Here is a 92,578-nt window from a genome sequence, read left to right as displayed (position 1 = left end):
CTCCCGGCGGCCCCCCCCGCGGGGCCCCCCCCCCCCCCCCCCCCCCCCCCCCCCCCCCGCGGGCCCCCCCCCCCCCGGGCCCCCCCCCTTCTCCGTCGTACGTGAGCCGTGACTACTTGCGCATGACCTCGGGCTCGTGGCGGCGCAGCAGACGCTGGACGAAGAAGCCGCAGACGACGCCGAGCGCGATCAGGACGGTGAGGTTGATGCCCCACTGGCCGACCGAGTGCTCCCACAGCGGGTCGAGGTCGGTCGGGTTCTTCTGGTCCCACGGCGGCATGAGGTGCGCCAGGTCCAGGGTGGCGCCGGTGCCGGCGATGGCCCAGCGAGACGGCATCAGCCAGGCGAACTGCTCCAGGCCGGGCGAACCGTAGACCTGGAAGAGGACGCCGGTGAAGACGACCTGGACGATGGCGAACATGACCAGCAGCGGCATGGTCTTCTCGGCGGTCTTCACCAGCGCGGAGATGACGAGGCCGAACATCATCGACGTGAAGCCGAGCGCGATGATCACCAGGCACAGCTCGACGGCCGGCGGCATCAGCAGGCCCTCCTTCGGCAGGTCCCGGGGGACGAAGCCGATGGCGCAGATGATGACGCCCTGGATGGCCGTGATGACGCCGAGCACGATGACCTTGGACATCAGGTACGCGGAGCGGGACAGGCCGGTGGCCCGTTCACGCTCGTAGATGACCCGTTCCTTGATCAGCTCACGGACCGAGTTCGCCGCGCCGGAGAAGCACATGCCGACCGCGAGGATCAGCATGATCGTGCCCGCGTCGCCGTTGAACCGGGACGGCGGCTTGGGCGGGGCCAGGCCGAAGTCGGCCGGGATGACCGTCGAGACGACGCCGAGGACCGCGGGCAGGATCACCATCAGGCCGAGGAAGCCCCGGTCGGAGGCGATCACCGAGACGTAGCGGCGGATCAGCGTGATCAGCTGGGCGCCCCACGGCTGCGGCTTGGGCGGCCTGACCGCGGCGGGCGGCGGCATCTGCACCGACTGCGGGGCGACGGCGTCGATGTCCGCGGCGTACATCTGGTAGTGCTGCGAGCCCTTCCAGCGGCCCGCCCAGTCGTAGTCGCGGTAGTTCTCGAAGGCGGAGAAGACGTCGGCCCAGGTGTCGTAGCCGAAGAAGTTGAGCGCTTCCTCCGGCGGACCGAAGTAGGCCACCGAGCCGCCCGGCGCCATGACGAGGAGCTTGTCGCACAGAGCGAGTTCGGCCACGGAGTGGGTGACGACGAGGACCGTGCGGCCGTCGTCGGACAGGCCGCGCAGCAGCTGCATGACGTCGCGGTCCATGCCCGGGTCGAGGCCCGAGGTGGGCTCGTCCAGGAAGATCAGGGACGGCTTGGTCAGCAGCTCCAGGGCCACCGAGACACGCTTGCGCTGGCCACCGGAGAGGGAGGTGACCTTCTTCTCCTTGTGGATGTCCAGCTTGAGCTCGCGCAGCACCTCGTCGATGCGCTGCTCGCGCTCCTGCTCGCTGGTGTCGGCGGGGAAGCGGAGCTTGGCCGCGTACTTGAGCGCCTTCTTGACGGTCAGCTCCTTGTGCAGGATGTCGTCCTGCGGGACCAGACCGATGCGCTGACGCAGTTCGGCGAACTGCTTGTACAGGTTCCGGTTGTCGTAGAGGACGTCACCCTGGTTGGCGGGCCGGTAGCCGGTGAGCGCCTTGAGGAGGGTGGACTTTCCGGAGCCGGAGGGGCCGATGACGGCGATCAGCGACTTCTCGGGGACGCCGAAGGAGACGTCCTTGAGGATCTGCTTGCCGCCGTCGACGGTCACCGTGAGGTGGCGCGCCGAGAAGGAGACGTCACCGGTGTCGACGAACTCTTCCAGCCGGTCGCCGACCAGACGGAACGTCGAGTGACCGACGCCGACGATGTCGTTCGGGCCGAGCAGCTGGGAGCCGCCCTTGGCGATCGGCTGACCGTTGACGTACGTGCCGTTGTGCGAGCCGAGATCGCGGATCTCGAAGCGGCCGTCGGGCGTCGCGTGGAACTCGGCGTGGTGGCGGGAGACCTGGAGGTCGGAGACCACCAGCTCGTTCTCCAGCGCACGACCGATGCGCATCACGCGGCCGAGGGCGACCTGGTGGAAGGTCGTGGGACTGCGGTCGCCGTAGACCGGCGGGGCGCCGGCCGGGCCGCCCTGCTGCTGCGGCACCTTCTGCACCGGCGGCTGCTGGTTCCAGGCCTGCTGCTGCGGGGGCTGCTGCTGCGCCTGCTGCTGGGGCCACGCGGGTGCGGCGGCCTGCTGCTGGTGCTGCTGCGGGGCCTGCTGCGCATGCTGCTGCGGCGGCGTGGCCACGGCGGCGGCCTGCGCGCTGCCCTGCACGCTGACCTTGGGACCGTCGGTCGAGTTGCCCAGATGCACCGAGGAGCCGGGACCGATCTCCATCTGGTGGATCCGCTGCCCCTGCACGAAGGTGCCGTTGGTCGACCCGTGGTCCTCGATGACCCAACTGCGGCCGCCCCAGCTGATCGTGGCGTGACGCCAGGACACCCGGGCGTCGTCGAGCACGATGTCTCCCCCGGGGTCACGCCCGAGGGTGTACGGCCTGGACGGGTCGAGCGTCCAGGTCCTGCCGTTCAATTCCAGTACGAGTTCAGGCACTCCATGCCCCACTGAGTTGTCCCCCGATTTTTGCCCCCGTCATGGGGAGTCTAGGGATGTCGAACATCGTGAGGAACTATTTCAGGAAGCCCCCCGTGACCGAAAGTCGGGCCTTGCGTCGGGGGTTGTGAAGACTCTTCCGCCCTCTCCTCGCGCACGCCGTTGACGGAGGAGATACGGGCCCCGAGAGTGGTAAGAGCCCACAACTCCCTACGGATCATGAGTAAATGGGAAATCAGGGGCGTTGCGGGACGGATCGGGGGGTCCAAGATGTCCGTGACGGAGACCGGCCGGCACACTCGGCGGCCGGGTGCTGCGCTCGCCGGCGATGTGCTGATCTCGGCCGTCGCCGCTGTGAGCTGGGCTTTCATCGGGATGGTCGGGGTGGCGGCGCTGGGTCTGCACCTGTTGGACGCGGACGCGGCCGGTTCCCTCGGGCCGATGACGGCCGCGGTCGTGACGCTCGGGGTCGGCGGGCGCGTGGCACCGTCCGGCGACGTCTCGGCCTTCGGTCTGGACACGGCGCAGGCCCACACGGCGATCGACGTCGCCCCGCTGGGCGTGGGGCTCACGGGCGCGCTGCTGCTCAGCTGGTTCTTCCTGCGATCCCTGCGTTCAGGGGCGATCGAGGTCGGTTTCGGGGAGCTGGCGGCCCGCGCGGGCACGGTGGCGGTCCTCTTTCTCGGACTGCTCGGCGGGTTGTCGTGGGCGGGTCACGACCTCATCACGATTGACGGTACGAAGCTGGGTCTTGGGGGCATTCCAGACAAGGGGGGCCTGCCCGCGGGGATCACCGACCGGCTACCGGGCGGTATCGCGGGGCTGTTGCCCGACCGGCTCGGCGACCTCGCGGGGGCGAAGGCGTCGGTGGGTTTCACGGTGCGGACGGGGCCGACGCTGGTGGGCGGTGCGGTGTTCGTGCTCGGGGTGCTGCTCATCGCGCTGCTGGCGTCGCGGCGCACTCCGCTGCCGCGCGCCCTGGACCCGCTGCACCGGGTGGTGCGGCCCGCGGTGTCGGCGCTCGTCGGGGTGGTGCTGGTGGCGGTGCTCGCCGGCCTCGCCGCGGCGGCGTACGCGATGGCCGGCGACGAGCACCCGCGGCGGATCGCGGGCGCGGCGCTGCTCGGGGCGCCGAACGGGGTGTGGCTCGCGGTGCCTCTGGGGCTGTTCGTGCCCTGGGACGGGGCGGCGACGGGTGGGCTCGCGCAGTTGTTGCCGGACCCGCTCGGGGAGCTGCTCCGGGTGTCGGCGGACGAGCCGGTGACGGTGGGCAGGCTCGCCGAGCTGGACGGGCGGGTGTGGCTGCTGCCCCTGGCCGCGGCCCTGATGATGCTGTGCGCCGGGGTCCTCACGGCGGCCCGCACCCCGCGCGGGCCGCGCCAGGGCGTGCTCGTCTTCTCGGCGCACTGCGCGCTCCGGCTCGGCGTGGTCACCGCCGTGGCCCTCCCCCTCCTGGTGCGGCTCACGGACGTCTCCGCGTCCTCGTCCCTGTCGGTCCTGGGCTTCGACGCGTTCGGCGCGGGCGTGGAGCTGCACGGTCGTACGGGGGTGGCTTTGCTGCTCGGGGCGGTGTGGGGGGCGGTTGCGGGGGCCTGCGGGGCGCTGTCGGCCGTGTGGACCGGCGCCGCGGGGGCCCGCGCGGCGCCGTTGTCGGCCCCCGAGGCAGCCGGTCCGCAGCCGGGGCCGTACGACCCGCCCCACCCGTACGGTTCGCCGGACATCCCGGAGAACCCGTATCGGGAGCCGGAGCCCGATCCGCCCCGGGGCGAGGTGCGGGACGATGTCTCGGCGGCGCCCACGATGGCGGCGCCGCTCCGGCCGCCGCGGCCCTCCAAGCGTCCGCGCTCCGCGTCCTGGCCGCCTCCTCCGCCTCCGCCGCCGCCTCCTCCTACGGATGGGGGGCTTTAGGTCGACGCGGGGCCGCGGGCCGGTGGGGGCTGGTCGCGCAGTTCCCCGCGCCCCTGGAAGGCTGCGGCTTCGCCGCGCCTTCCCCAGATGAAAGGCGCCCGGCGCCTTTGTCGGGGAGATGCGGCGCGAAGCGCCATGCATCTCAGGGGCGCGGGGAACTGCGCGAGAAGCCCCACCGGACCCGCACCCGACAACGAAGCAGCCGTGTCCGGCACTCGGACCGCGGCAGCGGCTTCGTACACAGGCCCGATAACGTAGAAACATCATGAGCGCTTCGCAGCCCCAGCACCCTGCTGACGCCCCGGCCGGTCTCGCGGCCGATGTCCCGACTCTCCTGGTCAAGATCTTCGGCAAGGACCGGCCCGGCATCACGGCCGGACTGTTCGACACCCTCGCCGCCTACTCCGTCGACGTGGTCGACATCGAGCAGGTCGTCACGCGTGGCCGCATCGTCCTGTGCGCCCTGGTGACCGCCCCGCCGGCCGGCCTCGACGGCGAGCTGCGGGCCACCGTCCACAGCTGGGCGGAGTCCATCCGGATGCAGGCCGAGATCATCTCCGGCACCGGTGACAACCGGCCGCGCGGTGTGGGCCGCTCGCTGGTCACGGTCCTCGGCCACCCGCTCACCGCCGAGTCGACGGCCGCCATCGCCGCGTCCATCACTGCGACCGGCGGCAACATCGACCGCATCTTCCGGCTCGCCAAGTACCCCGTGACCGCCGTCGAGTTCGCGGTGTCCGGCACGGAGACGGAGCGGCTGCGCACGGCGCTGGCCACGGAGGCGGCGCGCCTGGGCGTGGACGTCGCGGTGGTCGCGGCCGGTCTGCACCGGCGCGCGCAGCGGCTCGTCGTGATGGACGTCGACTCGACGCTCATCCAGGACGAGGTGATCGAGCTGTTCGCGGCGCACGCGGGCTGCGAGGACAAGGTCGCCGAGGTGACGGCCGCGGCGATGCGGGGCGAGCTGGACTTCGAGCAGTCGCTGCACGCGCGCGTGGCGCTCCTGGAGGGGCTCGACGCGTCGGTCGTGGACAAGGTCAGGAGCGAGGTCCGGCTGACGCCGGGGGCCCGCACCCTGATCCGTACGCTCAAGCGGCTCGGCTACCAAGTGGGCGTCGTGTCCGGCGGGTTCACGCAGGTCACGGACGACCTGAAGGAGCGGCTCGGGCTCGACTTCGCGCAGGCCAACACGCTGGAGATCGTCGACGGGAAGCTGACCGGCAAGGTCACCGGCGAGATCGTGGACCGGGCCGGGAAGGCGCGGCTGCTGCGCCGGTTCGCCGCGGAGGCCGGGGTGCCGCTCGCGCAGACGGTGGCGATCGGCGACGGCGCGAACGACCTGGACATGCTGAACGCGGCGGGCCTCGGGGTCGCCTTCAACGCGAAGCCGGTGGTGCGCGAGGCCGCGCACACGGCGGTGAACGTGCCGTTCCTCGACACGGTCCTGTACCTGCTCGGGATCACCCGCGAAGAGGTCGAGGCCGCGGACACGCATGAGGGCTGAACTGCCGGACGGCAGACGTGAGGCGCGGGTCCCGGTCCTTCCGGGGCCCGCGCCTCGTGCGTGTCACTCGCTGGGCGCCCAGTAGTCGACGAGGGTCGCGGTGCCGGGCTCCAGGCTCTTCCAGGGGCCGGAGAAGGTGAGGACGGCGAAGGCTGCCGTGGGGAAGCCGCGCCGGTCCACGCGCTGCCGGGTGTCGCCCTCGGCGTCCTTGGCGAGGATCTCGGTGAGGGCCTGGACGCCGGGGTTGTGGCCGATGAGGACGAGGTCGCGCACGTCGTCCGGCGTCTCGTTCAGCACGGCGATCAGCTCGCCCGGCGAGGCCTCGTAGATCCGCTCCTCGTACACGGTCCTGGGCCGCTCGGGCAGCTCGGCGACGGCGAGCTTCCAGGTCTCGCGGGTGCGGGCGGCGGTCGAGCAGAGGGCCAGGCCGAACGGGATGCCGGAGTCGGCCAGTCTGCGGCCGGCGACGGGGGCGTCCCTGCGGCCCCGCTCGGCGAGCGGCCGGTCGTGGTCGGAGACCTGCGGCCAGTCCGCCTTGGCATGCCGGAAAAGGACGATCCTGCGGGGTTCTGCGACGCTCATGGATCCCAGCTTCGCACGAAACCGGCCATGAGGCGCAGGGAGTTGACGCGCTCGCCCGGCACGGGTGAACAGCCGTGCGGGCGGCTCAGCGCTGGATGAGTTCCCTGGCGCGTTCGAGTACGTGGGTGAAGGTGGGGTCGCCCGCGGCGGCCTGCGCGTCCGCCGGGTTGAGGATCAGCAGGAGCAGGGCCGCGAACGCGACGGCGGGCAGGACGACCGCCCACCAGGGCAGCCGGGTGTCCGCGCCACCCGTCGCCGCCGGGTGGGTCCGGGTGTGCGTGGGGGCCTGCATGGCTGCCTCCGGGTCCGTGGGCGCCGCGGTCCGCCACCGCGGTGGGCCGCCCGGTCGGGGCGACACTTCGACGGTACGGACCGGACGGGCCCGGGCCCATCCGGTGATCCACCCACTCGACCCTGACCCTGGCCCCCTAGGGGACGGTGGAGATATCCCCACCCTCCGGCGCGCGGCCGGGCCGGGTCACCCGGTCACGGGGAGACGATCGTCGCGATGACGGCGATGACGACGGTGATGGCGAGCATCGCGCCGAAGACGGCGAGAAGCTTCTTCTGGCCGTTCTGGGGGTTGGGTTCGAGCACAGGCGACATGCGGCAAGTGTCGCACCCGTCCCCCGCCGTCCGGCCCCCGGGGTCAGGCCGCCGCGGCGGCCTCGTCCTCGACCGTGCGGTTGCGTCCGGCGAAGACGCCGACCACGATCTGCGGCACCATCAGCGCGGCCATCAGCGCGATGGGCACGCCCCAGCCGCCGCTGTGCTGGTAGAGGACGCCGACGAGCAGCGGGCCCGGGATCGAGATCAGGTAACCGGTGGACTGGGCGAAGCCGGAGAGCTTGACGACGCCGGCGCCGGTGCTGGCGCGCATGCCGATCATCGTGAGGGCCAGCGGGAAGGAGCAGTTGGAGATGCCGAGCAGGACCGCCCAGATCCAGGCGCCGGAGGCCGGGGCGAAGTACAGGCCCGCGTAGCCGGCGAGGCCGCACGCGCCGAGGAAGATCACCATCGGGCCCTGGCTGGACAGCCGGGCGGCGACGCGCGGGATGACGAAGCCGAGCGGCACGCCCATGACCATGCAGACGGCGAGCAGCACTCCGGCGGTCGAGGCGGAGACCCCGGCGTCGCGGAAGATCTGCGCCATCCAGCCCATGGTGATGTACGCGGCGGTGGCCTGGAGGCCGAAGAAGCAGGCGAGCGCCCAGGCGGTGCGGCTGCGGGCGATGCGCAGCCTGGAGCCGTCGGCCTCGGCGGGCACGGACTCGACGGCCGGGGCGGCCTGTCCGGCGTCCTGCCGGTCGCGCCGGTCGCGGACCAGCGGGAGCCAGGGCAGCACGGCCGCCGCGGCGAGCACGGACCACACGGCGAGGCCGGCCTTCCAGTCGCCGCCCATGGCGTCGGTCACCGGGACGGTGATCGCGGCGGCGGTGGAGGTGCCGGCGGCCAGGGCCATCGAGTAGAGGCCGGTCATGGAGCCGACGCGGTCGGGGAACCAGCGCTTGACGACGACCGGCATCAGGATGTTGGCGACCGCGATGCCCATGAGGGCGAGGGCGGTGGCGGCCAGGAAGGCGACCGTGTTCCCCGTGAAGGGGCGCAGGGCCAGGCCGGCGGCGATGGCGGCCATGCCGAAGCAGACGACGGCGGCGGGGCCGAAGCGCTTGGCGAGGCGCGGGGCCATCGAGCCGAAGAGCGCGAAACAGAGCGGCGGCACGGAGGTGAGGACGCCGGCGACGCTGCCGCTCATGCCGAGCCCGTCGCGGACCTCTTCGAGGAGGGCGCCGAGACTGGTGACGGCGGGGCGCAGGTTCAGGGCGGCGAGGACGATGCCGACAGTCACCAGGCGCAGCGCCCAGGTGCGTGGGGCGGTGCTCTTGACCGACTCCGCGGTCGGGGTGCTCGTCGGGGCGGTCGGTGGTGCCATCGTCGGGGTTTCCTCACTAGCCATGAGACCCATATTAGAATCATGGGATGATTGGTTGTCCAATCGGATTGCGTCACACTGGACCTGGGGGCCCGCCCCTCGGCCCGCCCCTCCGCGTTCGTACGAGCAAGCACGAAGGAACGTCATGGCACTGACCTCCCCCCGGCGCTCGGCCCTGTCCGAGCAGGTCATCTCCGCCCTGCGCGCCCAGATCTCCTCGGGCGAGTGGCCGGTGGGCTCCCGGATCCCCACCGAGCCGGAGCTCGTCGAGCAGCTCGGTGTGGCGAGGAACACGGTGCGCGAGGCGGTCCGCGCCCTCGCGCACAACGGGCTCCTCGACATCCGGCAGGGCTCGGGCACCTACGTGGTGGCCACCAGCGAGCTGGCCGGTGTGATGCAGCGGCGGTTCGCGGACGCCGATCCGCGGCACATCGCCGAGCTGCGCTCCACGCTGGAGTCGAGCGCCGCCGCACTGGCCGCGCAGCGGCGCACCGAGCGGGACCTGAAGCAGCTGCACACCCTGCTCCTGCGCCGGGAGGAGGCGTGGGAGGCGCGCGACGCCGAGGCGTTCGTGACGGCGGACTCGACGTTCCACCTCGCGGTGGTGGCCGCGTCGCACAACGACGTGATGACGGCGATGTACGCGGACCTCGGCGAGGTGCTGCGGGACTGGCTGCGCGAGGACGTCGGCGAGCGGCTGACGGAGGAGAACAACATGGACCACACGGCGCTGGTGGACGCGATCCGTGAGGGGGACGCGGAGACCGCCGCGACGGAGGCGGCCGGTTACGCGTTCCTGTGCCGGTCGGGCCGGCTCACCGCGCCTTCCGGTGACTGACCCAGGCGCTGCGTACGTCCTTCCAGCAGCGCCCGGCGAGCCGTACGGTCTCGGCCGGGCCGACCGCGCGCGGCGCGGTGTCCGTGTCGATGTCCCACCAGCGGTCGCACTCGACGTGCAGGGCGACCCGGTCGACGGCCGGGTACGGGTTGTGGCAGGTCGCGCTCACCCGTGACCCGTCGACCCTGACCCGGCACCCGGCCCCGAAGGGCTCGGGCGCGGCGACGCTGTCCGCGCCGGCGCCCACCAGGGCGAGCGCCGCGAGAACGGTGGCTATCCGGTGGCTGAGACGCACGAAGGGACCTCCCGCACCCAGAGTGCGTGGAGGTCCCTCGTGACGGCCCGGATTGTTGACCCATCCGGGGCCCATCCGGGCCGGGGGTCAGGCTCCGATGGCGTGCAGGCCGCCGTCGACGTGGATGATCTCGCCCGTGGTCTTCGGGAACCAGTCGGAGAGCAGCGCGACGATGCCGCGGCCGGCCGGCTCCGGGTCCTTCAGGTCCCACTCCAGCGGGGAGCGGGTGTCCCACACGGAGGCCAGCTCGCCGAAGCCCGGGATGGACTTGGCGGCCATGGAGCCGAGCGGGCCCGCCGAGATCAGGTTGCAGCGGATGTTCTGCTTGCCCAGGTCACGCGCCATGTAGCGGCTGGTGGCCTCGAGCGCGGCCTTGGCCGGGCCCATCCAGTCGTACTGCGGCCACGCGAACTGCGCGTCGAAGGTGAGGCCGACGACGGAGCCGCCCTCGGACATGAGCGGCAGCAGCGCCATCGTGAGCGACTTCAGCGAGAACGCCGAGACGTGCATGGCCGTGGCCACGGACTCGAACGGCGTGTTGAGGAAGTTGCCGCCGAGCGCGTCCTGCGGCGCGAAGCCGATGGAGTGCACGACGCCGTCGAGGCGGTCGCCCAGCTGCTCGCGGACCTGGCCCTCCAGGCGGGCGAGGTGCTCGTCGTTGGAGACGTCGAGCTCCAGGACCTTGACCTTGTCGGGCTCCGGCAGCTTCTTCGCGATGCGCTCGGTCAGCGTGGGCCGGGGCCAGGCGGTGAGGATGATCTCCGCGCCCTGCTCCTGGGCCAGCTTCGCGGCGTGGAAGGCGATGGAGGACTCCATCAGCACACCGGTGATGAGGATCTTCTTGCCCTCGAGGATTCCAGCCATGTTCGTCAGTGACCCATTCCCAGTCCGCCGTCAACCGGGATGACGGCTCCAGTGATGTACGAGGCGTCGTCCGAGGTCAGGAACTTCACCACACCGGCGATCTCCTCGACCTGCGCGTACCGGCCGAGCGGGACCTGGGCGACGATGCCCGCGCGCTGCTCGTCGGTGAGCGCCTGGGTCATGTCGGTGTCGACAAAACCGGGGGCGACGACGTTGAAGGTGATGTTGCGCGACCCGAGCTCACGGGCGAGGGAGCGCGCGAAGCCGACGAGACCGGCCTTGGAGGCGGCGTAGTTCGCCTGCCCCGCGGAGCCGAGCAGCCCGACGACGGAGGAGATCAGCACGACGCGGCCCTTGCGGGCGCGCAGCATGCCGCGGTTGGCACGCTTGACCACCCGGAAGGTGCCCGTGAGGTTGGTGTCGAGGACGGACGTGAAGTCCTCCTCGGACATGCGCATGAGGAGCTGGTCCTTGGTGACGCCGGCGTTGGCGACGAGGACCTCGACGGGACCGTGCTTGTCCTCGATCTCCTTGTAGGCCTGCTCCACCTGCTCGCCGTCGGTGATGTCGCACTTGACGGCGAGAAGACCCAGCTTCTCGAGCTCCGCCGGGTCGCCCGAGCGGTACGTGATCGCGACCTTGTCGCCGGCCTCCGCGAATGCGCGGGCGATGGCGAGGCCGATGCCCCGGTTTCCTCCGGTGACGAGAACCGAGCGGCTCAACGGATCACCCTTTCGATAGCGGTCGTCGTACCTCGGAAACCTATCGGTACGACCCGGGGTACGGAGAATCGACCATCCACAGCGCCGCCCTCGAGTCCCTGTCGAGTCCCTACAGAAAGGTCTGGCCGCGCACCCCCGCCGCGCGACATGATCGGGGCTCACGGTGGTGACGAAAGGGAGACATTCGTGCCTCATACGATCGATGAAACCTTCACGGCGCTGCCGCTGCGGGCGCTCGCCGACGCGGCGCTGGCCCGCGCGCGGGCGCTGGGCGCCGAGCACGCCGACTTCCGGTTCGAGCGGGTGCGCAGCGCGGCGGTACGGCTGCGGGACGCCAAGCCGTCGGGTTCCTCCGACACGACGGACCTGGGCTACGCGGTGCGGGTCGTGCACGGCGGTACGTGGGGCTTCGCGTCCGGGGTCGACCTGACGATGGACGCGGCGGCGAAGGTGGCATCGCAGGCCGTCGCGATGGCGCAGCTGAGCGCGAAGGTGATCAAGGCGGCCGGGTCCGACGAGCGCGTCGAGCTGGCGGCCGAGCCGGTGCACGCGGAGCAGACCTGGGTCTCCTCGTACGAGATCGACCCCTTCTCCGTGCCGGAGGAGGAGCGGGCGGGGCTGCTCGCCGACTGGAGCGCGCGGCTGCTCGCGGCCGACGGGGTGTCGCACGTGGACGCCGCGCTGCTCAGCGTCCACGAGAACAAGTTCTACGCGGACACAGCCGGCACGGTGACCACGCAGCAGCGGGTCCGCCTCCACCCGCAGCTGAACGCCGTCTCCGTGGACGACTCCAGCGGCGAGTTCGACTCGATGCGCACGATCGCGCCGCCGGTCGGGCGCGGCTGGGAGTACCTGACGGGCACGGGCTGGGACTGGGAGAGCGAGCTCGCGCAGATCCCCGAGCTGCTCGCGGAGAAGATGCGCGCCCCGAGCGTGCGGGCCGGTTCGTACGACCTGGTCGTGGACCCGTCGAACCTGTGGCTGACGATCCACGAGTCGATCGGGCACGCCACCGAGCTGGACCGCGCGCTCGGCTACGAGGCGGCGTACGCGGGCACCTCCTTCGCCACGTTCGACCAGCTCGGCAAGCTCAAGTACGGCTCCGAGATCATGAACGTGACGGGCGACCGGACGGCCGAGCACGGGCTCGCGACGATCGGCTACGACGACGAGGGCGTGGCCGGGCAGTCCTGGGACCTGGTGAAGGACGGGACGCTCGTCGGCTATCAGCTGGACCGCCGGATCGCGAAGCTGACCGGTTTCGAGCGGTCCAACGGCTGCGCGTACGCCGACTCCCCCGGGCACGTCCCGGTGCAGCGGATGGCGAACGTGTCGCTCCAGCCGGACCCGGGCGGTCTGTCGACGGAGGACCTGATCGCGGGCGTGGACCGCGGCATCTACGTCGTGGGCGACCGGTCCTGGTCGATCGACATGCAGCGCTACAACTTCCAGTTCACCGGCCAGCGCTTCTTCAAGATCGAGAACGGGCGGCTCGCCGGGCAGCTGCGCGATGTCGCCTACCAGGCGACGACCACCGACTTCTGGGGCTCGATGGCGGCGGTCGGCGGCCCCCAGACGTACGTCCTGGGCGGCGCCTTCAACTGCGGCAAGGCTCAGCCGGGCCAGGTCGCGGCGGTCTCCCACGGCTGCCCCTCGGCCCTGTTCAAGGGCGTCAACATCCTCAACACGACGCAGGAGGCCGGTCGATGAGCCCGCGTTCCACCAAGCCGTACGAGATCGTCGAGCGCGCCCTGGAGCTGTCGCGGGCCGACGGCTGTGTCGTGATCGCCGACGAGACCTCGACCGCCAATCTGCGCTGGGCGGGCAACGCGCTGACGACGAACGGCGTGACGCGCGGCCGGACCCTGACCGTGATCGCGACGGTCGACGGCAAGGAGGGCACAGCGACCGGGGTCGTGTCCCGGGCCGCCGTGACGGCCGCCGACCTGGAGCCGCTGGTGCGGGCCGCGGAGGAGGCCGCCGCGAAGGCCGGACCCGCCGAGGACGCGCAGCCGCTCGTGGACGGCGTACCGCACTCCGCCGCGTTCACCGAGGCGCCGGCCGAGACGTCCTCCGCGGTGTTCGCCGACTTCGCGCCCGCGCTCGGCGAGGCGTTCGCCCGGGCGCGGGCCGGCGGACGGGAGCTGTACGGCTTCGCGAACCACGAGATGACGTCCAGCTACCTGGGGACGTCGACGGGGCTGCGGCTGCGGCACGACCAGCCGAACGGGACGCTGGAGCTGAACGCGAAGTCGCCGGACCGCACCCGCTCGGCATGGGCGGGCCGCTCCACCCGGGACTTCAAGGACGTCGACCCGGGGGCGCTCGACGCCGAGCTCGCCCAGCGCCTCGCCTGGGCCGAGCGCCGGATCGACCTGCCCGCCGGGCGGTACGAGACGCTGCTGCCGCCGACGGCCGTCGCGGACCTGCTGATCTACCAGCTGTGGTCGGCGGGCGCGCGGGACGCGGCCGAGGGCCGGACCGTGTTCAGCAAGCCGGGCGGCGGCACCCGCGTCGGCGAGCGGCTGAGCCCCCTGCCGCTGACGCTGCGCAGCGACCCGTACGAGCCGGGTCTGGAGTGCGCACCGTTCGTCCTGGCGCACTCCTCCGGGGACGACGCGTCGGTGTTCGACAACGGGCTGCCGGTGAGCGCCACGGAGTGGATCGCGGACGGCGAGCTGCGGCAGCTGTCCACCACCCGGCACAGCGCCGCCCTGACCGGGATGCCGGTCGCGCCGGCCGGGGACAACCTGATCCTGGACGGCGGCACGGGACGCTCCCTGGACGAGATGGTCGCGGACACGGAGCGCGGGCTGCTGCTGACCTGCCTCTGGTACATCCGCGAGGTCGACCCGGCGACCCTGCTCCTGACCGGGCTCACGCGGGACGGCGTGTACCTCGTGGAGAACGGCGAGGTGGTCGGCGAGGTGAACAACTTCCGGTTCAACGAGTCGCCGGTGGACCTCCTCGGGCGAGCCACCGAGGCCGGGCGCACGGAAAAGACGCTGCCGCGCGAGTGGGGCGACTGGTTCACTAGGGCGGCGATGCCGGCCCTGCGGGTGCCGGACTTCAACATGAGCTCGGTCAGCCAGGGCGTCTGACGCCCATAGACTGGCAGCGTTCATCCAGCTACATCTGCTTCATCTGCTTCATCAGCTTCATTCATCAGGTACGTACGAGGAGACTCAGACCGTGACGGACATCGTCGACGAACTGAAGTGGCGCGGGCTGATCGCCCTGTCCACCGACGAGGACGCGCTGCGCAAGGCATTCGCGGACGGTCCGGTCACGTTCTATTGCGGCTTCGACCCGACCGCGCCCAGCCTGCACCTGGGCAACCTGGTGCAGATCCTCACCATGCGGCGCATCCAGCAGGCGGGACACCGTCCGCTGGGTCTGGTCGGCGGCGCCACCGGTCTGATCGGTGACCCGAAGCCGACGGCGGAGCGCACGCTGAACTCGCCCGAGGTCGTCGCCGGCTGGGTGGAGCGGCTGCGCGGCCAGGTGGAGAAGTTCCTCGACTTCGAGGGCCCGCACGCGGCGACGATGGTGAACAACCTGGACTGGACCTCGGGCCTGTCCGCCATCGAGTTCCTGCGCGACGTCGGCAAGTACTTCCGGGTCAACAAGATGATCGCGAAGGAGGCCGTCTCGCGGCGGCTCAACTCGGACGCGGGCATCAGCTACACCGAGTTCAGCTACCAGATCCTCCAGGGCATGGACTACCTCAAGCTGTACGAGCAGTACGGCTGTGTCCTGCAGACCGGCGGCAGCGACCAGTGGGGCAACCTGACCTCCGGCACCGACCTGATCCACCGGGTCCACCCGGAGGCCGTCGTCCACGCGATCGGCACCCCGCTGCTCACCAAGGCGGACGGCACCAAGTTCGGCAAGACCGAGTCCGGCACCGTGTGGCTGGACCCGGAGATGTTCTCGCCGTACGCCTTCTACCAGTTCTGGCTGAACGCGGACGACCGGGACATCTCCAAGTTCCTGCGGACCTTCTCCTTCAAGTCCCGGGAGGAGATCGAGGAGCTGGAGCGGCAGACCGAGGAGCGCCCGCAGGCGCGGGCCGCGCAGCGGGCGCTGGCCGAGGAGCTGACGACGCTGGTGCACGGCGCCGACCAGACGGCGGCCGTGGTCTCCGCGTCGAAGGCGCTGTTCGGCCAGGGCGACGGCAGCCTCGCGGACCTGGACGAGGCGACGCTCGCCTCCGCCCTGTCCGAGCTGCCGCGGATCGAGGTCACCGAGCTGGCCCCGGCCGTCGACCTGTTCGCCGAGGTCGGCCTGGTCGCCAGCAAGTCGGCCGCGCGCCGCACGGTGAAGGAGGGCGGCGCCTACGTGAACAACGCGAAGGTCGCCGCGGAGGACTTCGTGCCCTCAACCGACGAGCTGCTGCACGGGCGCTGGCTGGTGCTGCGCCGCGGCAAGAAGAACCTGGCCGCGGTGGAGCTCAAGGGCTGAGTCCAGGGCTGAGCTCCCGGGCTGAGCTCCCGGGCTGAGCTCCCGGGCTGAGTTCCCGGGCTGACGCCCGCATCCGTTGTACGGCCGAAGGCCCGGCCCCGCGCTCTCGCGGGGCCGGGCCTTCGCCGTCTTCTCCGGGCGGGCCGGAGGCTAGGCCGATTCCCGCTGCTTGGTGCCGCGCATCGACGTCCACAGCCAGTCGCCGACGCCGACGACGACGACCGCGCCGATCAGCTGGAGCAGGTGCCGGGTCCAGTCGATGCCCCGGGTGTCGTTGACCCCGATGCCGGTGGCCACCCAGTTTCCCAGGACGCTGCCGAGGATGCCGAAGACCGTCGTCAGCCACAGTGGGATCTGCTGCTTGCCCGGAAGGATCGCCTTCGCGATCAGACCCAGCACGAAACCCACGATGATCGCCCACAACCAACTCATGTCGTCGCCTCCTCAAACGGCGCCGGGCGCGCGGCACATGCCGCACGCGTGCGATCAGTCTCCGGCCGTACTCCGTACGACGCATGTCGGGGCGGGCCGTACGTGGGACGGCGCAGTCGGCACGGCCCGTCCGGGTGTCCCCCGGTCTCGTGGGCGGCACGGCCCGGGCGTACCGTGGAGTGCAGTCCGGTCCGGGGAGAGTCCGGCGACCTTGCGGGTGGTGGAATGTGATGCGGAAGCGCAACGGCAACGGCGGAGCAGAGGTCTTCCGGATCACCGGAGCCCGGCAGGGGCTCGCGGAGGACGTGCGGGGCCGGCAGCGCCGCTACGTCATCTCGATGTCGATCCGCACCGTGTCGGTGATTCTCACGGCGGTGCTCTGGGACGTGCAGCGTCCTGTCGCGATCGTGACGCTGATCCTCGGCGCCCTGCTCCCCTATGTCGCCGTCGTCATCGCGAACGCGGGCCGGGAGAACGTGCCGGCGCTGCCCTCGACCTTCGTGACGGCGCCCCTGCGCCCGATGATCTCCGCCGCCCCGTCGGCCGCTCCGGCGGAACCCGTGGCGGAGGACCGCCGCTAGCGGCAGCCGCGTCCGGCTCCGCCGTCTCGGAGCCTGCCCGGAGGCCTGCACGAGACCCTCTCGAGGCCGGTGCGAGGCCGGGGCGAAGCTCAAGAAAAGCTCAGATCAATCATGTTGTTCCGGTGCCGGGGCCAGGGGTGTGCGTGGCATACTGCGTACGCGCTCCGCATCCCCCGTCGGAGCGACGGACCGACGCCGGGCAGCTCCCCCCGTGGCTGCTCGGCGTCGCCATTTCCCGGGCCTTTAGGGTGGGGGCGTGAACCTCGCGAACCTCTCCGAACCGTCGCCCGCCACCCCCCAGTGCTCGGCCAAGGGCTGCCGCGCCGACGCGGTCTGGGTGCTCGCGTGGAACAACCCGAAGCTGCACACTCCGGACCGCCGCAAGACGTGGCTGGCCTGCGACGAGCACCGTGAGCACCTCAGCCAGTTCCTGGGGGTGCGCGGGTTCCTCAAGGACGTCGTGACGCTGGCCGAGTGGGAGACCCGGCCCGAAGCCGGCTAGCGGACCGGCGGACTCAGCCGCCGATCGCCGACATGGGGCGGTCGGGCTGGAGGAAGGTCGGGTCGTCCAGGCCGGAGCCCGCCTTCTTGCCCCACATGGCGAGCTTCCAGATGCGGGCGATCTCCGCGTCGGGGGCGTCCGAGCGCAGGGCCGCCCGCAGGTCCGTCTCCTCCGTGGCGAACAGACAGGTGCGGACCTGGCCGTCGGCGGTGAGGCGGGTGCGGTCGCAGGCGGAGCAGAACGGGCGGGTGACGGAGGCGATGACGCCGACCCGCTGCGGGCCGCCGTCGACGATCCAGCGCTCGGCCGGGGCGGAGCCGCGCTCGTCGGAGCCTTCCGGGGTCAGCTCGAAGCGGGTCCGCAGGGAGGCGAGGATGTCGCCCGCGGTGATCATGCCGTCGCGCTTCCAGCCGTGCTGGGCGTCCAGCGGCATCTGCTCGATGAAGCGCAGCTCGTAGTCGTGCTCGACGGCCCAGGCGAGGAGCTCGGGGGCCTCGTCCTCGTTGAGCCCCGGCATCAGGACCGAGTTGATCTTCACGGGGGTCAGGCCCGCCTCGTGGGCGGCGGCGAGTCCCTCGATGACGTCCTGGTGGCGGTCGCGGCGGGTCAGGGTCTTGAAGACGTCGGGACGGAGCGTGTCCAGCGACACGTTCACCCGGTCCAGGCCCGCGGCCTTGAGGGCCTCGGCGGTGCGCTTGAGCCCGATCCCGTTCGTCGTCAGGGACATGCGGGGGCGGGGCTCCAGGGCCGCGACGCGCTCCACGATGCCGACGAGGCCGGGGCGCAGCAGGGGCTCGCCGCCGGTGAAGCGGACCTCGGTGATGCCGAGCTCGGTGACCGCGATGCGGACGAGCCGGACGATCTCGTCGTCGGTGAGCAGGTCCGGCTTGGCCAGCCACTGCAGGCCCTCTTCGGGCATGCAGTAGGTGCAGCGGAGATTGCACTTGTCGGTCAGTGAGACCCGCAGGTCGGTGGCCACTCGGCCGTAGGTGTCGATGAGCACGTGGGCCCCCTCCCTGGTCGCGTTCTGTGATCGCGTTCTGCCTGACACGACCGAGCCTACGTGACGCCGCCGACAGCGGGGAGGCCGGTGATCCCACGAGCGTGGGGTGCTCCCGTCGTAGAGAGCTACCAGCGCACCGTGCTCCGGCCGGGGCGGGAGCACGGTGCGCGCGGGTCCGTCAGTGGGCTCCGGTGCCGGTCAGGGACCGGACCTCCAGCTCCGCGTACTTGCCCTTGTCGGCCTTCTCCTTCGACAGGTACGTGCCGAGGACGCCGAGCAGGAAGCCGACGGGGATCGAGATGATGCCGGGGTTCTCCAGCGGGAACCAGTGGAAGTCGACGCCCTTGAACATCGACGTCTTCGGGTTGCCGGAGACGACCGGCGAGAAGAGCACCAGGAAGACGGCGGTGAACAGGCCGCCGTAGATCGACCACAGGGCTCCGTTGGTGTTGAAGCGCTTCCAGAAGAGGCTGTAGAGGATCGTCGGCAGGTTGGCGGAGGCGGCGACCGCGAAGGCGAGGGCGACGAGGCCGGCGACGTTGAGGTCGCGGGCGAGGGCGCCGAGGGCGATCGAGACGATGCCGATGAAGACGGTGGCCCAGCGGGCGGCCTTCATCTCCTGCTTCTCGGAGGCCTGTCCCTTCTTGATGACGTTCGCGTAGATGTCGTGCGCGAACGAGGAGGAGGAGGCGAGGGTGAGGCCCGCGACCACGGCGAGGATCGTCGCGAAGGCGACGGCCGAGATGGAGGCCAGCAGGATCGCGCCCCAGTTGGAGTCGGTGCCGCCGAGATGCAGGGCGAGCAGGGGCGCGGCCGTGTTGCCCGCCGGGTTGGAGGCGATGATCTCCTCCGGCTTGATGAGGGCGGCGGCGCCGAAGCCGAGCGCGATCGTCATCAGGTAGAAGGCGCCGATGATGCCGATGGCCCAGTTGACGGACTTACGGGCGGCCTTGGCGGTCGGCACCGTGTAGAACCGGATCAGGATGTGCGGCAGACCCGCGGTGCCGAGGACGAGCGCGATGCCGAGCGAGATGAAGTCGATCTTCGACGTGGAGGTGGCGCCGTACTTGAGGCCGGGCTCCAGGAACGCCGCGCCCTTGCCGCTGTTGTCCGCGGCGGTGCCGAGCAGGTCGGAGATGTTGAAGTCGAACTTCAGGAGCACCAGGAAGGTCAGCAGGATGGCGCCCGCGATGAGGAGCACCGCCTTGACCATCTGCACCCAGGTGGTGCCCTTCATGCCGCCGATGGTGACGTAGACGATCATCAGGACGCCGACGAGGGCGACGATGCCGATCTTGCCCGCGTCCGAGGTGATGCCGAGCAGGAGCGAGACCAGGACGCCGGCGCCGGCCATCTGCGCGAGCAGGTAGAAGATCGAGACGACGATCGTGGAGGTGCCCGCGGCGGTGCGCACGGGGCGCTGGCGCATCCGGTAGGCGAGGACGTCGCCCATCGTGTAGCGGCCGGAGTTGCGCAGCGGTTCGGCGACCAGGAGGAGCGCCACGAGCCAGGCGACGAGGAAGCCGATGGAGTAGAGGAAGCCGTCGTAGCCGAAGAGGGCGATGGCGCCGGCGATGCCGAGGAAGGACGCGGCGGACATGTAGTCGCCGGAGACGGCGAGGCCGTTCTGGAAGCCGGTGAACTGCCGGCCGCCCGCGTAGAAGTCCGAGGCGTCCTTGGTCTGGCGGCCGGCCCAGACGGTGATGACGAGCGTCGCGAGGACGAACACCGAGAAGAGGCCGATGATCAGCGGCCGGTGTTCGCTCGCCTCTCCTGCCGCGAGCACGTGCACTGCGGGGCTCATGCGCCGCCCTCCATCCGGGACTTGATGGCCTCGGCCTTGGGGTCGAGCTTCGCGGCGGCGTGCTTCGAGTACCACCAGGCGATGAGGAACGTGGTGAGGAACTGGGCCAGTCCGAGGACGAAGGCGACGTTGATGTTGCCGAGGACCTTGGTGCCCATGAAGTCGCCCGCGTAGTTCGACAGCAGGACGTAGAGCAGGTACCAGGCGATGAAGGCGACGGTCAGCGGGAAGGCGAACGAGCGGTGCGCACGGCGCAGTTCACCGAACTCCGCGCTCTGCTGCACCTCGACGAACTCCTCGGTGGAGGGCATCGCCGGCCGCTCGTCGGGGCTGCCCTTCTGGGGTGGTGGTGCGTCGGTGGCCACGGAGAGTCTCCTCGTGATGCGAGTGCGGTCGGGGACGGGGGTCGGATGGTAGGGGGTGTGCGGGGCGATCCGACAGAGGGCCTGATCACCCGCGTGCTCCCTGCACAACGGCACGGGGACACGCTGGGAGTGGTTCAACTCCGCCTGTTTATTTACGAATCCGTTGCTGACCTGCGGGATCAGCGATACCTTCAGGCCGCACCACACGTCATGTACCTGCCCGGGCACCACCTGTGTCCCGGGCTTTCCCTTATTCGCCCGCTACGACGGATGATGTGGAGATCCCATGGCTCATCTGCCTGCCAGACGCCGCATGGCCCTCGCCCTGCCGATCGGCATCGCTCTGACGGCTTCCTTCGGCTTCCTGCCTTCCGCGGTCGCCGCACCCGCCGACTCCCCTGCCGTGACGGCCGGTTCCGAGGCCGGTTCGCTCTCCTACGTGGTGAACACGCGCAGCACCGACGCGCACACCATCGCCTCGGTGAGCAAGGCGATATCCGCGGCCGGCGGTTCCATAGTCGAGACGTACGCGAAGATAGGCGTGTTCGTCGTCCACGCGTCCAACCCCGACTTCGGCAAGCAGCTGCGCGCGACCGAGGGCGTCGCCTCGGCCGGTGCCACGCGCACCGCGCCGCTGAGCCTGGCCGGCACCACCGACGAGGGCGCCGTGCAGAAGCTCTCGAAGGCGGACGCCCAGAAGCTCGCCGCCGAGGCCGCCCCCGGTCAGGAGCCGATGGAGGCCGACCAGTGGGACCTCCGGGCCATCGGCGCGGACCAGGCCGCGAAGATCAACCCGGGCAGCAGCAAGGTCACGGTCGGTGTCATCGACACGGGCGTCGACGACACGCACCCCGACATCGCCGCGAACTTCTCGCCGTCGCAGTCGGCGAACTGTGTCGGCGGCAAGGCGGACACCTCGCCGGGCGCCTGGCGTCCCGCGACGCCGGAGCACTACCACGGCACGCACGTCGCCGGTGAGATCGCGGCCCCGCGCAACGGCGTGGGCGTCGCCGGTGTCGCGCCGGGCGTGAAGGTCGCGGGCATCAAGGTGGCCGACCCGGTCAGCGAGCTGTTCTACCCGGAGGCCGTCGTCTGCGCCTTCGTGTTCGCCGCCGACCACGGCATCGAGGTCACCAACAACAGCTACTACGTGGACCCGTGGCTGTACAACTGCATGGACGACCCCGACCAGCGGGCCATCGTCGACGCGGTGAACCGGGCCCAGACGTACGCCCAGCGCAAGGGCACGCTGAACCTGGCCTCGGCCGGCAACTCCAACCACGACCTCGACTCGGACGCGATCCTGGACGACTCCAGCCCGGACGACTCGACCGCGGTGGAGCGCACGATCGACCCGCACAAGTGCTTCGACGTGCCGACCCAGCTGAAGGGTGTCGTCACGGTCAGCGCGACCGGCGTGAACAAGGCCAAGTCGTACTACTCGACGTACGGTCGCAACGCCATCGACATCGCGGCGCCGGGCGGTGACAAGTACCAGATCCCGGACACCCCGTCGAAGAACGGCCGCATCCTGTCGATCCTGCCGGGCGGTCAGTACGGCTGGCTGCAGGGCACGTCGATGGCCTCGCCGCACGCGGCGGGTGTCGCGGCGCTGCTGAAGTCGGCGCACCCGAAGGCGTCGCCGGCGGAGCTGCAGGCGATGATGAAGGCGCAGGCCGACGAGCAGGCCTGCCCGGCCGACTACGACGGCAACGGCGACGGTGTCGTCGACGCCTGGTGCAAGGGCAGCACGGCGGACAACGGCTTCTACGGCAGCGGCATCGTGAACGCGCTGAAGGCAGTCAAGTAGCGGGACGTCTGTTCCTGAGGGGCCGGGTGGCGTGTGCCGCCCGGCCCCTTCTTGTTCCTTCCCCTTACTCCCTTCGTTCCGCTGCACTTGCCCGGATCCGTGGCGGATGGTGAAGATCCAGTGGTGAGTTCGATACCGCCCACCACCGAAATGTCCGCGCCCGCGCGCCCCGCGGGACCCGGGCGGGCCGTCGCCGTGCTCGTCCTGGTCGCCCTCGCGGCGCTGATCCCGATGCTCGGGCCGCGGGCGGCGCTCCACGGCACCGGCGAGGCGGCCGCTCCGGGCACGGGCGGCATCGCGCTGCTGCGGGCGGTGCTGTTCGGGGCGCTGAGCGTGCAGGCGGGCGAGCTGTTCGCGGGCTTCCTGGCCCGGCGGGTGGCGCCGGAGCTGCGGGCGCCGCGCCGGTGGTCCGCGTACGCCGCGTGGGCCGGGTTCGCCGCCGCGCTCGGGCTGGCCGCCGTGGTCTCCGCGGGGAACCTGATCCCGCGCGGCTTCGGCGACCTCGACATCGGCGGCCTCTACGGGACGCGCGACGGCACCCTCGCCCTCCTGGAGGTGAACGCCTTCCTGGTGGCGGCCCTGTGCGCACGCTCCGGGCGGCCGGACCGCGCCCTGCTGCCGCTGGCCGCGGTGGTCGTCGCGGAGGCGCTGCGCGCGCATCCGCCCACCGAGGACAGCGCGCTGCTGGGGTCGGGGCTCACGCTCGTGCATCTGACGAGCGCGTCCCTGTGGGTCGGCGGGCTGCTGTACGCGCTGCGCACCCTGCGGGCCTGGCGCGCCGCCGACCCCATGGCGGGCACGGCGCTGCTGAGCCGCTACGCGCGCGTGGCCGCGCTGCTGCTCGCCGCCCTCACGGCGACCGGGGTGTGCAGCACTCTGCGCCGGATGCCGCCGGGCACGGTCCTGGACCAGCTGACCGGGACGGCGTACGGGCGGACCCTGCTGGCGAAGGCGCTGCTCGTGGCCGTCGTCGCCGCGCTGGCGCTGGCCGCGCGGCTCAGGCTCGGCCGACGCGGGGCGCGGGTCCGCACGCGCGCGTACGTGCCCGCGCGTGCGGAGGTCGTGGTGCTCGGGGTCGTGGTGGCGGTGTCGGCTGTGCTGACGGCCGTGCCGCTCCCGATCCGCTGGTGACGCCCCGCTCCGCGCGGGTCAGTCGTTGGTGACGAGGACCTTGAGGGCGGTGCGCTCGTCCATCGCCTTGTAGCCGGCGGGGACGTCCTCGATGCCGACGGTCAGGTCGAAGACGGGCGACGGGTCGATCGTGCCGTTCAGGATGTCGGGCAGCAGCTGCGGGATGTAGGTGCGGACCGGGGCGACGCCGCCGCGCAGCGCGATGTTCCGGTCGAACATGACGGTGAGGTCGAGGCCGGTGGCGCTGCCGTGCGGGACGCCGACGAAGCCGACGGCGCCGCCGTCGCGGGTGATGTGCACGGCGGTGTTCATGGACTGCTCGGTGCCGACGGCCTCGACGACGGCGTGCGCGCCCTGGCCGCCGGTGAGCTCGCGGACGGCTTCGACGGCCGCCTCGCCGCGCGCGGCGACGACGTCCGTGGCGCCGAAGCGGCGTGCGATGTCCGTGCGGGCCTCGTGGCGGCCGAGCGCGATGATCCGCTCGGCGCCGAGCCGCTTGGCCGCGAGAACGGCGCACAGGCCCACGGCTCCGTCGCCCACCACGGCGACGGTGGAGCCCTCGCGGACGCCCGCGCCGAGGGCCGCGTGGTGGCCGGTGCCCATCATGTCGGAGAGCGTCAGCAGGGCGGTCAGCAGGTGGTCGTCGGACGCGGCGTCGGAGGGCAGCCGCACCAGGGTGCCGTCGGCGAACGGGACGCGCACGGCCTCGCCCTGGCCGCCGTCGTAGCCGACCGCGCCCCAGAAGCCGCCGTGCACGCAGGAGGTGGTCAGGCCCTCGCGGCAGTAGTCGCACACGCCGTCGGACCACATGAAGGGCGCCACGACGAGGTCGCCGCGCCGGACTCCGGCCACCTCGCCGCCGGTCTCCTCGACGATCCCGAGGAACTCGTGCCCGATGCGCTGCCCCGGCTCCCGCGCGGCCTCGCCCCGGTACGCCCACAGGTCGCTGCCGCAGATGCAGGCGCGCAGGACGCGGACCACGGCGTCCGTGGGCAGTACGACGACGGGCTCGGGGACGTCCTCGACCCGCATGTCGTACGGGGCGTGGATGGTGGTGGCGCGCATGGGGTGTCCTTGCAGGTCAGTGCGGGGTGGGCCGGGTCTCGGCCCGCTCCTCACCGTACGCCGCCCCGCGCTCCGTCCGCTCTTCGAGGGCTCCCTGGACCAGCAGGTACTGCGCCGCCACGTAGGTGAGCATGACCCAGAAGTCGGGGCGCGGCAGCTCCGGCCACTCGGCCACTCCCATGGCGATGAGGGTGTCGGACAGCAGGAACAGCGCGCCGCCGATGCCCGCCACCTTGCCGAGCCGCGAGGAGCCGTACGCCATGGCCGTGAGCAGCACGCTGTAGGCGGCGACGGGGATCCGCAGGTCGGCGGGCAGGTCCGGCCACAGCGCGGCGACGGTGTTGACGAGCACCACGCAGTAGACGACGCCGAGCATCGTGCCGCGCGCCCGGGGCGTCCCGAGCCGTTTGAAGAGCAGCAGGTAGCAGACGTGCCCGACGGCGAAGGAGGCCATGCCGGCGAGGAACGCGAGATCGTCGTCGAACAGGAGCAGGACGTCGCCGCCCCAGCCGAACAGCACCGCGGCGCACAGCAGCCGGGGCCCGCCGCGCGCGATCACGTGGGCGAGCAGGACGAGCATCAGGAGCGGCTTGACGGCCACGTGGACGGCGTGGACGTCGGCCAGGAGCGCGACGAGATCCACCGCGCACAGGGCGAAGAAGGCGGTGCGCAGGGCCGCGGGCAGCTTCACGCGGCTCCCTCGGTGACCTGCTGCGGGGCGGCGGCGGAGGCTGGCTCGGGCTGCCAGCCGGGGCCGCGGAAGACGCGTCCGGCGCGCTCGCGCCAGCTGCCCGCGCTCCTGAGGTCACGGGCGATGGCCGCGTACTCGTGGGTGGCGACGCGCAGCGGGTTGTGGGTGCTGATGTTCTTGGTGAGGCCGAAGACGGGGCGCTCGGTCTCGGCGACCCAGGAGCCGAAGATCCGGTCCCAGACGATGAGGATGCCGCCGAAGTTGCGGTCCAGGTAGCCGCCCTGCGAGGCGTGGTGGACGCGGTGGTGCGAGGGGGTGTTGAAGAGGAACTCGAAGGGACGCCACATCTTGTCGATGCGCTCGGTGTGGATCCAGAACTGGTAGACGAGGTTGACCGAGTAGCAGAAGGCCAGGGCCGCCGGGTGCACGCCGAGCGCGATCAGCGGGAGGTAGAACGGCCAGCCGGTGAGGCTGGTCCAGGGCTGGCGCAGCGCCGTGGAGAGGTTGAACTTGCGGCTGCTGTGGTGCACGACGTGGCAGGCCCACAGGATGCGGATGACGTGATGGCCGCGGTGCTGCCAGTAGTAGAAGAAGTCCTGGCCGAGCAGGATCAGCGGGAGCGTCCACCACAGGATCGGTATCCGCAGCGGGGTCAGTTCGTAGACCGCCGTGTAGATGGCGACGATCGGGATCTTCCACAGGAAGTCGAACACGAGGCTGCCGAGCCCCATGGTGATGCTGGTGGCCGCGTCCTTGGTCTCGTACCCGGCGGCGTCCTCGTCGGGATGGATCCGTACGGAGACGATCTCGACGACGGTGAGCAGCACGAAGGCGGGTATCGACCACAGGACGACGTCGGGGAGGCTGGAAGCGGACATGTGTGCACCGTAAGTGCGCGGACCGAGCCAGGACTAGAGGCAGTTACCGACAAGTATTACCCCGGGTAAAGGCTCAGACTCCGGTGGCTCCCAACAAAGAGCCGGCCGCGTAGGTGACCCCCATCGCGAGCGCACCGCCCAGCACGTTGCGCCACACCGCGGGGGCGACGCGGGCGCCGCCGGTGCGGGCGCTGCCCCAGCCCGTGAAGGCGAGCGCGACGAGGACGGAGCCGACCGTCACGGGCAGCCGGAGCGCGGTGGGCGGCAGCACGATCGCGAGCAGCGGGAGCAGGGCGCCGACGGTGAAGGCGAGGAAGCTGGCCCAGGCCGCGTGCCAGGGGTTGGTCAGCTGGTCGGGGTCGATGCCGAGCTCCACGCGCGCGTGGGCGCGCAGGGCGTCCCGCGCGGTGAGCTGCACGGCGGCCTGCCGGGCCACCTCGGCGCTGAGTCCGTGCCCCTGGAGCAGCCCGGTCAGCTCCTCCAGCTCCGCCGCCGGATCCTCGGCGAGTTCGCGCCGCTCCTGGGCGATGGCGGCCTTCTCGGAGTCGCGCTGGGTGGAGACGGACACGTACTCGCCGGCGGCCATGGACATCGAGCCGGCGAGCAGTCCGGCGAGCCCGGCGGTGAGCAGGGTGCCGCGGTCGCTGGTGGCCCCGGCGACGCCGACGACGAGTCCCGCGGTGGAGACCACGCCGTCGTTCGCGCCGAGGACGGCGGCGCGCAGCCAGTTGAGCCGGGTGCCGAGCGCGCCGCCGTGGGCCTCGTCGTGTGTCGGATCGCTCCGGGTGGGTTCGGTCACGGCACGAGCATGACACTGTCCGGCTCACCAGACCCGGACCGAACCCCCTGTCGCGAACACCGGGCTGGTCGCGTCGGCCGGCGGCTCCTTGAGCGGTTCGTCGATCTCGGCGACGGTGGGGCCGACGCGGGCCGCGATCGGGTCGAGCCGGGCGAGGTCGAAGCCGTAGACGCGGGCGGCGTTGCCGCCGACCATGGCGGCGATCTCGTCGCGGGGCAGGCCCGCGTAGGAGATGCGCAGGCCTTCGCGCGTGTACGGGTACGTGCCCTCGTCGTGCGGGTAGTCGCTGCCCCACATGATCTTGTCGAGGCCGATGCGCTCCCGCAGCGGCACTTCGTGGGGGCGCATGAAGCTCGCGCCCACGAAACAGTTGTCGCGCCACACTGTGGAGGGGCCCTTGCCCATGGAGTCGGCGAGGCCGGCGCCGAACTTGGACTCGGCGGTGGTGGCCTTGCCGGCGGCCGCCACGAGACGTCCGTGGTAGTAGTCCAGCATGTCCAGGACGCCGGGGATCCAGCCGGAGCCCTGTTCGGTGAGGACGAGCTTCAGCTCGGGGTGGCGGCGGAAGGCGCCGCCGAACACGAGGTGCCACAGGGCGCGGTGCGAGAACCAGGTCGTCTCGACCATGAACACCGCGCGGGCCGCCGGTTCGTCGCCGAGCGGCGGGGACGCGGAGCCCGCGTGGTGGTTGACCGGGACGCCGAGCTCGGCGCAGGCCCGCCAGATCGGGTCGTACGCCGACGAGTACAGCTCGGGCAGGCCCGAGCCGGGCGGGGTGCCGGGCAGCAGGAGGCCGCCCTTGAGGCCCGCGTCGGCGGACCTGCGGATCTCCTTCACCGCCTCGTCGACGTCGTTGAGGAGGATCTGGAAGACGCCCGCGCGGCGGCCCGGGGCGGCGGCGCAGAAGTCGGCCAGCCATCGGTTGTGGGCGCGTAGTCCGGCCCAGCGCAGCGCGAACTCCTCGCGGGTGGGCGCGGGGGCCATGAGCGCGGCCGAGGGGAAGAACGGCGGGATGGTGTTCGGGAAGACGACCTCGGCGACGATGCCGTCCGCTTCGAGCTCGGCGACGCGCCGGTCGGAGTTCCAGTTGCGGTCGGCGGTGTCGGCGAGCAGATCCTCGTACGGGTTGACGTAGGTCGCGGCCCAGGCGTCGAAGGCGTCGTGGTGGCGTTTTTCCAAGTAGGGCTTGTAGTCGAGGAGATCGGCGCCGGCGTGGCAGTCCGCCGAGATCACCGTGTAGCGGTCCGGTGCGCTCACGGGGTCACCCCCAGGGTCGGGAAGTCGTGGTCGGTCAGCCAGTGCCGGCCGACCTCGCGCGAGCGGGCCCAGGAGGCCTCGACGGCGCTCTGGTCGGCGTCCTGGCCCAGGTCGGCGGGGGTCGGTCCGATGCGGGCGGCGAGCGGGGCCAGCTTCTCGGTGTCGAAGCCGAAGACCTCGGCGGCAGCGAGGCCCAGCATGCGGCGGGTCTCGGCGACGGGGATGTCGTGGAAGGTCCTGCGCAGCCACGCGCGCGTGTCGGGCCAGGTGCCCTCGGGGTGCGGGAAGTCGCTGCCCCACAGGATGTTGTCGACGCCGATCTCGTAGCGCTGGGCGAGTTCGCGGCGTTTGGTGTTGGTGGCGCAGACGAAGATCTGGCGGTCGAGGTACTCGTGCGGCGGGCGCTTGAGTTCGGCGAACGGGGAGAGCTTCTTGCCGCCGTGCGCGCCCAGGTAGAGGCGGTCCATGAACCACAGGAGGTTCGGCAGCCACCAGCAGCCGGACTCGGCGACGCCGAACCTGAGGCCGGGGTGGCGCTCGAAGACGCCGGACCAGAGCAGGAACCACAGGGGGCGGGCCGGCCACCAGGTCACTTCGCTGACGTAGATGCCGAGGTGGTCGCCGTACTCGTGGCGCGGGGCCGCGCCGGAGTGGGTCACGACGGGCATGCCGCACTCGGCCGCCGCCGCCCACACGGGGTCGTAACGGGCCGCGTGGTACGGGTCCTTGTCGACCCACATGGACGGGATCATCAGGGCGCCGAGCCCCGACTCCTTGGCGCGGTGCACCTCGGCGACGACCTTGTCGGGGTCGGCCGTGATCGGCAACAGGGCGACGCCGCAGTGCCGTTCGGGGTTCTGGGAGACGAACTCGGCGAGCCAGCGGTTGTGCGCCTGCGCGCCGGCCATGCCGAGCTCGGGGTCCTGGTCGCCGGAGAGGCCGAGCCCGACGCCGAAGGGCGCCGCCGTCTGGCTGTCGACGGCGTCCGCGTCGGGGAAGACGACCTCGGCGGCCACCCCGTCGCCGTCGAGCTCCTTGAGGCGCTGTGCGGCGTCCCAGCCGCCGCGCAGCCCCTCCTCGTTGTCCTGGAACCACTTGGCGGCGAACGCGTCGTTGCGGATGCCGAGCCGGGTCGCCTCCGCGCGCCGGGCGTCGCGCTCCCCGAGGAACTCGTCGAAGGCGCGGTGGAAGCGGCTGTCCAGATAGGGCCGGTACTCCTCGGTGGGCAGCCCGGCGTGGCAGTCGGAGGAGATGATCAGGTAGGGGTCCTGGTCGCTCATCGTGCGTCCCTCCTCTGAGGGGTCAGTCGAGGGGGCGGTCGAGGTCAGTCGAGAATGAAGTTCTCCAGATAGGCCGGGTTCGCCCGGTCCAGCATCGACTGCGAGCGCGCCCGGATCTGCCGGTCGCTGTGCTCGCTCTCGGGGAGCAGCCAGAAACGGTCGGCCGCGATGCCCTCCGCGACGAGGTCCGCCACGTCCTCCACGGGCGTGAAGGCGACCTCGTGACCGGCCTCCTTCATGGCGGCCTCCCACTGGTCGAGGCTGCGGTACGGCGTCCTGCGCGGGCGCTCCTTGGCGAACCGGTCGGGCCGGTTGCGGTGCGACTCCCACAGGCCGGTGCGCAGCATGTGGGGGCCGGGGAAGAGCACGGAGGCGCCCACTCGCGCGTGCTCCGCCTTCAGGTGCGCGTACAGCGACTCGGTGAGGGTGACGACGGCCGCCTTGGTGATCGCGTACACGGAAGCGGTGGGCAGCGGGGCGATGCCGCCGTCGCCGGACGAGGTGTTGACGACGTGGCCCGGCTCGCCGCCCGCGAGCATGCGCGGCACGAACGCCTGGACGCCGTGGAAGACGCCCCACACGTTGACGTCGAACGCCCACTTCCAGTCGTTGGGCTCGTGCTCCCACATGCGGCCCTCGGCACCGGAGCCGACGCCCGCGTTGTTGCACAGCACGTGGCAGGCGCCGAAGGTCGCGTACGTGTCCTCGGCGAGCGCCATGACCTGCTCGCGGTCACCGACGTCGACCACGCGCGCGTGCACGGTGGCGCCCTCGTCGCGCAGTTCGGCGGCGGCCGCCTCCAGGGCGCCCTTCTCGACGTCGGCGAGCACCACCTTCAGGCCGTCGGCCGCGAACCGCCGCGCCATCGCGCGCCCGATCCCACTGGCCGCGCCCGTGACGACGGCGACCTGTCCCTCGCGCAGCTCCATGTCACACGCTCCCCTCGGGCGGCCCGTCGAGGATCTGCTGCGGGTCGTCGTAGCGCTGGTGGATGTACGGCAGGAGGGCCTGGGCACTGACCCGCTCGACGGCCTTCCCCTTCTGGTCGGTGGTCTTCTCGCCGATGGTGAGCTCCACGAGCGTGCGCACCGGCAGGTCGGCGACCGGGTCGTACATGGACTCACGTAGGACGACGTCGCCGGTGACCTGCTCCAGCTTCCTGACCTTCTCGTTGCGCACGCAGTGCACGAGGACCGGGTCGGCGTCGAAGCCCGAACCGTCCACCGCGGGCAGGAACTTGAAGTAGAAGTCGGTCTTCTGCGCCGGCTCGGGCAGCGGCAGGTCGCCGCTGACGGCGCCGCGCACCTCGACGAACGCGATGCCGTGCCGGGCGAGCGCGGCCCGTACGACGAGTCCGTCGCGCTCCACGGTGACCTCGCCGAGCTTCTTGGGTTCGCCGAAGACCTCACGGCCGCCTATCAGGGCCCGCTCGTGGGTCATCGGCATGACCAGCGGATACCAGCCCTCCACTCCCCCGTGCTCGGCCGCCACCGCGACCGAGCCCGCGCCGAGCGGGTAGCCGGGCAGGTCGACCTTGCTGATGTTGGCCCGGACCAGGGGCCGGGCGGTCGGCTTGAGCGGCGGCGGGAGCACCGCGGCGACCGCGTCGGGGTCGGACTCCCACACGGCGACCACGCCGGTGGACCAGATGTCGGGAAGCTTGCTGCTCGCGGTGCGCGCGGCGGCGATCTCCGCCTCGCTGCGCGCTCCGTACCGTACGCGTGCCATGTCGTACCGCCCTTCGTCGAAGACGTGATGGGGGTCGTTCGCGCGGCGCCTGTAACACAGTTACACCGGCACCGATGAAGGGTAAAGACACGTGCACGTACGGAAGTTGACGGATCTTCACCGAGAAGAGGGCCGGACATGGCGCGCACCGCACTCACCCGCGAGGAGGTGCTGGCCACGGCCGCGGGCCTGGTCAGGCAGCACGGCCCCGAGGCGCTGACCATGCGCAAGCTGGCGGCCGAGCTGGGCACGGCGGTCACCTCGATCTACTGGCACGTCGGCAACCGCGAGTCCCTGCTGGACGCCCTCGTGGAGCGCACGGTCGCCGAGCTCGGCGCGATCCGGCCGCGCGGCGCCACTCCGGCCGAGCGGGTCGTCTCCGTCGCCCGCACGCTGCGCCGGCAGCTGCGCGCGCATCCGCACCTCGTGGCGATGGTCCACGAGCGCGGCCTGACCGAGCGGATGCTCCTGCCCGCGCAGCGCGCCCTGGTGCGCGAGGTTCACGCGGCCGGGCTGCGCGGGGCGCGGGCCGCGGGGGCGGTCCGCGCGGTGCAGTTCCAGATTGTCGGGTATGTCCTGGTCGAGCGGAATCGTGAACGGGCTCCCGTGCAGCGGCCGGGCGAGGAGGAGTTGTGGGACACGGCCGCCGCCGAGGGCGACGAGGCGCTCGCCCGCGCGCTCGCCGGACCGGTGGACTGCGACGCCCTGTTCACCACGTCCGTACGGGCGCTCGTGAAGTCGCTTCTGGAGCCCGGGGCTTGACTCGTCCGGGCGGAAAGGGGCCCGGGCGGGCGCGGGACTGTCGGTGCGGGCCCGTATCCTCATGGACCATGCTCGAAGACCGTACGACCGCAGCCTCCGACACTCCCTGGCCGGCCGCGTACCCCAAGGGATACGCGGTCGTCGACGTGGAGACCACCGGCCTGTCCAAGGACGACCGGATCATCTCGGCTGCCGTCTACCGTCTGGACGCGCGCGGCGAGGTCGAGGACCACTGGTACACGACGGTGAACCCGGAGCGGGATCCGGGACCGGTGTGGATCCACGGTCTGACGACGGACGTCCTGGAGGGCTCGCCGCTGTTCCCGGAGATCGCCGAGGAGTTCGCGACGCGGCTCGACGGCCGCGTCCTGGTCGCGCACAACGCGGTGTTCGACTGGTCGATGATCGCCCGCGAGTACGCGCGGGCGAAGCGCACCGCCCCGGTGCGCCAGCGGCTGTGCACGATCGCGCTCTCCAAGGAGCTGGCGCTCCCGCTGCCCAACCACAAGCTGGAGTCGCTGGCCGCGCACTTCGGTGTCGTGCAGCAGCACGCGCACCACGCCCTCGACGACGCGCGCGTGCTCGCGGAGGCCTTCCGCCCCAGCCTGCGCAAGGCGGCGGCGGGGAACGTGCGGCTGCCGCTGCTCGAGTGCCGCCCGCTCACCGAGTGGGTCGACACCGCCGGGCGGACCCCGGTGCCGCGCCAGGCGCAGTCCGCGTACCGGGGCGGCGGCGGGGGCACCTGGCGGCCCGCGCGCAAGCGGCCGGCGTGCCCGTACCCGAACCCGGGCCGCTACGAGCCGGGCAAGGCGCTCCAGCAGGGGATGCGCGTCGCGTTCTCCGGGGACACGTCGGTGGACCGGGAGCTCCTCGAGGACCGCGCGGTCGAGGCGGGGCTGCACGTGGCGACGAGCCTGTCCCGGCTCACCAGCCTCCTGGTGACCAACGACCCGGACTCGTACACCTCGAAGGCCGTGAAGGCGAAGCAGTTCGGCACACCGGTCGTGGACGAGGCCGCGTTCGGACAGTTGTTGCAGGACGTCACCCCGGCGGAGAAGCGCTGAGGCGGCCGGGGGCGTCAGACGGGTGATTGCGGGGCGACTCGCCCCGCACCCGCTCGCCCGCCGGCGCCCGGGGGACCCACCCTGTGGCGCATGGCACGTTGTGAGGTCTGCGGAAACGATTACGGGATGTCCTTCGAGGTGCACGCGCAGGGCGCGGTGCACGTCTTCGACTGCTTCTCCTGCGCCATCCACCGCATGGCGCCCATCTGCGAGCACTGCCGGTGCCGCATCATCGGCCAGGGCGTCGAGGTCGACGGGCACTGGTACTGCGGGGCGCACTGCTCCCGCGCCGAGGGGCGGGTGGGCATCGTCGACAAGGTCTGAGCCGCCCCCCTACGACCCCCTGAGGCCCTCGACGGGACCCGCCCGTCGGGGGCCGTCGCGTGCCGGGGTACCGTCGTCAGCGTGTACCGCTTCCTGTTGACCCGGCAGTGGGTGATCCTCACGCTGGTCGCCCTCGTCCTCATCCCCACGATGATCCGGCTGGGCATCTGGCAGATGCACCGCTACGACGAGCGCACCGCGCGGAACCAGCTGGTCACCGACGCGCTCGACGCGAAGCCCGTCCCCGCCGAGGAGCTGACCTCCCCGGGGCACACGGTCACCAGCAAGGAGCGGTACCACTCGGTCACCGCGCGGGGCCGCTTCGACACCGAGCACGAGGTCGTCGTCCGGCGCCGGGTCAACGCGGACGAGGAGGTCGGCTACCACGTCCTCACCCCGTTCGTCCTGACCGACGGCAAGGTCCTGCTGGTCAACCGGGGCTGGATCCCGGCGAACGGCCCGAGCCAGACCGCCTTCCCGAAGATCCCGGCGCCGCCGCGCGGCGAGCTGACCGTCACCGGGCGCCTCATGCCCGACGAGACGACCGAGGCCAGCGGCATCAAGGACCTCAAGGGCCTGCCCGACCGGCAGATCATGCTGATCGACAGCGAGCGCGAGGCCGCCCGCCTGAACGCGAAGGTGCTCGGCGGCTACGTCGTTCTGACCGCCCCCGACCCCGCGCACGGCACCCCCGAACCGATCGGGAAGCCCGGCAGCGAGGACGCGGCGCTGAACTACGCGTACGCCTATCAGTGGTGGCTGTTCGCCGCCGCCGTCCCCGTGGGCTGGGTGGTCCTGCTCCGCCGCGAGCTGCGCGAGCGGCGCCGCCGCGAGGAGGAGGCCGCGCAGGCCGGAGCGGACGCCGACGAGGTGCCCGCGGCCGCGGTCTGACCCACCTCGGCGCGGCGCGGCCGGGCGGGGCAGGATAGAGGGCATGGATCTTGGACTGAAGGACCGTGTCTACGTAGTCACCGGCGCGACCCGGGGCCTCGGCAACGCCGCCGCCCGCGAGCTGGTCGCCGACGACGCCAAGGTGATCATCACCGGGCGCGACGAGCAGCGGGTCGCCGAGGCCGCGGAGGCGCTCGGGCCGAACGCGCACGGCGTCGCCGTCGACAACGCCGATCCCCGGGTCGCGGAGCGGGTCATCGAGGCCGCGCGCGAACGGTTCGGGCGGTTCGACGGGATGCTGATCAGCGTGGGCGGACCGGCGCCCGGCTTCGCCGCCGACAACACGGACGAGCAGTGGCAGTCGGCCTTCGAGTCCGTCTTCCTCGGCGCGGTGCGGCTGGCGCGGGCGGCGGCGGGCGAGCTCGGCGAGGGCGGGGTCATCGGCTTCGTGCTCTCCGGCTCCGTGCACGAGCCGATCCCCGGGCTCACCATCTCCAACGGGCTGCGGCCGGGGCTCGCCGGGTTCGCGAAGTCGCTGGCGAACGAGGTGGGGCCGCGCGGGATCCGGGTCGTCGGGCTGCTGCCGGCGCGGATCGACACGGATCGCGTGCGCGAGCTGGACGGGCTCTCGGCGGATCCGGAGGCGACGCGGCTCGCCAACGAGTCGCGGATTCCGCTGCGGCGGTACGGGACTCCGGAGGAGTTCGGGCGGGCCGCCGCGTTCTTCCTCTCGCCGGCCGCCTCTTATCTGACGGGTGTCATGCTCCCGGTCGACGGCGGCTTCCGCCACGGGTTCTGACGCTCGCGTCGCCGGGTGCGGGCCGGTGGGGGCTGGTCGCGCAGTTCCCCGCGCCCCTGGTGAGGCTGCGCCTCATCGGAGAAATGCGACGCGAAGCGTCTGCGTTTCAGGGGCGCGGGGAACTGCGCGGCCCGCCCCCACCGAACCCGCAGCCCGCGACGAGAGCTAGCTGACCCGTTCCGCCCGGTGCTTGACCGCCCGGAGTCGGACTTCCGCGGGCAATGAGTCAAGCCCAGCCGATGCGCGGGCCTGACCGACCGCCTCCTCGGAGAGGACCCGCAGCGCCTCCCCGGGCCCCGCATGCGGCTCCAGCCTCAACCGCACCCGAGCCCGCGGAGCGTTCCGCCGCCCCGTCAGCATGACCCCCGCGTGATCGACCCCGTCGAGCGCCTCCGCGGCACCGCACAGCACCTGCTCCATCGCGCGGCCACGCAGCAGCGCCCCCTCGCCGTCCCCCGTGTCGACGAGCACCTCGGCCAGTCGTCGCCGCCGCAGTTGCGCCACCAGCCACCACAGCGCGAGCAGCACCACGACGGCGAGCACGGCGATGACCGTGGGCCACCACCAGCCCTCGTCCCGCCACCGGTTCCGGTCCGCCACGCTGAGCAGTACGTCGTCGGAGCCGCTGTGGATCCACCAGGAGGGCGGCTTCACCCCGAGCCCGACCGCGAGCACGGAGCCGCCGCCGAGCAGCAGGACAAGGCCGAGCAGGCCGAGCACGATCCGGTTGACGGTCCTGGGCACGCCGCTCACCCCTTTCTGCCGGGCCGCATCACGTGCACGGAGAGACCGGGCGCGGAGCCGAGGCCCAGTTCCCGGATGCCCTCGCCGAGCGCGGCGTCGAGATCGGTCCGTACGTCGTCGAGTGGGCGAAAGTGGGACAGGGCCCGCACCTCCACCTTGGAGCGCTTCATCCGGACCCGTACCGACTGCACGCCCGAGACCTCCATGGCCCGGTCGCGCAGCACCATCGCGGCGGCGTCGCGGTACAGGCCCGCCCGCACGTCGGCGCGGACCCGGCGCATCGGCAGGACGGCGCGCAGTCCCGGGGTCGCCGCGAGCACGAGGAGCCAGAGGCCGAGCGCCGCGGCGACCCCGGCGCCGATCAGCACGGCGGTGTCGTCGAGGGGCCGTCGGGCGAGTTCCCGGGCGAGCGAGCGGCGCCACTCCATCGCGGGGCGCCCCGCCCGTACGGCGGCGATGTCGTAGAGCAGGATGCCGAATCCGCCGAGCAGCACCACGGCGCACACGGCCGCGGGGACGCGGCGGGCCGACCAGAAGCGGGGCGTGCCGTCCTCGCCGTCGAGGGTGGGCTGCGTGGTGTAGGAGGCGGCGGACGCGGACTGGTCGAGGTGCTCGGCACCCTCGCGCTCGGCGACGGGCGCCGCCTCGGTGGGTTCGCTCATCGGATCCTCCCCCGGTCCGTGCCACGGGTGTGCGCCGAGTGCAGCCGCTCCACCTCGACGGCCACCTCAGGGACCTCCATCCCCGCCAACGTCCTTACCCGTTCCGTGACTTGGCGACGCACGGCGGCGCACTGGGCGCCGATGTCCAGCGGGTACTCGAGTTCGAGACTGACGTGGACGCGGGCCGTGTCGTGGTGGACGGTCACCGTGGCGTGCGGGGGTGCCCCGTCCGCGGGGACGACGTCGAGCGCCTCACGCGCCGCGTACGCGGCGATCTTCGCGACGACCCGGTCGGCGATCCGGGTCGCGCCGCGCTCGGCGGGGGCGACCTGTGCCGCCATCGGTCACCGCCGCCGGTCGCCGCGGGCACGGAAGAACTCGCCGGGTTCCAGGTCCCCCTCGAGGAACCGGCCCGCGACGAAGCCGATGGCGCCCAGAGCCGCCACCAGCAAAAACGCCCCGAATCCACCGAAGTATCCGGCGAAGCCGAGGGCCATGCCGGCGATCATGCCGACCACGGCCAGATTCATCCTGTACTCCTCCACCCATGCGGTGCGGCTGTCACTGGAGTCGTGACTCCGGCTCCTCGTCCTCCTCGTCCGGCAGCTTCACGTCGCTGACGGCGATGTTCACCTCGACGACTTCGAGGCCGGTCATGCGCTCCACGGCGTTGATCACGTTCTCCCGCACGTCGCGTGCGGTGTCGGCGATCGAGACGCCGTACTCGACGACGATCTCCAGGTCGAGGGCGGTCTGGAGCTCGCCGACCTCGGCCTTGACGCCGCGGGACACGGATTTCGTCCCGCCGCCCGGTACGCGGTCGCGTACGGCGCCGAACGTGCGGGACAGGCCGCTGCCCATCGCGTGCACGCCGTCGACGTCGCGTGCGGCCAGTCCGGCGATCTTCTCGACGACTCCGTCGGCGATGGTGGTCTTTCCCCGGCCACCGGGGTCACCCCCACCCCTCTTGGTCATGCTGCTCTTCCCGGTCGATGCCGTGGGCGCGTCGCCCGGCCTCTGCGCGGTGTCACTCATCGGGGCTGTCCCCTCTGTGAGGTGCGGTCTCGCTGCGGGGTGCTGCTTTCCTCTGCCCACACTAAGTGCGGTTACCCAGGCTCGCGCCCGGGATGAGGCAGCCTGGGGACATGACCGCTGACCACTGGACACAGGCCGTACGACAGCACCTGGGACTGGGGCGGCTGCTGCCGCTCGGCGGGCCCGGCGACGGGGCGTGGATCGCGGAGCCGGCCGCCGGGGCGGTACTGCGCCGGTCGGTGGACGGCCTGCCCGGGCTGCGCCTCGGCGTCCTGCGCCTGACCCTCGCCGACACCGACACCGACACGGCGTACGAGGCAGGGGTGCCGGCCCCGCCGAGCGCGCTGCCGCCGGGTCCGCTGCGGATCGTCGCGGAGTGCGCGGCGGCGCCGGACGAGCCGCTGCCCGGGGCCGCCGGACGGCTGCGGGCGGCGCTGGCCGAGGCGGCGGACACCGCTCTCGGGCTGATCGTGGCCGAGATCGACGTACGGGTGACGGAGCTGCTCGAACCGGGAGCGGCACCGGAGGAACCTCAGGCTCCGGACGGGAAGCCGGAAGCGACACCGGAGGAGAAGTCACCGTCCGGGGCCGGACCGAGCGGGAACGGGAGCGGGAGCGGGGACGCCGGCCGGGTCGCCGACGCGGCGCGCGCGGTCCCCGGTGTGGCCCGGCTGACCGGCGCCCTGGGCGGTCTCGGCCGCCCGGTCCACATCGAGGAGCGGGCGGCGGAGGAGCACGGCGGGGCCGCCCTGCCCCGCCGTCACGTCCGGGTGGAACTCGCGGTGGCGCGGGGCGCCCGCGCGCTGGACGTGGCGCGCGCGGTACGGGAGGCCGTGGCGGCGGCGCTCCCGGACACCCCGACGGTCGCGGTGCTGGTGACGGAGAGCGCGGACTGACCGCGGCTCCGCCGCAGGGCGGGGGTCAGTCGCCGAGGCCGGCCAGGTCGCGCAGCCGTCGGCCCTGCGCGCCGCGCTCGGCGACGCGCTGCTCGTCGAGGGTGCGCCCGGCGGCGCCCTGGAGCAGGACCTTGGTCTCGACGACGGCGTCGCGGGGCGCGGCGACGAGCGCGGCGACGAGGTCACGCGTGGCGTCCTCGAGCTGGTCGCCGGGCACGGCGACGTTGGCGAGGCCGGTGCGCACGGCCTCGTCGGCGTGGACGTAGCGCCCGGTCACGCAGATCTCGAGCGCGCGGGCGTACCCGACCAGGCCGACGAGCGGATGCGTGCCGGTGAGGTCGGGGACGAGCCCGAGGCTGGTCTCCCGCATGGAGAACTGCACGTCGTCGGCGACGACGCGCAGGTCGCAGGAGAGCGCGAGCTGGAAGCCCGCGCCGATCGCGTGCCCCTGGACCGCGGCCACGGAGAGGATGTCGCCGCGGCGCAGCCAGGTGAAAGCGTCCTGGTACTCGGCGATGGTGGAGTCGAGCAACTCCTCGCCGCCGCGGGCCAGGTCGATGAAGGACGGCTCGCCGTCGAACCCCTCGGGCGTGAACGCCTGACGGTCCAGGCCGGCGGAGAAGGACTTGCCCTCACCGCGCAGCACGACCACCCGCACGGAACCCGGCAGGGAACGCCCGGCCTCGGTCAACGCCCGCCACAGCGCGGGACTCTGGGCGTTGCGCTTGTCCGGGTTGGTCAGCGTCACCGTGGCGATCGTGTCGTCGACGATGAGCTGGACGCCGTCCTTGTCGAGCAGGGGTGCGATCTTGGTCATCGGGACCTCCGGGTCTGCGCAGTCGTGAGCACGCGCGAAGCGTAAGTGACTGCACAGTAACCACCCGGTCGGCCAGCCGACCGACCGGGTGGTCACCGACGGAGCCGGTGAACCGAACGAGTCGGAACGGAGAGCTGAGCGAAACGCGTCAGCTCGCCGCGGCCTTCTTTCCTCGCGTGGCCCCGCCGCGACCTCGCAGCGACACCCCGGACTCGCTCAGCATCCGGTGCACGAAGCCATACGAGCGGCCGGTCTCCTCGGCCAGCGCTCGGATGCTCGCACCGGAGTCGTACTTTTTCTTCAGGTCTGCCGCGAGCTTGTCGCGCGCGGCGCCGGTCACCCGGCTGCCCTTCTTCAGAGTCTCGGCCACCCGTGCCTCCTCATGGGAAGTGCGCTCTGGAATTCCCATGATCACCCCTCCCGGGCTTCCTGGCCACCCATTCGACAAGGTCTGTAGGCGGCCGATGGGGAGCGGCCCGGGGATCCACACGAGTGGAATCAGGGGTTCCGGCGGGCTCGCGCGGCGCCCGGAACGCCTGGCGCGAGAGAACCGGCAGGTCAGTGACTCCCCAGGCGCCGCAAGGGTTCTACGGCCCCGGGGGCGGCTCGGAGCACGGTGGACACACCGCGGTACGAGGCCGTCTCACTCAGATGAAGGATCACGGCTCGGCCGAATGATCCATACGGAGTGGATCATTCTTTCGATCAAGCCGTGCTGACGCGCGGGTCCCGGGGGCGCCCCCGGGACGCCCCGCGCCGCAGGCTCAGGCGAGGGCGACGAGGTCCGCGTAGCCCTGGCCCCACAGGTCCTCGATGCCGTCCGGCAGCAGGATGATCCGCTCCGGCTGGAGGGCGTCGACGGCGCCCTCGTCGTGCGTGACGAGGACGACGGCGCCCTTGTAGGTGCGCAGCGCGCCGAGGATCTCCTCGCGGCTGGCCGGGTCCAGGTTGTTCGTCGGCTCGTCGAGGAGCAGCACGTTGGCCGAGGAGACGACGAGGGTGGCCAGGGCCAGTCGGGTCTTCTCGCCGCCGGAGAGGACCCCGGCCGGCTTGTCGACGTCGTCGCCGGAGAACAGGAACGAGCCGAGCGTCTTGCGCACCTGGACCAGGTCGAGGTCGGGGGCGGCGGAGCGCATGTTCTCCAGGACCGTGCGCTCCGGGTCGAGGGTCTCGTGCTCCTGCGCGTAGTAGCCGAGCTTGAGGCCGTGGCCCTCGATGACCTGGCCGGTGTCGGGCTTCTCGGCGCCGCCGAGGAGCTTGAGCAGGGTCGTCTTGCCCGCGCCGTTGAGGCCCAGGATGACGACGCGCGAGCCCTTGTCGATGGCCAGGTCGACGTCCGTGAAGATCTCCAGGGAGCCGTACGACTTCGACAGCCCCTCGGCCATGAGCGGCGTCTTGCCGCACGGCGAGGGCTCGGGGAAGCGCAGCTTGGCGACCTTGTCGGACTGGCGGACCTCCTCGAGACCGGCGAGGAGCTTGTCGGCGCGCTTGGCCATGTTCTGCGCGGCGACGGTCTTGGTCGCCTTGGCGCGCATCTTGTCGGCCTGCGCGTTCAGCGTCGCGGCCTTCTTCTCGGCGTTCTGCCGCTCGCGCTTGCGGCGCTTCTCGTCGGCCTCGCGCTGCTGCTGGTAGAGCTTCCAGCCCATGTTGTAGACGTCGATCGTGGAGCGGTTGGCGTCCAGGTAGAAGACCTTGTTGACGACCGTCTCGACGAGGTCGACATCGTGGGAGATCACGATGAAGCCGCCGCTGTACGTCTTCAGGTAGTCCCGCAGCCAGACGATGGAGTCGGCGTCGAGGTGGTTGGTCGGCTCGTCGAGGAGCAGGGTGTCCGCGTCCGAGAACAGGATGCGGGCCAGCTCGATACGGCGGCGCTGACCACCGGAGAGGGTGTGCAGGGGCTGGCCGAGCACGCGGTCCGGGAGGTTGAGCGCGGCGGCGATCGTGGCGGCCTCGGCCTCGGCGGCGTACCCGCCCTTGGTGAGGAACTCGGTCTCCTGGCGCTCGTACTGGCGCAGGGCCTTGGCCTGGGTGGCGCCGCTGCCGGTCGCGATGCGCTGCTCGTTATCCCGCATCTTGCGCATCAGGACGTCGAGGCCGCGGGCGGACAGGATGCGGTCGCGGGCCAGGACGTCGAGGTCGCCGGTGCGCGGGTCCTGCGGCAGGTAGCCGACCTCACCGGAGCGGCTGATGGTGCCGCCGGCCGGCATGCCCTCGCCCGCCAGGCACTTGGTGAGGGTGGTCTTGCCCGCTCCGTTGCGGCCGACGAGGCCGATGCGGTCGCCCTTGGCGACACGGAAGCTGGCGTTCTCGATGAGGATGCGGGCGCCGGCGCGCAGTTCGATGCCGGAGGCGGTGATCACGAGTGGGTCTCCAGGAATGGATCAACAGCGGATTGACAGGGCGAGGGCCGGTCGGCGCCGCTAATGCACCCAGAGAAGAAACGTCATACGAGACAGTTTAACGGTGGGATGCAAGCGCTTTTGCCGGGCCGCCGCCCGCCCGGCCCGACCTGGGCGCATCCCCCGTTCGGCCCACGGACCGGGCCCGGCGCGGCCGCGCGCCCGAGGATGAGGAGCGGCGGCACGGGCTCCCGGTCCCGCCCCTCGGCGACTAGGCGGTGGCGCATGCAGTTCGACGACGACGCGCGGCTGGACACCTCGGAGGTCCAGGACGTGCGGGGCAGCCGGATCCCCGGCGGGAAGGCGACCGTCGGCGGCGGTTTCGCCGGGCTGATCGCCCTGCTGCTGGGCCTGTTCTTCGGCACGAACGAGTTCGGTCTGTCGTCGGACGGCTCCGGCACCCCGGCGACGTCGGTGTCGAGCGCGGCGCAGGTGGAACAGCACTGCCGCACGGGCCAGGACGCGAACACGCAGCAGGACTGCCGCACGGTCGCGGTGGTCAACAGCCTCCAGGACTACTGGACCGGCGAGTTCCAGCGCCGCCAGGGCCGCTACTCCCCCGCCTCCACGGTGCTCTTCACGAACCAGGTGTCGACGGCCTGCGGCCGGGCGTCCTCGGCGGTCGGGCCGTTCTACTGCCCGGGCGACCGGAAGGTCTATCTCGACCTGGGCTTCTTCGAGGAGCTGCGGTCGAAGTTCGGATCGAGCGGCGGCCCGTTCGCGCAGGCCTACGTGGTGGCGCACGAGTACGGGCACCACGTGCAGAACCTGATGGGCACGCTGCAGCGGGCGCAGGACGGGCGCACCGGCCAGAACAGCAACGCGGTGAAGGTCGAGCTGCAGGCCGACTGCTACGCGGGCGTGTGGGCCCGGCACGCCACGAGGACGCCGGACGAGTCCACGGGCCGGCCGCTGATCACGAGCCTGACCGACGCGGACATCCGCGACGGCCTCGACGCGGCCGCCGCGGTGGGCGACGACCGCATCCAGGAGAAGTTCCAGGGCCGGGTGACGCCCGAGTCGTGGACGCACGGCTCGTCGCAGCAGCGCCAGCAGTGGTTCTACCAGGGCTACGAGAGCGGCGACATGGCGCAGTGCAACACCTTCCGGTGAGCCCTGCCGCCCGTCAGGCCCCGCCGGTGTGGACCTGGAAGGCGGCCCGGCGGACGGCCTTGGCGAGCGCCGGGTCGGGGTGCGCGGCGGCGAGGGCGACCAGGACCTGCACGGTGCGCGGGTGGCCGACGGCGCGGACCTCGTCGATGAGCGCGGGCACGGTGGGCTGCACCGCGGACTCCAGGTGCCGGACCAGGAGCGGGGCCTCGCCGTGGTCGGCCACGGCCGCGGCGGTGTCGACCCACAGCCAGGTGGCCTCCTCGCGGGTGAGGACGGTGTGCACGTCCTCGGGGTCGGCGCCCTCGTGCTCGGCGAGCCACAGCCGGGCGTAGGCGCGCAGGCCCGGGTCCTCGGCCGCCTTGCGCACCTCGGGCTCGGCCGGGGCGCCGACGACGCGCAGCGCCTCGAAGGCGAGCCCGCGCAGCAGGGCGTCCTCGCCGCGGGCGGCGTCCAGGAGCTCGGTGACAGCGTTGCCGATGTCGCGTGCGGCGAGCCAGGCCCGGTACTCGTCGCGGGCCGCCTGGGGCCGCAGTCGGGCACAGCCGCGCAGCATGTCCTCGGCCGCGACCTCGATGTTCCCGGCGGGTGACTGGGCGGCCACGCAGATCTGCTCGAGCCGGACCCAGACCGCCCAGCTGCCGAGCGGGGTGAGGGTGGCGTGGCCGTCGGCGTAGGTGAGCGCTCCCACGGCGGCGAGGCCGCTGAGCGCCCAGTCGAGGAGGGGCAGCAGCGGGGTGTCCTCGGCCGCGCCGGGACCGTCGGCTGCGTCGGGCTCCAGGTGGGGGCCGTAGGGGATCTCGCAGCGTTCGGTGCGCAGCTCGGTGACGCGCTGGCCGAGCAGGTCCAGGAGCTGCTCGGTGGCGACGGGGCCGGCCATCAGCTGGAGGAAGGACAACAGCTGGGGCATGGCCTCGACGGCCTCGGCGACCGCGGCCGCCTCCAGGGCGGCGGGCGCGGGGTGGACCAGCGACCAGGCGTCGAACAGGGCGACCCAGCCGCGCAGTACGGCGGTGTCGTCGCGGTCCCAGGCGCGCAGCCGCCAGCCGGGGCGCGCGGTGTCGCCGTGCACCTCGACGAGTCCGGCGAGGCGGGCGGTGTCCCAGTCGGCCCGGACCCGGCGCACGGTGAGGCCGAGGTCGTCGGCGGCGCGCTGCGCGGTGGCGTCGGAGAGGGTGCCCTTGCCGTCGCGGGCGCCCATGTCGTTGCCGGGGCTCAGGGTGGCGTCGGCCCAGCGGGCCACCCGGACCGCGCCGGCGAGACCCTCGCGGGCGGTGCGGGCGAGTTCGGCCGGGGGCGGCGTGCCCTCCGGGGGGCGTGGGGCGGTGCGGCGGGTCGCGGCACGCGGGGCCGGGGGCGCCAGCGGCTGGCGGCGGGGGCGGACAAGTCGGAGCCGGGAGTCGCGCGGGGTACGGGACGTCACTGGAGCAGTCTCCCCGTGACCCGGCGATTTCCCAAACGCGGGCCTGTGTTCGGCACCCGGCCCCCGGTTCGCGCGGCTACATGAGGGGGGTGAGGAAGCGCCGCAGGGTCTCTTCGTACGTGGCCGGGTCGGCGTTCCACATCGCGTTGTGCGGGGCGTCGGCGACGGTGTGCAGGGTGACGAGGTCGGGCCGGGCGGCGGCCAGGCGCCGGGACAGGGTCCAGGGGGCGACCTCGTCGTCGGGGCCGTGCACGACCAGCGTGGGCACCTTCAGGTTCTGCGGGTCGGCGGCCTCGGCGAGGCGGTCGGTGTGCAGTCCGGTGCGGCCCTGGGCGGCGCGGACGGCGAGCGGGAGCAGGGTGCGCGGGGTGCGGTGGGCGCGGGCCAGGGCGCGCAGGGTGGCCTCCCAGCTGAGCACCGGGGAGTCGAGGACCAGGCCGGCGATGCGCTCGCGCAGGGCGCAGTGGCCCGCGGCGTGCAGGGCCATGGCGGCGCCGGTGGACCAGCCGTGCACGATGACGCGGCGGGCGCCGAAGCGGACGGCGTAGCGGATCGCGGCGTCGAGGTCGCGCCACTCGGTCTCGCCGAGGTGGTGCAGGCCGTCCGGAGAGCGGGGGGCGCCGAGGTCGCCGCGGTAGGCGAGGTCGAGCACGGGGAAGCGCTGGCGGTGCAGGAACCCCATGACGTTCATGGGGTGCTCGCGGGTGGTGCCGAGGCCGTGCACGGTGATGACCCAGGTGTCGCGGGCGCCGGGCAGGAACCAGGCGGGCAGGGCGCCGAGTTCGCCGGGCACGTCGACGTCGGCGTGTTCGAGGCCGAGGGCGGACGCGGGGTCGCCGATGTGGACCTGGGGGGTCAGCCAGGCGTGCGCGCCGGGTTCGAGGGCGCCGTGGGTGACCCGTTCGAGCCGGCGCACGACGGTGTCGGCGGGGTGCGGCACGGATTCGACGACAGGTCCGACGACCGCGTGGAAGCCGCCTCCGGCAAGCCCGTACGTGCCCGGGCGCAGGGAGGCGAGGTCGCGGGTGAGGGTGACGTGGCCCGCGGCGACGGTGTGGACGGTGAGCCGGGGTTCGGTGGGCAGCGGGCGTCCGGCGCGGGCCTTCAGCGCGGCGTCGCTGGCGAGCCGGCCCGCGGCGATCGAGGCGATCGAGGCGGCGAGGACTCCGGTCACGGTGGTGACGGCCGCGGCCGTCGCTCTGGCGGTGCGCACCCGTCCAGTGTCTTAGCGGTCGGGCCGTGCGGCCAGTGGGGCGGCGGGTCCGGGTGACGGGGCCCGACCGTCTCGTCGCCGGGTGCGCCTCCGGTGGGGCTGATCGCGCAGTTCCCCGCGCCCCTGATGAGGCGCAGCCTCATCAGGGGCGCGGGGAACTGCGCGACCAGCCACGACGCACCCGCACCCCGGCGACGAGAGATCAGCCGTCGCGGCGCTGGCCGTACCCCGACAGCCGCTCCGCGACCTCGTCCAGTTGGGCCGCGTTCAAGAGAGAAGGGCTCAGGCCCGGCACGGAGCGGGCCGTCAGCCAGACCCGGCACATCCACTCCAGCTGCGCCGTGCGGTCGTACGCCGCGTCGAGCGAGTCCCCGTACGCGACCGTGCCGTGGTTCTGGAGCAGACACCCCGTGCGCCCCTCCAGCGCGCCCAGCATGTTCCGGGCCAGCTCCTGCGTCCCGTACGTGGCGTAGGGCGCGACCCGGACCGGGCCGCCGAGGGCCATCGTCATGTAGTGGATCGCCGGCAGCTCGGGGACCAGCGTCGAGACGGCCGTGGCGTGCACCGCGTGGGTGTGCACGACGGCCCGCGCCCCGGTGCTCCGGTACACGGCGAGGTGAAGCGGCAGCTCACTCGTGGGGACGAGGGTGCCGCGCCGGGTGCGCCCGGTGAGGTCGACGGCGAGCAGGTCGTCGGGGGTGAGCCGGTCGTAGGGGACTCCGCTGGGGGTGACGAGCACGAGGGCGTCCTCGCCGTCGCCGACCCGCACGGAGACATTTCCCGAGGTGCCGACGACGAGGCCGTCGGTCACGGTCCTGCGCGCGGTGGCCACCAGCTCGCCCCACGCCTGTTCGAGTTCACCCATGCGCGCATCCTGCCAGGCACCCGAACGGCGGGAAACGCGCCGGGCCCGGACCGATATCCCCGGTCCGGGACATCCCATATGTGCATATTTCCCATCCCTACGACTACTGGCTCCGGGGGGAAACATGGCTCGTGACCACACTCCGTCCCGTCGTCGCACCCGAGTCGCCGCGGCGGCCTCCGCGGCCGTCCTGACGCTCGCCGGCACCGCGCTCGCGGAACTGCCGGCCCAGGCGGCGGGCAAGCCCAAGGGGCACGACGTCTCGTCGCACCAGAAGAACGTGAACTGGGCGAAGGCGCGCAGCAAGGGCGCGCGGTTCGTCTACGTGAAGGCGACCGAGTCGACGAACTACCGCAACCCCTACTTCGGCCAGCAGTACAACGGCGCCCGCGACCACGGCATCATCCGCGGCGCGTACCACTTCGCCCTGCCGAACAAGTCGTCCGGCCGCGCCCAGGCCGCGTACTTCGTGCGCAACGGCGGCGGCTGGACCCGGGACGGGCGGACGCTGCCGCCGGCGCTCGACATCGAATACAACCCGTACAGCGCGAAGAAGAAGTGCTACGGCATGAGCCGGTCGAAGCTCGTGTCCTGGATCGACTCGTTCAGCGACGAGGTGCTGCGCCGGACCGGGCGGCGTCCGGTGATCTACACCAACTACACGTGGTGGAAGAAGTGCACCGGCAACAGCGGGGCCTTCGGCGCGAACCACGCGCTGTGGCTGGCCCACTACGCGAGGACCGCGGGGCCGCTGCCGCGCGGCTGGTCGTACTGGACGTTCTGGCAGTACGCCAACAAGGGCGGCCTGCCGGGTGATCAGAATCTCTTCAACGGGTCGCAGGCCCAGCTGGAGCGGTTCGCCCGGGGGTAGTCCGACCCGGCCGGAAGTCCCGCGGAACCCGGAATTCCGGGGTTTTCGCGGGACCGGCCCGCGTCGCGCGCCGCCGTCCGGCACGAAGCGGAGCGAAGACCTGCCGGATCGGGACACCGCTCAGCCCCGCTCAGTTCATCTTCCGTTCACCCGACTTCCCTACGTTCAACTAGCCACTGACGTCCAACCGAAGCCTGGGTAAATGGAACACATCACGCTGCTCCTAGCGATCGTGATCGTTACCGCACTGGTCTTTGACTTCACCAACGGTTTCCACGACACCGCCAACGCGATGGCGACGACCATCTCGACAGGCGCCCTCAAGCCGAAGACGGCGGTGGCCATGTCCGCCGTGCTGAACCTCGTCGGAGCGTTCCTCTCCGTCGAAGTCGCTAAAACGATCTCCGGCGGCATCATCAACGAGGACGGCCTCAAGACAGAGGTCATCTTCGCGGCGCTGGTGGGCGCCATCCTCTGGAATCTGCTGACCTGGCTGGTCGGCCTGCCCTCCAGCTCCTCGCACGCCCTGTTCGGCGGCCTCATCGGCGCCGCCGTCATGTCGATGGGCTGGTCGTCGGTCAACGGCGGCACCGTCGTCACCAAGGTGCTGCTGCCCGCGGTCGCCGCGCCGCTCGTCGCCGGCCTCGCCGCGATGCTCGCGACGCGCCTGACGTACCGCATCAGCAAGAAGACCGACGAGAAGGCCACCGCCAAGGGCTACCGCGCCGGGCAGATCGCCTCGGCCGGCCTCGTCTCCCTCGCGCACGGCACCAACGACGCGCAGAAGACGATGGGCATCATCACGCTCGCCCTGATCACCGGCGGTGTGCTCGCGCCGGACGCCGACCCGCCGCTGTGGGTCATCGTCTCGGCCGGCATGGCCATCGCCCTCGGCACGTACCTGGGCGGCTGGCGGATCATCCGCACCATGGGCAAGGGTCTGACCGACCTGGCCCCGCAGCAGGGCTTCGCCGCGCAGACCAGTGCCGCGACGGCGATCCTCGCCTCCTCGCACATCGGCTTCTCGCTCTCCACGACCCAGGTCTGCTCCGGCGCCGTCATGGGCTCGGGCCTCGGCCGCAAGGGCGGTGTCGTCCGCTGGTCGACCGCCACCCGGATGTTCGTCGCGTGGGGTCTGACCCTGCCGGCGGCCGGTCTGGTCGGCGCGGGCGCCGAGTTCCTCACCCAGCAGGGCCCCTGGGGCATCGGCCTGACGGCCGCGCTGCTCATCGGCGGCGCCTCGGTCATCTGGGTGCTGTCCCGCCGCAACTCGGTCGACCACCACAACGTGACGGCCGACGAGATCGGCACCGGGGCCCCCGCCGAGGAGCCCGCCGGTGTCGTCACGACCGCGATCGCCGCGGTCACGCCGCCGCCGGCCGGTCCGGTGGCCGTCGAGGAGACCCCCGTCCCCGCCGCGGCCGCCTCCGTGGCCGACCCCGCGCGCCCCGCCGGCGCCACGCTGTAAGGAAGCAGGACCAGCTATGAAGATCGACTGGGCGGCCCTCGGCTCCGTGTTCGGCGTCAGCCTCGTGGTGACCGTGGCCCTGGTGGGCCTGTTCACCCTCGGCATCGTCGGCCTCTCCAAGAAGGAGTCCGCGACGCGCGCGGGCGGTTCGGCGACGCTCGCCGTCTCCGGCGCCTACCTGTGCTTCGCGCTGTGCACGGCGGCGGTCGCGTACGGGATCTTTCTGATCGTGGCCTGACCACGGTCGCAGCACTCCCTCGGCGGGGTGGGGACGCATCCGCGTCGCCACCCCGCCGACGTGTTGTGGACCTGGCCACACTCACCCGCCGCAGGTCAACAGCAAGTTGACGTGCGTTCGCGGAGCGTGGTGCACTTCCCTCGCCATATACGGCAGCAGCAGAGGAAGCCGGTGCGAATCCGGCGCGGTCCCGCCACTGTCAGCCCTCCCCCTGAGGGCGAGCCAGGAACTCACGCTGCCGGTCTCTTCGAACCAGGGCGTGGACACCCTGAGTGAGGACAACTACCGCCATGTTCGCCCCGCGCGGCGCACGGCGGGCCGAGCGCGTCTTCGCGTACGGCGCCGCCCTGGGTATCTTCAGCGACCTCCTGGTCGGCGATCCGCGCCGCGGGCACCCCGTCGCCGGCTTCGGCCGCGCCGCGGGAGCCGTCGAGCGCGTGCTGTGGCGGGACGACCGCGGCCGGGGCGCCCTGCACACGGCCGTGTGCGCCGGTGGCGCCGCCGCGGTGGGCGCGCTCGCCGCCCGTGCCGTACGCCGCTCCCCCGCCGCCTCGATCGCGCTGACCGCCGCCGCGACCTGGGCCGTGGTCGGCGGCACCTCGCTGGGCCGTGAGGCGCGGGCCGTGGGCTCCGCCCTGGAGGCCGGGGACGTGGAGCTGGCCCGGGAACTGCTGCCCCGGCTGTGCGGGCGCGACCCCGAGGGCCTGGACGCCGACGGCATCGCGCGCGGCGTCGTCGAGTCGGTCGCCGAGAACACCTCCGACGCGGTCGTGGGCGCCCTGGTGTGGGGCGCCGCCGCCGGGGTGCCGGGACTGCTCGCCTTCCGTGCCGTGAACACGCTGGACGCGATGGTCGGTCACAAGTCGCCCCGCTACCGGCGCTTCGGCTGGGCCTCGGCCCGGCTCGACGACGTCGCCGGCTGGCCCGGCGCCCGGCTGACGGGCGTCCTCGCGGTGCTGACCGGCGGCCGGCCCCGGGACGCGGTCCGTGCCTGGCGGGCCGACGCGGAGCGCCACCCGAGCCCGAACGCGGGGGTCGTGGAGGCCTCGTTCGCGGGCGCGCTCGGGGTGCGCCTCGGCGGCACGCTGTCGTACGCGGGGCGGGTCGAGCACCGGCCGGTCCTCAACGAGCGGGGTCGGCCCGTGCACGTACGTGATGTGGAGCGGGCCGTGCGGTTGTCGCGGCGCGTGAGTCTTTCGGCGTTGGGAGTCTGTGTGGGCGCGCGGTTGCTGTGGGGTCGTCGATGACGGGCGCGAGGAAGGGCGGCGGCCTGCTGGTCGCGGGCACCACCTCGGACGCAGGGAAGAGCGTGGTCACCGCCGGGATCTGCCGGTGGCTGGTGCGGCAGGGCGTGAAGGTCGCGCCGTTCAAGGGGCAGAACATGTCCCTGAACTCCTTCGTGACGCGCGAGGGCGCCGAGATCGGGCGGGCGCAGGCCATGCAGGCGCAGGCCGCGAAGGTCGAGCCGAGCGCGCTGATGAACCCGGTGCTGCTGAAGCCCGGCAGCGACCGCAGCAGCCAGGTCGTCCTGATGGGCAAACCGGTGGGCGAGCTGAGCGCCCGCGGCTACCACGGCGGGCGGCAGGCGGCGCTTCTCGACACCGTGGTGGGGTGCCTGGAGGAGTTGCGGGGCAGTCATGACGCCGTGATCTGTGAAGGGGCGGGCTCTCCCGCCGAGATCAACCTGCGCCGGACCGACATCGTGAACATGGGCGTCGCGCGGGCCGCGCGGCTGCCGGTGCTCGTCGTCGGCGACATCGACCGCGGGGGCGTCTTCGCGTCGTTCTTCGGCACGACGGCGCTGCTCGCGCCCGAGGACCAGGAGCTGCTCGCCGGGTATCTGGTGAACAAGTTCCGCGGTGACGTCACCCTGCTGGAACCCGGCCTGGACATGCTGAAATCGCTGACGGGCCGCCCCACGTACGGCGTTCTTCCCTATCAGCACGGGCTCGGCATCGACGAGGAGGACGGCCTGCGGGTGTCGCTGCGCGGCACGGTGCGCGAGTCCGTCGTGGCGCCGCCGGTCGGCGCGGACGTGCTGCGGGTCGCGGTGTGCGCGGTGCCGCTCATGTCGAACTTCACGGACGTCGACGCGCTCGCCGCCGAACCCGGCGTCGTGGTGCGGTTCGTGGACCGGGCCGAGGAGCTCGTCGACGCCGATCTGGTGGTCGTCCCGGGCACGCGGGGCACCGTGAAGGCGCTGGAGTGGCTGCGCGAGCGCGGGCTCGCCGACGCGCTCGCCCGGCGGGTCGCCGAGGGGCGGCCGGTGCTCGGCATCTGCGGCGGGTTCCAGGTGCTCGGGGAGCGGATCGAGGACGAGGTCGAGTCGCGGGCCGGGGTCGTGGACGGGCTCGGGCTCCTCCCGGTGCGGGTGCGCTTCGCGCGGGAGAAGACGCTGGCCCGGCCCGTCGGGCAGGCCCTGGGCGAGCCCGTCGAGGGGTACGAGATCCATCACGGGGTCGCCGATGTGCTCGGCGGTGAGGCGTTCCTGGACGGATGCCGGGTCGGGTCCGTGTGGGGCACGCACTGGCACGGGTCCCTGGAGTCGGACGGGTTCCGGCGGGCATTCCTCCGGGAGGTCGCGGCGGCGGCGGGCCGGCGGTTCGTACCGGCCCCCGACACGTCGTTCGCGGCGCTGCGCGAGGAGCAGCTCGACCGGCTCGGGGATCTGATCGAGCGGCACGCCGACACGGACGCGTTGTGGCGGCTGATCGAGGGAGGCGCTCCCTCGGAGTTGCCGTTCGTGCCGCCGGGGGCGCCGTGATGGGAAGTCGCCCCCGCCGCCCCTTTCCGTCCCGACCCCGGGGGCTTCGCTCCCGGACCCCCATGGGTTTGGCCGTACGTGCGGACCGTGCGTGGTTGCTCGCGCCGTTCCCCGCGCCCCTGCCGGGGCGCATCTACCCGGAGGAGTTCATCCGATGAGCAACCCGTATCCGTTCAGCGCCGTCGTCGGGCAGGACGACCTGCGGCTGGCCCTCCTGCTGAACGCCGTGTCGCCGGCCGTCGGCGGTGTGCTCGTGCGGGGCGAGAAGGGAACCGCCAAGTCGACCGCCGTACGGGCGCTCTCGGCGCTGATGCCGGATGTCCCGGTGGTCTCCGGATGCCGGTTCTCCTGCGACCCGGCGGCGCCCGATCCGCAGTGCCCCGACGGACCCCACGCGGACGTCGAAGCGGCTGAACGGGCGGCGCGCATGGTCGAGTTGCCGGTCGGGGCCTCCGAGGACCGGCTCGTCGGCGCGCTCGACATCGAGCGGGCGCTCGCGGAGGGCGTGAAGGCCTTCGAGCCGGGCCTGCTCGCGGACGCGCACCGCGGCATCCTGTACGTCGACGAGGTCAACCTCCTCCACGACCACCTCGTGGACCTGCTCCTCGACGCCGCCGCGATGGGCGCCTCGTACGTCGAGCGCGAGGGTGTCTCCGTGCGGCACGCCGCGCGGTTCCTCCTCGTGGGGACGATGAACCCCGAAGAGGGCGAGCTGCGGCCGCAGTTGCTCGACCGGTTCGGGCTGACCGTGGAGGTCGCCGCGTCCCGGGAGCCCGCGCAGCGCGTCGAGGTCGTCAAGCGGCGCCTCGCCTACGACGACGACCCCGAGGCTTTCGTCGGCCGCTGGGCCGGCGAGGAGGCCGACGTGCGGGCGCGGATCGTCGCGGCCCGTGCCCTGCTGCCTCAGGTGCGCCTCGGCGACCAGGCGCTGACCCAGATCGCCGCGACCTGCGCCGCGTTCGAGGTGGACGGCATGCGGGCCGACATCGTGATGGCCCGCACCGCGACGGCGCTGGCCGCGTGGGCGGGGCGCACGGAGGTGCTCGCGGAGGACGTGCGGCAGGCCGCGCTGCTCGCGCTGCCGCACCGCAGGCGCCGTAACCCGTTCGACGCCCCGGGCCTCGACGAGGACAAGCTCGACGAGACGCTGGAGGAGTTCGGCCCGGACGAGGAGCCGCAGGACGAGCCGGACCCGGAGCCCGACGGCGACGGTGACGGTCCCGACGGTGGGGGCCCGGACGGCGGCGGGGGCGGCGTGCCGCCGCAGGCCGGCGGGCCGGACGCGGGGCAGTCGCAGGAGGCGCCCCGGGAGCCCGAGGAGAGCCGGGAGTCCGAGGAGCCCGGCGACGCGCAGGTGCCGGCCGGGGCCGGGCGCGAGCAGCGCGCGGTGAGCGCCGGCGAGCCGTTCCGTACGAAGATGCTGAGCGTGCCGGGTCTGGGCGACGGAGCGGCCGGGCGGCGCTCGCGGGCCCGTACCGAGCACGGCCGCACGACGGGGTCGACGCGACCGCGCGGGGCGCTCACGAAGCTGCATCTGGCGGCGACCGTGCACGCGGCGGCGCCGCATCAGCGGGCGCGCGGGCGCAGCGGTCCGGGGCTCGTGGTGCGCCGGGACGATCTGCGGCAGGCGACGCGCGAGGGCCGCGAGGGCAACCTCGTGCTGTTCGTCGTGGACGCGTCCGGGTCGATGGCGGCGCGGCAGCGCATGGGCGCGGTGAAGGGCGCGGTGCTCTCGCTGCTGCTCGACGCGTACCAGCGGCGCGACAAGGTGGGCCTGGTGACGTTCCGGGGCACGGGCGCGGAGGTGGCGCTGCCGCCGACGTCGAGCGTGGACGCGGCGGCGGCCCGCCTGGAGTCGCTGCCGACCGGCGGGCGCACTCCGCTGGCGGCCGGGCTGCTGAAGGCGCACGAGGTGCTGCGCGTGGAGCGGCTGCGCGATCCGGCGCGGCGCCCGCTGATGGTCGTCGTGACGGACGGCCGGGCGACGGGCGGTCCGGAGCCGGTGCGGCTCGCGGAGCGCGCGGCCGGGCTGCACGCGGTGGAGGGCACGGCGTCGGTGGTCGTGGACTGCGAGAGCGGCATGGTGCGGCTCGGGCTCGCCGGCCAGTTGGCGACGCGGCTCGGCGGGACTGCCGTGACGCTGGACGAGCTGCGGGCGGACTCGATCGCCGGGCTGGTCAAGGACGTACAGGGAACCCAGGGGATCAACAGCATCAGGAGGGCCGCGTAATGCCGCAGGGACAGCCGAGTGTGGTGCCGGACGACGGACTGACGACGCGTCAGCGGCGCAACCGGCCGCTGGTGTTCGTGCACACGGGCGTCGGCAAGGGCAAGTCGACGGCCGCGTTCGGGCTCGCGCTGCGGGCCTGGAACCAGGGCTGGCCGATCGGGGTGTTCCAGTTCGTCAAGTCGGCGAAGTGGAAGGTCGGCGAGGAGAACGCGCTGAAGGTGCTGGGCGCCTCCGGCGAGGGCGGCACCGTCGACTGGCACAAGATGGGCGAGGGCTGGTCCTGGGTCCAGCGCGACAGCCAGGCCGACAACGAGGAGAAGGCCCGCGAGGGCTGGGAGCAGGTCAAGCGGGACCTGGCCGCCGAGACGTACAAGCTGTACGTGCTCGACGAGTTCGCGTACCCGCTGCACTGGGGCTGGATCGACGTGGACGAGGTGGTGCAGGTGCTGCGCGACCGTCCGGGCACCCAGCACGTCGTGATCACGGGCCGCAACGCGCCGGAGAAGTTGGTGGAGTTCGCGGACCTGGTGACCGACATGTCGAAGGTGAAGCACCCGATGGACACGGGCCAGAAGGGCCAGCGGGGCATCGAGTGGTGACGGCCTCCGTCTCGGTGCCGCGGCTCGTCGTCGCCGCGCCCGCGTCCGGGACCGGGAAGACGACGGTCGCGACCGGTCTGATGGCGGCGTTCGCCGAGCGGGGCCTCGCCGTGTCCCCGCACAAGGTGGGCCCCGACTACATCGACCCGGGCTACCACGCGCTCGCGACGGGCCGCCCGGGCCGCAACCTCGACGCGTACATGTGCGGGCCCGAGCTGGTCGCGCCGCTGTTCGCGCACGGGGCGCAGGGCTGTGAACTGGCCGTCGTGGAAGGCGTGATGGGCCTGTTCGACGGGGTGTCCGGCGAGGGTGAGCTGGCGTCGACGGCGCACGTCGCCAAGCTGCTCAAGGCGCCCGTCGTGCTGGTGGTCGACGCGTCGTCGCAGTCGCGTTCGGTGGCGGCGCTGGTGCACGGCTTCGCGTCGTTCGACCCGCAGGTCAGGCTCGCGGGCGTGATCCTCAACAAGGTGGGCTCGGACCGCCACGAGGCGCTGCTGCGGGAGGCTCTGGAGGAGGTCGGCGTCCCGGTCTACGGCGCCCTGCGCCGCACCCCGCAGGTCGCCACCCCGTCCCGCCACCTGGGCCTGGTCCCGGTGGCGGAACGCAGCACCGAGGCGGTGGACTCCGTACGGGCGTCGGCGGCGATGGTGCGGGAGGGCTGCGACCTGGAGGGCCTGCTGGCCCTGGCGCGGACGGCCCCGCCGCTGTCGACGCAGGCGTGGAGCGCGGCCGGCCCGCAGTCGCCGACCGTCGCGGCGGCGGGCGTACCGCCCACGAAGCCGGTCGTGGCGGTGGCGGCCGGCGCGGCCTTCACCTTCTCCTACGCCGAGCACACGGAACTCCTCACGGCGGCCGGCGCCGAGGTCACCCCCTTCGACCCGCTCCACGACGAGTCCCTCCCGGAGGGCACGGCCGGCCTCGTCATCGGCGGCGGCTTCCCGGAGGTCTACGCCCCCGAGCTCTCCGCGAACGAGCGACTCCGCAAGGCCGTGGCGGAGCTGGCCGCGTCCGGCGCCCCCGTGGTCGCCGAGTGCGCGGGCCTGCTCTACCTGTCCCGCTCGCTCGACGACAAGCCGATGTGCGGCGTCCTGGACGCGCACGCCCGGATGTCCCCGCGGCTCACCCTGGGCTACCGGGACGCGGTCGCCGTGTCGGACAGCGTCCTGGCGCCGGCCGGGGCGCGGATGCGCGGCCACGAGTTCCACCGCACCGTCCTCGAACCGGGCGCGGGGCCCGCGCCCGCGTGGGGCATGCGGCTGCCGCAGCCCCGCGTCGAGGGTTTCGTGCAGGGCGGCGTGCACGCCAGCTATCTGCACACGCACTGGGCGGGCCGCCCGGACGTCGCGCGGCGCCTGGTCGAGCGGTGCGCGACGCCGTGAGCTCAGCCCGCGAGGCCGACCACGAGCCAGATGAACCCCGCGCCCAGCGCCGTGCACAGCAGGGTGGAGCGCGCGGGGTGCTCGTGGTGGGCCTCGGGGAGGATCTCGGCGGCGGCGAGATAGAGCAGGACGCCGCCGAAGAAGCCGAGATAGCCGCCGAGCAGTTGCTCCGGAATGGTGAACAGGAGCGTGGAGGCGGCGCCGACGACCGGCGCGAACGCGTCGGCGAACAGCATCATGACGGCCTTGCGGCGGGCGTTCCCGTACAGGCTGGTGATCGTGTACGTGTTGAAGCCGTCGGCGAAGTCGTGGGCGATGACGGCGAGGGCGACGGCGAGGCCCATTCCGCCGCCGATCTGGAACGCGGCGCCGATGGCCATGCCGTCCATCAGGCTGTGTCCGACCATCGCGGACGCGGCGGTGAGTCCGACCTCGGGGGCCCGGGCTCGGCCGTCCTCCTCGGCTCCGTGGGCCGCCTGCCGGTGGGCGAGGAGGTGCTCCAGGACGTGCGCGGCCAGGAAGCCGCCGACGAACAGGAGCAGGGCCGCCGGGACGCCGAACACGTCGCCGCCCAGCGCGTCCAGGGCCTCGGGCAGCAGGTCGAGTCCGACCACGCCGAGCATGAGTCCACCCGCGAGACCGAGCACCAGGTGGCGCCGGTCGGTGACCCGTTGCGCGGTCCAGCCGCCGACCAGGGTCATGAGAAAGGCGCCGAGCGCCACGAACACCGCCATGGGCCTTTGCTAACCCATCCGACCCCCGCGCCGCACACCGGGGGGTGTTCCGGTCGTGTCGTGGTGGGGGTCGGGGCCCGCTCCGGGGCCTCGGCGGACGAGGTTCTCGCGCTGGTCGGGGCGGTGCTCGCGGAGGCGGGCGTGGCCCGGGAGCGGGTGCGGGCGCTGGCGACCGTCACGGCCAAGGGGCGTGAACCGGGTCTGCTGGGGGCCGCCGAGGCGCTGGGCGTGCCGCTGGAGACCTACGACGCGGAGCGCCTCGCGACGGTCCCGGTGCCGCACCCTTCGGCGCGGGTCCGCTCCGCGACGGGCACGCCGTCGGTCGCGGAGGCCGCCGCGCTGACCGGGGGCGGTGTGCTGCTCGTGCCGAAACGGGCGTCACGCGGCCCGGACGGCGGCCCCGGCCGCGTGACCTGCGCCGTGGCCGTCCAGGCCGACTGACCGACTTCCTCTCCTCCTCTCCCTCTCAAGGAGCCCGCCGTGCAGACCCCCTCCCCCGCCCTGCTCGCCGCTCTCGCGCGACGGCTCGACGACGTCCTGGACGCTGCGGCCCGGGCCGAGGTGACGGTGCTGCTCGTGGGCGACGGCGCGGCGGACCCCCTGGCGCGCGCCGAACTCGCGGCGTGCGCCCGCCTGTTGTGGGACGAGGGCGGATACGAGGAGGTGGTGCCGGCGTTCCGCACGGGCGCCGCCCCCTCGATCGTGGCGGCGCTCGACCGCGCGCGGGCGCTGGGTGCCCGGCACATCGCGGTCCTGCCGTACGGGCCGCTGCCCGAGGAGGAGTTCGGTGAGCGCGTGGCGGCCTGGGCGGCGGCCCACCCGGAGGTGACGGTGCGCCGTGCCCCGGACGTCGCTGACGCCACGGTCGAGGACGGGCCCGATCTGCGGCATCACGGGGACGCCGAGGTGCGGGACGACGGCGAGAAGCTCACGGATCTGGCGGTGAACGTGCGGACCGGCACGCCGCCGGTGTGGCTGCGGGAGCGGATCGGCGCGGCCCTGGAGGGGCTCGCGGCGTATCCGGACGGGCGGGCGGCGCGGGCCGCCGTGGCGCGGCTGCACGGGGTGCCCGTGGAGCGGGTGCTGCTGACGGCCGGTGCGGCGGAGGCGTTCGTGCTGCTCGCGCGGGCGCTGCGGGTGCGGCGGCCGGTGGTCGTGCATCCGCAGTTCACCGAGCCGGAGGCGGCCCTTGAGGACGCGGGGCATGTGGTGCGGCGGGTGCTGCTGCGGGAGGAGGACGGGTTCCGGCTCGACCCGGCGCTCGTGCCCGAGGACGCGGATCTGGTCGTCGTCGGCAATCCCACCAACCCGACGTCCGTGCTGCATCCGGCCGGGGTGCTCGCCGCGCTGGCCCGGCCCGGGCGCGTGCTCGTGGTGGACGAGGCGTTCATGGACGCGGTGCCGGGTGAGCGGGAGGCACTGGCGGGCCGCACGGATGTGCCCGGCCTCGTGGTGCTGCGGAGCCTGACGAAGACGTGGGGGCTGGCGGGGCTGCGGATCGGGTACGTCGTGGCGGCGCCGGAGATCGTGGCGGAGCTGGAGCGGGCGCAGCCCTTGTGGCCGGTGTCCTCGCCGGCGCTGGTCGCTGCGCTGGGCTGTGTGTCGGAGCGGGGGGTGCGCGAGGCGCGGGACGCTGCGGTGGCCGTCGCCGGTGACCGGGAGTATCTCGTGGGGCGGCTGCGGGAGTTGGGCGGGTTCGGGGTGTCCGTCGTGGGGACGGCGGAGGGGCCGTTCGTACTGGTCCGGGTGCCGGGCGCTGCCGCTGTTCGGGGAGCGCTGCGGGAGGTGGGGATCGCGGTGCGGCGGGGTGACACGTTTCCCGGGCTCGGGGAGGACTGGATCCGGGTGGCGGTGCGGGACCGATCCACGACCGACACCCTTGTCTCCGCCCTGGGCCGGATCCTCGCGCCGTAGCTCCGCCGGTCTCGTCGCCGGGTGCCGCGCCGTCGTGGCTGGTCGCGCAGTTCCCCGCGCCCCTGGAGATGCGCACTTCGTGCGCGATCTCCATAGGGGGCGGTGCCCCATCGGGGAAATGCGGCGCGAAGCGCCTACATTTCAGGGGCGCGGGGAACTGCGCGAGAAGCCCCACCGGCCCGCAGCCCGCGACACCACGCGCGTGGCAACGGCGAACTGCGGGCCGGCCCCCCGGGGACCGTTACGACTAGGCGCGGCTGCGCCCCCGGCGGGCCATGCCCACCGCACCGGCCCCGGCGATGAGCAGAGCGATCGCCCCGCCCGCCACGTACGGCGTCATCGAACTGCCCCCCGTCTCCGCGAGGTCAGCCTCCTTCTCCGGCTTCTGCGCGGCCGCGACGGGCCGTTCCCCCTTCTCGGCCTGCGGCTTCACATCGGCGGGCTTCGGCGCGGCCACGGCCTTGGGGGTCTCGCAGGTCGCCCCGGCGAGGGTCACCTCGCCCTCGACCTCGGCCACGTTGAGCTTCAACGGGTTGACGGAGACCTTGAGATGCAGCGCGGAGGCCGCCGCGGTCGTGGAGGTCGTGGACTTCTCGGAGAGGGTGAGGGAGACCTCGCCGACCCCGGGCACCTTGACCTCCGTCGTCCCTCCGGTGGTCAGCGTGACCTTCTTGCCGAGGACGGTGACGGCCCCGAGCAGGTTCGACTCGGCGACGGGTGCCTGGCCCGCGACGCAGCGGGCCTTGGAGGTGACCTCGTCGACCTCGATGAGGGAGAGCAGCGGCAGGCCGGGGACGTGGACCTTGGCGTGGGCGAGCTGGGTGAAGCCCTCGGCGGTGCCGTCGGCGACGGTGGCCCTCGCCTTGGCGACGTCGGCGCGCAGGACGCTGAAGGGCTGCCCCTTGTCCACCCCGTCCAGGTTCACGGTGAGGGCGGTCTTGTCGGCGCTGGCGGGCGCCTGCACCTCGTTGAGCGAGACCTTGAGCGGGACGTTCACGGTCTTGTTGAGCAGGGAGACGTCCAGGCCGGTGCGGAGCACGACGGCGGAGGCCATGCCGCCGCGGTCGCCGGTGGCGGCGGCCGGGCCCGCGCCCGCGAGGAGGACGGGCCCCGCGGCGAGCGCGGTGGCGACGGCGGTCGCGGCGAGGCGGCGGAACGTAGTGGTGCTGGACATGCTGGTGGGACCCCCAGGACGGCGATAAGAGAAACGACGTGACGCGCGAGGTCGACGGCGTGCCGTCGGGGTGGGCGCACAGGGACAGGGCGCGGCACCGCCGACGGCGTCGACCGGTCATCGGTGAGGGAATCTTTACGCACTGAGAGTGAACGGGCCACCACCTGAAGTGAGTTCACTCCAAAGGGGGGTTTCCGTGCAGGTGCTCGATTTCAGGGGGTTCGTCTGTTCGCCGGGGTCACCCGGACAGGGGGTGACCCCGGGGCGGACGCGGGGTGCGTAACGAGTACGCACCGGCGCGCGTCACGCCTCGTCAACCGACGACGTTGCCCCGCAGCACGATCCGGCGCGGCGCGGCGAGCGCGGTCACGTCGGCCCGCGGGTCCGTGCCGTACACGACGAGGTCGGCCGGGGCGCCCTCGTCGAGGCCCGGGCGGCCGAGCCAGCTGCGGGCGTTCCAGGCGGTCGCGCCGAGGGCGTCCACGGCGGGGAGACCGGCCTTGACGAGTTCGGCGACCTCGCCGGCGACGAGGCCGTGCGCGAGGGAGCCGCCGGCGTCGGTGCCGACGAACACCGGGATGCCGGCGTCGTAGGCGTTGCGCACGGTGTCGTAGCGGTTGGCGTGGAGCCGTCGCATGTGGGCGGACCAGCGGGGGAACTTCTGCTCGCCGCCCGCCGCGAGGTCCGGGAACGTGGCGATGTTGACGAGCGTGGGGACGATCGCGACGCCTCGCTCGGCGAACAGCGGGATCAGGTCGTCGGTGAGGCCGGTGGCGTGCTCGATGCAGTCGATGCCGGCCTCGACGAGGTCGCGCAGCGAGTTCTCGGCGAAGCAGTGGGCGGTGACCCGGGCGCCGAGCCGGTGGGCCTCCGCGATGCCCGCCTCGACGGCCTCGCGCGGCCAGCAGGGGGTGAGGTCGCCCGCGTCCCGGTCGATCCAGTCGCCGACGAGCTTGACCCAGCCGTCGCCGCGCCGGGCCTCCTGGGCGACGTAGGCGACGAGGTCCTCGGGCTCGATCTCGTGGGCGTAGTTGCGGATGTAGCGGCGGGTGCGGGCGATGTGGCGGCCGGCGCGGACGATCCGGGGCAGGTCCTCGCGGTCGTCGATCCAACGGGTGTCGGAGGGCGAGCCGGCGTCGCGCAGCAGCAGGGTGCCGGCGTCGCGGTCGGTGAGGGCCTGCTTCTCGGCGGTCTCGGCGGGCACCGGCCCGTGCGTGTCCAGGCCGACGTGGCAGTGGGCGTCGACGAGGCCGGGCAGGGTCCAGCCCTCCACGCTGGTCACGTCGAGGCCCGCGGAGACGGGCCGGTCGTACGTGATCCGGCCGTCGACCACCCACAGTTCGTCGCGTACGTCGTCGGGTCCGGCCAGGACCCGGCCCTTCACATGGAGCACCGCGCCATCACTCATGGCCCCAGCCTATGAGGGGGCCGGTTACGCTCGTCAGCGGCATCACCGCCGAACCCGTGAGCGAAGAGAGAGCACCACCGTGACGCACCCGTTTCTCGATCTGGCCCCGCTGAGCGCCGCGCACTTCGCCTCCGTCGAGGACCGCGTGGCCCGGCTCATGGACACCGCGCAGGACGTCGTGATCATGCAGGGCGAGGCGCTGCTGCCACTGGAGGGCGCGATCCGCGCCGCCGCGGGCCCGGGCACCGTCGCCCTGAACGTGATCACCGGCCCGTACGGGCAGACCTTCGGCGACTGGCTGCGCGACTGCGGCGCGACCGTGCACGACCTGGCGGTGCCGTTCCACACGGCGGTCACCGCGGAGCAGGTCCGGCAGGCCTTCGCCGAGCACCCCGAGATCGACTTCGTGTCGCTGGTGCACGCGGAGGCGGCGACCGGCAACACGAACCCGGTCGCGGAGATCGGCGAGGTCGTACGGGAGCACGGCGCGCTGTTCTACCTGGACGCGGTCGCCTCGATCGCCGCGGAGCCGGTGCTGCCGGACGCCTGGGGCGTGGACCTGTGCGTGATCGGCGCGCAGAAGGCGATGGGCGGCCCGGCGGGCGTCTCGGCCGTGTCGGTGAGCGCCCGCGCCTGGGAGCGGATGGCCGCCAACCCGCACGCGCCGCGCCACTCGTACCTGTCGCTGCTCGACTGGAAGCAGCGCTGGATCGACGGTGGCCGCAAGGCGCTGCTGCACGCTCCGGCGCAGCTGGAGATGCTGGCCCTGGAGGCCTGTGTGGAGCGGATCGAGAGCGAGGGCCTGGACGCGCTGATGGCCCGTCACGCGAGCGCGGCGGCGGCGACCCGGGCCGGGACGCTGGCGCTGGGCGGCGGCCTGGAGCCGTACGTGCACGAGGCGCGGGACGCGGCGCCGGTGGCCACGACGCTGCGCGCGCCGGCCGGTACGGACGCGCGGGACCTGGTGGCGAAGGCGCTGGCGGCGGACCCGGTGCTGCCGCTGGTGGCGGGCGGTGGCGCGCTGGCCGCGGAGATGATCCGGGTCAACCACTACGGGCCGCAGGCCACGCGCGGTGTCGTGCAGTCCTCGCTGGCCGCGCTGGGCGGTGCGCTCGCGGAGGCCGGGATCGAGGTCGACCTGGAGGCGGCGCGCAAGGCCGTCGCGGCGGCCTGGGAGTAGTCGCGGCCCGCGCGCACGCGCACAGGGGCGCCGTCCTTTTCGGACGGCGCCTTTCTTATTTTCCCCACACATTCGGGGGCATCATTTCCCTATTATTTATCAGAGCAGCTTCCCGTACTGCTTCTGCCCGCTTTCCCGCGACGTAAACACTAAGATTTCAACAACGGGATCCTGCGGAATTCGGGCGGGTTCCGGAGGCGTTACGCACCTGTGACGCACTCCACATCGACGGCGTTATGCACCTTTCGCACCGCGCAAATGCCGACATTCCGCCGAAGTCTCACGCGCGTACCCACCCGCGCGCGATAACACAGATCAGAGGCGTACGTAACCCCTGCCCCGGATGCAATCCCAAAAATTGCTCGGTAAATTCAATTCGCATGACCGCCGTACAAGCGCATTTCCAGCTCGACCATCCCGGAGTGGCCGACGGCGCCGCGATCTGGCGTATCGCTCGTGACTCCAAGGTCCTCGACCTCAACTCCTCGTACAGCTATCTGCTCTGGTGCCGGGACTTCGCCGGCACCTCCGTGGTGGCGCGCGACGAGACCGGTGAGGTCGCCGGGTTCGTGACCGGTTACTTCCGTCCCGAGCGTCCGGAGACCCTCGTGGTCTGGCAGGTCGCCGTGGACCACGGCCACCGCGGGCACGGTCTGGCCGGGGCGCTGCTCGACGGCCTGACCGCGAAGGTCAGAGACTCGGGACGGCAGGTCACGACCGTCGAGACCACCATCACCCCGGACAACACGGCGTCCCAGGCGCTGTTCCTGTCCTACGCGCGCCGGCACGGCGCCGGAGTGGAGCGCCAGGTCCTGTTCGACGCGGGCCTGTTCCCCGACGACGGGCACCTGCCCGAGGAGCTGTACCGCATCGGGCCGCTGGCCTGAGCACGGCCCCGCCACCCGACGACCCCCCGCAACTTCCCTCCCTCAGAGGAGCTTTCGCTGTGACCATCACCCAGCCGGACCTGAGCGTCTTCGAGACCCTTGAGTCGGAGGTGCGCAGCTACTGCCGCGGCTGGCCCACCGTCTTCGACCGGGCCCAGGGCAGCCGCATGTACGACGAGGACGGCCACGCGTACCTGGACTTCTTCGCGGGCGCCGGCTCGCTCAACTACGGGCACAACAACCCCGTGCTGAAACGCGCCCTGATCGACTACATCGAGCGGGACGGCGTCACCCACGGGCTCGACATGTCGACCTCGGCCAAGCGCAACTTCCTGGAGACGTTCCAGAACGTCATCCTGCGCCCGCGCGACCTGCCGTACAAGGTCATGTTCCCGGGCCCGACGGGCACCAACGCCGTCGAGTCCGCGCTGAAGCTGGCCCGCAAGGTCAAGGGCCGCGAGTCGATCGTGTCGTTCACGAACGCCTTCCACGGCATGTCGCTCGGCTCGCTGGCCGTCACCGGCAACGCGTTCAAGCGGGCCGGCGCCGGCATCCCGCTGGTGCACGGCACCCCGATGCCGTTCGACAACTACCTGGACGGGCAGACCCCGGACTTCATCTGGTTCGAGCGCCTCCTGGAGGACTCCGGCTCGGGTCTGAACACGCCCGCCGCCGTGATCGTCGAGACGGTGCAGGGCGAGGGCGGCATCAACGTCGCCCGCGCCGAGTGGCTGCGCAAGCTCGCCGACGTGTGCGAGCGCTGGGACATGCTGCTCATCGTCGACGACATCCAGATGGGCTGCGGCCGCACCGGCGCCTTCTTCTCCTTCGAGGAGGCGGGCATCACGCCGGACATCGTGACCGTGTCCAAGTCCATCAGCGGGTACGGGCTCCCCATGTCCCTGTGCCTGTTCAAGCCGGAGCTCGACATCTGGGAGCCGGGCGAGCACAACGGCACGTTCCGCGGCAACAACCCCGCGTTCGTGACGGCCGCCGCCGCCCTGGAGACGTACTGGACCGACGGTCCGGCCATGGAGAAGCAGACCCTGGCCCGCGGCGAGCAGATCGAGGAGACCCTCGCCGCGCTGCGCGCCGAGTACTCCGACGACATCGTCGAGTACCGCGGCCGCGGCCTGGTCTGGGGCTTCGAGTTCCGCGACAAGGAGCGGGCCAACAAGGTCGCCCGGCGCGCCTTCGAGCTCGGCCTGCTCATCGAGACCTCCGGCCCCGAGGGCGAGGTCGTCAAGCTGCTTCCGGCGCTGACGATCACGCCCGAGGAGCTGGACGAAGGTCTGCGCACGCTCACCCGGGCTGTGCGCGAGACCGCCTGAGAAGTTCCACGCACCACGAGGAAAGGCAGCAACTCACCGTGATTGTCCGTTCGTTCAAGGAGATCGAGAACACCGACCGGCACGTGAAGTCGGCGTCCGGCACCTGGGAGAGCAAGCGCATCGTCCTCGCCAAGGAGAAGGTCGGCTTCTCCCTGCACGAGACGATCCTCTACGCGGGCACCGAGACCGACATGTGGTACGCCAACCACATCGAAGCGGTGCTGTGCGTGGAGGGCGAGGCCGAGCTCGAGAACCGGGAGACCGGCGAGAAGCACTGGATCGAGCCGGGCACGATGTACCTCCTGAACGGCCACGAGCGCCACACGCTTCGGCCCAAGACCGACTTCCGCTGCGTGTGCGTGTTCAACCCTCCCGTGACCGGACGGGAGGACCATGACGAGAACGGTGTCTACCCGCTGCTGACCGAGCCCGAGGAGGTCTGATCCCGATGACCGTGCTGAACTCCGCCCCTGGCGTCGCCGACCTGTACCCGACCCGCGGGAAGACGGAGGTGGCGACTCCCCGGGTCGACCCCGTCGTCTGGTCGGAGCCCGGCGCGCGCGGTCCGATCCGCCAGTCGGACCTGGCGGGCTTCGAGCGCGACGGCTTCCTCGCCATCGACGAGCTGATCGGCCCGGACGAGATCGGGGTCTACCAGGCCGAGCTGGAGCGGCTGGTCAACGACCCGGCGATCAAGGCCGACGAGCGCTCGATCGTGGAGAAGGCCTCGCAGAAGGTGCGGTCGGTCTTCGAGGTCCACAGGATCAGTGAGGTGTTCGCCCGGCTGGTCCACGACGAGCGCGTCGTGGGCCGGGCCCGGCAGATCCTCGGCTCGGACGTCTACGTCCACCAGTCGCGGATCAACGTGAAGCCCGGCTTCGGCGCGAGCGGCTTCTACTGGCACTCGGACTTCGAGACCTGGCACGCCGAGGACGGGCTGCCGAACATGCGGACGGTGTCCGTCTCCCTCGCCCTGACGGAGAACTACGACACCAACGGCGGGCTCATGATCATGCCCGGCTCGCACAAGACGTTCCTGGGCTGCGCCGGCGAGACGCCCAAGGACAACTACAAGCGGTCCCTGCAGATGCAGGACGCGGGCACCCCGTCCGACGAGGCGCTGACCTCGCTGGCCGACGAGTACGGCATCCGGCTGTTCACCGGGAAGGCCGGCTCGGCGACCTGGTTCGACTGCAACGCGATGCACGGCTCCGGCGACAACATCACGCCGTACCCGCGCTCGAACGTCTTCATCGTGTTCAACAGCGTGGAGAACACGGCAGTGGAGCCCTTCGCGGCCCCCGTCCGCCGCCCCGAGTTCATCGGAGCCCGGGACTTCACGCCGGTGAAGTAAGTCTTCTGTGGTCCTGCGGTGACGGGGCGGGGCGGGGCCTTCGGGCCCCGCCCCGCTCCGTGCTGCTGTGGCTCAGGCCAGGGCGTGCAGGAGGCGGTCCACGTCGTCCTGCGTGTTGTAGAGGTGGAAGGACGCGCGCAGGTTGCCGGCGCGGTTGGAGACCTCGATGCCCTGCGTGCGCAGCTCCGGCTGGCGGGCGCCCAGTCCGGGCACGGACACGATGGGCGAGCCGGGGGCGGGGATCGGGGCGAGGCCCCGCTCGGCGAGCCCGGCCCGGAAGCGCTCGGCGAGGGCCAGGTCGTGGGCGTACACCGCGTCGGGGCCCAGTTCCTCGATCAGTTCGAGGGAGCGGCGGGCTCCGGTGTACGAGATGAGGCCCGGTGTCTCGTCGAACCGGCGGGCGGAAAGGGCCAGTTCGGTGACCGGGCCGTAGCAGCTGTCCCAGGGCCGCTCCCCCGCGACCCAGCCGCCGAACACCGGGCGCAGCGCGGCGAAGCCCTCCGGGTCGGCGGGGCCGATGAAGAACGTCGCGCCGCGCGGGCAGGTGAGCCACTTGAACGCGACGGACGTGACGTAGTCCGCGTGCGGGGCGTGCTCGGTGAGCGGGTACCAGCCGGCGGCCTGCGAGGCGTCCACGTAGAGCCGGGCGCCGTGGGCGCGGGTCGCCTCCCGCAGGGCCTTCACGTCAGCGACGCGGCCGTCGGCGGACTGGGCGGCGCTGACCGCGACGAGCGCGGTGCCGGGGCGCACGGACTCGACGAGCGCCTCCAGGGGCACGGTGCGGACCTTGAGGTCCGGGCGCACGTGGAACGGGTTGATCGTGGAGCTGAACTCGCCCTCGGCGGTGAGGACTTCGGCGCCGTCGGGGAGCGAGGCGGCGATCAGGCCGGTGTAGACGGCCACGGAGTTGCCGGTCGCGACGCGCTCCACGGGGACGCCGGCCAGCCGGGCGAACGCGGCGCGCGCGTCCTCCACGTCGGTGAACAGGTCGTCGATGGAGCCGCCCTCGGCCATCACGGTGATCGCGTCGCGCATCGCGGCGGTGGCCCGGGCCGGGAGGAGGCCCGAGCTCGCCGTGTTCAGGTAGGTGGTGGCCGGGGTGTACTCGGCGCGGACCAGGCCGGCGTCGAGCGGGGGCACAGCGGAAGTCTCCATGCGTCCACTGTGCCCCGCCGCCAACTACCCGTCCATTGCGGATGTTTGAGCAGTACCTCTAAGAGGCGCTTATCAGTGCAGGTCAGGCCTGGGGCACGGCGCAGCCGTCGGGGCCGCAGACGTCGCCGTCGGCGCTGTCCGCGGTCTCGATGACGGTGAGCGGCGAGCGGGCGGTCCAGGCCTGGGTGAGGGCCTGCGTGAAGACCTCGGCGGGCTGGGCGCCGGAGACGCCGAACTTGCGGTCGAGCACGAAGAACGGGACACCGGTCGCGCCGAGCGCGGCGGCCTCCTGCTCGTCGGCGCGGACCGCGTCGGCGTAGGCCTCGGGGTCGGCGAGGACGCCGCGGACCTCGGTCTCGTCGAGGCCGGCGTCGACGGCGAGCTTCACGACGTGCTCCTCGTCGGCGAAGACGGACGCGTCCTCGGCGAAGTTGCCGCGGTAGAGGGCGTCGATCATCGCGTCCTGGAGGCCGCGCTCGTGGGCCAGGTGGAGGAGGCGGTGCAGGTCGAAGCTGTTGCCGTAGTCGCGGCCCTCGGTGAGGTAGGGCAGACCGAGCGCGCCGGCCTGCTGGCCGAGGCCCTTCTCGTTGGCGGCGGCCTGGGCCTCGCTGATGCCGTACTTCTCGGCGATGTGCGGGACGACGAGGCCGGTGAAGTCCTTCTTCACCGTCGGGTCGAGCTCGAAGGACCGGTGGACGACCTCGACCTCGGCCTTGTGCGGAAAGGCGTCGAGTGCCTGCTCGAACCGGGCCTTGCCGATGTAGCAGAACGGGCAGTTGATGTCGGTCCAGATCTCGACGCGCATGAGGTTCTCTCGCTCCAGTGTCGTACGCAGCAGGGGGTGCCCTGCGCCCCCGTACAACGACACTCGGTGCCACGAACATTCCCGGCCCGCCCGGCGGGCCCCCGGACGGGCGGGTCAGGAACCGTCACGCAGGCCGTTGGGCCAGGTGGGGCGGTACTCGACGTGGTCGTAGGTGACGACGCAGCCCTCGCCGACCGGGGACTGGGCGAGGAAGCCGACCAGGGCCGCGCCCGCCGTCTTCTCGTCACCCAGCGTGAAGATCCGGACGAAGGTCCAGGTGGTCCCGTCGGTCGAGGCGTGGAAGGCGAACGCGGCGCCGGTCCGGCTGATCCGGAGCCACACGGAGCGGCCCGCCACCACGAAGGCGTTCGCGTCGTCGGAGTGCCCCCGGGTGACGACCGTGCAGATCGTGGGCTCGTCCGGGGAGCGCTCGAAGCACAGCTTGGCCCACTCCCGGTCGCCGACGTGGAGGTAGAGCACCCCTGCGTCGAAGGCCGCCTCGAACCCGACCGTGACCCGCGCGATCAGCTGGAAGTCCCCCTCCGGCGCCGCCCCCAGCAGGCGCGGCGCGTCGGAGGCGGGCTCCAGGGAGTCCCCCGTGGGCGGCACGAACCGGTCCTGCCGGGGCCCGGCCCACCCCGTGAGCGTCCCGTCCTCGTACGACCAGTTGCCGTCGGGGCCGTAGCTGCGCAGCGGAAAGGGCAGTTCGGGGAGTCGCAGTTCCATGCCGGTCAGTGTTCCAGGCGGCCGTTGTAGCGGCGCGGCAGCCCCAGCGGATTGCCGTCCCGCAGCTCGGGCGGCAGCAGCGCCTCGGGCGTCGTCTGGTAGGCGACCGGCCGCAGCCAGCGCTCGATCGCGGTGCCGCCGACCGAGGTGGAGGTGGAGGTGGTCGCCGGGTACGGCCCGCCGTGGTGCTGGGCGGGCGCGACGGCGACGCCGGTCGGCCAGCCGTTGACGAGGACGCGGCCCGCGAGCGGCGTGAGCTCGGCAAGGAGCTCGGCGCCCCGGCCCTCACCGGCGGCCTCCCCCTCGGACAGCTGGAGGGTGGCGGAGAGGTTGCCGGGCAGCCGGGACAGGACCGCCGTCACCTCGTCCGCCGAGCCGTATCGGGCGACGACGGTGACCGGCCCGAAGCACTCTTCGAGGAGCAGGTCGTGCGGCCCGTCCTCGGCGAGCCGCGCGGCCGGCACCGTGAGGAACCCGGGCGCCACCGTGTGGTCGCTGCCCGCGCCCGGCGTGACCGGCGCTTCGACCTCGGGCAGTTCCGCTCGCGCGGCGACCCCGGCGACGAAGTTGTCCCGCATGCGGTGGTCGAGCAGGACCCCGGCCTCGGTGTCGCTGACGGCGGCGGTGAGCGTCTTGACCAGGGCGTCTCCGGCCTCGCCGCGCGGCGCGAAGACGAGCCCCGGCTTCACGCAGAACTGCCCGACGCCCAGCGTCATGGATCCGGCGAGCCCCGTACCGATCGCCTCGGCGCGCTCGGCGGCCGCCGCCTCGGTGATCACAACGGGGTTGAGCGAGCCGAGCTCGCCGTGGAACGGGATCGGCACCGGCCGGGCCGCCGCCGCGTCGAACAGGGCCCGCCCGCCGCGTACGGAACCGGTGAAGCCGGCGGCGGTCACGAGCGGGTGCCGGACCAGGTCGAGTCCGGCCTCGAAGCCGTGGACCAGGCCGAGGACGCCCTCGGGGATGCCGTGCAGGGCGGCGGCGCGGCGGATCGTGGCCGCGACGAGCTCGGAGGTGGCGGGGTGGTCGGGGTGCGCCTTGACGACGACCGGGCAGCCCGCGGCGAGCGCGCTCGCGGTGTCGCCGCCGGGGACGGAGAAGGCGAAGGGGAAGTTCGAGGCCGCGTAGACGGCGACGACGCCCAGCGGGATCTTGTAGCGGCGCAGGTCCGGGACGGGCGGGGTGGCCGTGGCGTCCGGGTGGTCGATGACCACGTCGAGGAAGGCGCCCTCGTCGACGATGTCGGCGAAGGCCCGCAACTGGTAGCAGGTGCGGGCGAGTTCCCCGGTGAGCCGGACGGGGCCGAGGGCGGTCTCCGCGTCGGCGGCCTCCACGAGGTGTTCCTCGGAGGCCGCGAGCAGCTCGGCGGCGGAGCGCAGGAACGCGGCGCGGACGGTGCGGTCGGCGAGCGCGGTGCGGGCCGCGTGGGCGGCGTGGACCGCCTGATCCACCTCCTGCGGTGTCGCCTCGACGGCAACCTGCTCCCGCTGCTTCCCGGTTCGGGGGTCGACACTCCAGACTGGTGCTGCTGCCACCGCGGATCCTTCCAGCTTTTCTCGAAGCTCACCGGGCGGGCCAGGAGCGCTGTTCGATATACTGAACACTGTCTCTCAACGTGAACGCGTATCGAGACTGGACAGTAATTCCCGTGGAACGAAGGGGTCAAGGGAGATGTCGGCAGGCGAGGCGGGGGCCGCCGCGGGCGGTGCCCAGGTCAAATCGGCGGTCCGCACGGTGGAGCTGCTCGAGTACTTCGCCGGGCGCCCCGGCATGCACTCGCTGGCCGCGGTCCAGGAGGCCGTCGGTTACCCCAAGTCCAGCCTGTACATGCTGCTGCGCACGCTCGTCGAGCTCGGCTGGGTCGAGACCGACGCGACCGGCACGCGGTACGGCATCGGCGTGCGGGCGCTGCTGGTCGGCACGTCGTACATCGACGGCGACGAGGTGGTCGCGGCGGCGCGGCCGACCCTGGACCGGCTGTCCGACGACACGACCGAGACGATCCACCTGGCCCGGCTCGACGGCACGAACGTCGTGTACCTCGCCACGCGCCAGTCCCAGCACTATCTGCGGCCCTTCACGCGGGTGGGGCGCCGGCTGCCCGCGCACTCGACCTCGCTCGGCAAGGCGCTGCTCGCGACGCACACCGACGAGCAGGTCCGCAAGATGCTCCCGGAGACGCTGCCCGCGCTGACCGAGCACACGATCACGGACCGCGAGAAGCTCATCGAGGAGCTGCACCAGGTGCGCGAGCAGGGCTTCGCGGTGGACCGCGAGGAGAACACGCTGGGGCTGCGCTGCTTCGGTGTGGCCATCCCGTACCGGACCCCGGCCCGGGACGCGATCTCCTGCTCGGTCCCGGTCGCCCGTCTCACCCCCGCGCACGAGCAGATGGTCAAGGACGCTCTCTTCGACGCGCGGGACCGTCTGACCATGGCCACGCGCCGGCTGTAGTCCTGCTTCCCGCCGCCGCCCCTCCCCCGCGCGGCGGAGGCGGATCACCGGCACGCACGACGTGCCCCGGCCCGGGCCCGGCCAGCCTGGAGGCATGTCCTCGAACCTGCGCACCGCCTTGCGGAACGTCACCGTCCTCGCCTGCCTCCCCTACCTGTCGCTGAAGATCGCCTGGATCGCCGGCAGCCGCGTCGGCATCCCCGACGGCAGCACCCTCCTGGACCACCGCACGACGATGGCGGTCGCCAACGGCATCACCGTGCTGCTCGACGGAGCCGTCGTCCTGCTCGCCTTCCTCCTGACCCGCCCCTGGGGGCGCCGGGTCCCGGCCTGGGCGCTCGCCGTGCCGATGTGGGTGGCGACCGGACTGCTCACCCCGATCATGACCGGCTACCCGGTGCAGCTGATCGTGAAGGCGTTCGACGGCTCGGGCGCCACCGCCGGGGCGAGCGAACCCTTCCTGGACGACTGGGTGTTCGCCGTCGTGTATCCCGGGTTCATCGCGCAGGGCCTGTGCCTGGGCGCCCTCTTCGTCGGGTACGCGCGGGAGCGCTGGAGCGGGGTCTGGCAGGGCCGCGTGTGGGAGCTGCCGGTCCGGCCGCAGGACGCGGCGCAGCGTCTGGTCGCGGTGGGCGCGGCCCTGCTCGCGGTGCTGCCCGTCGCGACGCATCTGCTGTGGGCGTGCGGCATGGACGCCGGACTCAACACGGCGCGGGCCGCCGAACGCGACAGCGCCTACTACGTGATGGAGACGCTCAACGCGCTGTATCTCGTCGCCGCGGTCACGGGCGCCGTGCTGCTCGCCTTCCGGCGCGGACGGGTGCTGTCGCTGAAGGTGCCGCTGGCGCTGCTGTGGGTGGGGTCGGGGGCCGCGGCCTGCTGGGGCGGCTGGCTGGCGCTGGCCTCGCTGAGCGGGGTCGACGACCTCGCCCGGCAGCCCACGCCGCTGATGAACCTCACCTACGCTGGCCAGATGATCGTCGGCCTGCTCGTCGTGACCATCGGCGCCCATCACGCCGCCGCCCGCCGCATCCCCGTACCCGCGTGAGGAACGTGCGCACCAGGACCGCGGCACGGCTGCTGTTCGGCCGTCGGGCGCGCCGCCGTTGGCTGCATCTGATCATCGGCGGCGCCCTCGCCATGCCGTACCTGCTGCTGGCCTCGGTCGTGGTGGGGCCGCTGACCGGCGCGAGCGACGTGTTCTCGGACCTCGGGCTGCAACTGGCCTCGTTCGCCTGCGGGTTGCCGCTCGCCGCGCTGACCGCGGCCCTGTCGCCGCTGACCCGGCCGATGTCGGTCGCGGTGGTACGGGCGCTGTGCGGGGTGGATCCGGCGGAGCTCGCGGACGGGCCGCCGCGCACCCGGGAGGCCCGCGCCCGCACCGCCGCCTGGTTCACCCTGCATCTGGGGGCCGGCGGGATCCTGAGCGGGATGACGCTGGCGCTGCCTCCGTTCGCACTGGCACTGATCGCGTTGCCGTTGGTGCCCGCGCTGCGGGACTCGGACAAGCTCGCGCCCCAAGTGGCGGATCATCCTTGGGCGTTGCCGCTGATGCCGGTCCTCGGGCTGGTCCTGCTGGTGGCGCTCGCGGTGTGCGCGGCGACGGCCTCGGGGCTGCTCGCGCGGTGGGCGCCCGCGCTGCTCGGGCCGAGCCCCGCCGACCGGCTCGCGCAGGCCGAGGAGCGCGCCGCCGACCTCGCGGTGCGCAACCGGCTGGCCCGCGAACTGCACGACTCGGTGGGACACGCGCTGAGCGCGGTCACCCTCCAGGCGAGCGCCGCGCGCCGGGTTCTGGACAGCGACCCCGACTTCGTACGGGAGGCGCTCGCGGCGATCGAGGACACCACGCGGCGCACGGTCGGGGAGCTGGACGCCGTGCTCGGGGTGCTGCGCGAGGCCGGGGACGCGTCGGCGACGGCGCCCGCGCCGACGCTGGCCGACGATCTCGACGGGCTGCTGCGCCGGACCCGGGCGGGCGGTACGGAGGTGACGGCGCGGGTGGACGTCGACCCGGCCGGGCTGCCTCCGCTGGTCTCCCGGGAGGCGTACCGGATCGTGCAGGAGGCGCTCAGCAACGCGCTGCGGCACGCGGGCACCGCCGTGACGCTGCGGCTGGCCCGGGACGGGGACGCGCTGCGGATCACCGCCGAGAACCCGGTGCCGGGCGGGCCCGCGGCGCCGCGGGCCGGCGGCGGGCACGGGCTGCGCGGCATCGCGGACCGGGCCCGGCTGCTCGGCGGCACCGCGCGCGCGGGCCCCGCGCCCGACGCCCCCGGGACCTGGCTCCTGGACGTACACCTGCCGCTCCCCTCCCGGAAGGAACCGAAGATCCCGTGACCCCCGCACCGCTGCGCGTCGTCCTCGCCGACGACGAACGCATGGTCCGCACCGCGCTGCGCGCGATCCTGTCCGCCGAGCCCGACATCGAGGTGGTCGGCGAGGCCGCGACCGGCGCCGAGGCGGTGTCGGTGGTGCGCGAGCTGTGTCCGGACGTCGTGCTCATGGACGTGCGGATGCCGGAGGTCGACGGCATCCGCGCCACCGAGCGGATCCTCGGCGCCATGGACGAGCCTCCGCGCGTCGTGGTCGTCACCACCTTCGAGAACGACGCCTACGTGTACGAGGCCCTGCGGACCGGCGCGGCCGGGTTCCTGCTGAAGCGGGCGGACGCCGACGCGCTGGTCGGCGCGGTGCGCCTGGTGGCGCGCAGCGACACCCTGCTGTTCCCGGCGGCGGTGCGGGCGCTGGCCGCCGAGCACGCCGCCGCGCGGACCCGGCCCGCGCCGTGGGTCGCGCGGCTGACCGGACGGGAGAGCGACGTGCTGCGGCTGATGGCGACGGGACTGACGAACGCGGAGATCGCGGAGCGGATGGGGGTGGGCCCGGCGACGGTGAAGACGCATGTCGCCGCGGTGCTCGCGAAGACGGGGGCGCGGGACCGGACACAGGCGGTGATCGCCGCGTACGAGGGCGGGTTTGTGCAGGGTTCATGACAGAAGGTGGCCTTGATCACGTCATGAGAGCTTTCTGAGAATCGGCCCCGGAAGGAACGATCCGCTCCGCCGCGCTCGTCCCTTCTGTGGGATGAACAAGACGATCAGGCGTGCCTCGGTCTTCTGTCTGCTCCTCGTGCTCGCTCTGCTGGTCAAGGCGACGTGGGTGCAGTTCTACGACGGCCGCGCGCTCGCAGACGACAAGGACAACCGGCGGAAGACGATCGCGCAGTACGCGTATCCGCTGGGCGACATCATCGTGGGCGGAAAGGCGGTGACGGGCTCCGAGAAGACGGACGCGGGCGACCTCGCGTACCAGCGGACGTACGAGGACGGGGCGCTGTACTCGGCGGTGACGGGCTACACCTCGCAGGTGTACGGCGCGACACAGCTGGAGTCGATCTACCAGGACGTGCTCGACGGCTCGGACCCCGAGCTGAAGAATCCGGTCGACCTGCTGACCGGCGAGCACACGGCCCCCGGCGATGTGGTCACGACGATCGACCCGGCGGTCCAGAAGGCCGCGTACCGGGCGCTCGGCGACAAGAAGGGCGCCGCCGTCGCGATCGACCCGGAGAGCGGGAAGATCCTCGGCATGGTGTCGACGCCGTCGTTCGACCCGTCGAAGATCAGCGGTTCGGGGTCCTCGGACGCGGCGGCGTGGAAGGCGCTGTCCGACGACAAGGACGTACCGACGCTGAACCGGGCGCTGAAGCAGGCGCTGCCGCCCGGCTCCACGTTCAAGCTGGTCGTGGCCGCCGCCGCGCTGGAGGACGGCCTGTACGGCTCGGTCGACGAGAAGACCGACTCGCCGGACCCGTATCTGCTGCCGGGCACCCACACGTACCTGCGCAACGAGAGCAGGACCGCGCCCTGCGAGAACGCCAGCATCCGTACCGCGTTGCAGTACTCCTGCAACACGGTGTTCGGGAAGATGGCCGTCGACCTGGGACAGGACAAGGTGCGGGCGATGGCCGAGAAGTTCGGCTTCGACGACACGAAGCAGGACGTGCCGGTGCGGGCCGCCGAGAGCGTGTACCCGTCCGGGATGGACAAGGCGCAGACGGCGCTGTCCGGCATCGGCCAGTTCGACGTGACGGCGACGCCGCTGCAGATGGCGATGGTCTCCGCGACCCTGGCCAACGGCGGCGAGCAGGCCTCCCCGCACATGGTGTCCGAGGTGACGGACGCCGACGGCGACGCGCTGAAGAGCTACCCGGACGGCGACACCGAGCGGGTCGTGAGCACCCGGACCGCCGAGCAGCTCCAGTCGGCGATGGAGACCGTGGTCGAGCGCGGCACGGGCACGAACGCGCAGGTCGCGGGCGCGACCGTGGGCGGCAAGACGGGTACGGCGCAGCACGGCGAGAACAACAGTCAGACGCCGTACGCCTGGTTCACGTCCTACGCGAAGGACGACTCGTCCGGGAAGCAGATCGCGGTGGCGGTCGTCGTCGAGCAGTCCGACGCGGCGCGCTCGGAGGTCAGTGGCAACGGACTGGCGGCGCCGGTGGCGCAGGCCATGATGGAGGCCGGTCTGAAGGACTGAGGCACCGGCCGCGGGTCAGGCGCGGCGGCGCCAGGGCAGCAGTCGTCGGCGGCGGGGCGGGGACGGTGCGGGTTGTGCGCCGTCCCCGCCCCGCGTCGGCTCCGGCGCCGGCTTCTCGCGCTTGAACCAGGTGTAGACGGTCCAGTCCCCGCACAGCTCCCAGCCCTCCGCGGCGGGCCGCGTCCCCACGCCGGTGACCGCGCGGCGGTACTCCCAGCGCCGGGGACGCTCCGGGTCGCGGCGGCACACGAAGCGGCCGAGGGAGTCGACGCGTTCGAGCTCCCAGCCCTCGGCGCCGAAGCGGTCGAGGAGTGCCGCGTCCGCGTAGGTGTCGGCGGACCAGCGCCAGATCTCGGCGTGTTCGTCGGCGGCCGGCGCGGGGGTCAGCCGTTCGGCGAGGGCGCCGGCCGGGCCGAACCGCCCGGCCGGGTCCGCGGGGGCGGCCTCCGCCAGCTCGGCGAGGACCCGCTCGGCGTGCCGGTCGGGCAGCCCGCGCTCGCGCAGCCGCTCCCGCGTCTCGTCCCAGTAGTCCCCGTAGTCCCCGTACGCCGCCTGTTCCTCCGTCACCGGGTCAGCGTAGCCAGGGCCGCCGGGCGGGCCCGGGAACGGACTCAGCCCACGTAGTAGGTGGGGTTCGGGAACTTGTACGTGCGGTCGGCGTGGCCGCCCTCCAGGTCGGACTCCTGGTCGCCGAAGTTGCCGACGATGTCGTAGCCGAGGGACTCGATGTGGGCGCGGGTGCCGGACTTGTACTGGACCGTGGTGCACTTCCAGGCGGCCGGGGTGGCGCAGTCGCTCAGGTAGGCCGGCGGGTTCGCCTTGTTCTTCAGGAAGACGTGGTCGGCGTCGAGGTTGACGTCGATGCCGACCTTCTTCAGGTTCTCCACGGCGGCGGAGCGCTGTTCCTCGCTCAGGCCGGAGTTGTAGAAGACCTCGACGCCCTGGGACTCGGCGTACGCGACGAGTTCGGGGGTGCCGAACACGGCGGGCCGGTCCGCCTTGGCCACGTAGGCCTTCCAACTGGCGTCGTTGTAGACGTAGTTGGTCTTCTTCTCGTAGTCGAGGCTGAGCAGCAGGGTGTCGTCGATGTCGAAGACGACGGCGGGGCGCTCGTCCTTGCCGTGCTGCTGGTGGGCGGCGCGGGCGATGCGCTTCTTCGCCGCGGCCTGGATGCGGGCGAGGTCCTGCGCGTACTGACTGTCGGGCGAGGACTGCCAGACGCCGTCGGCGTCCTGCGTGGCGCCGTAGTAGGAGTCGATCTCCTTGAACAGCAGGCCGATGTTGTGCGGTTCGGCGCTCGTGCTCGCCGAGGGGCGGTCGGCGCTCGCGGTGCCGGTGCCGTAGGCGACTCCGGCGGCGAGGGCACAGGCGGCGGCGACGCCGATGACGCGGGCGGAGGGGCGGAGGGTCGGCACGGGCAACTCCGGTGCTGGAAACGGGTGGGATGTGTGCAGGTGGCTGCATGTCTACGCGCATCACATGCGCTCTCGCGAGCCTTGTTACCCGATCGATATCAGCCACGGGTGAAGGCATTGCCCACGCCTGAACCGGACTTGACCCCGTGTTGAACCCCGACCTCTAGGGTCGACAAGCCGGAACGAACCTAGACAGAGGATCCCGGACCGTGACTTCCGCACCCCTGGTCGCCGCCGTGACGCGCGCCGCGTCGCCCGAGCTGCTCGGGCTGTTCCTCGTGGGCGCGCTCGTGGCGATCGGCTGCGGCCTCAACTGGGCGTTCGACCTGCGCGGCACCCTCGGCCGGCGCACCGGCACCCCGCCCGTCGCCGTACCGTCCCCGGGCCATCTGCGCCTGCTGGGCTCACTGCTCACCGCGGCCGGGGTCGTTCTGCTGGTGGTGACGTACACGCTGTGGCGGCTGGGCTGATCCCGGCCGCGTGATCCGGGGCATCTGCCCGATGCCGGGGCGGGGGCCTCAGATCCAGACTCGGCGCCCATGACCCCGTCTGCATCGCCCCTGTCGGCGCCCCCTGAACGTCCCCTCGTCCGCGTCCTGCGCGACCCTGCCGCCGCCCGCTGCCTGCTCGCCGTGCTCGTCTCCGGGTTCGGGACGAGCGCCCTGTGGCTGGTGGCCGGGGTGTGGACCAAGGAGCTGACCGGTTCGGACGGTCTCGCGGCGCTCTGCGCGTTCGCGCTGTGGGCGCCCACGCTCGCCGGTCCGCTGCTCGGCACGATCGCCGACCGGACGCGGCGCCGACGGCTGCTCGTCGCCGTGAACCTGGCGTCGGCCTGCCTCGTCCTCGCCCTGTTCGCGATCGACGGGCCCGGCCGCCTGTGGCTCCTGTTCGCGGTCCTGTTCCTCTACGGGGCCTGCGGCGTCGTCACCGACGCGGCGGAGTCGGCGTGGGTCGCGGGCGCCGTCCCCGGGGACGTGCTCGGGGAGCTCAACGGGCTGCGGATGTCGGTGAACGAGGGCATGAAGATCGTGGCACCGCTCGCGGGCGCCGCCTTGTTCGCGGCGTACGGCGGCTCGCGCGTGGCGCTGCTCGACGCGGTGACGTTCGTCGTCGCGGCGGGCCTGTTCGCGAGCCTGCGGGGACAAGATCCGCGGCCGGTGCGGCGGGCGGAGGTCCGCGCGGCGGACGGGCTGCGCGAGCTGTGGCGGCACACGGAGCTGCGCCCGCTGCTGCTGTCCGGGTCCGGCGTCATGGCCCTGTCGGGGATCACGGGCGCCTCCGTGTTCGCGGTGGTCGACGGTCTCGGCCGGGCCCCCGCGTTCACGGGCGTGCTGTACGCGGTGCAGGGCGTGGGCTCGGTGGCCGCGGGCGCCCTCTCGGGCGGGCTGCTGCGCCGGCTCGGCGACCGCCGCTTCGCCGCGTACGGGATCGCTCTGTTCGCGCTGGGCGCGGCGGTGCGGGCGGTGCCGTACGACGCGGCGGTCCTCGCGGGCACCGCGGCGATCGGGGTGGGGCTGCCCTGCCCGCTGGTGGCGGCCCTGACGGCGGTGCAGCGCGCCCTGCCGGACGAGGTGCTCGGCCGGGCGGCGGGGGCGGCAGGGACGGTGCTGTTCACCCCGGGCGCCCTGGCGATGGCCGCCGGCGCGGGCCTGGTGACCCTGGCGCCGGTGACCGTGCTCCTGCCGCTGGTGGGCGGCGCCGGGCTCACCCTCGCCGGGTACTGCGGCGGCCGGGTCACGGCTTCCAAGCCGGATCCCGTCCGCTCAGACCGATGACCCGGTCGAGCAGCGGGGCGCCGTCGGGCACCGGCACCACCGGCCCGAACAGGCCGTCGCGGCCGCCCTCGTCGGGGGTGAGCAACTGCTCGGCGGCCCGCAGCGCGGCGCCCTCGGGGACGTACTCCTGGCCGGTGGCGCGCGCGAGGTCCCAGCCGTGCACGACGAGTTCGTCGGCCGTGACCAGGCCGGCGACGGCCCCGGGCAGTTCGAGTCCGCCGGCCCTGGTCACCCCCTGCCAGGCGGCCGGCTCCCGCCAGGCCTCGGCGAGCTCGTCCAGAGCCGGCGGCAGGGCGGCCCGCCAGTCGGGGGCCAGTTCGGGCAGGGAGTCCCCGGGCGCGGTGTCGGTGAGGACGCCGGTGTCCTTGCGGCCCGCCGCCGCCAGCCCGGCGCACAACCCACCGATGTGACCGAGGAGTTGGCGCACCGCGTAGTCGGGGCAGGGGGTGGGCAGGTCGAGCTGGTCCTCACGGACGCCGTGCACGAGACGCGCGACGATGCGGGCCTGGGGGCCGATGTCCACTGTGCTGTCACTCATGGTGACCCTTCCGGTGAGCGGGCGGATCCGCGGTGGATCCTCACCGGTACTGACCGGCCGCCGGCTCCCGACTCATCGGTGCGGTGCGCCGGAGTTCCGCGAGGGCCCTTCCGACCGCGTCGAGATCCGCGTCCGCGGCGAGGCCCGCGTGGTACAGCCGCAGTTCCGTCGCGCCGCGCTCACGTGCCGCGCGGGCGTCAGCGGCCAGCGTGGCGGGGCTGCCGCCCATGCCCCGGACGATCGTGAGGTTCGCGGCGATCACACCCCGGCCGTGCGCCGCGAAGGGTTCCACAAGGCCCGCTCCCCCCGTGCAGGGCACGACGACGCCGTCGGCGACGGAAAGGATGTGCGCGGGGTCGACGCCCGCGTTGGCCCCGCAGTGGTACGGGACCGGGTCGGCGTGCAGCAGGACCTGGAAGGGGGTGTCGGCGGGGGCGGCGGCGCGCACCGCCGCGACGGCGTCCTCCTGGAGCGACTGCGCGGTGGTGTCGCGGTGGGCGCGCGTCGCGGCGGCCCGGTCGGCGCCGAGCAGCTTCTCGACGCTCGCCCAGCCGTCGTCGCGGGCCTCGCCGCGCCACACGGGCTCCAGCGCGATCCGTACGGCGCGGGCGAGTTCGTCGGGGTCGAGGCCCTGCCGCCCGTACCCGTCGCGGCAGGACAGGCAGAAGCAGAGCGACATCAGGTACTGCCCGGCGTCGCCGAGCGCGACACCGGCGATCTTGTCGTGGGCGTGCAGATGCGCGAGTCCGTACCAGCCGAGGGACTCCAGTTCGGTGCCGAGGGCGCCGGGCCGGGTGGCGGCCTCGGCGGCGAGGTCGACGAGGTAGGCGCGGGTGGCGGGCTGGGCGATGCAGGGCGCCCAGGGGTAGCGGTCGCCGTAGGCGTTGACGACGGAGGTGTCCGGATGTTCGGCGCCCAGGCGGGAGTTGTGGGCGAGGACGACCCAGGTGTGCACGTCGAGCCCGGCGTCGGCGAGCGCGGCGGCGGCCTCCCCGTAGGCGTCGCCGGGGGCCCAGTCGCCCGCCGGGTACGGGGCGGGGACCCGGCCGTGCCAGCGCCGCCGGTCGACGGGGTAGAGCGCGGCGGCGTGGGCGGCGGTGACGACGCGGTGGTGCGGGTGGCGCGGGGTGAGGGCGCGGGTGGAGTGGTAGGCGGCGGCGAGCGTCACCTGGTCCGCGCCGAGGTCGGCGATGCGGCGGGCGGCGGCCGGGTCCCCGTTGACGTCCCAGGGGTAGAGGAAGACGGACGTCCTCACGCGCCGGCTCCTTCCAGCAGGCCGAGGCCGTGCTCGACGAGTGCGGAGAGCCTTTTGACGTGCTCCTCGCGCGGTTCGTGCAGCGGCGGACGTACCTCGCCGACGTCGAGCCCGCGCAGTCGCACCCCGGCCTTGACCAGGGAGACCGCGTAACCGCGCCCCTCGTCGCGCAGCTCGACGAGCGGCCGGTAGAAGCCGTCGAGCAGCCGGGCCACCGTCGCGTCGTCTCCGGCGTGCAGGGCCTGGTGGAAGGCCTGGGCGATCTCGGGGACGAAGCAGAAGGCGGCGGAGGAGTAGAGGGTGATGCCGAGGCCGCGGTAGGCGAGCGCGGTGAGTTCGGCGGTGGGCAGCCCGTTGAAGTACAGGAACGCGACGTCCGGGGCTTCGGTGCGCACGGCGCTCAGGGTGCGCTGCATCAGGTCGAGGTCGCCCAGTCCGTCCTTGAGGCCGAGGATCTTGGGGTGCCGGGCGAGGTCGACGACGGTCTGCGGGGTGAACACGGCGTTGTCGCGCTGGTACACGACGATGTCGAGGGAGGTCGCCTCGGCGAGCAGCGTGTAGTGCCGCAGGAGACCCTCCTGGCCTGCCGTGACGAGATAGGGCGGCAGCGCCAACAGGCCATCGGCGCCCGCCCGTTCGGCCCGGCGCGCGAAGTCGACGGCGAGCGCGGTGCCGTATCCGGCGCCCGCGACGACGGGCACCTCGCCCCCGGCCGCCTCGACCGCGACCGCGACGCAGGCCTCGAACTCCTCGGGCGCGAGCGCGTGGAACTCCCCGGTGCCGCAGCAGGCGAACACGGCGGCGGCCCCGTCCTCGACCCCGCGCCGCACATGGGTGCGGTACGCGTCGAGGTCGACGCCGCCGTCGGGTCCGTACGCGGTGACGGGGAAGAACAACGGCCCCCGGGGGATGCCGAGTCGGGCGGCGAGCGGGGCTGACGTCACGGGCTCTCCCTGAACTGGTGCACGCGGTGCACGCGGACGCGGGCCGGCACGCGCCTCCCCCGCCCCCATGTGCAAGTTTCTGATCCCTGTCCATATCCCTGAACGCGCTCACCGTAAGCCGCCGTCCAGGACGGGTCAAGGCATGGACTCCCCCCGCCCCGCACCCTTGACGCACCCCGCCCTCCTCCCTAGCGTGTCCACAAATATGAACTCGACTCACACACATACACGGGAGATCCCGCGCATGGCCGCTCCCCGCACTCCCTCCGCGCCCCGCACGATCCTGCTCACCGGCGCCGCCGGCGGGCTCGGCACCCTGATGCGCGACCTGCTCCCGCAGCACGGTTACGAGCTGCGCCTGTTCGACGTCCGCCCCGTCCCGGACGCGCCGGACGCGATCGTCGCGGACCTCAACGACACGGGCGCGCTGCGCGAGGCCGTGCACGGCGTGGACGGGGTGCTGCATCTGGCGGGCATCTCCCTGGAGTCCACGTTCGACAAGATCCTCGAGTCGAACATCCGGGGCACCCAGCGCCTCTACGAGGCCGTCCGCGAAGCGAACGTCCCCCGCGTCGTCTTCGCCTCCTCCAACCACACCATCGGCTACACCCCGCGCCCCCACGTCGAGGACGGCGCCCCGCTCATCCCCGTCGACACCCCGCGCCGCCCCGACACCTTCTACGGCCTCTCCAAGTCCTTCGGCGAGGACCTCGCGCAGTACTACTGGGACGAGCACGGCATCGAGACGGTGTCGGTCCGCATCGGCTCCTGCTTCCCCGAGCCGACCGACGTCCGCATGCTCTCCCTCTGGATGAGCCCCGCCGACGGCGCCCGCCTCTTCGACGCGGCCCTCACCGCCGAGCACGTCGGCCACACCGTCGTCCACGGCTCCTCCGCCAACACCCGTGCCTGGTGGGACCTCACCTCCGCCCGCGCCCTCGGCTACGCCCCCCAGGACGACTCCGAGCCCTACGCGGAAAAACTCCTCGCCGCCCACGGCCCCCTGGACGACACCCTCCCGGCCCACCACCACATCGGCGGCCGCTTCGTCGACGACCCACCGATCTGGCCGCACTGAGACGGGCCGTCCCTCCCGGACACGCGGAAGGCCGGACTCCGACGGAGCCCGGCCTTCCCGGTGATGACGCGACGGTGACGGGTGGCTACAGCGCCTGCGCCGCCGGCTTGACCATGCCGCGGACCGTGCGGGACTTCACGAAGTCGCCCATGGCGGTCATCTCCCACTCGCCGGAGAACTGCTTGATGAGCTTGGCCATCATCACGCCGGTCTGCGGCTCCGCGTTCGTCAGGTCGAAGCGGACCAGCTCCTCGCCGGTCGCCGCGTCGAGCAGCCGGCAGTAGGCCTTGGCGACCTCGGTGAACTTCTGGCCCGAGAACGAGTTCACCGTGAAGACCAGGCCTGTGACGTCCTGCGGGAGACGGCCGAGGTCGACGACGATCACCTCGTCGTCGCCGCCGCCCTCACCCGTCAGGTTGTCCCCGGAGTGCTTGATCGCGCCGTTCACGATCGAGAGCTTGCCGAAGTAGCAGCTGTCGATGTGGTTGCGCTGCGGGCCGTACGCGATGACGGACGCGTCGAGGTCGATGTCCTTGCCGCGGAACGCGGGCTCCCAGCCGAGGCCCATCTTGACCTGGCTCAGCAGCGGCCGACCGCCCTTGACCAGGGACACCGTCTGGTTCTTCTGGAGGCTGACGCGGCCCTTGTCCAGGTTGATCTTCCCGGCGCCCGGGGCCGGGGCGGCGGGCGCCGCGGGGGCGGCCGCGGGCGGCGGGGGCGGGGCGATGCGCGGGTCCACCGGCGGGGTGGTCGGCGCGGGCATCGCAGCGGCCGGCGGAGCCGGCGGGGCGACGGGGGCGGCCGCCGGGGGCTGGGGCGCGGCGGGGGCGGCCGGCTCCTCCACCGAGACGCCGAAGTCGGTGGCGATGCCCGCCAGCCCGTTCGCATACCCCTGGCCCACCGCGCGGGCCTTCCAGGCCCCGTTCCGCAGATAGACCTCCATGACGACCAGGGCCGTCTCCGCTCCCAGCTGCGGCGGCGTGAACGTGGCGATGACCGCGCCGTCGTCCGCGCTGCGGATCGTGGCCGTGGGCTCGATGCCCTGGAAGGTCTGGCCCGCGGCGTCCGGGCTCGCGATGACGACGATCTTCTCGATGCCCGGCGGTACGGCGGCCGTGTCGACCGTGATCGCGTCGGGCGCCGTGCCGCCGCCCGACGTGTACGTCACGCCGGGCCCCGCGGGCTGGTTGTAGAAGATGAAGTCGTCGTCGGAGCGCACCTTGCCGTCTGCGGTGAGCAGCAGGCCCGATACGTCCAGGCGCACGGGGGCCGTGACGTCCACCGTCACGCGCTGTGCCGTGAGCGGGATGTTCGAGCCAGGGGTCATAGCTGTCATGACTGGGGTAACGAGCGGCTCCGCTTTGCCGTTCCCTTACCGAAGGATTTTTCTTCGCCACCCCAGCCGGTCGGCCCACATCCGCGCACTGCGGCCGTCCGCCTCACAGTGCCGATTCAGCGTACCTTCGTAGCGAGCCAGGACATATCGAGCAAAAGCCACAATATCTTGCACCCGCTGACCGGCCGGTTGCACCGTCGCCCAGAGCTCCAGGTTCTCAATACGGTTGTCAGCCTTGACGCCGTTCTTGTGGTGCACCGTCTCGAATGCTTCCAGGGGACGCCCCAGGGCGTTCTCCATCACCATCCTGTGCTCCATGACGTACCGGCCAGGCCCGACATGGACCACTCTGTACCCATCGTGATTGAGGCGAACTTTCTCTGCCGGCTTGCGGCCCCGGGCAAAGGCTTCTTCGCCACCCCGACGCCACCGTCCATAGTGGAGCGAACACCAACCTCGCCCTCCACCGAGACGGTCTCGCCGACAGTCGGCGAATTTGCATGGCGTACCGGCGGGCTCCCAATTCTTCTGCCGCACCAGAGGATCGCCATTGCGCCGCCACAAGCGATAGTGCGCACCGCACCACCCTCGAGCAGAGACACGCTTTTCGCAGCCGTCGATCGTGCATGTCCCCTTGCCTGGCACCCGCCGCTCCGTTCCACATGCCGTACGTCTCATACGATTCCGTCTTGCAACCTGACGCCAGACAAAACTACGAAGCAGCATGCCTCAATATTCATTTGTCACGCAGATGAACCCTTAAGGGTGATACCCGTGCCCCCCTCGCCGACGGGCAAGGGGGAGCACAGATACTGGTTCAGCGCTGGCGCTTCCAGGGCCCCGTGATGGCGAGCATGATGCCGGGGGTCTGGATGTTGGCGTACAGGGTGCGGCCGTCGGGCGAGAAGGTGACGCCGGTGAACTCGCTGTACTCCGGCTCCGCTTCGGTGCCGATGTTCAGTTCGTTGCGCGCGATCGGGTACGTGCGCCCGCGCTCGGTCGCGCCGAACAGGTGCTGGACGCCCTCGCCGTCCTCGGCGATGACGAGGCCGCCGTACGGGGAGACCGTGATGTTGTCCGGGCCGTCGAAGGCGCCGTCCTTGGACGGGTCCTGGTTGACGCCGAGGAGCACCTTCAGGGTGAGGGTGCGGCGCTTGGGGTCGTAGAACCAGACCTGGCCGTCGTGCTGGACGGGGCTCTCGGAGCGGGCGAACGAGGAGACGATGTAGGCGCCGCCGTCACCCCACCACATGCCTTCGAGCTTGCGGGCGCGGGTGATCTCGCCGTCCGCGAACTGCTTGCGGGTGGAGACGGTCTTCGCGTCGCGGTCCGGGACGTCGATCCAGTCGACGCCGTAGACGGTGCCGGTCTTGGTGGCGCGGGAGAGGTCGTCGACGAAGCGGCCGCCGGAGTCGAAGCACTTGAAGGCCTGGAGGACGCCCGCGTCGTCGGCGAGCGTGGCGAGCTTGCCGCGGCCGTGCTGGAAGCCGTGCGGCGGGACCCAGCGGTAGAGCAGGCCGTTGGGGCCGGACGCGTCCTCGGTGAGGAAGGCGTGGCCGCGCTTGGGGTCGATGACGACGGCCTCGTGGGCGTACCGGCCGAGGGCCTTGATCGGCTTCGGGGCCTGGTTGGCGCGGCGGTCGTAGGGGTCGACCTCGAAGACGTAGCCGTGGTCCTTGGTGAAGCCGTTCTTGCCGGCCTTGTCCTCGGTCTCCTCGCAGGTCAGCCAGGTGCCCCAAGGGGTGGCGCCGCCCGCGCAGTTGGTGGCGGTGCCGGCGATGCCGACCCATTCGGCGACCTCGCCGCCGCGGCGGACCTCGACGACGGTGCAGCCGCCGGCCGCGGCCGGGTCGTAGACGAGCCCCTCGGTGAGCGGCACCGGGTGCGGCCACTTGTCGCGGGCGCCGGCCAGCTCGTGGTTGTTGACGAGGAGGGTGGTGCCGCGGGGGCCCTCGAAGGTGGCGGTGCCGTCGTGGTTGGACGGCGTGAACTCGCCCGACTCCAGCTTGGTCTTCCCGCTGTAGGTGATGACCTCGTACGAGAATCCGGCCGGCAGCGCGAGGAGGCCGGCGGGGTCGGACTGCAGCGGGCCGTACCCGGGCCCGTCGGCCGGTCCGTGCCGGTCCGCGGTGACGTCGGCGTCGTCGGTGACATCGGCGGTGTCGGTGGCCGCGAGGGCGCCCGGCGCGGTGGCGAGGGCGCCGACGGAACCGGCGAGGGCGACGCCGGCGCCGGTGGCCGCGGAGCGTCGGGCGAAGTCCCTGCGAGTGAGCGACATGGTGGCTGTCTCCTGCGGAGGTGACGGAGTGGTCGGGGGGTGAGGACCGCGGGGCGTGCCTTTCCGGACACGCCCTGTTCGGCCACACGCTCCCGCGCCCGCGCGAACTCCGGTTGAACTCCGCCCGACGCCCAGGCACCCGCTTCCCCGACTTCCGGGGCCGTCTTCCGCACGGCCCCGGCTCCTGCCGGGGGCTCCCGGGATCAGCCGCCGGCGGCCGAGCGGGCCTTGAAGGCCGCCTTGCGGGCCTCCTTGGCAACCTTCTTGTCCGGGTGGAGGCGGCCCATCGCCTCCAGGACGTCGGCGGTGGCCGGGTGGTCCACCCGCCAGGCCGCCGCGAAGAAGCCGCTGTGCTGCGCGGCGAGACCCTCGACGAGGGCCTGCAGCTCCTCCGAGTTGCCCTCCAGGGAGAGCTGCGCGGCGATCGTGTCGACGGTCAGCCAGAAGACGAGGTCCTCGGACGGCGCGGGCACGTCCGTGGCGCCGTGCTCGGCGAGCCAGACGCGGGCGAGGCCGCCCAGCTCCGGGTCCTGGAGGACGTCACGGAGCGCGGGCTCGGCCTCGGTGCCGACGAGCGACAGGGCCTGCTGGCAGCGCAGGCGGCGCAGCGGAGCGCCCTGGTCGCCGCCGCGTGCGGCGCCGAGCAGTTCGCGTGCGGCGGCGAGCGCTTCGCGCCGGGCGAGCCACTGCTCGATCTCGGCCTGGGCGGCGGCCTGCGGGAACGTGGAGGTGCCGTCGAGCAGGGCGTCGGCGCCCTTGTCGGCGAGGTCGCCGACGGCCGGGGCGTCGAGGCCGGCCTCCAGCATCCGGGCGCGGATGCCGTGGAGTCCGAGCGGGGTGAGCCGCACCATGCCGTAGCGCGCGATGTCGGACTCGTCGACGGGGGCGGCCGGTTCGGCGGAGTCGATGTCGGCCATGAGGGCCTCGTCCACGGGCTGGAACTCGACGAGGCCGATCGGGGCGAGCATCCGGAACTGGTCGTCGAGGCGCATCATCGCGTCCGACACCTGTTCCAGGACGTCGTCGGTGGGCTCGCCCATGTCGTCGGGGACGATCATCGACGCGGCGAGGGCGGGCAGCGGCACCGGTCCTTCGCCCGCGCCGCCCTCGGTGACGGTCAGCAGGTACAGGTTGCCGAGGACGCCGTCGAGGAACTCGGCCTCCGCCTCGGGGTCCCAGTCGAGCTGCGAGAAGTCGATCTCGCCGCCCTCCTCCATGGCGTCGACGAGGTCGTCGAGGTCGGGCACGGTCGCGTCGGCGAGCACTGTCTCCAGGGCCGCGCGCCACAGCGCGAGGACGTCCGCCGGTCCGCCGGAGGTGAGGACGCCGAGCTCCTCGCCGACGGCGACGGTGCCCTCCTCCTCGTCGACGATCTCCACCAGGCCGGTGTCGACGGCGACCTGCCACGCCTCGCTCGCGTCGGCGGCGCCGTCCGCGTCGGCGGGCAGGCCGAGTTCGGCGGCCGCGGCGGGCAGCTGCTCGTCGGCGAGTTCGCCGCCCGCGCCGACGCGGGTGTCGGGCCCGGCCCAGCGGGCGAGCCGCACCGCGCGCGACAGGAGGGGGGTGGCGAGGGCGTCCCGCGCCAGCTCCGCTTCGGCGGGCAGCCGTACCGGCGGCAGGGTGGAGCTGTCTGACATCGGCTGGTTCTCCTCATGAGCTACGTTGCGACCGCTCAGCCTAGACGGATTTGCACCCTTGCCGCCGGGTTCATCTGCCAGTCGGCTCCCCGACCACGTGCGGCCACTCACGAAACCTTGACAACTCCCCCGGCCACGCAAGAGATTGACGCGCGTAGAAGTCGGACGGCAGTCCGCCCTCGTCCCGGCGCTCGCCACTCGCACGTCCCCGGAGGGATCCCCTTGCCGAGTCAGTCAGCACGCTCCGCGCGCACCGCGTTCTCCGTGTTCTCCCGCTCGCGGCTCGCCGCGCTCGCCGTCGTCACCGCCTGCGGTGCGGCCGGCACCGTTCTCGCGGTCTCGCCCGCCCACGCGGACACCGTCGCCATCCACGACATCCAGGGCTCCACCCGGCTCTCCCCGCTCGCGGGGCAGCAGGTCACGGAGGTCGCCGGCATCGTGACGGGCGTGCGCGCCTACGGCTCGGTCAAGGGTTTCTGGTTCGAGGACACGGCGCCGGACGCCGACCCGGCCACCAGCGAGGGCGTGTTCGTCTTCACCGGCTCCGCACCGACCGTGAAGACGGGCGACGCCGTCAAGGTGTCCGGCACCGTCTCCGAGTACGTCCCGGGCGGCGCCGCGTCGGGCAACCAGTCGCTGACCGAGATAACCAAGCCGACGGTCACCGTCGTCTCGTCCGGCAACGCGGTGCCCGTCACCACGATCGACCCCGGCTCGGTCCCGGCCGCGTACGCGCCCGAGGGCGACCCGGCCGCGCAGGGCTCGGTCAACGGCCTGCCGCTCCAGCCGCGCGCCTACGCCCTGGACTACTACGAGTCCCTGGAGGGCCAGAACGTACGGATCGGCTCCTCCCGTGTCGTCACGGCGACCGACTCGCACACCGAGCTGTGGGTCACGGTGCGCCCGCACGAGAACCGGACCGAGCGCGGCGGCTCCCGCTACGGCTCCTACACCTCGCAGAACGGCGGCCGGCTGCAGATCCAGTCGCTCGGCGCGGTCGCCGACTTCCCGAAGGCCGATGTCGGCGACACCCTCGCCGGGACCACCGAAGGCCCCCTGGACTTCAACCAGTACGGCGGATACACGCTGGTCGCGCGCGAGCTCGGCACGCTGGAGCAGGGCGGCCTGGAGCGCGAGACGACCCGGAAGCAGAAGTCCGGCGAACTGGCCGTGGCCACCTACAACGTGGAGAACCTCGACCCGTCGGACGACACGTTCGCGGCACACGCGGCGGCGATCGTCGACCACCTCCAGGCGCCCGACATCGTGTCCCTGGAGGAGATCCAGGACAACGACGGCGCGAAGAACAGCGGCACGGTCGCCTCCGACGTGACGGTGAACAAGCTGATCGACGCGATCGTCGCGGCGGGCGGCCCGCGCTACGCGTGGCGCGGCATCGACCCGGTCGACGGCAAGGACGGCGGCGAGCCGGGCGGCAACATCCGCCAGGTGTTCCTGTTCAACCCGGACCGGGTGTCGCTCACCGACCGCGCCGGCGGCGACGCGACGACCCCGGTCGGCGTGACGCGTACGGAGGACGGCGAGCCGGCGCTGACCGCGTCCCCGGGCCGGATCGACCCCGCGTCCGACGCGTGGAAGAGCAGCCGCAAGCCGCTGGCGGGCGAGTTCGTGTTCCGCGGGAGGACGGTCTTCGTGATCGCCAACCACTTCGCGTCCAAGGGCGGCGACCAGGCCCTGACCTCGCAGTACCAGCCGCCGACGCGCAGCTCGGAGACGCAGCGGCACGCGCAGGCCGACGAGGTCAACGCGTTCGTGAAGGACATCCTGAAGGTGCGGCGGGACGCCGACGTGATCGCGCTCGGCGACATCAACGACTTCGAGTTCTCCGGCACCGCGCAGCGTCTGGAGGCGGACGGCGCGCTCTGGTCGGCGATCAAGTCGCTGCCCAAGAAGGAGCGTTACAGCTACGACTACCAGGGCAACAGCCAGGTCCTGGACCAGATCCTGGTGAGCCCGTCGATCCGCAAGGGTCCGTTCGCGTACGACAGCGTGCACATCAACAGCGAGTTCCACGACCAGATCAGCGACCACGACCCGCAGGTGCTGCGTCTGCGCCCGTGACGACAGGGTGAGTCAGTCGGCCGGCCGGCCCGCGAGGTCGGCCGGCTGTCCGGCCGCCGTGAGCAGCGCGTACTCGTCGGCGACGACGGCCTCGGCCACGGCGACGGCGCGCTGCCCCGCGAGGCGGAGCCCGGCGTGGGAGTAGGGCGGGGGCGACGGGCGTCGGCGGCGCCACCACGCGTCGGCCGCCGCGTAGATCCCGCTCGCGCACATCACGGCGGGCATGGCCAGGGCCAGGACCACGTCTCGCACCACTCACTCCTAGTGAACCGTCCGGCACTCTCTGTGCGGTTCATCGGGTTCGGGATGGTCCGACTGAAGGAAAACCGGCTCCGCAAAGGTGTCCGGTCCGTACGCCGTTCCGGCCACCGTTCAGCGCTGCTCCGCTGAACGTCGTAGCAGATTTAAGTGGAGCTTCACGGTCGGGCGGACGACACTTCCTGCATGAGCGACGACACCGCCTCCGGGCGCCCCGCCTCCCCGTTCGGCCGCGTCCTGTGCGCGATGGTCACCCCGTTCACCCAGGACGGTGGCGCCGTGGACCTGGACGCCGCCCAGCGGCTCGCCGACCGGCTCGTCTCCGAGGGCTGCGAGGGCCTCGTCCTGTCCGGGACGACCGGCGAGTCCCCCACCACGTCCGACGCCGAGAAGACCGCCCTGGTGCGTGCGGTGCGGGAGGCGGTGGCCGGGCGCGCGCACGTGCTCACGGGCATCGGCACGGCCGACACCCGGCACAGCGCGGAGCTGGCCCGGGCGGCCGAACGGGCCGGTGCGGACGGCCTGTTGGCCGTCACCCCGTACTACAGCCGGCCGCCGCAGGCCGCCGTCGAGGCCCACTTCCGGGCGCTGGCCGACGCGAGCGGGCTGCCGGTGATGCTCTACGACATCCCCGGCCGCACCGGCACCCGCATCGAGCCCGCGACGATGATCGCGCTCGCCGCGCACCCCCGCGTGGTCGCCGTGAAGGACTGCGCCTACGACCTCCTCGGCACCCAGATGGTCATGGCGGCCACCGACCTGGCGTACTACACGGGCTGCGACGAGTACGTGCTCGCGCTGCGCGCCCTCGGCGGGGCCGGCTGCGTCTCGACGGTGGCGAACGTCGTCCCCGCCGCGTTCCGGGCGATCGTCGACGCCTTCGACGCGGGCGACACGGCGGGCGCCGCCCGGGTCCAGCGCGAGGTGATCCCGCTGACGGACGCGATGATGAACGCGGGCCTGCCCGGCGCCGTCACCGCGAAGGCCCTGCTCGCCGCCCTGGGCCTCCCGGGCGGCGGTCCGGTCCGTGCCCCGCTGCTGCCCGCCGGCCGCGAGGCGACCGACGGACTGCTCGCGGCGTACCGGACGCTGCTGGTCACCGCGTCGTGAACTCCGGGGTCCAGCGGCCCGGGTAGTCGGCGGACGCCTTGCGGAAGTCGCTGAGCGGGACGACCTCGCGATTGCCGAGGGTGACGAGGAGCAGCTGATTGTGGAACTCGCCCTTGCCTCCGCACTTCTTCGGGTCGCAGCCCCACGCGATGAGCCGCTTGTCGTCGGCCCACGCGAGCAGTTGCTGCGCGGGGAGCTTCGCGACCTGTTTGCCGGTCATGGCGTCGTTCACCGCCACGGCGATCTCCTTGCCGTGCCCGGCGAAGTCCCCGGCGACGAGCTTGCCGTTGGGCGAGATGCCCGCCTCGACGAACCAGTGGGCGTGCCGTTCCTCGGGCGGTACCGGGGCCTTGCGGCCCTTCAGGTCGAAGTACTGCTCGGGGACCCCGCCCGTCATGACGCCGGCGTGCACCAGCTTGCCCGTGCGGCTGAACGCGAAGTCCTGGCGGGCGTTGATGTCCCCGTTCTCGGTCACCTTGTGCCAGTCGCTGCGCCCGGTCCTGACGTCGACGACGGCGAAACCGGTGCGGTACGACTGCCTGTCCTGCCCGGGCATCGTCTTGCCGCTCCCGTCGTTGACCGGGTTCCGCTTGTAGAGGGCGTCGGGGTCCTTCGCGTACGTGGTCACGACCAGCTTGCTGCCGTCGGGCGAGAACTGGAGCCCGGCCGCCCCCTCCGCGACCGGGATCCAGCGCTTCACCTTGTTCGTCGCGAGGTCGAGCAGCCCGACGCGCGGGGCGGGCAGCTTCTTCTCCAGGACGGCGGCGGTGCGCAGCCCGGGCGCGACGGTCAGCCAGGACCATCGGGTCGTCTTGCGGTACGTCTTGGTGGTCGGGTCGAGGACGCCGTAGGTACGGGTCAGGCGCCCGTCCCCGTTGTCGAAAACGACCTGCCGGACCGTGGAGAAGGAGGCCAGGGCGACCCGTCCGGCCGCGATGGCGTCCTTGGGCGGCGACTGGTCGGGGTGCGCGATGACGTCCTCGGAGCCGATGACACCGGCGGGCCTGACGTCCTCGTCGCCGCCGTACCGGGGCACCAGGACGGCGCCGAGGACCACGGCGGTGACGGTCGCGGCGCCGGCCACGACGGTGCGGGTGCGCCTTCTGCGCCGGGCCGCGAGCACCCGGTCGGCGAGGTCCGTTGGCGCGGGGCCGACCGCGGTGGCCTGCTCGCGCAGCGCGTCCTTGATCACGTCGTCCATGTTCACGGGCGCACCTCCACGGGCGAGTAGTCGCGGGACGGCGGCTGCTCGGCGTCGGACGCGCCGAGCAGGGCCAGCTCGGGCGCGAGGGCGCGCAGCCGGGCCAGGGAGCGATGGGTGGTGGAGCGCACGGTGCCGACGGAGCAGCCGAGGAGCCGGGCCACGTCCGCCTCGGGCAGGTCCTCGAAGTAGCGCAGGACCAGGACGGTGCGCTGGCGCGCGGTCAGCCGGGAGAGCGCGGCGCTCAGCACGATCCGCAGCTCGGCCGACCCGGTGCCGCCGTCACCCGTCGCGGGCGCGTCCGGCACCTCCCCGTAACTGACCTCGCGGCGTGGCCATTTGAGCCGCCATCTGCTGATCTGCTGCCGGTACAGGACCTGGCGCACGTACGCCTC

At 72.6% G+C, this 92,578-nt stretch carries 92 protein-coding genes, 1 pseudogene and 1 riboswitch (1 of these 94 only partly in view); of the genes and pseudogenes, 43 read left to right on the top strand and 50 right to left on the bottom strand.

The window, feature by feature from the left end; genetic code table 11:
- Positions 1-112: 112 nt before the first annotated feature.
- Positions 113-2,620, bottom strand: coding sequence for an ABC transporter ATP-binding protein/permease (locus ACZ4E1_RS03490; protein ID WP_467535340.1), 2,508 nt, complete (start codon positions 2,618-2,620; stop codon positions 113-115).
- A 270-nt stretch (positions 2,621-2,890) separates the two neighbouring features.
- On the opposite strand from ACZ4E1_RS03490, the gene ACZ4E1_RS03485 reads away from it, so the two are divergent.
- The gene (locus ACZ4E1_RS03485; protein WP_467535338.1) at positions 2,891-4,528 is read left to right on the top strand and encodes a streptophobe family protein; all 1,638 of its coding nucleotides are present in this window, start codon (positions 2,891-2,893) and stop codon (positions 4,526-4,528) included.
- A gap of 265 nt (positions 4,529-4,793) precedes the next feature.
- On the top strand, positions 4,794-6,032 hold the full coding sequence (serB, locus tag ACZ4E1_RS03480; RefSeq protein ID WP_188339694.1) for a phosphoserine phosphatase SerB: 1,239 nt from the start codon (positions 4,794-4,796) through the stop codon (positions 6,030-6,032).
- Between the two features lie 63 nt (positions 6,033-6,095).
- Here the strand turns inward: serB and ACZ4E1_RS03475 are convergent, their stop codons facing one another.
- The 4 genes from ACZ4E1_RS03475 to ACZ4E1_RS03460 form a co-directional block, all read right to left on the bottom strand.
- On the bottom strand, positions 6,096-6,614 hold the full coding sequence (locus ACZ4E1_RS03475) for a SixA phosphatase family protein (protein WP_399131422.1): 519 nt from the start codon (positions 6,612-6,614) through the stop codon (positions 6,096-6,098).
- Between the two features lie 85 nt (positions 6,615-6,699).
- The gene (locus ACZ4E1_RS03470) at positions 6,700-6,906 is read right to left on the bottom strand and encodes a hypothetical protein (protein ID WP_467535336.1); all 207 of its coding nucleotides are present in this window, start codon (positions 6,904-6,906) and stop codon (positions 6,700-6,702) included.
- 194 nt (positions 6,907-7,100) lie between these two features.
- Complete coding sequence (locus ACZ4E1_RS03465) at positions 7,101-7,220, bottom strand: SGM_5486 family transporter-associated protein (RefSeq protein WP_467535335.1); 120 nt, start codon at positions 7,218-7,220, stop codon at positions 7,101-7,103.
- A gap of 43 nt (positions 7,221-7,263) precedes the next feature.
- Complete coding sequence (locus tag ACZ4E1_RS03460; protein ID WP_467535334.1) at positions 7,264-8,571, bottom strand: CynX/NimT family MFS transporter; 1,308 nt, start codon at positions 8,569-8,571, stop codon at positions 7,264-7,266.
- Positions 8,572-8,692: 121 nt separating this feature from the next.
- Between ACZ4E1_RS03460 and ACZ4E1_RS03455 the strand changes: the two genes are divergently transcribed.
- Positions 8,693-9,385 (top strand): FadR/GntR family transcriptional regulator, encoded by a 693-nt coding sequence (locus tag ACZ4E1_RS03455; protein ID WP_467535333.1) that lies wholly within the window; start codon positions 8,693-8,695, stop codon positions 9,383-9,385.
- On the opposite strand, the gene ACZ4E1_RS03450 is transcribed toward ACZ4E1_RS03455, so the two are convergent.
- The 3 genes from ACZ4E1_RS03450 to fabG form a co-directional block, all read right to left on the bottom strand.
- Positions 9,363-9,680, bottom strand: coding sequence for a hypothetical protein (locus tag ACZ4E1_RS03450; RefSeq protein ID WP_467535332.1), 318 nt, complete (start codon positions 9,678-9,680; stop codon positions 9,363-9,365). The genes ACZ4E1_RS03455 and ACZ4E1_RS03450 overlap by 23 nt on opposite strands.
- Before the next feature lie 87 nt (positions 9,681-9,767).
- Positions 9,768-10,544 carry an enoyl-ACP reductase FabI gene (fabI, locus tag ACZ4E1_RS03445; RefSeq protein WP_399131428.1) on the bottom strand — a complete coding sequence of 259 codons (777 nt, stop codon included), beginning with the start codon at positions 10,542-10,544 and terminating at the stop codon, positions 9,768-9,770.
- 5 nt (positions 10,545-10,549) lie between these two features.
- Entirely contained in the window at positions 10,550-11,266 is a 717-nt protein-coding gene (gene fabG / locus ACZ4E1_RS03440; protein ID WP_188339687.1) for a 3-oxoacyl-[acyl-carrier-protein] reductase, read from the bottom strand.
- 186 nt (positions 11,267-11,452) lie between these two features.
- Here fabG and ACZ4E1_RS03435 point away from each other — a divergent pair, with 186 nt between their 5' ends.
- From ACZ4E1_RS03435 to tyrS, 3 genes are all read left to right on the top strand, one after another.
- The gene (locus tag ACZ4E1_RS03435) at positions 11,453-12,976 is read left to right on the top strand and encodes a TldD/PmbA family protein (RefSeq protein WP_467535329.1); all 1,524 of its coding nucleotides are present in this window, start codon (positions 11,453-11,455) and stop codon (positions 12,974-12,976) included.
- Positions 12,973-14,367: a metallopeptidase TldD-related protein gene (locus tag ACZ4E1_RS03430; RefSeq protein ID WP_467535328.1), complete on the top strand. Its 1,395-nt coding sequence runs from the start codon at positions 12,973-12,975 to the stop codon at positions 14,365-14,367. The genes ACZ4E1_RS03435 and ACZ4E1_RS03430 overlap by 4 nt, the downstream gene beginning before the upstream one ends.
- Positions 14,368-14,458: 91 nt before the next feature.
- Entirely contained in the window at positions 14,459-15,730 is a 1,272-nt protein-coding gene (gene tyrS, locus ACZ4E1_RS03425) for a tyrosine--tRNA ligase (RefSeq protein ID WP_467535326.1), read from the top strand.
- A 150-nt stretch (positions 15,731-15,880) separates the two neighbouring features.
- Here tyrS and ACZ4E1_RS03420 read toward each other — a convergent pair whose 3' ends face one another.
- Positions 15,881-16,162, bottom strand: coding sequence for a GlsB/YeaQ/YmgE family stress response membrane protein (locus ACZ4E1_RS03420; protein WP_467535324.1), 282 nt, complete (start codon positions 16,160-16,162; stop codon positions 15,881-15,883).
- A gap of 230 nt (positions 16,163-16,392) precedes the next feature.
- Here ACZ4E1_RS03420 and ACZ4E1_RS03415 point away from each other — a divergent pair, with 230 nt between their 5' ends.
- Together ACZ4E1_RS03415 and ACZ4E1_RS03410 are read left to right on the top strand one after the other, a co-directional pair.
- On the top strand, positions 16,393-16,743 hold the full coding sequence (locus ACZ4E1_RS03415) for a DUF3099 domain-containing protein (protein WP_467535322.1): 351 nt from the start codon (positions 16,393-16,395) through the stop codon (positions 16,741-16,743).
- Between the two features lie 256 nt (positions 16,744-16,999).
- Positions 17,000-17,245, top strand: a complete 246-nt coding sequence (locus ACZ4E1_RS03410; protein ID WP_399131436.1) for a hypothetical protein — start codon at positions 17,000-17,002, stop codon at positions 17,243-17,245.
- Positions 17,246-17,258: 13 nt separating this feature from the next.
- On the opposite strand, the gene moaA is transcribed toward ACZ4E1_RS03410, so the two are convergent.
- The 3 genes from moaA to ACZ4E1_RS03395 form a co-directional block, all read right to left on the bottom strand.
- On the bottom strand, positions 17,259-18,248 hold the full coding sequence (gene moaA, locus ACZ4E1_RS03405) for a GTP 3',8-cyclase MoaA (RefSeq protein WP_467535319.1): 990 nt from the start codon (positions 18,246-18,248) through the stop codon (positions 17,259-17,261).
- A gap of 178 nt (positions 18,249-18,426) precedes the next feature.
- Positions 18,427-20,052 (bottom strand): solute symporter family protein, encoded by a 1,626-nt coding sequence (locus tag ACZ4E1_RS03400; RefSeq protein ID WP_467535316.1) that lies wholly within the window; start codon positions 20,050-20,052, stop codon positions 18,427-18,429.
- Positions 20,049-20,417, bottom strand: a complete 369-nt coding sequence (locus tag ACZ4E1_RS03395) for a DUF485 domain-containing protein (RefSeq protein WP_467535314.1) — start codon at positions 20,415-20,417, stop codon at positions 20,049-20,051. The genes ACZ4E1_RS03400 and ACZ4E1_RS03395 overlap by 4 nt, the downstream gene beginning before the upstream one ends.
- 286 nt (positions 20,418-20,703) lie before the next feature.
- On the opposite strand from ACZ4E1_RS03395, the gene ACZ4E1_RS03390 reads away from it, so the two are divergent.
- Entirely contained in the window at positions 20,704-22,227 is a 1,524-nt protein-coding gene (locus ACZ4E1_RS03390) for a S8 family peptidase (RefSeq protein ID WP_467535313.1), read from the top strand.
- A 150-nt stretch (positions 22,228-22,377) separates the two neighbouring features.
- Positions 22,378-23,358, top strand: a complete 981-nt coding sequence (locus tag ACZ4E1_RS03385) for a CopD family protein (protein WP_467535429.1) — start codon at positions 22,378-22,380, stop codon at positions 23,356-23,358.
- A gap of 18 nt (positions 23,359-23,376) precedes the next feature.
- Here ACZ4E1_RS03385 and ACZ4E1_RS03380 read toward each other — a convergent pair whose 3' ends face one another.
- The 8 genes from ACZ4E1_RS03380 to ACZ4E1_RS03345 form a co-directional block, all read right to left on the bottom strand.
- Positions 23,377-24,423 carry a zinc-dependent alcohol dehydrogenase family protein gene (locus ACZ4E1_RS03380; protein ID WP_467535312.1) on the bottom strand — a complete coding sequence of 349 codons (1,047 nt, stop codon included), beginning with the start codon at positions 24,421-24,423 and terminating at the stop codon, positions 23,377-23,379.
- A 16-nt stretch (positions 24,424-24,439) separates the two neighbouring features.
- A complete protein-coding gene (locus tag ACZ4E1_RS03375) occupies positions 24,440-25,114 on the bottom strand; it encodes a lysoplasmalogenase (protein ID WP_467535311.1) in 675 nt (224 codons plus the stop codon).
- Entirely contained in the window at positions 25,111-25,992 is an 882-nt protein-coding gene (locus ACZ4E1_RS03370) for a sterol desaturase family protein (RefSeq protein WP_467535309.1), read from the bottom strand. The genes ACZ4E1_RS03375 and ACZ4E1_RS03370 overlap by 4 nt, the downstream gene beginning before the upstream one ends.
- 73 nt (positions 25,993-26,065) lie before the next feature.
- Positions 26,066-26,791, bottom strand: coding sequence for a VIT1/CCC1 transporter family protein (locus tag ACZ4E1_RS03365; RefSeq protein ID WP_467535308.1), 726 nt, complete (start codon positions 26,789-26,791; stop codon positions 26,066-26,068).
- A 24-nt stretch (positions 26,792-26,815) separates the two neighbouring features.
- A complete protein-coding gene (locus ACZ4E1_RS03360) occupies positions 26,816-28,048 on the bottom strand; it encodes an amidohydrolase family protein (RefSeq protein WP_467535305.1) in 1,233 nt (410 codons plus the stop codon).
- Positions 28,045-29,328 (bottom strand): amidohydrolase family protein, encoded by a 1,284-nt coding sequence (locus ACZ4E1_RS03355; protein WP_467535303.1) that lies wholly within the window; start codon positions 29,326-29,328, stop codon positions 28,045-28,047. Before ACZ4E1_RS03355 ends, ACZ4E1_RS03360 begins: the two co-directional genes overlap by 4 nt.
- A gap of 44 nt (positions 29,329-29,372) precedes the next feature.
- Positions 29,373-30,257: an SDR family NAD(P)-dependent oxidoreductase gene (locus tag ACZ4E1_RS03350; protein WP_467535301.1), complete on the bottom strand. Its 885-nt coding sequence runs from the start codon at positions 30,255-30,257 to the stop codon at positions 29,373-29,375.
- 1 nt (position 30,258) lies between these two features.
- Complete coding sequence (locus ACZ4E1_RS03345) at positions 30,259-31,056, bottom strand: acetoacetate decarboxylase family protein (protein ID WP_467535299.1); 798 nt, start codon at positions 31,054-31,056, stop codon at positions 30,259-30,261.
- A 138-nt stretch (positions 31,057-31,194) separates the two neighbouring features.
- On the opposite strand from ACZ4E1_RS03345, the gene ACZ4E1_RS03340 reads away from it, so the two are divergent.
- The 5 genes from ACZ4E1_RS03340 (at position 31,195) to ACZ4E1_RS03320 (ending at position 34,896) form a co-directional block, all read left to right on the top strand.
- Positions 31,195-31,818, top strand: coding sequence for a TetR/AcrR family transcriptional regulator (locus ACZ4E1_RS03340; protein ID WP_467535297.1), 624 nt, complete (start codon positions 31,195-31,197; stop codon positions 31,816-31,818).
- Positions 31,819-31,886: 68 nt separating this feature from the next.
- A complete protein-coding gene (locus ACZ4E1_RS03335; RefSeq protein ID WP_467535295.1) occupies positions 31,887-32,882 on the top strand; it encodes a DEDDh family exonuclease in 996 nt (331 codons plus the stop codon).
- A 90-nt stretch (positions 32,883-32,972) separates the two neighbouring features.
- Positions 32,973-33,206 carry a hypothetical protein gene (locus tag ACZ4E1_RS03330; RefSeq protein ID WP_188339667.1) on the top strand — a complete coding sequence of 78 codons (234 nt, stop codon included), beginning with the start codon at positions 32,973-32,975 and terminating at the stop codon, positions 33,204-33,206.
- A gap of 81 nt (positions 33,207-33,287) precedes the next feature.
- Positions 33,288-34,097: an SURF1 family cytochrome oxidase biogenesis protein gene (locus ACZ4E1_RS03325; RefSeq protein WP_467535293.1), complete on the top strand. Its 810-nt coding sequence runs from the start codon at positions 33,288-33,290 to the stop codon at positions 34,095-34,097.
- A gap of 43 nt (positions 34,098-34,140) precedes the next feature.
- A complete protein-coding gene (locus ACZ4E1_RS03320) occupies positions 34,141-34,896 on the top strand; it encodes an SDR family oxidoreductase (protein WP_467535291.1) in 756 nt (251 codons plus the stop codon).
- A 165-nt stretch (positions 34,897-35,061) separates the two neighbouring features.
- On the opposite strand, the gene amaP is transcribed toward ACZ4E1_RS03320, so the two are convergent.
- The 5 genes from amaP to ACZ4E1_RS03295 are packed head-to-tail and all read right to left on the bottom strand — an operon-like array spanning position 35,062 to position 37,337.
- Complete coding sequence (amaP, locus tag ACZ4E1_RS03315) at positions 35,062-35,649, bottom strand: alkaline shock response membrane anchor protein AmaP (protein ID WP_467535290.1); 588 nt, start codon at positions 35,647-35,649, stop codon at positions 35,062-35,064.
- The gene (locus tag ACZ4E1_RS03310) at positions 35,646-36,302 is read right to left on the bottom strand and encodes a DUF6286 domain-containing protein (protein ID WP_467535288.1); all 657 of its coding nucleotides are present in this window, start codon (positions 36,300-36,302) and stop codon (positions 35,646-35,648) included. The genes amaP and ACZ4E1_RS03310 overlap by 4 nt, the downstream gene beginning before the upstream one ends.
- Positions 36,299-36,643, bottom strand: a complete 345-nt coding sequence (locus ACZ4E1_RS03305; protein WP_467535286.1) for an Asp23/Gls24 family envelope stress response protein — start codon at positions 36,641-36,643, stop codon at positions 36,299-36,301. Before ACZ4E1_RS03305 ends, ACZ4E1_RS03310 begins: the two co-directional genes overlap by 4 nt.
- 3 nt (positions 36,644-36,646) lie before the next feature.
- A complete protein-coding gene (locus ACZ4E1_RS03300) occupies positions 36,647-36,832 on the bottom strand; it encodes a hypothetical protein (protein WP_111667018.1) in 186 nt (61 codons plus the stop codon).
- Positions 36,833-36,863: 31 nt separating this feature from the next.
- The gene (locus tag ACZ4E1_RS03295) at positions 36,864-37,337 is read right to left on the bottom strand and encodes an Asp23/Gls24 family envelope stress response protein (protein ID WP_467535282.1); all 474 of its coding nucleotides are present in this window, start codon (positions 37,335-37,337) and stop codon (positions 36,864-36,866) included.
- 110 nt (positions 37,338-37,447) lie between these two features.
- Here ACZ4E1_RS03295 and ACZ4E1_RS03290 point away from each other — a divergent pair, with 110 nt between their 5' ends.
- Positions 37,448-38,233 carry a nucleopolyhedrovirus P10 family protein gene (locus ACZ4E1_RS03290; RefSeq protein WP_467535280.1) on the top strand — a complete coding sequence of 262 codons (786 nt, stop codon included), beginning with the start codon at positions 37,448-37,450 and terminating at the stop codon, positions 38,231-38,233.
- Positions 38,234-38,258: 25 nt separating this feature from the next.
- Here ACZ4E1_RS03290 and ACZ4E1_RS03285 read toward each other — a convergent pair whose 3' ends face one another.
- The 3 genes from ACZ4E1_RS03285 to ACZ4E1_RS03275 form a co-directional block, all read right to left on the bottom strand.
- The gene (locus ACZ4E1_RS03285; RefSeq protein WP_467535278.1) at positions 38,259-39,050 is read right to left on the bottom strand and encodes an enoyl-CoA hydratase/isomerase family protein; all 792 of its coding nucleotides are present in this window, start codon (positions 39,048-39,050) and stop codon (positions 38,259-38,261) included.
- Between the two features lie 148 nt (positions 39,051-39,198).
- Positions 39,199-39,420: a helix-turn-helix domain-containing protein gene (locus ACZ4E1_RS03280; RefSeq protein ID WP_399131261.1), complete on the bottom strand. Its 222-nt coding sequence runs from the start codon at positions 39,418-39,420 to the stop codon at positions 39,199-39,201.
- A 394-nt stretch (positions 39,421-39,814) separates the two neighbouring features.
- Positions 39,815-41,413 (bottom strand): ABC-F family ATP-binding cassette domain-containing protein, encoded by a 1,599-nt coding sequence (locus tag ACZ4E1_RS03275; protein ID WP_467535277.1) that lies wholly within the window; start codon positions 41,411-41,413, stop codon positions 39,815-39,817.
- 264 nt (positions 41,414-41,677) lie between these two features.
- Here ACZ4E1_RS03275 and ypfJ point away from each other — a divergent pair, with 264 nt between their 5' ends.
- Positions 41,678-42,565, top strand: a complete 888-nt coding sequence (ypfJ, locus tag ACZ4E1_RS03270) for a KPN_02809 family neutral zinc metallopeptidase (RefSeq protein WP_467535275.1) — start codon at positions 41,678-41,680, stop codon at positions 42,563-42,565.
- Positions 42,566-42,578: 13 nt separating this feature from the next.
- Here the strand turns inward: ypfJ and ACZ4E1_RS03265 are convergent, their stop codons facing one another.
- The 3 genes from ACZ4E1_RS03265 to ACZ4E1_RS03255 all read right to left on the bottom strand — a co-directional run bounded on the left by ACZ4E1_RS03265 (position 42,579) and on the right by ACZ4E1_RS03255 (position 46,063).
- On the bottom strand, positions 42,579-43,985 hold the full coding sequence (locus ACZ4E1_RS03265; RefSeq protein ID WP_467535274.1) for a hypothetical protein: 1,407 nt from the start codon (positions 43,983-43,985) through the stop codon (positions 42,579-42,581).
- A gap of 76 nt (positions 43,986-44,061) precedes the next feature.
- Positions 44,062-45,198: an alpha/beta hydrolase gene (locus ACZ4E1_RS03260; RefSeq protein WP_467535273.1), complete on the bottom strand. Its 1,137-nt coding sequence runs from the start codon at positions 45,196-45,198 to the stop codon at positions 44,062-44,064.
- A 202-nt stretch (positions 45,199-45,400) separates the two neighbouring features.
- Positions 45,401-46,063 carry a class II aldolase/adducin family protein gene (locus ACZ4E1_RS03255; protein ID WP_467535271.1) on the bottom strand — a complete coding sequence of 221 codons (663 nt, stop codon included), beginning with the start codon at positions 46,061-46,063 and terminating at the stop codon, positions 45,401-45,403.
- 124 nt (positions 46,064-46,187) lie between these two features.
- Here ACZ4E1_RS03255 and ACZ4E1_RS03250 point away from each other — a divergent pair, with 124 nt between their 5' ends.
- The 8 genes from ACZ4E1_RS03250 (at position 46,188) to ACZ4E1_RS03215 (ending at position 55,612) form a co-directional block, all read left to right on the top strand.
- Positions 46,188-46,934 (top strand): lysozyme, encoded by a 747-nt coding sequence (locus ACZ4E1_RS03250; RefSeq protein WP_467535270.1) that lies wholly within the window; start codon positions 46,188-46,190, stop codon positions 46,932-46,934.
- A gap of 202 nt (positions 46,935-47,136) precedes the next feature.
- Positions 47,137-48,402 carry an inorganic phosphate transporter gene (locus ACZ4E1_RS03245; RefSeq protein ID WP_467535268.1) on the top strand — a complete coding sequence of 422 codons (1,266 nt, stop codon included), beginning with the start codon at positions 47,137-47,139 and terminating at the stop codon, positions 48,400-48,402.
- Positions 48,403-48,418: 16 nt separating this feature from the next.
- Positions 48,419-48,640 (top strand): hypothetical protein, encoded by a 222-nt coding sequence (locus ACZ4E1_RS03240; protein ID WP_188339650.1) that lies wholly within the window; start codon positions 48,419-48,421, stop codon positions 48,638-48,640.
- Positions 48,641-48,747: 107 nt separating this feature from the next.
- Positions 48,748-48,892: riboswitch (cobalamin riboswitch) on the top strand.
- Between the two features lie 38 nt (positions 48,893-48,930).
- Positions 48,931-49,887: a cobalamin biosynthesis protein gene (locus tag ACZ4E1_RS03235; RefSeq protein ID WP_467535267.1), complete on the top strand. Its 957-nt coding sequence runs from the start codon at positions 48,931-48,933 to the stop codon at positions 49,885-49,887.
- Positions 49,884-51,404: a cobyric acid synthase gene (locus ACZ4E1_RS03230; protein WP_467535266.1), complete on the top strand. Its 1,521-nt coding sequence runs from the start codon at positions 49,884-49,886 to the stop codon at positions 51,402-51,404. The genes ACZ4E1_RS03235 and ACZ4E1_RS03230 overlap by 4 nt, the downstream gene beginning before the upstream one ends.
- 154 nt (positions 51,405-51,558) lie before the next feature.
- Positions 51,559-53,634: a putative cobaltochelatase gene (locus ACZ4E1_RS03225; protein ID WP_467535264.1), complete on the top strand. Its 2,076-nt coding sequence runs from the start codon at positions 51,559-51,561 to the stop codon at positions 53,632-53,634.
- Entirely contained in the window at positions 53,634-54,233 is a 600-nt protein-coding gene (gene cobO / locus ACZ4E1_RS03220; protein WP_188339646.1) for a cob(I)yrinic acid a,c-diamide adenosyltransferase, read from the top strand. The genes ACZ4E1_RS03225 and cobO overlap by 1 nt, the downstream gene beginning before the upstream one ends.
- Positions 54,230-55,612 carry a cobyrinate a,c-diamide synthase gene (locus ACZ4E1_RS03215; RefSeq protein WP_467535262.1) on the top strand — a complete coding sequence of 461 codons (1,383 nt, stop codon included), beginning with the start codon at positions 54,230-54,232 and terminating at the stop codon, positions 55,610-55,612. Before cobO ends, ACZ4E1_RS03215 begins: the two co-directional genes overlap by 4 nt.
- Positions 55,613-55,614: 2 nt before the next feature.
- Here ACZ4E1_RS03215 and ACZ4E1_RS03210 read toward each other — a convergent pair whose 3' ends face one another.
- Positions 55,615-56,346 carry a ZIP family metal transporter gene (locus tag ACZ4E1_RS03210; protein WP_467535261.1) on the bottom strand — a complete coding sequence of 244 codons (732 nt, stop codon included), beginning with the start codon at positions 56,344-56,346 and terminating at the stop codon, positions 55,615-55,617.
- A 60-nt stretch (positions 56,347-56,406) separates the two neighbouring features.
- Between ACZ4E1_RS03210 and ACZ4E1_RS03205 the strand changes: the two genes are divergently transcribed.
- The 3 genes and pseudogenes from ACZ4E1_RS03205 (at position 56,407) to cobC (ending at position 58,260) form a co-directional block, all read left to right on the top strand.
- Positions 56,407-56,787: a cobalamin biosynthesis protein gene (locus ACZ4E1_RS03205; protein WP_467535260.1), complete on the top strand. Its 381-nt coding sequence runs from the start codon at positions 56,407-56,409 to the stop codon at positions 56,785-56,787.
- 39 nt (positions 56,788-56,826) lie between these two features.
- Positions 56,827-57,120: pseudogene (locus tag ACZ4E1_RS03200) on the top strand (CbiX/SirB N-terminal domain-containing protein); the annotation flags it as partial.
- A 57-nt stretch (positions 57,121-57,177) separates the two neighbouring features.
- A complete protein-coding gene (gene cobC, locus ACZ4E1_RS03195) occupies positions 57,178-58,260 on the top strand; it encodes an Rv2231c family pyridoxal phosphate-dependent protein CobC (protein ID WP_467535428.1) in 1,083 nt (360 codons plus the stop codon).
- A 247-nt stretch (positions 58,261-58,507) separates the two neighbouring features.
- On the opposite strand, the gene ACZ4E1_RS03190 is transcribed toward cobC, so the two are convergent.
- Positions 58,508-59,434: an SCO1860 family LAETG-anchored protein gene (locus tag ACZ4E1_RS03190; RefSeq protein ID WP_467535258.1), complete on the bottom strand. Its 927-nt coding sequence runs from the start codon at positions 59,432-59,434 to the stop codon at positions 58,508-58,510.
- Positions 59,435-59,747: 313 nt separating this feature from the next.
- The gene (locus ACZ4E1_RS03185; protein ID WP_467535256.1) at positions 59,748-60,842 is read right to left on the bottom strand and encodes an amidohydrolase family protein; all 1,095 of its coding nucleotides are present in this window, start codon (positions 60,840-60,842) and stop codon (positions 59,748-59,750) included.
- A 79-nt stretch (positions 60,843-60,921) separates the two neighbouring features.
- On the opposite strand from ACZ4E1_RS03185, the gene ACZ4E1_RS03180 reads away from it, so the two are divergent.
- The 5 genes from ACZ4E1_RS03180 (at position 60,922) to thpD (ending at position 65,594) form a co-directional block, all read left to right on the top strand.
- A complete protein-coding gene (locus tag ACZ4E1_RS03180) occupies positions 60,922-62,022 on the top strand; it encodes a pyridoxal-phosphate-dependent aminotransferase family protein (protein ID WP_467535255.1) in 1,101 nt (366 codons plus the stop codon).
- A 380-nt stretch (positions 62,023-62,402) separates the two neighbouring features.
- Positions 62,403-62,909 carry a diaminobutyrate acetyltransferase gene (gene ectA, locus ACZ4E1_RS03175; protein WP_467535253.1) on the top strand — a complete coding sequence of 169 codons (507 nt, stop codon included), beginning with the start codon at positions 62,403-62,405 and terminating at the stop codon, positions 62,907-62,909.
- Between the two features lie 59 nt (positions 62,910-62,968).
- Complete coding sequence (ectB, locus tag ACZ4E1_RS03170) at positions 62,969-64,240, top strand: diaminobutyrate--2-oxoglutarate transaminase (protein ID WP_467535250.1); 1,272 nt, start codon at positions 62,969-62,971, stop codon at positions 64,238-64,240.
- A 38-nt stretch (positions 64,241-64,278) separates the two neighbouring features.
- Positions 64,279-64,683: an ectoine synthase gene (locus ACZ4E1_RS03165; RefSeq protein WP_188339637.1), complete on the top strand. Its 405-nt coding sequence runs from the start codon at positions 64,279-64,281 to the stop codon at positions 64,681-64,683.
- 5 nt (positions 64,684-64,688) lie between these two features.
- Complete coding sequence (gene thpD / locus ACZ4E1_RS03160; protein WP_467535249.1) at positions 64,689-65,594, top strand: ectoine hydroxylase; 906 nt, start codon at positions 64,689-64,691, stop codon at positions 65,592-65,594.
- Positions 65,595-65,666: 72 nt separating this feature from the next.
- Here thpD and ACZ4E1_RS03155 read toward each other — a convergent pair whose 3' ends face one another.
- The 4 genes from ACZ4E1_RS03155 to ACZ4E1_RS03140 form a co-directional block, all read right to left on the bottom strand.
- Positions 65,667-66,749: an aminotransferase class V-fold PLP-dependent enzyme gene (locus ACZ4E1_RS03155; protein ID WP_467535247.1), complete on the bottom strand. Its 1,083-nt coding sequence runs from the start codon at positions 66,747-66,749 to the stop codon at positions 65,667-65,669.
- A gap of 82 nt (positions 66,750-66,831) precedes the next feature.
- Positions 66,832-67,554: a DsbA family oxidoreductase gene (locus tag ACZ4E1_RS03150; RefSeq protein ID WP_467535245.1), complete on the bottom strand. Its 723-nt coding sequence runs from the start codon at positions 67,552-67,554 to the stop codon at positions 66,832-66,834.
- A 114-nt stretch (positions 67,555-67,668) separates the two neighbouring features.
- Entirely contained in the window at positions 67,669-68,280 is a 612-nt protein-coding gene (locus ACZ4E1_RS03145) for a DUF1349 domain-containing protein (RefSeq protein WP_467535243.1), read from the bottom strand.
- 5 nt (positions 68,281-68,285) lie between these two features.
- Positions 68,286-69,815 (bottom strand): aldehyde dehydrogenase (NADP(+)), encoded by a 1,530-nt coding sequence (locus tag ACZ4E1_RS03140; RefSeq protein ID WP_467535241.1) that lies wholly within the window; start codon positions 69,813-69,815, stop codon positions 68,286-68,288.
- A 136-nt stretch (positions 69,816-69,951) separates the two neighbouring features.
- Between ACZ4E1_RS03140 and ACZ4E1_RS03135 the strand changes: the two genes are divergently transcribed.
- The 5 genes from ACZ4E1_RS03135 to ACZ4E1_RS03115 all read left to right on the top strand — a co-directional run bounded on the left by ACZ4E1_RS03135 (position 69,952) and on the right by ACZ4E1_RS03115 (position 75,276).
- Positions 69,952-70,734 carry an IclR family transcriptional regulator gene (locus ACZ4E1_RS03135; RefSeq protein WP_467535240.1) on the top strand — a complete coding sequence of 261 codons (783 nt, stop codon included), beginning with the start codon at positions 69,952-69,954 and terminating at the stop codon, positions 70,732-70,734.
- A 94-nt stretch (positions 70,735-70,828) separates the two neighbouring features.
- On the top strand, positions 70,829-71,782 hold the full coding sequence (locus ACZ4E1_RS03130; RefSeq protein ID WP_467535239.1) for a hypothetical protein: 954 nt from the start codon (positions 70,829-70,831) through the stop codon (positions 71,780-71,782).
- Positions 71,783-71,787: 5 nt separating this feature from the next.
- A complete protein-coding gene (locus tag ACZ4E1_RS03125; protein WP_467535237.1) occupies positions 71,788-73,071 on the top strand; it encodes a sensor histidine kinase in 1,284 nt (427 codons plus the stop codon).
- Positions 73,068-73,727 carry a response regulator transcription factor gene (locus ACZ4E1_RS03120; protein ID WP_467535235.1) on the top strand — a complete coding sequence of 220 codons (660 nt, stop codon included), beginning with the start codon at positions 73,068-73,070 and terminating at the stop codon, positions 73,725-73,727. Before ACZ4E1_RS03125 ends, ACZ4E1_RS03120 begins: the two co-directional genes overlap by 4 nt.
- A 91-nt stretch (positions 73,728-73,818) precedes the next feature.
- Positions 73,819-75,276 (top strand): peptidoglycan D,D-transpeptidase FtsI family protein, encoded by a 1,458-nt coding sequence (locus tag ACZ4E1_RS03115; protein ID WP_467535233.1) that lies wholly within the window; start codon positions 73,819-73,821, stop codon positions 75,274-75,276.
- Positions 75,277-75,291: 15 nt separating this feature from the next.
- Here the strand turns inward: ACZ4E1_RS03115 and ACZ4E1_RS03110 are convergent, their stop codons facing one another.
- Both ACZ4E1_RS03110 and ACZ4E1_RS03105 read right to left on the bottom strand, forming a co-directional pair.
- Entirely contained in the window at positions 75,292-75,843 is a 552-nt protein-coding gene (locus ACZ4E1_RS03110; protein ID WP_467535232.1) for a hypothetical protein, read from the bottom strand.
- A gap of 44 nt (positions 75,844-75,887) precedes the next feature.
- Positions 75,888-76,691 (bottom strand): HAD family acid phosphatase, encoded by an 804-nt coding sequence (locus ACZ4E1_RS03105; RefSeq protein ID WP_467535231.1) that lies wholly within the window; start codon positions 76,689-76,691, stop codon positions 75,888-75,890.
- Positions 76,692-76,900: 209 nt separating this feature from the next.
- Here ACZ4E1_RS03105 and ACZ4E1_RS03100 point away from each other — a divergent pair, with 209 nt between their 5' ends.
- Together ACZ4E1_RS03100 and ACZ4E1_RS03095 are read left to right on the top strand one after the other, a co-directional pair.
- On the top strand, positions 76,901-77,161 hold the full coding sequence (locus tag ACZ4E1_RS03100; RefSeq protein WP_467535230.1) for a hypothetical protein: 261 nt from the start codon (positions 76,901-76,903) through the stop codon (positions 77,159-77,161).
- A 69-nt stretch (positions 77,162-77,230) separates the two neighbouring features.
- Positions 77,231-78,466: an MFS transporter gene (locus tag ACZ4E1_RS03095; RefSeq protein WP_467535228.1), complete on the top strand. Its 1,236-nt coding sequence runs from the start codon at positions 77,231-77,233 to the stop codon at positions 78,464-78,466.
- On the opposite strand, the gene ACZ4E1_RS03090 is transcribed toward ACZ4E1_RS03095, so the two are convergent.
- The 3 genes from ACZ4E1_RS03090 to ACZ4E1_RS03080 are packed head-to-tail and all read right to left on the bottom strand — an operon-like array spanning position 78,426 to position 81,203.
- Positions 78,426-79,004 (bottom strand): TIGR03086 family metal-binding protein, encoded by a 579-nt coding sequence (locus ACZ4E1_RS03090; protein ID WP_467535226.1) that lies wholly within the window; start codon positions 79,002-79,004, stop codon positions 78,426-78,428. The two genes, ACZ4E1_RS03095 and ACZ4E1_RS03090, sit on opposite strands and share 41 nt — an antisense overlap.
- Before the next feature lie 40 nt (positions 79,005-79,044).
- Complete coding sequence (locus ACZ4E1_RS03085) at positions 79,045-80,259, bottom strand: hypothetical protein (RefSeq protein ID WP_467535224.1); 1,215 nt, start codon at positions 80,257-80,259, stop codon at positions 79,045-79,047.
- On the bottom strand, positions 80,256-81,203 hold the full coding sequence (locus tag ACZ4E1_RS03080) for a 5-dehydro-4-deoxyglucarate dehydratase (protein ID WP_467535222.1): 948 nt from the start codon (positions 81,201-81,203) through the stop codon (positions 80,256-80,258). Before ACZ4E1_RS03080 ends, ACZ4E1_RS03085 begins: the two co-directional genes overlap by 4 nt.
- 244 nt (positions 81,204-81,447) lie before the next feature.
- On the opposite strand from ACZ4E1_RS03080, the gene ACZ4E1_RS03075 reads away from it, so the two are divergent.
- Positions 81,448-82,281, top strand: coding sequence for an NAD-dependent epimerase/dehydratase family protein (locus ACZ4E1_RS03075; RefSeq protein ID WP_467535221.1), 834 nt, complete (start codon positions 81,448-81,450; stop codon positions 82,279-82,281).
- An 85-nt stretch (positions 82,282-82,366) separates the two neighbouring features.
- Here the strand turns inward: ACZ4E1_RS03075 and ACZ4E1_RS03070 are convergent, their stop codons facing one another.
- From ACZ4E1_RS03070 to ACZ4E1_RS03055, 4 genes are all read right to left on the bottom strand, one after another.
- On the bottom strand, positions 82,367-83,608 hold the full coding sequence (locus tag ACZ4E1_RS03070) for a TerD family protein (protein ID WP_467535219.1): 1,242 nt from the start codon (positions 83,606-83,608) through the stop codon (positions 82,367-82,369).
- Positions 83,609-83,653: 45 nt separating this feature from the next.
- Positions 83,654-83,923, bottom strand: a complete 270-nt coding sequence (locus tag ACZ4E1_RS03065) for an HNH endonuclease (protein WP_467535218.1) — start codon at positions 83,921-83,923, stop codon at positions 83,654-83,656.
- A 511-nt stretch (positions 83,924-84,434) separates the two neighbouring features.
- Positions 84,435-85,895 (bottom strand): alkaline phosphatase PhoX, encoded by a 1,461-nt coding sequence (locus ACZ4E1_RS03060; protein WP_467535216.1) that lies wholly within the window; start codon positions 85,893-85,895, stop codon positions 84,435-84,437.
- A gap of 203 nt (positions 85,896-86,098) precedes the next feature.
- On the bottom strand, positions 86,099-87,532 hold the full coding sequence (locus ACZ4E1_RS03055; protein ID WP_467535213.1) for a hypothetical protein: 1,434 nt from the start codon (positions 87,530-87,532) through the stop codon (positions 86,099-86,101).
- A 222-nt stretch (positions 87,533-87,754) separates the two neighbouring features.
- Between ACZ4E1_RS03055 and ACZ4E1_RS03050 the strand changes: the two genes are divergently transcribed.
- Positions 87,755-89,614 carry an endonuclease/exonuclease/phosphatase family protein gene (locus ACZ4E1_RS03050; protein WP_467535211.1) on the top strand — a complete coding sequence of 620 codons (1,860 nt, stop codon included), beginning with the start codon at positions 87,755-87,757 and terminating at the stop codon, positions 89,612-89,614.
- Positions 89,615-89,626: 12 nt separating this feature from the next.
- On the opposite strand, the gene ACZ4E1_RS03045 is transcribed toward ACZ4E1_RS03050, so the two are convergent.
- Positions 89,627-89,866, bottom strand: a complete 240-nt coding sequence (locus ACZ4E1_RS03045; protein ID WP_467535209.1) for a hypothetical protein — start codon at positions 89,864-89,866, stop codon at positions 89,627-89,629.
- 192 nt (positions 89,867-90,058) lie between these two features.
- Between ACZ4E1_RS03045 and dapA the strand changes: the two genes are divergently transcribed.
- Complete coding sequence (dapA, locus tag ACZ4E1_RS03040) at positions 90,059-90,982, top strand: 4-hydroxy-tetrahydrodipicolinate synthase (protein ID WP_467535207.1); 924 nt, start codon at positions 90,059-90,061, stop codon at positions 90,980-90,982.
- Here dapA and ACZ4E1_RS03035 read toward each other — a convergent pair.
- A complete protein-coding gene (locus tag ACZ4E1_RS03035; protein WP_467535205.1) occupies positions 90,969-92,183 on the bottom strand; it encodes a WD40 repeat domain-containing protein in 1,215 nt (404 codons plus the stop codon). The genes dapA and ACZ4E1_RS03035 overlap by 14 nt on opposite strands.
- Positions 92,184-92,185: 2 nt before the next feature.
- Positions 92,186-92,578, bottom strand: partial view of a SigE family RNA polymerase sigma factor gene (locus tag ACZ4E1_RS03030; RefSeq protein WP_467535204.1) — the 3' portion only. It continues 186 nt past the right edge of the window; only the last 393 of its 579 coding nucleotides appear in the window; the start codon falls outside the window, past its right edge — the gene reads right to left on this strand; it ends in the stop codon at positions 92,186-92,188.

Source organism: Streptomyces sp. NPDC025806 (genome assembly GCF_055558275.1).
The sequence above is the reverse complement of the archived record's forward strand: the minus strand, read 5'-3'. Positions and strand labels throughout refer to the sequence as shown.

Excerpts from the sequence above, each read along its gene's own strand:
- ACZ4E1_RS03485 (WP_467535338.1), top strand. The coding sequence starts at position 2,891 with ATGTCCGTGACGGAGACCGGCCGGCACACTCGGCGGCCGGGTGCTGCG.
- serB (WP_188339694.1), top strand. The coding sequence starts at position 4,794 with ATGAGCGCTTCGCAGCCCCAGCACCCTGCTGACGCCCCGGCCGGTCTC.
- ACZ4E1_RS03475 (WP_399131422.1), bottom strand. The coding sequence starts at position 6,614 with ATGAGCGTCGCAGAACCCCGCAGGATCGTCCTTTTCCGGCATGCCAAG.
- ACZ4E1_RS03470 (WP_467535336.1), bottom strand. The coding sequence starts at position 6,906 with ATGCAGGCCCCCACGCACACCCGGACCCACCCGGCGGCGACGGGTGGC.
- ACZ4E1_RS03465 (WP_467535335.1), bottom strand. The coding sequence starts at position 7,220 with ATGTCGCCTGTGCTCGAACCCAACCCCCAGAACGGCCAGAAGAAGCTT.
- ACZ4E1_RS03460 (WP_467535334.1), bottom strand. The coding sequence starts at position 8,571 with ATGGCTAGTGAGGAAACCCCGACGATGGCACCACCGACCGCCCCGACG.
- ACZ4E1_RS03455 (WP_467535333.1), top strand. The coding sequence starts at position 8,693 with ATGGCACTGACCTCCCCCCGGCGCTCGGCCCTGTCCGAGCAGGTCATC.
- fabI (WP_399131428.1), bottom strand. The coding sequence starts at position 10,544 with ATGGCTGGAATCCTCGAGGGCAAGAAGATCCTCATCACCGGTGTGCTG.
- ACZ4E1_RS03430 (WP_467535328.1), top strand. The coding sequence starts at position 12,973 with ATGAGCCCGCGTTCCACCAAGCCGTACGAGATCGTCGAGCGCGCCCTG.
- ACZ4E1_RS03420 (WP_467535324.1), bottom strand. The coding sequence starts at position 16,162 with ATGAGTTGGTTGTGGGCGATCATCGTGGGTTTCGTGCTGGGTCTGATC.
- ACZ4E1_RS03415 (WP_467535322.1), top strand. The coding sequence starts at position 16,393 with ATGCGGAAGCGCAACGGCAACGGCGGAGCAGAGGTCTTCCGGATCACC.
- ACZ4E1_RS03400 (WP_467535316.1), bottom strand. The coding sequence starts at position 20,052 with ATGAGCCCCGCAGTGCACGTGCTCGCGGCAGGAGAGGCGAGCGAACAC.
- ACZ4E1_RS03390 (WP_467535313.1), top strand. The coding sequence starts at position 20,704 with ATGGCTCATCTGCCTGCCAGACGCCGCATGGCCCTCGCCCTGCCGATC.
- ACZ4E1_RS03385 (WP_467535429.1), top strand. The coding sequence starts at position 22,378 with ATGTCCGCGCCCGCGCGCCCCGCGGGACCCGGGCGGGCCGTCGCCGTG.
- ACZ4E1_RS03380 (WP_467535312.1), bottom strand. The coding sequence starts at position 24,423 with ATGCGCGCCACCACCATCCACGCCCCGTACGACATGCGGGTCGAGGAC.
- ACZ4E1_RS03370 (WP_467535309.1), bottom strand. The coding sequence starts at position 25,992 with ATGTCCGCTTCCAGCCTCCCCGACGTCGTCCTGTGGTCGATACCCGCC.
- ACZ4E1_RS03355 (WP_467535303.1), bottom strand. The coding sequence starts at position 29,328 with ATGAGCGACCAGGACCCCTACCTGATCATCTCCTCCGACTGCCACGCC.
- ACZ4E1_RS03350 (WP_467535301.1), bottom strand. The coding sequence starts at position 30,257 with ATGGAGCTGCGCGAGGGACAGGTCGCCGTCGTCACGGGCGCGGCCAGT.
- ACZ4E1_RS03345 (WP_467535299.1), bottom strand. The coding sequence starts at position 31,056 with ATGGCACGCGTACGGTACGGAGCGCGCAGCGAGGCGGAGATCGCCGCC.
- ACZ4E1_RS03340 (WP_467535297.1), top strand. The coding sequence starts at position 31,195 with ATGGCGCGCACCGCACTCACCCGCGAGGAGGTGCTGGCCACGGCCGCG.
- ACZ4E1_RS03335 (WP_467535295.1), top strand. The coding sequence starts at position 31,887 with ATGCTCGAAGACCGTACGACCGCAGCCTCCGACACTCCCTGGCCGGCC.
- ACZ4E1_RS03330 (WP_188339667.1), top strand. The coding sequence starts at position 32,973 with ATGGCACGTTGTGAGGTCTGCGGAAACGATTACGGGATGTCCTTCGAG.
- ACZ4E1_RS03320 (WP_467535291.1), top strand. The coding sequence starts at position 34,141 with ATGGATCTTGGACTGAAGGACCGTGTCTACGTAGTCACCGGCGCGACC.
- ACZ4E1_RS03310 (WP_467535288.1), bottom strand. The coding sequence starts at position 36,302 with ATGAGCGAACCCACCGAGGCGGCGCCCGTCGCCGAGCGCGAGGGTGCC.
- ACZ4E1_RS03305 (WP_467535286.1), bottom strand. The coding sequence starts at position 36,643 with ATGGCGGCACAGGTCGCCCCCGCCGAGCGCGGCGCGACCCGGATCGCC.
- ACZ4E1_RS03300 (WP_111667018.1), bottom strand. The coding sequence starts at position 36,832 with ATGAATCTGGCCGTGGTCGGCATGATCGCCGGCATGGCCCTCGGCTTC.
- ACZ4E1_RS03295 (WP_467535282.1), bottom strand. The coding sequence starts at position 37,337 with ATGAGTGACACCGCGCAGAGGCCGGGCGACGCGCCCACGGCATCGACC.
- ACZ4E1_RS03290 (WP_467535280.1), top strand. The coding sequence starts at position 37,448 with ATGACCGCTGACCACTGGACACAGGCCGTACGACAGCACCTGGGACTG.
- ACZ4E1_RS03285 (WP_467535278.1), bottom strand. The coding sequence starts at position 39,050 with ATGACCAAGATCGCACCCCTGCTCGACAAGGACGGCGTCCAGCTCATC.
- ypfJ (WP_467535275.1), top strand. The coding sequence starts at position 41,678 with ATGCAGTTCGACGACGACGCGCGGCTGGACACCTCGGAGGTCCAGGAC.
- ACZ4E1_RS03255 (WP_467535271.1), bottom strand. The coding sequence starts at position 46,063 with ATGGGTGAACTCGAACAGGCGTGGGGCGAGCTGGTGGCCACCGCGCGC.
- ACZ4E1_RS03250 (WP_467535270.1), top strand. The coding sequence starts at position 46,188 with ATGGCTCGTGACCACACTCCGTCCCGTCGTCGCACCCGAGTCGCCGCG.
- ACZ4E1_RS03245 (WP_467535268.1), top strand. The coding sequence starts at position 47,137 with ATGGAACACATCACGCTGCTCCTAGCGATCGTGATCGTTACCGCACTG.
- ACZ4E1_RS03240 (WP_188339650.1), top strand. The coding sequence starts at position 48,419 with ATGAAGATCGACTGGGCGGCCCTCGGCTCCGTGTTCGGCGTCAGCCTC.
- ACZ4E1_RS03235 (WP_467535267.1), top strand. The coding sequence starts at position 48,931 with ATGTTCGCCCCGCGCGGCGCACGGCGGGCCGAGCGCGTCTTCGCGTAC.
- ACZ4E1_RS03230 (WP_467535266.1), top strand. The coding sequence starts at position 49,884 with ATGACGGGCGCGAGGAAGGGCGGCGGCCTGCTGGTCGCGGGCACCACC.
- ACZ4E1_RS03225 (WP_467535264.1), top strand. The coding sequence starts at position 51,559 with ATGAGCAACCCGTATCCGTTCAGCGCCGTCGTCGGGCAGGACGACCTG.
- cobO (WP_188339646.1), top strand. The coding sequence starts at position 53,634 with ATGCCGCAGGGACAGCCGAGTGTGGTGCCGGACGACGGACTGACGACG.
- ACZ4E1_RS03210 (WP_467535261.1), bottom strand. The coding sequence starts at position 56,346 with ATGGCGGTGTTCGTGGCGCTCGGCGCCTTTCTCATGACCCTGGTCGGC.
- ACZ4E1_RS03190 (WP_467535258.1), bottom strand. The coding sequence starts at position 59,434 with ATGTCCAGCACCACTACGTTCCGCCGCCTCGCCGCGACCGCCGTCGCC.
- ACZ4E1_RS03185 (WP_467535256.1), bottom strand. The coding sequence starts at position 60,842 with ATGAGTGATGGCGCGGTGCTCCATGTGAAGGGCCGGGTCCTGGCCGGA.
- ectA (WP_467535253.1), top strand. The coding sequence starts at position 62,403 with ATGACCGCCGTACAAGCGCATTTCCAGCTCGACCATCCCGGAGTGGCC.
- thpD (WP_467535249.1), top strand. The coding sequence starts at position 64,689 with ATGACCGTGCTGAACTCCGCCCCTGGCGTCGCCGACCTGTACCCGACC.
- ACZ4E1_RS03155 (WP_467535247.1), bottom strand. The coding sequence starts at position 66,749 with ATGGAGACTTCCGCTGTGCCCCCGCTCGACGCCGGCCTGGTCCGCGCC.
- ACZ4E1_RS03150 (WP_467535245.1), bottom strand. The coding sequence starts at position 67,554 with ATGCGCGTCGAGATCTGGACCGACATCAACTGCCCGTTCTGCTACATC.
- ACZ4E1_RS03145 (WP_467535243.1), bottom strand. The coding sequence starts at position 68,280 with ATGGAACTGCGACTCCCCGAACTGCCCTTTCCGCTGCGCAGCTACGGC.
- ACZ4E1_RS03135 (WP_467535240.1), top strand. The coding sequence starts at position 69,952 with ATGTCGGCAGGCGAGGCGGGGGCCGCCGCGGGCGGTGCCCAGGTCAAA.
- ACZ4E1_RS03130 (WP_467535239.1), top strand. The coding sequence starts at position 70,829 with ATGTCCTCGAACCTGCGCACCGCCTTGCGGAACGTCACCGTCCTCGCC.
- ACZ4E1_RS03115 (WP_467535233.1), top strand. The coding sequence starts at position 73,819 with ATGAACAAGACGATCAGGCGTGCCTCGGTCTTCTGTCTGCTCCTCGTG.
- ACZ4E1_RS03095 (WP_467535228.1), top strand. The coding sequence starts at position 77,231 with ATGACCCCGTCTGCATCGCCCCTGTCGGCGCCCCCTGAACGTCCCCTC.
- ACZ4E1_RS03090 (WP_467535226.1), bottom strand. The coding sequence starts at position 79,004 with ATGAGTGACAGCACAGTGGACATCGGCCCCCAGGCCCGCATCGTCGCG.
- ACZ4E1_RS03075 (WP_467535221.1), top strand. The coding sequence starts at position 81,448 with ATGGCCGCTCCCCGCACTCCCTCCGCGCCCCGCACGATCCTGCTCACC.
- ACZ4E1_RS03070 (WP_467535219.1), bottom strand. The coding sequence starts at position 83,608 with ATGACCCCTGGCTCGAACATCCCGCTCACGGCACAGCGCGTGACGGTG.
- ACZ4E1_RS03065 (WP_467535218.1), bottom strand. The coding sequence starts at position 83,923 with ATGGTGATGGAGAACGCCCTGGGGCGTCCCCTGGAAGCATTCGAGACG.
- ACZ4E1_RS03060 (WP_467535216.1), bottom strand. The coding sequence starts at position 85,895 with ATGTCGCTCACTCGCAGGGACTTCGCCCGACGCTCCGCGGCCACCGGC.
- ACZ4E1_RS03055 (WP_467535213.1), bottom strand. The coding sequence starts at position 87,532 with ATGTCAGACAGCTCCACCCTGCCGCCGGTACGGCTGCCCGCCGAAGCG.
- dapA (WP_467535207.1), top strand. The coding sequence starts at position 90,059 with ATGAGCGACGACACCGCCTCCGGGCGCCCCGCCTCCCCGTTCGGCCGC.
- ACZ4E1_RS03035 (WP_467535205.1), bottom strand. The coding sequence starts at position 92,183 with ATGGACGACGTGATCAAGGACGCGCTGCGCGAGCAGGCCACCGCGGTC.